Annotated in this window: 110 protein-coding genes, 3 pseudogenes and 1 riboswitch (2 of these 114 running past the window's edge); of the genes and pseudogenes, 98 read left to right on the top strand and 15 right to left on the bottom strand. The window is 40.8% G+C overall.

The features are described from left to right. The 9 genes and pseudogenes from NYE58_RS37515 to NYE58_RS17130 form a co-directional block, all read left to right on the top strand. On the top strand, nt 1-41 hold the final stretch of the coding sequence (locus NYE58_RS37515) for a DUF2569 family protein (RefSeq protein ID WP_081387352.1). It extends 151 nt beyond the left edge of the window; the window shows 41 of its 192 coding nt (coding positions 152-192); the start codon falls outside the window, past its left edge; its stop codon occupies nt 39-41. Between the two features lie 30 nt (nt 42-71). Then, a complete protein-coding gene (locus NYE58_RS17095; protein ID WP_076275707.1) occupies nt 72-599 on the top strand; it encodes a ClbS/DfsB family four-helix bundle protein in 528 nt (175 codons plus the stop codon). A gap of 54 nt (nt 600-653) precedes the next feature. After that, nucleotides 654-1,130, top strand: coding sequence for a TlpA family protein disulfide reductase (locus NYE58_RS17100; RefSeq protein WP_341002445.1), 477 nt, complete (start codon nt 654-656; stop codon nt 1,128-1,130). Nucleotides 1,131-1,140: 10 nt separating this feature from the next. Next, complete coding sequence (locus tag NYE58_RS17105) at nt 1,141-1,272, top strand: hypothetical protein (protein ID WP_256718900.1); 132 nt, start codon at nt 1,141-1,143, stop codon at nt 1,270-1,272. An 11-nt stretch (nt 1,273-1,283) separates the two neighbouring features. After that, nucleotides 1,284-1,532, top strand: coding sequence for a GNAT family N-acetyltransferase (locus NYE58_RS17110; protein ID WP_076275706.1), 249 nt, complete (start codon nt 1,284-1,286; stop codon nt 1,530-1,532). Between the two features lie 386 nt (nt 1,533-1,918). Beyond that, nucleotides 1,919-2,359 (top strand): hypothetical protein, encoded by a 441-nt coding sequence (locus NYE58_RS17115; protein ID WP_179086965.1) that lies wholly within the window; start codon nt 1,919-1,921, stop codon nt 2,357-2,359. After that, entirely contained in the window at nt 2,326-3,135 is an 810-nt protein-coding gene (locus tag NYE58_RS17120; protein ID WP_341002446.1) for a DUF5071 domain-containing protein, read from the top strand. The genes NYE58_RS17115 and NYE58_RS17120 overlap by 34 nt, the downstream gene beginning before the upstream one ends. A 43-nt stretch (nt 3,136-3,178) precedes the next feature. Then, nucleotides 3,179-3,505, top strand: a pseudogene (locus NYE58_RS17125) (PhzF family phenazine biosynthesis protein); the annotation flags it as partial. Nucleotides 3,506-3,519: 14 nt separating this feature from the next. After that, complete coding sequence (locus NYE58_RS17130) at nt 3,520-3,735, top strand: sulfurtransferase TusA family protein (RefSeq protein ID WP_076129310.1); 216 nt, start codon at nt 3,520-3,522, stop codon at nt 3,733-3,735. Nucleotides 3,736-3,737: 2 nt separating this feature from the next. Here NYE58_RS17130 and NYE58_RS17135 read toward each other — a convergent pair whose 3' ends face one another. Beyond that, nucleotides 3,738-4,622 carry a LysR family transcriptional regulator gene (locus tag NYE58_RS17135; protein ID WP_076135116.1) on the bottom strand — a complete coding sequence of 295 codons (885 nt, stop codon included), beginning with the start codon at nt 4,620-4,622 and terminating at the stop codon, nt 3,738-3,740. 173 nt (nt 4,623-4,795) lie between these two features. Here NYE58_RS17135 and NYE58_RS17140 point away from each other — a divergent pair, with 173 nt between their 5' ends. The 9 genes from NYE58_RS17140 (at nt 4,796) to NYE58_RS17180 (ending at nt 15,126) form a co-directional block, all read left to right on the top strand. Then, nucleotides 4,796-5,485 (top strand): YeeE/YedE thiosulfate transporter family protein, encoded by a 690-nt coding sequence (locus NYE58_RS17140; protein WP_076135115.1) that lies wholly within the window; start codon nt 4,796-4,798, stop codon nt 5,483-5,485. Nucleotides 5,486-5,551: 66 nt separating this feature from the next. Next, nucleotides 5,552-5,779 (top strand): sulfurtransferase TusA family protein, encoded by a 228-nt coding sequence (locus tag NYE58_RS17145; RefSeq protein WP_076129313.1) that lies wholly within the window; start codon nt 5,552-5,554, stop codon nt 5,777-5,779. Between the two features lie 49 nt (nt 5,780-5,828). After that, nucleotides 5,829-6,362: a YeeE/YedE thiosulfate transporter family protein gene (locus NYE58_RS17150; RefSeq protein ID WP_036678408.1), complete on the top strand. Its 534-nt coding sequence runs from the start codon at nt 5,829-5,831 to the stop codon at nt 6,360-6,362. A gap of 84 nt (nt 6,363-6,446) precedes the next feature. Then, nucleotides 6,447-7,667 carry an FAD-dependent oxidoreductase gene (locus tag NYE58_RS17155; protein ID WP_076217916.1) on the top strand — a complete coding sequence of 407 codons (1,221 nt, stop codon included), beginning with the start codon at nt 6,447-6,449 and terminating at the stop codon, nt 7,665-7,667. Between the two features lie 244 nt (nt 7,668-7,911). Beyond that, nucleotides 7,912-8,880 (top strand): ABC transporter permease, encoded by a 969-nt coding sequence (locus NYE58_RS17160; protein WP_076129315.1) that lies wholly within the window; start codon nt 7,912-7,914, stop codon nt 8,878-8,880. A 29-nt stretch (nt 8,881-8,909) separates the two neighbouring features. Then, complete coding sequence (locus NYE58_RS17165) at nt 8,910-9,806, top strand: carbohydrate ABC transporter permease (RefSeq protein WP_036678249.1); 897 nt, start codon at nt 8,910-8,912, stop codon at nt 9,804-9,806. 72 nt (nt 9,807-9,878) lie between these two features. Beyond that, nucleotides 9,879-11,564, top strand: coding sequence for an extracellular solute-binding protein (locus tag NYE58_RS17170; RefSeq protein WP_175617374.1), 1,686 nt, complete (start codon nt 9,879-9,881; stop codon nt 11,562-11,564). A gap of 171 nt (nt 11,565-11,735) precedes the next feature. Then, nucleotides 11,736-13,316, top strand: a complete 1,581-nt coding sequence (locus NYE58_RS17175) for a response regulator (protein ID WP_341002447.1) — start codon at nt 11,736-11,738, stop codon at nt 13,314-13,316. Nucleotides 13,317-13,332: 16 nt separating this feature from the next. Then, the gene (locus NYE58_RS17180) at nt 13,333-15,126 is read left to right on the top strand and encodes a sensor histidine kinase (RefSeq protein ID WP_341002448.1); all 1,794 of its coding nucleotides are present in this window, start codon (nt 13,333-13,335) and stop codon (nt 15,124-15,126) included. A gap of 37 nt (nt 15,127-15,163) precedes the next feature. On the opposite strand, the gene NYE58_RS17185 is transcribed toward NYE58_RS17180, so the two are convergent. Continuing rightward, nucleotides 15,164-15,370, bottom strand: coding sequence for a DUF1657 domain-containing protein (locus NYE58_RS17185; protein WP_036678243.1), 207 nt, complete (start codon nt 15,368-15,370; stop codon nt 15,164-15,166). A 212-nt stretch (nt 15,371-15,582) separates the two neighbouring features. Between NYE58_RS17185 and NYE58_RS17190 the strand changes: the two genes are divergently transcribed. The 12 genes and pseudogenes from NYE58_RS17190 (at nt 15,583) to NYE58_RS17245 (ending at nt 31,945) form a co-directional block, all read left to right on the top strand. Beyond that, on the top strand, nt 15,583-16,443 hold the full coding sequence (locus NYE58_RS17190) for a DUF421 domain-containing protein (protein WP_076129318.1): 861 nt from the start codon (nt 15,583-15,585) through the stop codon (nt 16,441-16,443). 911 nt (nt 16,444-17,354) lie between these two features. Further along, nucleotides 17,355-18,533 (top strand): annotated as a pseudogene (locus tag NYE58_RS17195) (right-handed parallel beta-helix repeat-containing protein); the annotation flags it as partial. A gap of 199 nt (nt 18,534-18,732) precedes the next feature. Beyond that, complete coding sequence (locus NYE58_RS17200; protein ID WP_076129319.1) at nt 18,733-20,175, top strand: spore germination protein; 1,443 nt, start codon at nt 18,733-18,735, stop codon at nt 20,173-20,175. Then, entirely contained in the window at nt 20,172-21,323 is a 1,152-nt protein-coding gene (locus NYE58_RS17205; protein WP_076217911.1) for a Ger(x)C family spore germination protein, read from the top strand. Before NYE58_RS17200 ends, NYE58_RS17205 begins: the two co-directional genes overlap by 4 nt. Before the next feature lie 21 nt (nt 21,324-21,344). Next, the gene (locus NYE58_RS17210; protein ID WP_076217910.1) at nt 21,345-22,433 is read left to right on the top strand and encodes a GerAB/ArcD/ProY family transporter; all 1,089 of its coding nucleotides are present in this window, start codon (nt 21,345-21,347) and stop codon (nt 22,431-22,433) included. Nucleotides 22,434-22,564: 131 nt separating this feature from the next. Beyond that, on the top strand, nt 22,565-23,542 hold the full coding sequence (locus tag NYE58_RS17215) for an AAA family ATPase (RefSeq protein WP_076217909.1): 978 nt from the start codon (nt 22,565-22,567) through the stop codon (nt 23,540-23,542). Between the two features lie 3 nt (nt 23,543-23,545). Continuing rightward, nucleotides 23,546-24,634 (top strand): DUF58 domain-containing protein, encoded by a 1,089-nt coding sequence (locus NYE58_RS17220; RefSeq protein WP_341002450.1) that lies wholly within the window; start codon nt 23,546-23,548, stop codon nt 24,632-24,634. Beyond that, complete coding sequence (locus tag NYE58_RS17225; RefSeq protein ID WP_341002451.1) at nt 24,631-25,959, top strand: hypothetical protein; 1,329 nt, start codon at nt 24,631-24,633, stop codon at nt 25,957-25,959. Before NYE58_RS17220 ends, NYE58_RS17225 begins: the two co-directional genes overlap by 4 nt. A 132-nt stretch (nt 25,960-26,091) precedes the next feature. Beyond that, a complete protein-coding gene (locus NYE58_RS17230) occupies nt 26,092-28,689 on the top strand; it encodes a hypothetical protein (protein WP_341002452.1) in 2,598 nt (865 codons plus the stop codon). A 39-nt stretch (nt 28,690-28,728) separates the two neighbouring features. Then, the gene (locus tag NYE58_RS17235; protein WP_076275702.1) at nt 28,729-29,448 is read left to right on the top strand and encodes an ABC transporter ATP-binding protein; all 720 of its coding nucleotides are present in this window, start codon (nt 28,729-28,731) and stop codon (nt 29,446-29,448) included. Beyond that, nucleotides 29,438-30,826 carry an ABC transporter permease gene (locus NYE58_RS17240; RefSeq protein ID WP_179086823.1) on the top strand — a complete coding sequence of 463 codons (1,389 nt, stop codon included), beginning with the start codon at nt 29,438-29,440 and terminating at the stop codon, nt 30,824-30,826. The genes NYE58_RS17235 and NYE58_RS17240 overlap by 11 nt, the downstream gene beginning before the upstream one ends. A 30-nt stretch (nt 30,827-30,856) precedes the next feature. Then, a complete protein-coding gene (locus NYE58_RS17245; RefSeq protein ID WP_076129326.1) occupies nt 30,857-31,945 on the top strand; it encodes an efflux RND transporter periplasmic adaptor subunit in 1,089 nt (362 codons plus the stop codon). A gap of 19 nt (nt 31,946-31,964) precedes the next feature. On the opposite strand, the gene nagZ is transcribed toward NYE58_RS17245, so the two are convergent. Next, complete coding sequence (gene nagZ / locus NYE58_RS17250; protein WP_341002454.1) at nt 31,965-33,263, bottom strand: beta-N-acetylhexosaminidase; 1,299 nt, start codon at nt 33,261-33,263, stop codon at nt 31,965-31,967. A gap of 127 nt (nt 33,264-33,390) precedes the next feature. Between nagZ and NYE58_RS17255 the strand changes: the two genes are divergently transcribed. Beyond that, a complete protein-coding gene (locus tag NYE58_RS17255; protein ID WP_076129328.1) occupies nt 33,391-33,894 on the top strand; it encodes a ferritin in 504 nt (167 codons plus the stop codon). Nucleotides 33,895-33,931: 37 nt separating this feature from the next. On the opposite strand, the gene NYE58_RS17260 is transcribed toward NYE58_RS17255, so the two are convergent. Beyond that, on the bottom strand, nt 33,932-35,317 hold the full coding sequence (locus tag NYE58_RS17260) for an outer membrane protein assembly factor BamB family protein (RefSeq protein ID WP_341002457.1): 1,386 nt from the start codon (nt 35,315-35,317) through the stop codon (nt 33,932-33,934). A 222-nt stretch (nt 35,318-35,539) separates the two neighbouring features. Between NYE58_RS17260 and NYE58_RS17265 the strand changes: the two genes are divergently transcribed. The 9 genes from NYE58_RS17265 to NYE58_RS17305 all read left to right on the top strand — a co-directional run bounded on the left by NYE58_RS17265 (nt 35,540) and on the right by NYE58_RS17305 (nt 43,707). Then, nucleotides 35,540-36,409, top strand: coding sequence for a cation diffusion facilitator family transporter (locus NYE58_RS17265; protein WP_076129330.1), 870 nt, complete (start codon nt 35,540-35,542; stop codon nt 36,407-36,409). Nucleotides 36,410-36,544: 135 nt separating this feature from the next. Further along, nucleotides 36,545-36,955 carry a bacteriohemerythrin gene (locus NYE58_RS17270; protein ID WP_051491008.1) on the top strand — a complete coding sequence of 137 codons (411 nt, stop codon included), beginning with the start codon at nt 36,545-36,547 and terminating at the stop codon, nt 36,953-36,955. A gap of 152 nt (nt 36,956-37,107) precedes the next feature. After that, complete coding sequence (locus NYE58_RS17275; protein WP_341002458.1) at nt 37,108-38,301, top strand: metallophosphoesterase; 1,194 nt, start codon at nt 37,108-37,110, stop codon at nt 38,299-38,301. A gap of 142 nt (nt 38,302-38,443) precedes the next feature. Continuing rightward, complete coding sequence (locus tag NYE58_RS17280) at nt 38,444-38,893, top strand: MarR family winged helix-turn-helix transcriptional regulator (RefSeq protein ID WP_076129332.1); 450 nt, start codon at nt 38,444-38,446, stop codon at nt 38,891-38,893. A gap of 17 nt (nt 38,894-38,910) precedes the next feature. Further along, nucleotides 38,911-39,717, top strand: a complete 807-nt coding sequence (locus NYE58_RS17285; RefSeq protein ID WP_341002459.1) for an NAD(P)H-binding protein — start codon at nt 38,911-38,913, stop codon at nt 39,715-39,717. Between the two features lie 71 nt (nt 39,718-39,788). Further along, nucleotides 39,789-40,466: a response regulator transcription factor gene (locus NYE58_RS17290; protein ID WP_076129334.1), complete on the top strand. Its 678-nt coding sequence runs from the start codon at nt 39,789-39,791 to the stop codon at nt 40,464-40,466. A 71-nt stretch (nt 40,467-40,537) separates the two neighbouring features. After that, entirely contained in the window at nt 40,538-41,839 is a 1,302-nt protein-coding gene (locus NYE58_RS17295; protein ID WP_341002462.1) for a sensor histidine kinase, read from the top strand. Nucleotides 41,840-41,962: 123 nt separating this feature from the next. Further along, complete coding sequence (locus NYE58_RS17300) at nt 41,963-43,027, top strand: ABC transporter permease (protein ID WP_341002463.1); 1,065 nt, start codon at nt 41,963-41,965, stop codon at nt 43,025-43,027. After that, on the top strand, nt 43,024-43,707 hold the full coding sequence (locus NYE58_RS17305; protein ID WP_076129337.1) for an ABC transporter ATP-binding protein: 684 nt from the start codon (nt 43,024-43,026) through the stop codon (nt 43,705-43,707). Before NYE58_RS17300 ends, NYE58_RS17305 begins: the two co-directional genes overlap by 4 nt. Nucleotides 43,708-43,731: 24 nt before the next feature. Here the strand turns inward: NYE58_RS17305 and NYE58_RS17310 are convergent, their stop codons facing one another. Genes NYE58_RS17310 through NYE58_RS17325 form a run of 4 tightly spaced genes read right to left on the bottom strand, consistent with a single transcriptional unit; the run spans nt 43,732 to nt 46,873 of the window. Beyond that, complete coding sequence (locus NYE58_RS17310; RefSeq protein ID WP_036678189.1) at nt 43,732-44,622, bottom strand: LysR family transcriptional regulator; 891 nt, start codon at nt 44,620-44,622, stop codon at nt 43,732-43,734. Between the two features lie 22 nt (nt 44,623-44,644). Further along, complete coding sequence (locus tag NYE58_RS17315) at nt 44,645-45,499, bottom strand: SDR family oxidoreductase (protein ID WP_341002464.1); 855 nt, start codon at nt 45,497-45,499, stop codon at nt 44,645-44,647. Nucleotides 45,500-45,533: 34 nt separating this feature from the next. After that, nucleotides 45,534-46,010 carry a GNAT family N-acetyltransferase gene (locus NYE58_RS17320; RefSeq protein WP_076219696.1) on the bottom strand — a complete coding sequence of 159 codons (477 nt, stop codon included), beginning with the start codon at nt 46,008-46,010 and terminating at the stop codon, nt 45,534-45,536. 29 nt (nt 46,011-46,039) lie between these two features. Then, nucleotides 46,040-46,873: an AraC family transcriptional regulator gene (locus NYE58_RS17325; RefSeq protein WP_341002465.1), complete on the bottom strand. Its 834-nt coding sequence runs from the start codon at nt 46,871-46,873 to the stop codon at nt 46,040-46,042. A gap of 157 nt (nt 46,874-47,030) precedes the next feature. On the opposite strand from NYE58_RS17325, the gene NYE58_RS17330 reads away from it, so the two are divergent. The 21 genes from NYE58_RS17330 (at nt 47,031) to NYE58_RS17430 (ending at nt 65,774) form a co-directional block, all read left to right on the top strand. Continuing rightward, nucleotides 47,031-48,194, top strand: coding sequence for a Gfo/Idh/MocA family protein (locus tag NYE58_RS17330; protein ID WP_341002466.1), 1,164 nt, complete (start codon nt 47,031-47,033; stop codon nt 48,192-48,194). 25 nt (nt 48,195-48,219) lie between these two features. Further along, entirely contained in the window at nt 48,220-48,981 is a 762-nt protein-coding gene (locus NYE58_RS17335; RefSeq protein WP_076219693.1) for a sugar phosphate isomerase/epimerase family protein, read from the top strand. 32 nt (nt 48,982-49,013) lie between these two features. Beyond that, nucleotides 49,014-50,114 (top strand): Gfo/Idh/MocA family protein, encoded by a 1,101-nt coding sequence (locus tag NYE58_RS17340; protein ID WP_341002468.1) that lies wholly within the window; start codon nt 49,014-49,016, stop codon nt 50,112-50,114. Nucleotides 50,115-50,133: 19 nt separating this feature from the next. After that, nucleotides 50,134-51,135: a Gfo/Idh/MocA family protein gene (locus NYE58_RS17345; protein WP_076194274.1), complete on the top strand. Its 1,002-nt coding sequence runs from the start codon at nt 50,134-50,136 to the stop codon at nt 51,133-51,135. A 236-nt stretch (nt 51,136-51,371) separates the two neighbouring features. Continuing rightward, nucleotides 51,372-52,412 (top strand): hypothetical protein, encoded by a 1,041-nt coding sequence (locus NYE58_RS17350; protein ID WP_076129344.1) that lies wholly within the window; start codon nt 51,372-51,374, stop codon nt 52,410-52,412. A gap of 216 nt (nt 52,413-52,628) precedes the next feature. Continuing rightward, a complete protein-coding gene (locus NYE58_RS17355) occupies nt 52,629-54,137 on the top strand; it encodes a malate:quinone oxidoreductase (RefSeq protein ID WP_076129345.1) in 1,509 nt (502 codons plus the stop codon). Between the two features lie 139 nt (nt 54,138-54,276). Further along, on the top strand, nt 54,277-54,693 hold the full coding sequence (locus NYE58_RS17360) for a GntR family transcriptional regulator (RefSeq protein WP_076129346.1): 417 nt from the start codon (nt 54,277-54,279) through the stop codon (nt 54,691-54,693). Next, complete coding sequence (locus tag NYE58_RS17365; protein ID WP_341002470.1) at nt 54,690-55,376, top strand: ABC transporter ATP-binding protein; 687 nt, start codon at nt 54,690-54,692, stop codon at nt 55,374-55,376. Before NYE58_RS17360 ends, NYE58_RS17365 begins: the two co-directional genes overlap by 4 nt. Then, nucleotides 55,373-56,218: a hypothetical protein gene (locus tag NYE58_RS17370; RefSeq protein ID WP_341002472.1), complete on the top strand. Its 846-nt coding sequence runs from the start codon at nt 55,373-55,375 to the stop codon at nt 56,216-56,218. The genes NYE58_RS17365 and NYE58_RS17370 overlap by 4 nt, the downstream gene beginning before the upstream one ends. Nucleotides 56,219-56,242: 24 nt before the next feature. After that, the gene (locus NYE58_RS17375; protein WP_076275689.1) at nt 56,243-57,457 is read left to right on the top strand and encodes a hypothetical protein; all 1,215 of its coding nucleotides are present in this window, start codon (nt 56,243-56,245) and stop codon (nt 57,455-57,457) included. A gap of 208 nt (nt 57,458-57,665) precedes the next feature. Then, complete coding sequence (locus NYE58_RS17380) at nt 57,666-58,148, top strand: DUF2975 domain-containing protein (RefSeq protein ID WP_038570783.1); 483 nt, start codon at nt 57,666-57,668, stop codon at nt 58,146-58,148. A 10-nt stretch (nt 58,149-58,158) separates the two neighbouring features. Then, nucleotides 58,159-58,374, top strand: a complete 216-nt coding sequence (locus NYE58_RS17385; protein ID WP_076129351.1) for a helix-turn-helix domain-containing protein — start codon at nt 58,159-58,161, stop codon at nt 58,372-58,374. A 2-nt stretch (nt 58,375-58,376) separates the two neighbouring features. Further along, a complete protein-coding gene (locus NYE58_RS17390; protein WP_076135041.1) occupies nt 58,377-59,153 on the top strand; it encodes a DUF817 domain-containing protein in 777 nt (258 codons plus the stop codon). Nucleotides 59,154-59,337: 184 nt separating this feature from the next. Further along, nucleotides 59,338-59,994, top strand: coding sequence for a CatB-related O-acetyltransferase (locus NYE58_RS17395; RefSeq protein ID WP_076219090.1), 657 nt, complete (start codon nt 59,338-59,340; stop codon nt 59,992-59,994). Nucleotides 59,995-60,144: 150 nt separating this feature from the next. Beyond that, nucleotides 60,145-60,660, top strand: a complete 516-nt coding sequence (locus NYE58_RS17400) for a GNAT family N-acetyltransferase (protein WP_340394238.1) — start codon at nt 60,145-60,147, stop codon at nt 60,658-60,660. A gap of 30 nt (nt 60,661-60,690) precedes the next feature. Further along, entirely contained in the window at nt 60,691-60,927 is a 237-nt protein-coding gene (locus tag NYE58_RS17405; protein ID WP_076194262.1) for a DUF3977 family protein, read from the top strand. A 116-nt stretch (nt 60,928-61,043) separates the two neighbouring features. Continuing rightward, a complete protein-coding gene (locus NYE58_RS17410) occupies nt 61,044-62,432 on the top strand; it encodes a serine hydrolase domain-containing protein (RefSeq protein ID WP_076275687.1) in 1,389 nt (462 codons plus the stop codon). 1 nt (nt 62,433) lies between these two features. Next, complete coding sequence (locus NYE58_RS17415) at nt 62,434-63,123, top strand: hypothetical protein (RefSeq protein WP_076275686.1); 690 nt, start codon at nt 62,434-62,436, stop codon at nt 63,121-63,123. Nucleotides 63,124-63,199: 76 nt separating this feature from the next. Then, complete coding sequence (locus NYE58_RS17420) at nt 63,200-64,282, top strand: CHAP domain-containing protein (RefSeq protein ID WP_256718898.1); 1,083 nt, start codon at nt 63,200-63,202, stop codon at nt 64,280-64,282. Between the two features lie 292 nt (nt 64,283-64,574). After that, on the top strand, nt 64,575-64,973 hold the full coding sequence (locus NYE58_RS17425) for an RrF2 family transcriptional regulator (RefSeq protein WP_036678138.1): 399 nt from the start codon (nt 64,575-64,577) through the stop codon (nt 64,971-64,973). A gap of 108 nt (nt 64,974-65,081) precedes the next feature. After that, the gene (locus NYE58_RS17430) at nt 65,082-65,774 is read left to right on the top strand and encodes a class I SAM-dependent methyltransferase (RefSeq protein WP_076275684.1); all 693 of its coding nucleotides are present in this window, start codon (nt 65,082-65,084) and stop codon (nt 65,772-65,774) included. Between the two features lie 336 nt (nt 65,775-66,110). Here the strand turns inward: NYE58_RS17430 and NYE58_RS17435 are convergent, their stop codons facing one another. Beyond that, nucleotides 66,111-67,019 (bottom strand): aldo/keto reductase, encoded by a 909-nt coding sequence (locus NYE58_RS17435; RefSeq protein WP_248548207.1) that lies wholly within the window; start codon nt 67,017-67,019, stop codon nt 66,111-66,113. 161 nt (nt 67,020-67,180) lie between these two features. Here NYE58_RS17435 and msrA point away from each other — a divergent pair, with 161 nt between their 5' ends. The 4 genes from msrA (at nt 67,181) to NYE58_RS17455 (ending at nt 71,259) form a co-directional block, all read left to right on the top strand. Continuing rightward, nucleotides 67,181-67,693, top strand: coding sequence for a peptide-methionine (S)-S-oxide reductase MsrA (gene msrA, locus NYE58_RS17440; protein ID WP_076219097.1), 513 nt, complete (start codon nt 67,181-67,183; stop codon nt 67,691-67,693). 169 nt (nt 67,694-67,862) lie between these two features. Then, nucleotides 67,863-69,053 (top strand): cell wall-binding repeat-containing protein, encoded by a 1,191-nt coding sequence (locus tag NYE58_RS17445; RefSeq protein ID WP_341002474.1) that lies wholly within the window; start codon nt 67,863-67,865, stop codon nt 69,051-69,053. 98 nt (nt 69,054-69,151) lie between these two features. Beyond that, on the top strand, nt 69,152-69,859 hold the full coding sequence (locus NYE58_RS17450; RefSeq protein ID WP_341002475.1) for a response regulator transcription factor: 708 nt from the start codon (nt 69,152-69,154) through the stop codon (nt 69,857-69,859). Continuing rightward, nucleotides 69,856-71,259: a sensor histidine kinase gene (locus tag NYE58_RS17455; RefSeq protein WP_341002476.1), complete on the top strand. Its 1,404-nt coding sequence runs from the start codon at nt 69,856-69,858 to the stop codon at nt 71,257-71,259. Before NYE58_RS17450 ends, NYE58_RS17455 begins: the two co-directional genes overlap by 4 nt. 54 nt (nt 71,260-71,313) lie before the next feature. Here the strand turns inward: NYE58_RS17455 and NYE58_RS17460 are convergent, their stop codons facing one another. Then, nucleotides 71,314-71,862 carry a PadR family transcriptional regulator gene (locus tag NYE58_RS17460; RefSeq protein WP_076185873.1) on the bottom strand — a complete coding sequence of 183 codons (549 nt, stop codon included), beginning with the start codon at nt 71,860-71,862 and terminating at the stop codon, nt 71,314-71,316. A gap of 153 nt (nt 71,863-72,015) precedes the next feature. Here NYE58_RS17460 and NYE58_RS17465 point away from each other — a divergent pair, with 153 nt between their 5' ends. Continuing rightward, nucleotides 72,016-73,464, top strand: coding sequence for an MDR family MFS transporter (locus NYE58_RS17465; protein WP_341002477.1), 1,449 nt, complete (start codon nt 72,016-72,018; stop codon nt 73,462-73,464). A 78-nt stretch (nt 73,465-73,542) separates the two neighbouring features. Here the strand turns inward: NYE58_RS17465 and NYE58_RS17470 are convergent, their stop codons facing one another. Continuing rightward, the gene (locus tag NYE58_RS17470; RefSeq protein ID WP_341002478.1) at nt 73,543-74,037 is read right to left on the bottom strand and encodes a DUF6803 family protein; all 495 of its coding nucleotides are present in this window, start codon (nt 74,035-74,037) and stop codon (nt 73,543-73,545) included. Between the two features lie 129 nt (nt 74,038-74,166). On the opposite strand from NYE58_RS17470, the gene NYE58_RS17475 reads away from it, so the two are divergent. After that, nucleotides 74,167-74,847 (top strand): HAD family hydrolase, encoded by a 681-nt coding sequence (locus NYE58_RS17475; protein ID WP_076185867.1) that lies wholly within the window; start codon nt 74,167-74,169, stop codon nt 74,845-74,847. Between the two features lie 5 nt (nt 74,848-74,852). Beyond that, nucleotides 74,853-75,440: a GNAT family N-acetyltransferase gene (locus NYE58_RS17480; RefSeq protein ID WP_256717450.1), complete on the top strand. Its 588-nt coding sequence runs from the start codon at nt 74,853-74,855 to the stop codon at nt 75,438-75,440. A 686-nt stretch (nt 75,441-76,126) separates the two neighbouring features. Here the strand turns inward: NYE58_RS17480 and NYE58_RS17485 are convergent. Continuing rightward, the gene (locus tag NYE58_RS17485) at nt 76,127-77,179 is read right to left on the bottom strand and encodes a 2,3-butanediol dehydrogenase (protein ID WP_076129368.1); all 1,053 of its coding nucleotides are present in this window, start codon (nt 77,177-77,179) and stop codon (nt 76,127-76,129) included. A gap of 315 nt (nt 77,180-77,494) precedes the next feature. Here NYE58_RS17485 and NYE58_RS17490 point away from each other — a divergent pair, with 315 nt between their 5' ends. The 16 genes and pseudogenes from NYE58_RS17490 (at nt 77,495) to NYE58_RS17565 (ending at nt 97,725) form a co-directional block, all read left to right on the top strand. Beyond that, nucleotides 77,495-78,517, top strand: a complete 1,023-nt coding sequence (locus tag NYE58_RS17490) for a LacI family DNA-binding transcriptional regulator (protein WP_076194230.1) — start codon at nt 77,495-77,497, stop codon at nt 78,515-78,517. A 112-nt stretch (nt 78,518-78,629) separates the two neighbouring features. Further along, nucleotides 78,630-79,562 (top strand): cysteine synthase A, encoded by a 933-nt coding sequence (gene cysK / locus NYE58_RS17495; RefSeq protein ID WP_076129370.1) that lies wholly within the window; start codon nt 78,630-78,632, stop codon nt 79,560-79,562. Nucleotides 79,563-80,530: 968 nt separating this feature from the next. Further along, nucleotides 80,531-82,060, top strand: coding sequence for a TPM domain-containing protein (locus tag NYE58_RS17500; protein ID WP_341002479.1), 1,530 nt, complete (start codon nt 80,531-80,533; stop codon nt 82,058-82,060). Nucleotides 82,061-82,234: 174 nt separating this feature from the next. Then, nucleotides 82,235-83,362: a phosphodiester glycosidase family protein gene (locus tag NYE58_RS17505; RefSeq protein WP_341002480.1), complete on the top strand. Its 1,128-nt coding sequence runs from the start codon at nt 82,235-82,237 to the stop codon at nt 83,360-83,362. Between the two features lie 120 nt (nt 83,363-83,482). Then, nucleotides 83,483-84,415 (top strand): LysR family transcriptional regulator, encoded by a 933-nt coding sequence (locus NYE58_RS17510; protein ID WP_076105621.1) that lies wholly within the window; start codon nt 83,483-83,485, stop codon nt 84,413-84,415. 16 nt (nt 84,416-84,431) lie between these two features. After that, nucleotides 84,432-85,547 (top strand): 5-methyltetrahydropteroyltriglutamate--homocysteine S-methyltransferase, encoded by a 1,116-nt coding sequence (locus NYE58_RS17515; protein ID WP_341002481.1) that lies wholly within the window; start codon nt 84,432-84,434, stop codon nt 85,545-85,547. Nucleotides 85,548-85,686: 139 nt separating this feature from the next. After that, entirely contained in the window at nt 85,687-86,814 is a 1,128-nt protein-coding gene (locus NYE58_RS17520; RefSeq protein WP_341002482.1) for a 5-methyltetrahydropteroyltriglutamate--homocysteine S-methyltransferase, read from the top strand. A gap of 164 nt (nt 86,815-86,978) precedes the next feature. Further along, nucleotides 86,979-87,701, top strand: coding sequence for a YebC/PmpR family DNA-binding transcriptional regulator (locus tag NYE58_RS17525; RefSeq protein WP_036678376.1), 723 nt, complete (start codon nt 86,979-86,981; stop codon nt 87,699-87,701). Nucleotides 87,702-87,708: 7 nt separating this feature from the next. Next, a riboswitch (Fluoride riboswitch) is annotated at nt 87,709-87,771 on the top strand. Nucleotides 87,772-87,838: 67 nt separating this feature from the next. Then, complete coding sequence (locus tag NYE58_RS17530; RefSeq protein WP_341002483.1) at nt 87,839-89,149, top strand: voltage-gated chloride channel family protein; 1,311 nt, start codon at nt 87,839-87,841, stop codon at nt 89,147-89,149. A gap of 445 nt (nt 89,150-89,594) precedes the next feature. Beyond that, nucleotides 89,595-91,159, top strand: a pseudogene (locus tag NYE58_RS17535) (ABC-F family ATP-binding cassette domain-containing protein). A gap of 95 nt (nt 91,160-91,254) precedes the next feature. Further along, a complete protein-coding gene (locus NYE58_RS17540; protein ID WP_341002484.1) occupies nt 91,255-92,544 on the top strand; it encodes an amidase in 1,290 nt (429 codons plus the stop codon). A 169-nt stretch (nt 92,545-92,713) separates the two neighbouring features. Then, entirely contained in the window at nt 92,714-93,304 is a 591-nt protein-coding gene (locus tag NYE58_RS17545; RefSeq protein WP_076276453.1) for an RNA polymerase sigma factor, read from the top strand. Continuing rightward, nucleotides 93,282-94,907: a DUF4179 domain-containing protein gene (locus tag NYE58_RS17550; RefSeq protein ID WP_076217515.1), complete on the top strand. Its 1,626-nt coding sequence runs from the start codon at nt 93,282-93,284 to the stop codon at nt 94,905-94,907. The genes NYE58_RS17545 and NYE58_RS17550 overlap by 23 nt, the downstream gene beginning before the upstream one ends. Nucleotides 94,908-94,996: 89 nt before the next feature. After that, a complete protein-coding gene (locus NYE58_RS17555) occupies nt 94,997-95,224 on the top strand; it encodes a hypothetical protein (RefSeq protein ID WP_036678084.1) in 228 nt (75 codons plus the stop codon). A 129-nt stretch (nt 95,225-95,353) separates the two neighbouring features. Next, nucleotides 95,354-96,514 (top strand): alanyl-tRNA editing protein, encoded by a 1,161-nt coding sequence (locus NYE58_RS17560; protein ID WP_076276455.1) that lies wholly within the window; start codon nt 95,354-95,356, stop codon nt 96,512-96,514. 68 nt (nt 96,515-96,582) lie between these two features. Continuing rightward, a complete protein-coding gene (locus NYE58_RS17565; RefSeq protein ID WP_341002486.1) occupies nt 96,583-97,725 on the top strand; it encodes a copper amine oxidase N-terminal domain-containing protein in 1,143 nt (380 codons plus the stop codon). Nucleotides 97,726-97,798: 73 nt separating this feature from the next. Here NYE58_RS17565 and NYE58_RS17570 read toward each other — a convergent pair whose 3' ends face one another. After that, complete coding sequence (locus NYE58_RS17570) at nt 97,799-98,599, bottom strand: polysaccharide deacetylase family protein (RefSeq protein WP_076125834.1); 801 nt, start codon at nt 98,597-98,599, stop codon at nt 97,799-97,801. Nucleotides 98,600-98,929: 330 nt separating this feature from the next. Between NYE58_RS17570 and NYE58_RS17575 the strand changes: the two genes are divergently transcribed. After that, complete coding sequence (locus tag NYE58_RS17575; protein ID WP_341002487.1) at nt 98,930-100,471, top strand: ABC transporter ATP-binding protein; 1,542 nt, start codon at nt 98,930-98,932, stop codon at nt 100,469-100,471. Next, nucleotides 100,464-102,227: an ABC transporter ATP-binding protein gene (locus NYE58_RS17580; protein ID WP_341002488.1), complete on the top strand. Its 1,764-nt coding sequence runs from the start codon at nt 100,464-100,466 to the stop codon at nt 102,225-102,227. Before NYE58_RS17575 ends, NYE58_RS17580 begins: the two co-directional genes overlap by 8 nt. A gap of 26 nt (nt 102,228-102,253) precedes the next feature. On the opposite strand, the gene NYE58_RS17585 is transcribed toward NYE58_RS17580, so the two are convergent. Next, a complete protein-coding gene (locus NYE58_RS17585; protein WP_341002490.1) occupies nt 102,254-103,150 on the bottom strand; it encodes a LysR family transcriptional regulator in 897 nt (298 codons plus the stop codon). 133 nt (nt 103,151-103,283) lie between these two features. On the opposite strand from NYE58_RS17585, the gene NYE58_RS17590 reads away from it, so the two are divergent. The 5 genes from NYE58_RS17590 (at nt 103,284) to NYE58_RS17610 (ending at nt 106,517) form a co-directional block, all read left to right on the top strand. After that, nucleotides 103,284-104,513: an MFS transporter gene (locus NYE58_RS17590; protein WP_341002493.1), complete on the top strand. Its 1,230-nt coding sequence runs from the start codon at nt 103,284-103,286 to the stop codon at nt 104,511-104,513. A gap of 56 nt (nt 104,514-104,569) precedes the next feature. Then, nucleotides 104,570-104,983 (top strand): NUDIX hydrolase, encoded by a 414-nt coding sequence (locus NYE58_RS17595; RefSeq protein ID WP_341002494.1) that lies wholly within the window; start codon nt 104,570-104,572, stop codon nt 104,981-104,983. Nucleotides 104,984-105,163: 180 nt separating this feature from the next. Continuing rightward, nucleotides 105,164-105,589 carry a DMT family transporter gene (locus tag NYE58_RS17600; protein ID WP_341002495.1) on the top strand — a complete coding sequence of 142 codons (426 nt, stop codon included), beginning with the start codon at nt 105,164-105,166 and terminating at the stop codon, nt 105,587-105,589. A gap of 31 nt (nt 105,590-105,620) precedes the next feature. Next, nucleotides 105,621-106,079, top strand: a complete 459-nt coding sequence (locus NYE58_RS17605; RefSeq protein ID WP_076125820.1) for a DMT family transporter — start codon at nt 105,621-105,623, stop codon at nt 106,077-106,079. 120 nt (nt 106,080-106,199) lie between these two features. Then, nucleotides 106,200-106,517 (top strand): iron-sulfur cluster biosynthesis family protein, encoded by a 318-nt coding sequence (locus tag NYE58_RS17610; RefSeq protein ID WP_341002496.1) that lies wholly within the window; start codon nt 106,200-106,202, stop codon nt 106,515-106,517. A 101-nt stretch (nt 106,518-106,618) separates the two neighbouring features. On the opposite strand, the gene NYE58_RS17615 is transcribed toward NYE58_RS17610, so the two are convergent. Further along, the gene (locus NYE58_RS17615; protein ID WP_076190423.1) at nt 106,619-107,227 is read right to left on the bottom strand and encodes a TetR/AcrR family transcriptional regulator; all 609 of its coding nucleotides are present in this window, start codon (nt 107,225-107,227) and stop codon (nt 106,619-106,621) included. A gap of 257 nt (nt 107,228-107,484) precedes the next feature. Here NYE58_RS17615 and NYE58_RS17620 point away from each other — a divergent pair, with 257 nt between their 5' ends. From NYE58_RS17620 to NYE58_RS17650, 7 genes are all read left to right on the top strand, one after another. Continuing rightward, the gene (locus tag NYE58_RS17620; protein ID WP_076217521.1) at nt 107,485-108,252 is read left to right on the top strand and encodes an SDR family NAD(P)-dependent oxidoreductase; all 768 of its coding nucleotides are present in this window, start codon (nt 107,485-107,487) and stop codon (nt 108,250-108,252) included. Between the two features lie 211 nt (nt 108,253-108,463). Beyond that, nucleotides 108,464-109,264 (top strand): GNAT family N-acetyltransferase, encoded by an 801-nt coding sequence (locus NYE58_RS17625; protein ID WP_341002497.1) that lies wholly within the window; start codon nt 108,464-108,466, stop codon nt 109,262-109,264. Nucleotides 109,265-109,299: 35 nt separating this feature from the next. Beyond that, on the top strand, nt 109,300-109,983 hold the full coding sequence (locus NYE58_RS17630; RefSeq protein ID WP_076125811.1) for a response regulator transcription factor: 684 nt from the start codon (nt 109,300-109,302) through the stop codon (nt 109,981-109,983). Beyond that, complete coding sequence (locus NYE58_RS17635) at nt 109,984-110,985, top strand: sensor histidine kinase (protein ID WP_076125808.1); 1,002 nt, start codon at nt 109,984-109,986, stop codon at nt 110,983-110,985. 95 nt (nt 110,986-111,080) lie between these two features. Then, nucleotides 111,081-111,764, top strand: a complete 684-nt coding sequence (locus NYE58_RS17640) for an ABC transporter ATP-binding protein (protein WP_076125806.1) — start codon at nt 111,081-111,083, stop codon at nt 111,762-111,764. Beyond that, a complete protein-coding gene (locus NYE58_RS17645) occupies nt 111,761-114,364 on the top strand; it encodes an ABC transporter permease (RefSeq protein ID WP_341002498.1) in 2,604 nt (867 codons plus the stop codon). Before NYE58_RS17640 ends, NYE58_RS17645 begins: the two co-directional genes overlap by 4 nt. Nucleotides 114,365-114,508: 144 nt before the next feature. After that, a protein-coding gene (locus NYE58_RS17650) for a protoporphyrinogen oxidase (RefSeq protein ID WP_076276460.1) crosses the window boundary here: on the top strand, nt 114,509-115,343 show its 5' portion. The gene runs 560 nt beyond the window's last position; only the first 835 of its 1,395 coding nucleotides appear in the window; it begins with the start codon at nt 114,509-114,511; its stop codon lies off the right edge, out of view.

Here is a 115,343-nt window from a genome sequence, read left to right on the forward strand (position 1 = left end):
TATTGAAATCAGAGCGAGTACATAATACGTTTGTAAAGTAATTTAGTAAAGTGTTTAAAAGGAGGGGTATGATGTCTACACAAGATTATCTATCAAAAGAAGAATTGAAAGATGCGATTCATATTGCCTATCAGTCTCTTGATCATGAATTTGATGGCATTGAGAACTCCCAAAGAGACAATCGTATGGAAGGGGTTGATCGAACCCCAGCAGAAATCATTGCTTATCAATTGGGATGGTTGAATCTTGTTATGAAATGGGATAAGGATGAAAAATCAGGGTTAACCGTTATTACACCTTCACCGGATTATAAATGGAATCAACTTGGCGGATTATATCAATCGTTTTATCATACATATGCTGCCTACTCATTAGACGAGTTAAGATCTTTATTTCAAGAGACAGAACATCAGTGGCAGAACTGGATTGATTCTTTAAGTGATGAAGAACTTTTTACGCAAGGCGTGCGGAAATGGACAGGAAACAATCCAAGATGGCCAATGGTCAAATGGATTCATATTAATTCAGTAGCACCGTTTAAGACTTTTCGTTCTAAGATTCGTAAATGGAAAAAGCTTAATGTAACTAAGGAAGTATAAAAGGACGGATTATTTTTGAAGAAGATATCTATTATTGTAAGTACATTTATATTTTTGATTGCATTAAGCTCGATTATACTTGTCGTAGTAAACAACTCTTCTAAACCCATTAAGAGTCCTGAGAACATTGAACTAAAAGAGTTGGCGAATGGAAACAAAATTCAAGTGGACTTTTCGGAGAAACCGACTGTATTCGTATTTTTCACCTCATGGTGTCCATATTGTAATGACGACGCTCCTAAGATTGTCTCATTGTATGAGAAATATAAAAATAGAGTGAACATATACGGAATCAATTTGCTTTATCAAGATGATCTTTCTGAAGTAAAACAATACGTGGCGGATTACAACATTAAGTATCCCGTTCTCCTAGATGAAACAGGTGATCTCCATAAACAATTTGGTGAACAAGCTTTTCCAGCGTTGTTTTTTATAAACTCTGATGGCAAGGTTATGGATCAAATTATTGGCTCGACTGATTTTGACGCAATTGAGAGCTCGTTTAAGATTTTCATTAAAAACTATGATTAAGGAGGTTGAAATGAATACGATTCATTTAGAGGTTTTTGCAGCAAAAGATCAATCGGATGTAGATATATTTTGGGGACTTTTTAATAGTTACATTGATGAATTATCTCTCCACGTATCTATGGGCGATGAACAAGAGATATAAATCCTTTAAATTTGTTTCTTATACATAAGGACGGTACTGTGCTTGGATTTTTAATGTATGTTACTTATTTTGATGAGGGTGGAAAGTGTTTTTTAATGGAGTATTATATTGAACCTACGTATCGGAATTTAGGGTATGGTGAATTTGCCTATTCAATGGTCGAAAAACATGTTTATGCAGACGGTGCAAAGTATATCGAGTTAACCCCGACTAATGATGCAAATGAAAGGTTTTGGCGCAGTGTGGGGTATATGAAATAATCGGATATGGATGAGGATCATAAATACATTTATCGGAAATCACTTTGTATCTAAACCGTAAGGAGTTAATCCCTATGATCAAAAAAAGAAAGATACTCATAATCATCACCGCATTTCTTTCATTTTTGCTTCTGATGCTGATTGTAGTCTATATAATAAATCCTCAACCTGTTATGTAGAACCAGATTTTACAGAGGTCACAACAACGATACTTTTGAACGATATTGATCCAGACGTATTTAACGCGGATGTGATCGCCCATTCAGAAATTAATAGATGGTTTGGAATCTTTGTCAGGTTTAGTGGAGCTTATTGATGGATTAAATAATGTAAAAGAGTTCAAAACAATCTATAAATCAATCGAATCCCAAAGCTAGGAGGTTGAGATGAAGAAATTCATTATTGTAATTCTAGCCATAATTGCTTTATTGCCATTACATGCGGTCTACGCGGATTGGGCCGGTTCGTTTGTTGTTTATTCAGGTGACATCTACGAAATATCAGACGATGAACTCATCCCCTCCGAAGAAATCGATAAGAAGATAGGGCATGTAACTAAATATTCCGATGAGGAAGGCACGTACAGGGGAAATTTCTCGAATATTTATCCTAAAGGTACGCCCTACTACTCAATTATCAATACGGATCCAAAAGATTACATTGCTATTAAGACCCAAGAGGATATCTTTGTAAAAGCTTATAATAAAGGCCATTATCCCAATGATGAATTGGTTAAAAAAACGATTTGGATGTATTTCTTATTGGGGACATCGGTTATCGTCTTATTAATAATTTGGATAATAAAGCGGAAGAAAGCAGTGTTGTAGCTAGAACGGCGTGGTGGAAAATTCAAGTTCAAAGGGTGAATCTAGTGGAAGAAGCATCTAGTCTAATCAAAAAATTATCATGGCACACACGCGAAGAGGAAAAGGAAGATGCAATTAATAAGCTACAATATATAAAGGATGAAGCTTTGCATTTATTAGTACAACCTATATCAAAAGACTATTGGGATGGAGCGGCTGAAACAGTCATACGTTTAGGATATCCACGTGTGAAAAGCATATTGCCGGGTTTGCTTGAATGGATACAAGATTTAAATTGGCCAGGTGCGGGGGAAATAGCTGGTTTTTTACTTGAAATAGGGGATCCGATGATTCCATATGTTAAAGATGTACTAAATCAACACAGCGATGATCAAGAATGGGTGTATTGGATTTTCGAAAAATTAATTGATCATTGGAACACGAACCAAGTCCAACAGATACAAGCAGAATTAATTAAGATTTCACAGGAAAAAGCCAATGACCTATCGGCATTAAGAATCTTATTAACTCACGGTATATACGCAAAAGATATGGTCTGTGAAATAATCCAGCACAAAAAAGATGTCCTTGTATTTGAACTCAAGGAACTTCATGATACTCATCTTGAAATTGATTGTGAAGCTCTTCATAAAGAATTCTTAAATCAACAGCCTAATGTAATTAAACAGTTTCATGAGCACAATAAAGACCGTTTTTATATATGTAATGCGATATCTAACCGCCAAGAAGTTTTAAGAGAAATAGAAATTTTTACTGCTGAGTTTCTCACTTCGTGAAGTTATCAAGCTTTACTGAAATAAATTGAAAGGAGACTAACCAATGAACAACATAAAAGTACCTCATTATGATGCTTTTTCTCCTTATCCCAACAAAGGAAATCCAGCTGGTGTAGTATTAGATGCGGCTCATTTGAGCGAAAGTGACATGCAAGCGATAGCTCATAAGGTCGGTTTTAACGAAACAGTTTTTGTAGTCTCATCAGATGTAGCTGATTTAAGGCTTAAGTATTTTACGCCAGGCCATGAGATCAATCTCTGTGGACATGCTACAATGGCATCTTTATTTGCTTTAAAAACAAAGGGGATCCTTGGTGAGGCTGGCTCGATAAAGATCGAAACAAACGTGGGGGTGCTACCCATTCAATTCAGTATGGTAACTTCATGATTGAAATTGATTGTCTGGGAGAAATCTGTCCAGTACCAGTAATGATGTTAAAAAAACATCAAAAAGCCATTCAAAATGGCGAACAGGTGATGCTGGTTACTGATCATAGCTGCGCAAAAGTTTCCATCACGGATTACTGTCGTGGTTCAAATTTGAAATGTACCATCCAAGAAGTTATTAATGGGGTATGGGAGATTACGATTGAGATATAAGTTCAACACAATGTATCAATCAATGTCTTTTCTATATAACGAATTAATTGTTTCGTATCATTGTCACAACGCTGATTATGTTTTTTTACCATGTAGACATCGTTATTTACTTGGAACTGATCAATATGAATAATCTTGAGTTGTTTACTATACAACTCTTTTTTTATGGACATATAAGGCAGAAAGGCAACACCATGTCCTCTAATTGCAGCAAGCTTTACCGCCTCAAGGGAGTCCAGATTAAACAGTATGTTTAATTTAAGCTCACCCGCAGATATGTTATTTAAAGCCCTTTGCACACAATGAAGCTGTGAGGACCAGATTAACGGATATTTAGGGAGCTCATTCAGTGTGATTTTATCAGGACAAACGGTCGTACTGCTTGCCACTAGCATAACTTGATCAGAAAACACCATATTGGAGCTTAATTCAGATTTCGGGGAAGGCCCGGAAATAAAGCCAACATCACCTTCTTCAAGAAGCAAACGTTCTTCTACTAGTGACGATGCCCCTTCGTTTAGAGTGATATGGCAATTGGGAAAATGCTTTTTTACCTCATATAAGGTACATGGCAGGGCATAATTACAGACTTCTGGAATCGCATAAATAGACAGCTCATGTTGTGTTGGCTGTAAATGATTGATCTCTGTGACCATATCATCATACAATTTACAGATTTGCTCCGCATACTTCTCTGCTATAATCCCTGCTTCTGTTAGGCTGGCCCCTTTATTACTTCTCACAAAAAGCTCAGAACCTAAGGTATTCTCCCAGGATTTCAACTGCTGACTCAGTGCGGATTGGGTGATATGAGATTTCTGAGCGGCTTTAGATATACTTTTTAACGAAGCAATATCTAAAAATAATTTAAGCGTTTCCATATTCATACTTATTCCTCCTGTTGCCCGCTGTTAGTGCAAACTATAGCATACTTGATTACGCTCCATCTGTGCCATTAGTAACACTTATACAGCATAAAGAAAGCAGATAACCACAGCATAAATAAGTATGTTACTATTTTCACATAGTCAATTACATAAAACGATGGAGGTGTTAGACTATGGGGCAAACCGTAAGTCCCGAAACGAAATCAACCCGAACCAGAGCTCCTAGAAAACCTAAAAAGAGTCAGTTGCCCATCGCGTTGCTGGTCACAGTTCTCATTATTGGGTTTGGTTTTTTCCTAGACCATTCCCACGATAAAATGGTTGTCTACCTGCTTTTCGGTATTTCGTTTGGCGTTATTTTGCAAAGATCACGTTTCTGTTTTACTGCATCACTTAGAGATCCATGTATTACAGGCAGCACATCGGTAACAAGAGCTGTACTGATAGCATTTTCTCTCGCTACGATCGGATTTACAGCCATAAAGTATCCAGCATTCCTGGAAGGTAAACCGATTCCTGGGATGGATAATGTGGGTCAAATCAGTTTTGCTTTGATAATTGGCGCAGTATTATTCGGAATTGGCATGGTTATTGCAGGGGGTTGCGCTTCGGGTACATTGATGCGTGTAGGTGAAGGATTCACGATGCAGATGTTGTCACTTGTGTTTTTTGTCATTGGGTCACTTTGGGGATCACATGATATGGGTTGGTGGAGAGCTAACGTTATAAAGGATGCACCCACTGTGTTTTTACCAGACGTTTTTGGTTGGCTTGGAGCACTAGTTGTTCAGTTCCTGATCATTCTTCTGTTGTACATCGCTGCAGTTAAATGGCAAGAGAAAAAGATGGGAAGCGCAGATTAGTTTAAGTTATTACGTGAATATTTTCACTATTAGGAATTTGAAAAAATATAAAAGGTGGTTTTTAAGATGGCTGAATTTACACTTGATTGCCTGGGAGAAGCTTGTCCGGTACCGTTAATGAGAACAGAAAAGAAAATGACTGAACTAAATGTTGGAGACGTTCTAGTTGTTGCTATTGATCATAGCTGCGCAATGAAAAACGTACCAGAATGGGCGAGAAAACAGGGACATAATGTGGAAATCGAAGAGGTCGATGATGGCGAGTGGGAAGTTGTTATTGAGAAGGTAAAATAGGATCGCTAAGTAGGAAAGGACGGTGAATGAAACGGTGAACGAATTCTGGTTGAAGATATCGTCTAACCGCTTTTACAAGCAATTGCTCAAAGAACCGTTTACTTATGTAACTGGAGCTGTACTTCTCGCTGTGTTCGCTACAGCACATCTGGCTGTTTTCTCAAAAGGATGGGGAGTAACCAGCGCCTTCGCGGACTGGGGAGCTTGGGCGTATCGACTGGTAGGAGGAAATGTAGATAACTGGGCTTACTTTAGTACGGAGAAAGCTCAAAAAACATTATCTTCCGGATTTTTGAATGATGGTGGGTCCATTCGAAATGTAGGGATTATCTTAGGTGCATTAGCAGCGACATTGTTTGCTTCCGAGTTCAAGCTTAAGAAAATTAAGTCCAAAAAGCAGGTAGTGGCGGCTGTACTTGGTGGGCTGCTTATGGGGTACGGAGCTAGACTGGCTAATGGATGTAATATAGGTGCATTATTTACGGCTATAGCTTCTTTATCGCTTTCAGGCTGGATTTTTGGATTGTTCCTGCTGGTTGGTGCATTTATAGGCAGTAAATTATTGGCCAAATTCTTTATGTAAAAGTGAAATAGACTGAGCTTATAGTGCTGACGAGAGTCAGCCTATTTTATTGAAATCATAGTCTACACAGGAGGGTCAATTGAAATGGAAAAGAAGACAGAACAGTATGATGTCGTCATTATCGGTGGCGGGGCTGCTGGATTAACAGCAGGGATCTATTGTGGACGAGCAAAATTGAAGACACTTCTTTTGGAAAAATCGCTGGTAGGCGGTCTTGCGACTTATACTAATGAAATAGAAAATTATCCTGGTTTTCCTGAAGGAACGACCGGAACAGATCTTATGGGATTATTTCATAAACAAGCCAAAAAATTTGGTGTTGATTTCAAAATGACAGATGTCAAATCTGTCTCGGTAGCGGAAGAGATTAAAGTAGTGGAAACCTTTCGGGTTCGATATGAATGTAAAGTCATTATCATAGCCAGTGGAGGAAAACCAAGAATTACAGGTGCAGCTAATGAAGATATGTTCTTATATGATAAAGGGATTTCCTTCTGTGCAACCTGTGACGCTGCTGCAAATACGGGGAAAACAGTTATGGTCGTTGGCAGTGGTGATGCAGCTATTGAGGAAGGGATGTTTCTGACTAAGTTTGCAGATAAAGTGATCGTATCTGTCATGCATGATCATGGGAAAATGGATTGTAATGAAATTGCCAAAACGCAGGCACTAGAAAACCCTAAAATGGAATTCATGTGGAATACGGTGGTAAGTTCTTTCGAAGGTGAGGAACGTTTGAATTCCGTCGTCCTGAAAAATTTAAAATCTAATGTACTGCAAAGCGTTAAGGTCGATTCATGTTTCTTATTTATTGGATACACCCCGAACACAGAAATTTTATCAGGGGTAGTAGATTTGAATCGTAATGGATATGTACTTATTAATGAGAAAATGGAAACGAATATACCTGGGGTCTTTGCAGCAGGAGATGTGTGCGATAAATTTCTAAAACAAGTTGCTACCGCTGTTGGCGATGGTGCCATTGCAGGGTATGGTGCAGAGAAGTATATCTCTGAATGTGAGGTGTATGAGCATCAAATTCTGAATCAAGGCAAAGCATCTGTTGTTTATTTATGGAATGCCACAGATCCTTCCTGTCGGGAGTTATTGCCTTTAATTGAGGGATTTGAGCAATCCCATTCGGAGGTCAGGGTCACAAAGGTAGATGTATATAAGTCACCCGGACTTGCTGCCAAGCTAGGGATAGATTCAGTTCCTTCTATTGTTTATCTGGATAATGGGAAGGTCCAAAAAGTAATTACTGAAAAGATAAATGAAGAAATACTGAGGACTCTTGCTAATTAAGGAGAAAGTCAAAGACACATGCAGATGTTATCTCTGTATGTGTCTTTTTTTATTCAAGCTTAAGGAATATGAGACGAGCTAATGCAAGAGAGTGTCAAAGTATCAATAATAGTTGTTTTGTCATATATTTTTGAAAGCGCTTAAACCTTATGATTATTTTATAAATGTTGCAACTATAGCGGAGGGAGAAAGGACATCAATTATCTGTACATATCTTCAAAATCATCACAAGGAGGATTCACCTATGGCGAACGCAAGCGTCGCACCAGACAAGAGATCCGGACCGAATCTCAACAAGCAACGAACTAGCGGGATCAGACGCTTTTTTAAGCAAATAGATCTACAGCTTATGGTATTGCCAGCACTTGTTCTAGTTTTTATTTTTGCCTATATCCCCATGTACGGGATTCTAATTGCATTCCAGGATTACAAGTTAGGTAATAGCTTTATTAGCAGTGACTGGGTTGGCTTAAAGCACTTTATTTACTTCTTTAATGCTCCTGAATTTGAAGTGGTTATGAAAAATACAATCATTATCAGCTTACTGAAGTTTTGTTTTGGATTTCCTGCACCGATTATTTTGGCGTTAATGCTGAACGAAGTCCGTAAGATGTTCTTTAAACGGGTGATTCAGACCGTTACTTACTTGCCTCACTTCTTATCTTGGGTAGTTATCGGCTCAATGGTTACCTCGATGTTATCCGTAGATAACGGCAGTATAAATATGCTGCTTGAGAAATTGAAATTCATTGATGAACCGATCAACTTCCTTTCCATGACAGAATATTTCTGGGGCATTTTAGTTACAACCAATGTATGGAAAGAAATTGGATTTGCTTCAATCGTGTACTTAGCTGCCATTGCTGGTATTGACCCGCATTTATACGAAGCGGCTTCGATGGATGGTGCAAGTCGGTTTAAACAGATATATTTGATAACGTTGCCTTCAATTATGCCAGTTGTAATCATCTTTATGATTTTGGCAATCGGTAATCTGGTGAATGCAGGATTCGAAGATATTTTGATCCTAGCTTCCAATCCAGCTCTGCGAGAAGTGTCAGATTCAGTTGATGTATATGTTGTACGTGTCGGTATAGACAATTTCAGGTACTCCTATGCGACTGCTATCGGATTGTTCAAGGCCGTGATCAGCGTGACATTACTTACCTTTGCCAACTTCATTGCCAGAAGAGCAGGGAACAGCTTGTGGTAATGAATTACTCAATATAGGGGGACCAAACTATGAAACGTATTAATATAGGAGATCGAATATTTATAGGATTCATATATGTATTTTTGACCTTACTGGCATTTTCCGCTTTTTATCCATTTTGGAACTCACTTGTTATTTCCTTTAATGAGGGGATGGATACTTCGAAAGGTGGAGTTACTTTCTGGGTCCGTGAGTTCACGCTTGAGAATTATAAGATCGTTTTTGAAGATTCTCGTCTAATGGGTGGATTCGTCATTGCTACATTGCGGACAGTAATCGGTACAGTAACAGCGATACTGGCCACTTCGATATTCGCTTATGGAATGTCGAAGCGTGAACTGATGGGTCGCAAATACTACATGATTATGTGTATCATTACTATGTATTTCGGTGGGGGACTCATTCCGTCATACATGCTTATCAGAAGTTTAGGTCTCTTCAACTCATTTTGGGTGTTTATAATTCCTGCACTGGTCAGCGTATGGAATATGATCATATTCCGGACCTTCTTTCAAGGTCTTCCACAAGGTTTAGAGGAGTCAGCAAAGATTGACGGTTGCGGATATTGGGGGACTTTTGTCCGCATCGTACTTCCTTTGTCGGGACCAGTTATAGCAACATTATCTTTGTTCACAGCAGTAAATCACTGGAATGAGTGGTTCGTAGCGAGTATTTACATTACGAAAGAGGAGTTAATGCCGATTCAGACCATCTTAAGACAGATATTGTTCTCTAATATTGCTTCAGAACAGCTGTCTAATGTAGATGCAAGCTCCATTGCTCATATTAACTCGGCAAAGAAAATAACCTCGAAGTCATTAACGATGGCTACGATCATGGTTGCAACCATTCCGATTGTATGTGTGTATCCATTCCTACAAAGATTCTTCGTTAAAGGGGTCTTGGTCGGATCATTGAAAGAGTAGGATGATAGAATGAGAATGGGTTTAGAGCGTATTGCTTTGAACATAGATTACAAATTGAAAGGGGAAAATACATTGAAGACTAAGAGAAAGATGCTTCTCGGTATGATGTCTACCTTGCTATTAACGACTTTGGTTGCGGGTTGTGGTGGCAACAATTCAAGCGCTCCGGCGGCAACTGCTGAACCAGAGAAAGAAGGAGGAACAGCGGTCAACACAGCAACTGAAGCTCCTGCGGCTGATTTGTATGAATTAGGGAAAGAACCGCTTGAAGTCTCATTCTACGGAAATTACGGCTGGTATCAAATGCCGAAATGGGGCAAAGATGCTGCTTCTAAATGGATTTTAGATAATCTGAAGATCAATGTCACAGGAATTAGCTCTGGTGGTAATAACGCTCAAAAGCTGCAAACGATGATCGTTGGTAACGAGCTGCCGGATATTGTGTGGACCGAGAAAGGTGCTGACGTAGAACGTCTTCGCCAAGCGGATATGCTAGTTCCTTTGGATGAATATATTGATAAATATCCAAACTTTAAGAAATACTTAACAGCTGGACATTTGGAATTGCTTCGTTCCCCTGATGGGAAGATCTATCAGCTGCCGAATTATTATACAACTCAGCCAAACGGAAACGCCGGTTATGCTATTAATAAAAAGATTTACAAAGAGCTTGGTTCTCCTAAGCTAGAAACGACAGATGATTTGTATGCTTATTTAAATGCTGTTAAGGCGAAGTTCCCTGACGTTATTCCGTTCGAGACGGGTTTAGCGAGAGATGGTAACGGAATTGACCAGTTATTCTCCTCTTTTAAAGAGAGTAATCTGTCGTATACTAGAATATACGCCGTACCTGATGGCGACAAAATGGGTTCGATATACAAGGATGAAGGATTCCGTGAGTCAGTTGTATTTGCTGCTAAATTAATGCGTGAGAAGCTAATGACGCAGGATGCGAATACTCAAACAGAAGATCAAATTAGAGAGAAAGCGATGAATGGCAAGTTTGCTGTTATTGCGACTTTTGATCCAATGAAATTGCTCGCCACTGCTGATGAAGAGATGAAGAAGACGGATCCGGAAGCTGGATATATGTTTATTAAACCGATTTACAAAGCTGGTTTGGATCAAAGTAAGATTACTCCAGGAACGTATAATCAGTTAGGTTGGAACGTTGCTACAATCACTAAAAACGCTAAAAATCCAGAGGCTGTATTCGCTATGCTTGACTGGATGACAGGACCAGAAGGTTCTATGGTTCTTAACTGGGGTCCTCCAGGACCAGAAGGGTATTGGGATGGATTTGAAGCAGATGGACTTACTCCTAAATTTAATAAAGATAAATATCTGAATGAGCCAGAAGCTCTGTCCGAAATTAACGGAAAAGCCGGTGACTTGGTATGGGTAGGTAATACTGTTTTCTTGGATAATACAAAGAAAATGATGTTGCAAACCCTTCCAGCTGACAAGATTGACTTTAGTAACCGTTGGCAGATGGAAGTAACTTGGGCTTCGCAAGGTGACTTTACGGAGTTCCTGAATTGGGATCCGGCTCCAGACAGTGAAGAAGGGATTATCAGACAAAGTGTCAGAGATATCTGGTTAACAGCAAGAGCAAAATCGATGTATGCGAAGACTGATGCAGAAGCATTAGCAATTCTTGATAAAGCACATGAAGATTCTATCAAGGTTGGCTATGAGAAATTCCTTGATTATGTAACAAAAGTATGGACAGAAAATAAGAAAGCTTTAGGTAAATAATAATTTGTAATACGAAGGTTTGCTATTTAGCAAGCCTTCGTTTTTACGTCCCATTTCTTGTACTCATTGTTTTATCAGCTGTTAGGGAAGAGAATGAATGGTATACTGAAAAAGATTGGTTAGTAGAATTCAGCTGGTTGGATTAAAACATTTCAAAGGGGGATTGTGTTGATGTACAACGTATTATTAGTAGACGATGAGATGCTTGATCTTGAAGGCATGAGACAATTCATTCCTTGGAATGAACTGGGTATGCAGGTCGTGGAGGCAGCGAATAACGCGTTTACGGCATGCGATATTTTAGAACAGCATGTTATTGATATTATAGTTAGTGATGTGAATATGCCGAATATGTCGGGTCTAGAGCTGGCTCGGATTGCCATAGAGAAAAAAAACGATATACGTGTGATTTTTGTAAGCGGTTACCAGGATTTCAGCTATGTGAAACAGGCGCTTTCTCTAAAAGCATATAGCTATGTCCTTAAGCCAATGGATGACAAGGAACTTATTGCTGCACTACAGAAAGTAAAGCAGGATTTAGATGATGAAAGTAAACGGCGTGACGTGGAAGAAGCTTATCAGCATATGATTCCTATGGCCAAAAATGATTTGTTGATTCGCTTATTTGAAGGGGAATGGGAGGGGGACACTTCAGCTGGAATGTTGAAGCTTATGAAGTCTTACGGTCTGGATAAGCTGGAGTGGCCTATACGTGTGGCGGTTTTGGAGCTGGATTATTTCAATTGGTTTCAAGAACAGGATAATCTAACTAAACATCTAATGTCCAAGGACTTTCTGTATGAAGTGAATACAATTGCTCAGAAGCACGGTATGCCACATTGCTATAAGGTATCGTCTTATCGAATCGCGTTGTTGATTAACGAACAGGAGATGGAGAAGTTTATTGAAGAAATTTATGAGTCAATTCGCACAAAATTTCCTGTCACTATGACCGTAGGGGTAGGGAAGCCTACATTTGCTATGGACCAGGTCCACACCTCCTATCGGCAAGCTATGGAAGCCGTTGACGGAAAGATGTTTCTCGGCAAGGGCAAACTAATTATGTATGAAACGGTTAGCAGCGAACCTGGAATGATTGATGCCCGTACGTTGGATGCCCGTATGGATACACTTTTTAAAGCGATGAAAGAATATGAGTTAGTCCTTATTTATGACGAGATCGATAAGCTGTTTAAATCCGTGAGTAGTTTAAGATCTAAATTCACGATTCATAATCTAGCCATGTATATTATATGGAAGCTGGATCAGCAGTTGAAAGAGGTTAGTGAGGATTTATTTGAAATCTTAGGTATGGAGTTACATAGTTTAGATATTTTGCTTCAATTCGATACGATCAGTGATATACGCTCTTGGCTTGTACTCAAAACGTTTGAGATATCCGAGTACCTACGCAGCAAAACAGAGTCAGTGAACAATAAACTGATTAGAGAAATTATGCAAATGATGAAGGATAAGATGAGCGAGAATTTTACGTTAAAGGATATTGCACAGCAGTTCTCTTTCTCACCCAACTATTTGGGATATCTATTTAAAGAGGAAACTGGGAAAACGTTCAGCGAAGTACTCATTCAGCTGCGAATGGAACAAGCCGGCAAGCTTTTGAAAGATCCGAAGTGTAAAATCTATGAAATCGCGAGCCAGGTAGGTTACCGTTATCTTCCTTACTTCAGCAGACAATTCAAAGAAGCCTATGGTATGACACCTATGGAGTATCGTAAGCGGGAGAAGTGATGGGGGATGATTTTGCATGAAACAACCAAGAAGTAAACATAAGTATGTGCCGATAGGGTATAAATTAATGCTGACGTATATTTTTTTCATTATTATCCCAGTATCTGTGATCGGTTTTGTCTCTCACTCTATGTACAATGATTCATTACGCGAGCATACAAGCTCGAATATTAAAGGTACGTTGTTGCAGATTCGCGATAATATTGATTACAAAATGGGGGAAGTTACCCGGATATCAACACAATTATATAGTGATTATGATTTCTATCGGAATCTTCGAAGCTATGAAGAAGGCTGGGAAAATTATGACCGGATGTCTATGAAGGTACTTCCAAAGCTGGACGTAGCTATTCAATCAACGGGTATGAGGATTGGGATGTCGCTATTTTTAAAGAATGAATCCATTCCTGAGATCTATTCGAATTCACTAGAGGGCTATCTGGATAATAGTAGCTTCTATCATCTTTACCATATGAACCGGATTGAAGGGAAATCCTGGTATTATGATTTTCCAACCGAGAAATATGCGGAGACTATGAAATGGTGGCAGATTGAGCGCGATGTAGAAAATAATCGTATCTCGTTGCTACGTAGATTAATAGATACATATGATCCTCTTGTACCTAAGGAGATTGGCTTCCTGCGGATTAATGTTGGCATTCCAGATCTGTTCAATAGTGTGAATTATACGAAGATAGGAAAAGGAAGTATTCTAATTTTAAAAAACGAGTTCGGAAGAACGATGTATCAATCGGGAGAACTACCAGAGCACTATACCAATGAAGCCGAACTTAATAAGGATTACCTGACGATTAGTGAAACAGTTATGGTTTCTAACCAAGCTTGGCAATTAAACGCGCTAGTTCCAATTACGATACTTGAACAGGATGCAGTGAAGGTACGACTGTTTATTATTTTGATGTGTCTTATTTGTTGTGTTGTCTTTAGTTTCGTCGGCATATTTATATCCCGATATTTTTCAATTCGGATTAATAAGTTCGTATACGTGCTGAATGCCTATCGGGAAGGTGATCTTCACAAGCGTATTTCCTATCGAGGCAAAGATGAATTCTCTCAGATTGCAACCGCATTAAATGATATGGGCGAAAATATCGATATGTTGATTAAAGAGGTATATTTGACGCAGCTCCAGAAGAAGGAAGCAGAGCTTGAAATTCTGCAATCACAAATCAATCCTCATTTTCTATATAATACGTTGTCATCTATTATTCAATTAGCCAAGTTTGGTCAAAATGAGAAGCTGCAGCAGATGGTGCTGGAATTAGCGAAGTTTTATCGCCTGACGCTTAATGAAGGACGTACCATGATACCGGTCCCGACTGAAATTGAGCAGGCAAACGCTTATTTAGAAATTCAGAAAATTAAATACGGTGAACGTCTGGAAGTTATGTTTGATTTTGATACAGAAATCTGGCCTTATGAGACCATAAAGCTCATTCTACAACCATTTATCGAGAACGTGCTGAAGCACGCCTGGTGTGGTGATCACATTCATTTACGCATTGTTGGGCGTAAAGAGGGCAATAATATTCTGTTCCGTATCATTGATGATGGAATCGGCATGAGACAGGAACGTATTGATCAAATTTTTGATCCAAAGGGTCACACGAATACAGGTTATGGGGTCCGTAATGTGGATCAGCGAATTAAACTACAATATGGATCTGAGTACGGCGTAACCATTTTTAGCCGTGTTGGAATTGGCACTTCTGTTCAGATACTCATTCCTGCTAATAAGGGCAAGCGTGGCATTCGTTCGAATGTTGTACATGATGAAAAGGGGTCTTAAAGCTAGTTTTTCTAGCCTAAGCCCCCTTTAACTTTAATTAGAATCCTTTATATTGAGGCTCTTCGGACTCCAATTCGGTTACCCGGTTCTCTACTTGAGTTACGATTTGTTGTGTTTGCTCGGCTGCGTTTGTGAACAAGGTTTTTGCACTCTCGTTTTGTGTTTCTAATGCAAATTGTTCAAGACTGGCTTGAGCACCTTTTAAAGAAGATAAACATGTTTTAACTTGTGAGGCTACTGTCATTGAGTTTCTCTCCTCTGTGTTGGATTATTAGCATGACGATTGCTATTGTCCTCAAATGCTTCTAGCGTTATGCAGGAAAAAAATTCATACTTGTAGTAATAGATGATTTTCCATAAATAAGTAGTGAAATTCCGGATTGAATGCGGCTTTATTGACAAATAATGAGTGTTAGTAAATAAACAAGTTTTGATTCAAAAAGGAGGGTATTTGTAATGCCGGAGTGGTTGGAGGTTGTAGTTCGAACGCTCTTTGCTGTGGTTGTACTTTTCTTTTTAACAAAATTACTGGGAAAGAGACAAGTATCACAGCTCTCGTTCTTCGAGTATATTACGGGGATAACCGTCGGCAGCTTAGCCGCTTACATTTCTTTGGATACGGATAAGTTATGGCATTTAGGGCTCATTGCACTGATTGTATGGGTGGCTTGTTCTTTAGGGATCGAATATCTTCAGATGAAGAGTAAAAAAGCAAGAGACTTTATTGATTTCAAGTCCACAGTACTAATTAAGGACGGAAAAATACTCGAAGATCATATGAAAAAAGAACGTTTAACCACAGATGAACTGCTGGAGGAATTACGCAAAAAAGACGTTTTCAATATATCGGAAGTGGAATTTGCGATTATGGAATCTGATGGAGCCATAAATGTTTTACTCAAGAGTGAATATCAGCCGGTAACCCCTAAGCAATTGGGTATAAAGGTTGCCCCGGAGAAAGAGTCGCAAGTTGTCATTATGGATGGTAAAGTGCTCGACAAACCATTAGACACCCTAAACCTGACGCGAAGCTGGCTGGATGGAGCCCTTGAGAAAATGGGTTTTACGGTTGAGAATGTTTTTCTTGGACAAGTTGATTCTTATGGTGAGCTGACTGTCGATTTGTATGCCGATAACTTTAAAGTCCCACAGCCGCAGGATAAGCCTCAATTATATGCTTTGCTGAAAAAATGTGAAGCTGATTTAGAGATGTTCAGTTTATCAACAGATAACGAAAAAGCTAAAAAAATGTATGAACAATGTTCGGAGCAATTGCAGGCTTCCCTGAAGGTTTTGAAACCGTTAATTCAAAGCTAAGGGTAAAGATAAAGGCACTCTCGAGTAAGATCGAGGGTGTTTTTTTATATTAATTTAAATAAATGTAATAATATGGGCATAAAGTAGCTGTACAACTTCAAAATATTAATTATAGTTGAGATTAGGCTGGAGTTATAGATGACATAAGATTGGAGGAATGCCCTCGGTTTTTATTTAAATTAGAAAACAAGGAGGAAGATGTTCACGTGAAACTAAAAAGAAGATTTTCATTCGGAATTATGGTTACGCTTACAACTTCGCTGGTTCTAGGTAATTTGGTATGGAGTAACCCTACCGCACAGGCAGCAAATATCTTCAGTAATGATTTTGAGAATGAAAATGCCGACAATTGGACGAGTACAACAGGAACTTGGTCTGTAGTTGAAGAAGGTGGCAATCATGTGTATTACCAATCCAGTCAAAACGAAGGACGTTCGTTCTCCGGTAGCTACACGTGGACAGATTACAGCGTTCAAGCTGATGTGAAGATTGATGATTTCAATGGGACTAATCGAACTTATGTGTGCGGGCGCTATGTTGACGGAAATAACTATTATGCTGCATCTCTGTCTAACAGTAATGGTGGGACGCTTGAAATACGAAAAAAAGTGAATGGTTCAAGTTCAACACTGGCTAGTAAAACTGATTTTCCTATAACTACAGGAACTGCCTATACAGTTAGGCTAGAGCTTAGTGGAGATTCGCTTAAAATGTATGTTAATGATGTTTTACAGCTAAATGCACACGATAACATTTTGACAGCAGGAGGTATAGGACTTGTAGCTTATAAGACAGCAGCGAAGTTCGACAATATCAATGTCTCCGATATCACCACGGGCACTCCGACACCAACGCCTACTATAGCTCCAACAATTGCACCAACGGTAGCTCCTACGGCTACTCCAACAGCAACACCAGTTGCAGGCTCAATTTATGTAGCCCCTAATGGTCTGGACAGCAACACAGGAACAATTGGTAGTCCAACCACACTGGCCTCAGCGATTACGAAGGTAGCCCCCGGGGAAACCATCTATATGCGTGGAGGGGTTTACACGTATTCTTCAACAATAATTGTTGGACAAGATAATAGCGGAAGCTCTAACTTACGAAAGAACATCGCTGCATATGGGACTGAGAAGCCTATACTGGATTTTTACGCCCAGCCATTTGACCCAGCTCAACGTGGTTTGCAGATATACGGTAACTACTGGAAGGTAAAAGGATTAGAGATAAGAGGCTCAGGAGACAATGGGATCTTTATTGGCGGGAACTATAACATTATTGAGAATGTTGAAACCCACCATAATCGGGATTCGGGACTGCAAATCAGCCGTTATGCTTCATCACTGACCAGCATGAGTCAATGGCCGAGCTATAATCAGATCATTGGAGTGTATTCTCATGATAATTATGATCCGGATAACGGGGAAGACGCTGATGGTTTTGCTGCTAAGCTGACCATAGGTCCTGGTAACGTATTCGATAAATGTATAGCTGCATGGAATACAGATGACGGCTGGGATCTTTACAGTAAATCAGAAACAGGCCCCATCGGAGTGGTGACGATCAAGAATAGTATCTCCTATAAGAACGGACAGACCTCAGATGGAAATTCAACGGAAAACAGTGATGGGAATGGATTCAAACTAGGTGGTGAAAAAATTGCAGTAAACCATATTGTGCTGAATAGCATAGCATTTCAAAATAAAAAACACGGATTCACTTACAATAGTAATCCAGGTTCCATTCAACTAACAAATAATACTTCTTGGAGTAACGGACAGAGTAACTTTGCTTTTGATGCCGGTACTCACCAATTTACGAACAACTTGTCTTTTGCTGGAGGATCGAGTGACAAAACAAGTGGAACCGATATTCTAAGTACTAATGTGTGGTGGAAAAGTAATGCAAGTACCAATGCCAAGGGTTTGGTGGCCAGTGCCGCTGATTTTGTAAGTCTTACACCTTCAGTGGTGCGAAATGCAGATGGTTCTTTTAGTCTGGGCAGTTTCCTCAAATTAACTGGGGGTAGCGATCTAACCGGATCTGGAACACCTAGCGGAACTAATATTGGTGCAACTTTTCCGTGATTTGAAAGCTAGGGGTTTGAGCTCCTTATTTAATTGACTCTGTAGGATTAGATAGGTCATTTTATTCGATATTTTGATGGGCATGAGTCCGGTACTATACCGGATTTGTGCCTATTTGGTTTGTTTTAAGTATAAACCTTCCATCACGTTGGCAAACTAAGCCAGATTAACAAGTCACAATTTTGGAGGTAGTCTGCAGATGTCTGGAATTATTGAAACAATAAAAGAACAACTGGAAGGATCTAGTGATGCAGTTTTTCAAAACATTCGCCTTCATGGGCATTCCTGTGACTTGATCTATATCCCATTCATCGTAAATTCCCTGAGTCTTCATAAAGATATTGCATTGCCGCTAAAAAATGAAGCAAATTCAGAGCACAAATGGCCGGATTTTTTAGAACGACTGGATCGAGGAGCTGTTTTTCCCATCCCGTATCTTAAGGAGTTTGACATAAACAAGGCTGTGGATTTGATTGTCGCTGGAAAAGTAGTGCTTTATTTTGAAGAGCTTCCTTATGTTTATTATTTTGAGATCACGCAATATCAGAAAAGATCGGTTACGGAATCACAAAATGAACTTGTGGTGATTGGACCACAAGAAGCATTTATTGAAGATATTGAAACAAATCTGTCCCTGCTCCGACACAAAATTAAACATCCGGATCTAAAGACTATTCATTATACGATTGGTAAATATACAAAAACTGATGTGTATGTTGTATATATTGAAGGACTTTATAAAAAAGAAGTTCTTGCTGAAATTGAAAAGCAACTAAATGAAATAGATATTGATGGCATATTGGGCATTAGTTATATATCGGAACAATTACGGAAGGGGAACTTGACACCATTTCCGGTATTTCAATATACAGAACGCCCCGACTCGGTGGCAGCTTCTTTAATGGAAGGCCGGATCGGAATATTACAGGATGGCACACCCACTGCAATGATTGCCCCTACCTCTTTTTTTACAATGCTACAATCCTCTGAGGATTATTATCAAAGCTTCTATGCCGCAAGCTGGATTCGAATCGTTCGATTTGTGTTCTCCATCATATCGATGATTCTTCCATCGCTTTATGTTGCGATTACAACCTTTCATCCTCAGATCATTCCCTCAAACCTGTTAATTACAATAGCATCTGCCAGAGAGAACATTCCTTTCTCAGCATTGACTGAGGCTTTGATTATGGAGCTTACCTTTGAAGCCCTTAGAGAAGCTGGAACCCGAATACCAAAGCCTGTGGGCCAGACTGTTTCTATTATTGGGGGTATAGTCATCGGTCAGGCTGCGGTGCAAGCGGGAATTGTATCCGCTCCTATGGTTATTGTTGTTTCCATTACAGGAATTGCCACCTACATTATTCCCCATTATGAGCTCGGTCTGACTTTTCGCTTACTTCGTTTCCCTTTATTGATTATGGGAGGAACAATGGGATTGCTCGGGGTATATATTACAGCTTTTTTGATTTACGGGCATTTAGCTAATCTTAGACCGTTAGGCTCACCGTATTTACAACCCGTTGCCCCTTTGGTGTTAGAAGATTGGAAGGACACGTTATCTCGCTTTCCCTCTAACTATATGAAGAAACGCAGCAAACTTTATAGCAACAGGAATCTAAGGAGACAGAATCAAAAATGAGAACTCTAAAGATAGGAGTTGTTATACTTCTACTCCTAAATTTAACAGGCTGTTGGTCTTCAAAGGTGGAACTGGACGAATTAACCTTTGTGTACGGCTTATTTATAGATGTAGGCAAAGAAGCAGGCACCGTTGAAATTACGATTAACTCTCCTTTGCCCAATCGTCTCAACTCGGGAAGCCAGCCCTCTAGTGGTGGCGGTGATGGGAATAGTTATTCTACAGTTTCTAAGACCGCAGATACGATCGCAGACGCCATGTTACTAGTTCAAAAAGATCTGACACGTCAACTTAGTCTTTCCCAATTGAAAATAATTGTCTTAGGGAAAGCTTATGCAGAACAAGGGATTGGTGAACTCCTATTATGGATCAGAAGAGAGCCAAGTCTACCCCTTGGAACCTATGTTATGGCTAGTCCCGGCAGTGCAAAAGAGATGAATACATTAACACCTATCTATGAACAATTACCTTCTGATGTACTGAGGAGCTTTGGAACAGAAAAATACATGTTTTCGACTACAATTAAGGACTGCATATACGCTGAGGCATCGGGCGTTGGATTTGCTATAAATAATCTTTCATTTGGTAAAAAAGAGGAAACTACAAAAGAAGGTAAACCGCAATATTGGGCAGGCATTCAAGGAGCTATGTTGTTTCAGAATGAGAAAATGAAGGGAATACTAAAGCTTAAAGAGGGGAGGGCATTGGCATGGGCTGCAGGCAAGCTTAAGCTGTCGGTTTATTCTGTTACCTGGGATGGTGGAGAAAGTGCAGCAAGTGTTGTATTTGTTAGCACCAAATCTTCAAAAAAAGTAAAAATAACGGATAAGGGTCCGGTTTTTACAGTGAAATTAAAGGGAAAAGCTAGTGTGATTTATTTAAGGGATCCTAAGAAAAGAAATCTAGAAGAGATCAGTAATATCATTACAGAGAAACTAAGCGATAAAGTAACTGCTAATCTGACCGAAGCTATACGTTTATCCCAAAAAGCAGGTGCGGATGTTCTACAGCTCGGCATGTTGCTGGAATGGAATGATCCGAAACTTTGGAAGCAATTAAGAGAACGTTGGGATAATTACTACGCTCATGAGGCAGATATTAAGGTGAAGACGGACTTTCGGATTGTGGATTTTGGAACAGCAAAATAAAGAACTGAGGAAGGAGAAGTTATGCGTACAACAAAGTGGCAGCTGTTCCGGTTTATCACCATTTTTTTCAGCTCACAAACCACCATTTTTTTGATACCAGCTATTATTGCTACTTCCTCTTATCAAGGCTGGATTGCATTAATCGTTGGCTCCTTATTAGGATTGATATTATTGTGGTTTACAATCTATGTTGGTAAGCTGCGACCTAATCAAGCTTGGGTTCACTTTGGAAAAGAGATCATTGGCAAATGGCCACATAAATTTATGATTCTGCTCCTACTATGCTGGTGTGTTTATTATGTTTCTTTTGATATAGAGAATTTCGTACTATTTTTCGGCTCGAATTATTTAAGAGGAACTCCACCTCTATTTATCCAGTGTGTCGTTGGTCTGGTGATCATGTACACGGCAAGTCTAGGATTTGCAACAATTACATATATGGCCGATGGATTATTTATTATTTTCTTTATTACCGTGATCATTTTATTTAATTTATTCCTTCCAAACGCGGACTTTAATATGGTACCTGCTTTCTTTCATTATCATGATCCTGGAATCGCCCTGAAAGATTCTATTGTGGTCATGTCATGGTTTGGAGAATGGATTGTCCTTTTGTTCATTGCACCTGATTTAAAAATTGAAGCGAAAATGATAAAAAGATTAGTATTTGCGCAGTTCTATGTTTCAATTACGGTCTTAATAGGATGGTTATTGACAATGATGAGTTTTGGTCCACATTTAGGCCAGCAACTCCAATATCCTTTTCTTGAGATGGTGCGTAGTTCGAAAGAAGATAATTTATTAGGTAATACAGACCCGCTTTTGATTGGAATATGGTCGTCTTCGATGTTTATTCACAGCGCTTTCCTTATCTATATAGCTTCAAAATGTGTAGCAGGTTTGTTTAATACTAATAGTAAAAAAATTTACGTTCCCCTTTTAACACTGGCTTCAGTGACAATAGCGTACTTATATTCACGCGACGTCGGCAGATATTACGAACACTACAAAAGCTTTGCCATTGTGATCATTTGGCTAATCGTTGAAAGCATACCCATCTATTACGGGATTGTAGCCTTCTTTCGATATCGGCATAAGACTGCGAAATGAAAATCGAATGGAAGACGGGTGCTGTCTAATTATGGACAGTGCTTTTTTTGTGAATTATAAATCGGGTACGCTTTCTGTTATGATTAAAGCACTTATTACATAATTATCCTCAGATTGGATGGTGTATTCACATGAATCTTCAAGAAGTAACTGAACTTATCAAATCTATTAGGGCTAATCTCGCCAAAGTCATTGTAGGAAAAGAGGAGGGAGTAGACCTGCTGCTGACCGCATTACTTGCGAATGGACATGTCTTGCTGGAAGATGTACCTGGTACGGGTAAAACCTTGCTGGCAAAGGTGCTTGCCAAATCATTGGATTGTTCATTTAAGCGCATACAATTTACGCCGGATTTATTGCCTTCCGATTTAAGCGGGATCAACTATTACAATCAGAAGACGGGAGAGTTTCAGTTCAGACCAGGTCCGGTATTTGCTAATATACTGCTGGCTGACGAAATTAATCGTGCAACCCCTAGAACCCAATCCAGCCTACTGGAGTGTATGGAGGAACGGCAAATTACTATCGATGGGGTAACGCACGGATTAGAGGCACCGTTTCTTGTCATTGCTACTCAGAATCCGATAGACAACCAAGGGACCTTCCCACTGCCTGAGGCTCAATTAGATCGATTTTTGATGCGGATTACTACGGGTTATCCTACCTTTGATGAAGGGATACATATTTTGCAGCGTTTTCGTGAGAATAATCCGCTCGAAGAGTCTTTTCCAGTAGCAACGGCACAAGATATTCAAGCCGCACAGCGTTTAGCCGCATCGGTAAGCATCAGTGATGATTTATTAGGTTATATCGTACGGATAACGGAAGCTACCCGTAAATCTACGGCAGTAAAACTGGGTGCGAGTCCACGTGCTAGTGGCGCGTTGCTTAGATCAGCTCAGGGATATGCACTTATTCAAGGCAGATCCTATGTAACACCGGATGATATCAAAGCCGTGGCTGTTTCCGTGCTTGCACATCGTCTGCTGCTTCATCGGGGATTAGGCTCAAGAGAGGGACAAGCCGCGGATATTGTATTGCAAGTGCTTCGTGAAGTTGAGGTGCCTGCTGAACCCGTGACGTCCTTAAGAGGCGGAAAGGTGGAATGACCTATGGCTTTGCCTTGGTTCATTTTCATTACAGTGGCGTTGGTGTTACTTCTTGCTGACATTTATAAACGGAATGGTCTGAAAGCGCTTAGTTATTCTCGCTATTTTTCACGTAAGACTGCTTATGAAGGAGAACGTATTGAGATGATCGAGGAGATCATTAATGCGAAGCTTCTTCCTTTGCCGTGGCTCCGATTGGAGTCTAGTATTGCGAGAGGTCTGGAATTTGGAAGTCAGGATAATCTTGGGATTAGTACAGGAGAAATCTCTCAGAATCATATTAGTTTATTCTATTTAAAATCTTATCGTCATATTAAAAGACGGCATCATGTTACATGTGAGCGCCGTGGTTTATATCGTTTGGAATCCGTGACTATGACAACGGGAGATCCATTTGGTTTGACTCGAAAAAACAAAACATATCCACTCGAGTTAGAGTTGTTGATCTATCCCGTTCTGCTGAATCTAGACGAGCTTCCATTGCCCATTCATAGCTGGCTGGGTGAGCTTCCTGTGAAAAGATGGATCGTTGAAGACCCTTTTCTGACTGCTGGCATTCGTGAATATAGCTCAGGAGATTCTATGGGATTGGTAAACTGGAAGGCTACAGCACGTACTGGTGTTATGCAGGTTCATAAAAAAGATTACACGGCTGATTCCCGGCTCGTCATCTGTCTGAATATAGAGGACAGTGATTCCATGTGGAGAACGGTGACTGATGTGGAACGAATCGAGCAAGGAATAAGATATGCAGCGACTATAGCTGAATACGCAATGCAGCAGGGAATTGAGACCGGATTAATCTGTAATGGCAGATTGGACGATGCTGGCGAAAGAGATCCAATTGAAGCAGAGCCGATGGCTCAGCTCGAAGATATGTTAGAGCTCCTGGCAAGGCTGAAGCTGGATAGAACACTTCCTATGAGTCGACTATTGGAATTGCAGGTTGAGAGTGGAATTAGTGACACAGACTTTCTAATCATAAGCTGCCATAGGGGAGCAGAATTGCAAAAGGCGACGGATCTTCTAATGCAGCAAGGCAATGGTGTGGAATGGCTGGATATTCCGGAACAAGGGAGAGAGAGCGCATGAAGCTTACGTTGTCTGGCTATGTAAGGGAAACAGTGAAACTCTGGTTGTGGTCTATTATTGAATTGTTGCTATTTCTACCGGTTTGGGTTCTATTTCAGATTTATTTGTTGCCCCAACAAGATGAACAAATATGGTTGATTGCGCTGCCTATACTAGCTTTAGCAGGCATTCTTTTGCGCAATTTTTGCAATGTAAGATGGAAGCAATTACTTGCCGCCTTAATCCTCGGGGCATTATTAGGTGTGGCTTCAGGGAGTTTATCCATCGAAAGCCTTCCCTTAGGTGTGGCTGGAATTATATGTACATTCTTAGGGATGACGGTAGACTCTAGAAATAATAGATTCAGAATGTTTTGGATAGGTATAATAATCTATTTTGTGGCAACTATAGCGTTTCATAGAGTTCCTGAATTGGAGCCAAGTGTGCCGTTATTGACCTGGTGTGGCAGTCTGTATTTAATACTGACTTTACTTATTTCTAATAGCAGCTATATACGATACAGCGCACTTACTGAAGAGAATGAAACGCTGCCCAAAGGGATACAACGGAATAATCGTATATATGTCATTGTGATTGGAGTTATTGCAGCTGTACTAGCGGCAGGTGTCGGTAAAGCTATAGGATCATTGGTATGGAGACTCTTACGCTCATTTTTCAATTTTATTAATCAGTTATTTTCTGGCACAAAAGAACCAGAGCCTCCGCCAGCAGAATTGCCGCCAGCAACGCCGATGTTACCACCTGTTGGCGAGCAAAAGCGTGGCTGGCTAGCTATTATACTAGAATACGGGTTTTATATTTTGGCGGCGGTATTATTGGGGTTTGTAGCCTATTATGCACTTCGCTGGTTGTACAGAAATGCTGGAGAAAAGTGGCGGAAAGTCATAGATGCATTGTTATCGATGTTACGTAGGGAACATACCCCTAAGAATAATACAGCATATCTTGACGAGGAGAAAAGCGTCTTTACTTGGGAACAAACCGTTCGAGGGTTAAAGGATTTCTGGAGCTCTCGTCTTCCTTCAAAACATCGTAAGGATCGCTGGGATCAGATGAATGGCGAGCAGGAACGTGTCCGTTGGCTTTATCGGCGGTGGCTTAATATAAAGCGCGATAACGGTTATGAAATGAAAAGTTATCTTACGCCGCAGGAAACAAAAAGGGATGTTTTGCTATGGGGAGATCGTAGCAAGCATAAACGTAAGGGTGATGATGATTCTTTAGCAGCAGATCAATTGATTGAAATATATGAAAAAGTTAGATACGGAGAAGACGAGCCTGCCGCTTCTGATATTGCAGCTTTGAAAAATCAACTGAAATTATAGAATCATTTTCAGAATATATGCAAATTGGAACAAATAGGTTACAAAAGACCTGTAAGAGTTACAACATGGATACAATTGGATCTGTGCTAACCACTATAATAATTCTAGTAAAATACTCGTGGAGGGAAGTCAATGAGAAAGCATAGCAGTACATATGTTGTTTTACTCTTAAGCACCTTTGTCATAAGCCAGTTGACAGGGCATACCGCTTCGGCTGCCGCAGTTAGTTCTGTTCAGCCAAAATCGGTGGTAGCTGCTGCAACTGTAACAGCTCCTAGTAATCTGGGTTCCGTTTCTTTAGGAGCTAATATCAAAGCTACACTGGAAGATGTGAATATTTGGTCACAGCCTGGAGGCAATATTTTAACTTATACAATTAACTATTCGAATGGCAGCAACAAAAGTGCTAGCCTGCTGTATTATTTTTCGAGAGTTATGACCTCTGGCGGCTCTGTTATTCCAGGGAATCCACTAAGTGCGGACGCTACTAAGAAAAAAGTGGGTTCTAACGAAAGCTTGCGCGTTACATATTATGTTAATGTCGGCCAGGTAAATTCGTTAAAAGGTATCAAGATTCCAATGTACGTTTGGGATTCCAAAACCAAGGGGTATCTCAAGCAAGTAGGAACTTTTAATATACCCGCCAACTATTCGCCAACTGCTGTAAACGGTAAAAATGTAAGTACTACAATGAATGACATTCCGGTTGTTGCTAAAAGTGAATCCTTGGAGCTCTACAAATACAGTGGAAAGGTTTATGCCAAGGTGGGCATAAGCTTGACCAATAAAGGCAGCAAAGTCTTAAGTGATCCTCGTTACGCAGCATATTTGGTCTCGGCAGGGGGAAGCTCGTATGAATTGGCCCTTGACCGATCTCAGCTTAGTTATAAAATTCAGCCGCAAGAGAAAAAGACCATTTATTATCTTACAGAAATTCCTTCGTATATGAAGACAGAGAATATGAAACTGCAATTCACCCAAAAGGATGAGGCGCTGAAGCTGGAGATTGCCAAATCTTCGTACAAGCTGCCTGCGGCTACAACACCAAATTTGGTGGTTGGCAAAGGTGTAATCAAGAAAATTGCCATCAATAACAATACGGTTGAAACCCAATTAAATAACGCAACCGTATACGCAGAGAACAATAAGGGATTCTGGACTTTTCAGCTGCGAGTGAAGAATACAGGAAAGACAGCCGTTACGTTACCTTCTTATGAGCTTGCCGTCAAATCCTCAACTGGGACAACCTTTCCGATCAATTCTAAGGGCTTGAGCGGATTAACCATAAAACCGCTGGAGGAAAAAATCATCCCGCTTACCGCACAGGTACCCCTTGAAGTAGAACAAAATTCACTGCAATTGCAGATGATTGAGGCTGTTTCTGCTCCAGATAATAGTGAGACGGGAACTACAGGGGAAGGTGCAGGTACTGGAAGCACTGGTGGAACCAATGTCGCTACGAGCAACACAGCTAAACTAACTGTTCCGGTTGCTTACTTTACAATCTCCTATACCTTGCGTCCTGATATACAGAAAGGGATGGAATATAGAGCAACAAATGAATATGGGACGTTTACTTATAGTTTAGTTTCCTTGCAGCGTTTTCCATGGAAAGACGATGATATCGTTGTTGCCAGATTAAATATTACGAATACCCAAACGATTGCCATGTCTCTGCCGGAATTAAAGGGAGCTGTTCAGGTAGACAATGAAGACATGTTATCTTCAACGGAATTGTTTATGGATAAGGAAACTTCAACGATTGGACCAGGTAAAAATGCTGAAATCTATGTGTTTGCCAAAATTCCTTATACACAAGAGTTCGATAAATTAAAATTAGATCTTTATTCTGTGGTAAAAGAAGAGAAAAGCTCGTTCCTGTCAGTTACTACGAACAGCATGATGAATGCTGTTGCTTCAATTGAAACTGGAGGAAGTTATGTTATCTCTGGTAAAGGAAAGAACGCTAAAGTGCAAGAGAACAAAACCATTATTTATGAAGGGCTTAACTCCAATCTCGTATACACAGAGCTGCTTCTGAGCAGTGAAGAGAAAAGACAAAGCAAAATGGCACGCCTCCAAGCTTATTACAAAACGGAAGATGGTCAGCTATTCGAAGCTACAGCCAATCAGCCCGATACGTCTGCGACTCCAGGTGGTAAGCAATTAATCACCTTCTGGGCGAAGGTTCCGAAGACCGTTAATACTTCTGATGTAAGCCTGTTCCTAGGGCCAGGGATTACTGGGAATAAGCTGACGGAACCGGGTCAGGAATCCACAGGATTTATTAATATGGCTTCACTGTCATTAAATCCGGTCACCACTCCACCAGAGAAGAATTTGACGAAGGTGGCCATTTATCCGTATACCATGTCCGTTCTAAGTTCAGAAGGACGCTCACTACAAGGCAGTGACTCTATAAATATAGTTATGAATTACAATCTTCTTCGTGACAGTAGCTATGATATGGGAACCTTCACACATAAACTAGTCCTCAAAATGACGGATCCATATGGTCTTTCTCAGGAACGAAGCTTGAACATCGGCACCGATATTCTTGAAGGGACCAACAACTCGTATACAGCAAGCTTTAGCAATAATATGTATAAGAATTTGTCAGGAGGAACCTATCGGATCACGCTGTACGATGAATTCCAAGGCGAACGGATCGAGCTGGCTAGTCAAGCTTATAACATCAAGATTGATAAAGCAGTTGTAACTGAGAAATAGCATTTCATATCTATTATTGTACGAAGAGGAGCAGCTCCAATGTTGCGAGTGGAAAATGTAACGCATTCTTATAAAAACGGTAATGAAACTACAGCAGTGCTTCATCAAATTGACTTTTCTGTGAAAGAGGGGGAGATGGTAGCACTGCTGGGGAGCTCGGGTTCCGGTAAGTCAACGATGCTAAATCTGATGGCAGGTCTAATGAAGCCTACTGAAGGCCATATTTATATTGCCGATCAAGATATCGTGAAGATGAGTGAGAATAAGCTATCGGAATTTCGCAGAAAAAATATCGGGTTTATCTTTCAAGCTTATGAGCTGATTACTAGCATGACAGTCCGTGAAAATGTAGAGCTGCCGCTGGTTTTTCAATCCGTTGCACCCTCTATACGTAAACAAAAAGCTTTAGCATTGTTGGAAGGAGTCGGCATTCCTGATAAAGCCGACTTGTTCCCTTCCCAGCTGTCTGGCGGACAGCAGCAGCGTGTCAGTATTGCACGCTCCTTGATTACGGAACCGTCTGTTATCTTTGCAGATGAACCAACCGGAAACCTAGATTCGAAGACAGAAGAAGAAATTATCAATATCCTGCTTAACCTGAACAAGAAGATGAAGACCACCTTCATAGTTGTAACTCACGAGCTAAAAGTCGCGGAGCAAATGCAGCGGATATTCACGCTTCGGGACGGATATATGATTACTGAAAACCAAACTTCTTCGAATACTGAACTCGAAGGGGGTATACTCATTGAGGATTAGTGATATTTCCCGCTTGGCTTGGGAACAGGTCAAACGGCGGAAAGTTGTCACAGGTCTTTGTATGGCTGGCATATCCATTGGATGTGCTGCAATCATAGTTGCATTAAGTATAGGAGACTCCGCACAGAGCTACACGGAGCGGGAAATCAACCGCAATTTCAAAATGGATGAAATTACGGTGTCTCCCAACGGAGGAATACCCTCCCAAGGAGGAGGCAGCGGTGGCAGCGGATCGTCTGCGGCCAATGAAAAGCTTGATCCCGGCAGGCTGACAGCACAAAAGCTGGAGATTATTAAAGGCTTGCGGCATGTAACTGCAGCAGCTCCCTTTCAAGAGCTAGGGTACATACAGATGTTGACTATCGATAATAAAATAACAGATGTACAGCTTATTGGAACGGATCTACGCTTGTTAACGAAATATGATAAGAAATTCAAACAAGGCGGAGCTTCTGATTTGGTAGGAATGGCTGTACTGAACTATGGTGCAACCGTTGGACTGATTGATAACGAAACTCGGCAGCGTCTTTTTGAACAACTGAGTACAGATCCATATAACAATAAGTTGATGGAACAGTACAACAGCTTAAGCATGCTTCCAACAGATATGTACAAGCAACAGGTTCAATTACAGTCTTTTGATCCCGCCTCTCAAACCGGAGGGATGTTAGTTAGCTCACCGATTCAAGTGGTGGGAATCCTCGACAACCCGAGTGGAACGAACGAGGATATGGCTATGTACGACAAGAAGATCTATGTGTCACTAGAGACTGGCGAGCGGCTTGTAGAACAAATGAAGCTATCGAGTGGAACCGCTGGGCAAAAGGGTGTCTATAACTCAGCGATTGTAAAGGTAGACAGCACTGAGAATATCGTGGAACTAGAGAAGCTTATTCAGAAACTTACCTTAACAACAAGCACAAATTTGTATCAAAAAGAGGCACTCGCTGATACCTTCAGCATGGTCAAGAAAGCAGCTCTCGGTATAGGTGTATTTATTCTGATTATTGCTTCGATCTCCATTATCGTTGCGATGACTATGTCCACTCATCAACGACGACGGCAGATCGGTATTATGAAAGTGTTGGGCGCCAATATGGGCCAGATCCGCAATATGTTCATTACAGAAGCGGCATTGCTCGGGATGTTGGGCGGATTGCTCGGCATAGCCTTTTCATACTTGATTGTATTAGGAATTAATAAGCTCATCGGTAACTCTTCAGGAATGGGTGGAGGCGAGCCTTTGGTGATTTATATTCCTCTGATGACTCTTCCGGTAGGGATCGCATTTGCGGTAATGACAGGGGTATTATCGGGTATTTATCCGGCGATCAGTGCATCCAGAACGAATGCACTCACGGCGATTAAACGGGATTAGCTATTTTTAAGTTGAAAGGAAGCCAAAGTGATGAAGAGGAGAATCAAGTGGATTGTATTGGTACTGATTATAATTGCAGCAGGTTATTTTCTATATAGTAAGATGTATAAGCCTGAAGCGCAGTTAGAGCCTGTTGAACCCCCACAAGCCATAACTTTTGAGGTCACACAGGAGACCATTACCAATTCCATACAAGTTAAAGGTAATTCTAATTATGAGAAAGAAACGCTTGTTTATGCTCCATATGCTTCAAAGGTGACAAAGTGGAAGGTTGAAAATGGTGGACAGGTCAAAAAAGGTGATTTACTGTTTACTCTCGATCAGGAAGCCTTGAAGAATGAGATTGCTACACAAGAGGCGACCATCCGTAAAGCAAAGCTGGAAGCAGAGCTGAATGCATTTGTGAGCCAGCAAGACGAGGAGAATGCAGCCCTTGGTGCAACTGAAGCAGAACGGATTAAAGCACTCACAGCCCAAGAAGCAACACGGCTAGGGGACGAGCTTAATCAGGTCAATGCCGAAATACAGGCACGCGAATTAACAGAGAAAAAAGCCAAACTCAAAACAGCACTTTATTATGCTCCGGCAACCGGCATTTTCTTATTTGACAGTGCAAGCGAAATTCCACAGACAGTGACAGATAATCAATATATCGGAAAAATAGTAGATATGAACAAGCTAGAATTCATTGCTCTTGTAGGTGAACAAGACGTCTTCCGTATAAAGACAGGCATGAAGGTCGACGTAAAAATGACAGCTATAAAAGATTTAAAGTTATCTGGAGAAGTTACGAAGGTAGCGAAATTTGCAAAGACAGCTTCAGGGCAGAATGCTACTGCCAGTTCGGTTCCTCAATTCGAAGTGGTTATCACGCTGCAGCCTGACGAGCATTTGATCGGTGGTTTAAGCTTAAACGGAGAAATTGAAACAGTTCGCAAAGAAAATGCCACCGTTGTATCCAGCATAGCTGTAATGCATGAAGGAGACCTCTCCTACGTTATGCTGGATAAAGGGGACGGGCAATATGAACGAAAAGACATCGAAGTGGGTCTGGAAACTACGGACAAAACAGAGGTTCTCTCTGGGTTGAAGGTTGGAGATGTTGTTGTTCTTCAGTAACAATGACTAACGCTTAGATTTACTTCTCAATCGTTTGACGCCAAACGTTAATCTCTTTATTAAGATCGGTAAGATCAGGAACCGGGATTTGCTCATCGGAAAGGTAATATTTGGCTTTTAAGGCTAAGATCCGATAGACGCTTTCATCAATCCGTGTTTCTTGAATCTTACCGTTTTTTACGTTTTGCAGGAGGGAGTCCATGACCCGTTTTTCATTATCATAGCCGTGAGCGACAAGGAGAATATCACTACCTGCATTCACAGTATCTACTGCTGCTGTAGTCAGATCGTAGTTCTTCATAATGGCTCCCATGGTTAGATCGTCTGTAATTACGATTCCTTGGTAGCCCATTTCATCTCGAAGCTGTTCACCAATAATGGTACGCGATAAGGATGCGGGTTTGTCTGGATCTAATTTTGGAAACAAAATATGAGCGACCATTACGGCGTCCGTCCCCTCTTTAATGGCTGCTTGGAAGGGGAGCCATTCTAAGTCAGCTAGCTGACCGGCTGTTTTGTTCACAATCGGCAGATCCAGATGGGAGTCGACAGAAGTATCTCCGTGTCCTGGGAAATGCTTGACAACAGGAACGACGCCTTCGCTCTCAATTCCCTTCATTTCGGCAATCCCTAGTTGAATGACTTGGTCAGCAGCATTGCCGAACGACCGGTCTCCGATGACTGGATTGTCTGGATTGCTATTGATATCGAGAACGGGAGCAAAGTTCATATTAAATCCGGCTGAACGTACTTCAATTGCGAGCAGTTTTCCCATTTTCTCGGCAGCAGCAGCGTCATTACTTGCACCCACTGTTCCGTTAGAAGGGAATGTAGCATATTCTTTAGGCATCCGGCTGACTTTTCCACCCTCCTGATCAACACTCATGAATAGTGGGGCAGGGTTGCCAGTGTTACTCTTTTTCATAGAATTGATAAGACTGATCATCCCTTTCAGGCTTTTAATATTGTCCTTATAGAGGATGATTCCACCTATTTTGTCTTCGGTAATCATCTTTTTAGCTTGCTCATCAAGGACAGTTCCATCAATTCCAACTAGGAGCATTTGTCCGATTTTTTCTTCCAAAGTCATCTCAGCAACCTGAAGAGCAATTGGATCGCTGACTGCTGAGGGGGTGGGAGCCAAGCTGGTGGTTGGTGCAGGTGTGGATTGGGAGGTCGGTGAATCGGTAGCTTCGGACTGTGAATTACTGCTGCTATTAGAACAGCCAGCAATGAGGAACAGTGACACCATAGCTGCAATAATGAAGAGTGTACCGGAAATCTTAGGCTTTAGGCTGTGACGGGTGAATCTAATCATCTGAATAGTCGTCCTTTCGTTAGCTAAATTAGATATTGGGAGAGGAATCCTTGCTGACTTAGAAGCACGGTGATAAGATAAACTTAAATATTTACATATTAAATTTGAATAATGAGGTGACGGTCCAATGAAAGATGGATTAGTACAAGCACTTAATGAACAGATGAATTTCGAGTTTTATTCCGCTCATGTTTATCTGGCGATGGCTGCTTATTGTTCCGGCGAAAGTCTGGATGGATTTGCAAACTTTTTTCTAATTCAAGCCGAAGAAGAACGGTTCCATGCCATGAAGATTTATAAATTCCTTAACGACCGGGATAACCGTGCTACGCTAGAAGCACTGCCAGAGCCGAAGAACGAATATAACTCGATGTTAGATGCTTTTGAACATGCCTTCGCGCATGAACAGCAGAACACTAAACGGTTCTATCATTTGGCTGACCTTGCTCTGGATGAGCGTGAACATGCGACGATTTATTTCTTGAAATGGTTTATAGACGAGCAAGTAGAAGAAGAAGCACTCTTTAGCAACATCATCAGTAAACTGAAACGAATTGAAAAAGATAGCAACGCCTTCTACATGCTGGATGCCGAGTTTGCTGCACGTACTTTTACAGCTCCGGCTGAATAAGTTATTGAAGCCCAACAGCCTGAGAAATCAGGCTTTTTTATTTTATAGATGTAGGAAGTTTAATCGCGAGCAGCTTATTATCCGTCCGAATCATCAGCATCCCTCCAGTTTTAAGGGAAGGGGCAAAGTTACGAGAGCCTGTGTTCACAGTGAAAATAGGCTTTAGAGTTAACATGTCATAAGCGTGAAATAGGCCATCAGATTGTCCACTATAAACCACGTTTCCGAACAGATCCGTCTGTACCACTGGATTCTCTCCAATATTGAGGTCGACAAGCTGGCCGGTTCCTAGCTTAAGTGCGGATAAAGTACCTTTATCTTGATTTTGAAATAACATTCTTTGTTGATAAACTTGGTTCAATGGAGAGTCTTTTTCTTTAACCATCGAGGCCCAGGTTTGCACCGGTTTACCCTCTGCAGAATAATTCCAGAAATCATATTTCACAAACTTACTGCCCTGAAAGATGTAAAAGTCCTTTCCATCCAAAAACGCGTTTCCATTCATCCCATTATAATTGTACACACCATCTTTATTCTCGGTATCTGTCCATTTATATAATCGTTCTCCTTTTAATTCACCTGTCTTTATGTTGAACACGGATACTTTGACTTTTCGATTTACCGGGTCATCATCCATCATAAATGTATTCGTGATAGAGTAGAGGAGCCCATCCTTCACTGCTAACGGCATCCACTGCCGGGTCTGGTCCCATAGTTTTTTTCCTGTCAGACTGTCATAAGCGGCGAGTCCAGCAGTTGTTAAGGCCCCTTGAGACAGATAGCTGCGAATAACGACCCCGTCTGATTCCATGACCTCTGATAAGCCTGTAAAGTTATTGCTTTTCTCTACAGCCTTCCATTTGATCTTTCCGGTTACGGCGTCAACTGCTGCTAATTGTTCCTCTTGAGTAACATAAATAGTAGATCCTAAACGCTGTATATTTGTAGCTTTGGGGAGTGTTATGGAAGCCGACCATGCTTTTTTACCTGCCTCATTAACGGCATATAGGGAGCCGCTTCGGGTTAGACCGTAGATAAATCCATTGCTGTACGTGAATAGCGGCGCTAATCCACTTCCGAACTCCCATATTTTTTTGCCTGTTGCCGCATTCATTGCGGTTAATTTTTCATTGCGCTGCAACGCAAAGATCTTCCCGTTTTCCGCGAGTGCTGTAATGTCCTGTCCGGTGATTCTGTCTTTTTTTAAAATGGCGAGTTGTGCTGACCAAACAGGTTTTAGGATCGGGGCTGTGACTTCACTGTAATAAGTGTTACTTAGGCTTACAATTGCTTTTTCTGCAGAAATGACTGACATTGATCCACTGTTTGTTATTGGAATTAAAATACTCCCTATAGCTAAACATGTAACAATTTTCTTCGGCAAAGACTGAATCATCACTCCACGCTCCTTTGAATTAGTCATTACTATAATTAGACAATAAAAATAGCAAAAAGTTACTATTCCAGAAGAATGGAAGCAAAGTTGAACGGGGGCAAACTATGTTGCGTCCTGCAAAACAGTTACGACCTTGCAACTCTATTTGACAGAGGGAACTATTGCGCCCCGTAGCAACACTGTTTCTCTAGACCCACCCGATTCTCAAAGTGTAGTATAGAACAATACTATTCTTTGGGGGTTCTTTTTTTGGAAACTTATAACGACATTAAACAAGGCGAAAAAGGAGCTTGGCTAAGCATCGTTGCTTATATCTTTTTATCAGCTATCAAGCTGTTCATAGGTACGGTCTCAGGATCTCAAGCGTTGCTTGCAGATGGATTGAATAACAGTACAGATATTATTGCTTCTATCGCGGTACTAATTGGCCTGAAGATTTCCAGAAGACCGCCGGATTCGAACCACAGCTACGGGCATTTTAGAGCGGAGACCGTGGCTTCATTAATTGCTTCATTCATTATGATTGCGGTAGGGCTTCAAGTTTTGTACCAAGCTGTGAACAAATTTATTCAACCAGCACTGGAAAGTCCTGATCTCATAGCGGCGTGGACGGCAGTGGGCTGTGCTGTAGTTATGATGGCTGTCTATATGTATAATATTAGGCTGGCCCGTGCCATTAACAGTAACGCAATGCGGGCAGTAGCACTGGATAATCGATCAGATGCTATAGTTAGCGTGGGCGCTTTTATCGGAATTGTGGCTTCCTCCTTGGGCGTTCCTTGGCTTGACCCGCTTACAGCCATCATTGTCGGACTAATTATCTGTAAGACGGCATGGGATATCTTTAGCAAAGCTACGCATGATCTGACGGACGGATTTGATGCGGAAGAGCTTGAACATATGAAAGAAACTGTGGCAGAAATTGATGGTGTACAATCCATAAAAGATATCAAAGCCCGTATCCATGGGAATAACGTATTAGTAGACACAACTGTGCTAGTGGATTCTCAGCTAAGTGTAGTGCAGAGTCATGATATTACGGAAGAAATTGAAGAACAGTTAAAAGACCGGCACCAAGTTTCCAATGTACTTGTACATATCGAACCCGTGATGAAGTAGAGATTTATCAGTAGGTGCCATATGTACAGCTAATGGTTGAATATAAGCACCTGTGATGTTGTTAATAGTTCTTTTGTGGAGAAAGGTGGAAAATAAAATTAAAATGTAATTTTCAAGAAACGGAATGGTGATTTCATGATCGCTTGGAAAGATTCATATGATATCGGTGTAGAAAAAATTGACTGCCAGCACAGACAGTTGTTAGCGAAATTGAACGAATTCTTTGAAGCATGCAGTAATCAGCAAGGGAAAGAAAAGATTGAGGAAACACTGAAATTCTTAAAAGAATACACGATTGAACATTTCAGTAATGAAGAGCAACTGATGGAGGAGATCAACTTCCCTGAACTAGCTGAACATCGTCAGACGCATGCTGATTTCGTGAAGGCAGTTCTCGAATTGGAAGAAACGGTCAAAACAAAGGGAGTATCCGTACTCTCAACCATCAAGCTTAATCGAACGTTAACAGACTGGCTGATAAATCACATCAATAAATGCGATAAGCTGATTGGTCAATGTATGGCCACACGTGATAAAGCGATATAAGATAAACCTCCAAAGAAGATGCCGATGGGCATTTTCTTTTTTTAGTTCCGATGTTTTCCGAACACCGCATTGCAGTTTATACTGGGTTAACGGTTTGTGTTATGATTTGAGATAAGAAGTAGAGAAGTAGTTAGGTAAAGGGGAGAGAAACGATGAAAACATTACGAATGTTAGCTTCAGGATTTGCTATGCTGCTCATTCTGGGTCTTGTTAATTTCTACATTGGCTATCACGGCTGGTTACTTATTCATGAATGGTTTTCAGGTGTTTCGTCAGCAGTATTCTGGACATTATTTATGCTGATCGCTTTTGCGTATGTCATTGGAATGATCCCATGGCCAAAATCGGTTAAACCGATCGCCAGATTCTTTAAAGTGATTGGATCGTATTATTTAGCGTGTATGGAATTTGCAATCATTATGTTACCTTTGGCAGACCTATTATATGTGATACTGGGATGGTCAGGAATCAATCGTACCTATTACATTGCAGAAGCGGGCGGGACAATTCTGATATTACTGGCAGTCTTTCTGGTCTGGGGTTCAATCAACGCCTGGAGTACCGTGATCCGCACACATTCCATACCTATTGATAAATCTATTGGCACCAGCACGCCATTAACGATCGCGGTTGCTTCAGACCTGCACTTAGGGAATATCGTGGGCAATCGTCATCTCAAAAAAATGGTGGCACAAATGAACGCGATGCAACCCGATGTGATTTTGCTGGCTGGAGATGTCTTGGATGACAGCATTGAACCTTTTATCCGCAATAGTATGAGTGAACAGATTAAACAGTTAAAAGCTCGTTATGGTGTCTACGCAGTACTGGGCAATCACGAATATTATGGTGGATCAATTAAGGAATATACCGATTTGATGAGTAGTATTGGGATCAAGGTCCTGCAAGATGAGGTTGAAGAAGTCGCAGGAACGTATATTGTAGGCCGAAAAGACAAGACAGCCGAGACGATGGAAGCTGGTGGCAGACAAAGTGTAAGCACCTTGCTCGAAGGACTTGATCTTACACGTCCTGTGATTATGATGGATCATCAGCCTACAGGCTTCGACGTAGCCGCTCAAGCTGGGGTAGACGTTCTACTCTCGGGTCATACGCACCGAGGACAGATTGCTCCTAATCACTGGATCACTAAACGTTTGTTCGAGCTGGACTGGGGATATCTTCGTAAGGACAATTTGCATGTAGTGGTGTCGTCAGGATATGGAACATGGGGACCCCCAATTCGTTTAGCTAGCCGGTCGGAGATCATTAAGCTGGAGGTTATGCTGGAGGGTTCTAAAAAATACAGTGAAGAGCCTCTTTCCACAAAAACGGTGTTAATCTAAGGTGAGTTTATTTAGAGGCTGTTTCATCAGCAGATTTATTCTGCCAGGTGAGGCAGCTTCTTTTTTTTTGACAACTCATGGGGAGTGTAGTATGTTTAAAATTAGTTAAGGGCTTAACTATATTGGAGCTGAATTATAGAATATGGATCATTTACAACAGTTTGTGCTGAATCAGCCATTGCATACCAAAGCATTTTTTACATTAGTTGAAGCTACTGCAAATTTAGTTTCTGTTTCTGAGAAATATTGGCAGTCGAAAGGATTGAATGGAGCAAGAATTCGTATCTTGGTGGAGATCTCTAAACAGGGAGGTGCGATTCTGCCTTCTACATTGGCTCACATTATTGGAGTTACCAAAGCTAATATAAGCATGCTGTTAACACCATTGGAGCGAGATGGATTAATAACCCGTTCGAATGATACCAAGGATGGCAGAAAAAGCGTCATTTCGATTACGACTGAAGGCCAGCAATTACTTCTGGAGCATCTTCCAGAGAATCGTCAGGCTGTCGCAGAGAGAATGAAGAATCTGAATGATCAGGAGCTTCATCAACTTATCTTTTTATTACAAAAACTGAGTACATTCGAATAACAGAAAGGGTGTTATGTATGTCGATTATGGTTACAGGAGCCACAGGTCAATTAGGCAGCTTAATTATGGAGAAGCTTGAGAAGTACGTTCCGGCTAGTCAAGTTATTGCTTGTGTTCGTCAGCCAGAGAAAGCTGTTAATTATTTAGAAAAAGGGTTCGAAGTCCGTTTTGGCGATTATGACCAGTTAGATACGCTAATTGAAGCTTTTACTGGGGTCACAACGTTACTTTTAATCTCCAGCTCTCATACCGATGATAAGATCAGATTACATCAGCATGCTCAGGTCATTCATGCAGCAAAAAAAACCAATGTGAAGCATCTGCTTTATACTGGATTTGCCTTTCCACCCAAAGGTCCGATTCCTTCTTATCATGTCCATTTACTAACTGAGCAGATGATTCTTGAATCAGGGATAGATTATACGTTTCTACGTAACGCTTTGTACATAGATTTTGTGGGTGTGCTTGGGTTGAAGGAAGCGATGGAAAGCGGCGAGCTACCCACCTATCCAGGGAACTGGCAGTTTAATTCAGTCACTCGTGAGGACCTCGCTTTAGCTACGGCAAAGGTTCTTACAACGAATGGACATATAAACCAAGTCTACGAACTAGCTGCACCAAATGTTTGGGACTTCAACGAATTAGTTGATGTATTATCAGAGTTATCAGGGAAAAAAATTACGTTTCGCCAGGATTCAAGTATTCAGCATTGGATTTATTCGTTTTTAGCGAAGATAGATACTGCTTCTACATCAAAAGATCTGGAGAGACTGATGGAGCGGCCGGTTACCACACTTAGAGAGAGTATCAAGCCTTTTGTTTGATCTGACTTTAGTTGTTCTATCGTTATAAAGTTGTTACTATGAGTTCATCCATTATTCAGGGAGTGTAAATGATGAAGAAGATTTTAGTAGCAGATGACGATGTGAATATTCGAACATTATTAAAACATGTACTAACAAGGGAAGGATATCAGGTGATGGAGGCCAGTGATGGCCGAGATGCGATACATAAATTGCAGGACAGTATTGCGGATTTAGCGGTCGTAGATGTAATGATGCCACATGTAGATGGGTTAGAGCTATGTCAGCATATTAGAGAAACGTATGATATTCCGATCATTTTATTGACAGCACGCCAGCAGCTGAGTGATAAAGAGCAAGGTTATTTGCGGGGGACGGATGATTATCTAACGAAACCTTTTGAGCCTGAAGAGTTGCTATTTCGGATCAAAGCGTTATTTCGCCGCTATTCCATTGCTTCAGATGATCGGATTCGATTAAATTCTCTAGTTATTGACCGCAAAAATTATGAAATAACCGATGGTGATGAGGTTCTGCTGCTACCGGTAAAAGAGTTTGAGCTTCTGGCTCAACTCGCACAATATCCAGGCAGGTTATATACACGTAGTGAGTTAATTGAACTGGTATGGGGCATGGATTATGAAGGGGATGAGCGAACAGTCGATGTACATATCAAACGATTGCGTCAGCGCTTCGTAGATTATCAGGAAGATTTTGTGATCCGAACCGTTCGAGGCATTGGCTATAAATTGGAGATGGTTAACGTATGAGATCCTTGTATGTCCGGATGTGTATTGTCTTCTGTTCAGTAATTGTGGTGAGTAGCCTTCTTGGATTTTTGGTGTCTAATATTTACTATCAAGCCCAGATTAAATCTCAGAACGATGCCAAACTTACCGGAATGGCTATCGAGGTTCAACAATTCGCAGAATCACATCCGGAGACAATGGAGGATTATTTGCGGAGTATAGCCAAGCTGGGTTATAAAATCTATTTAACAGATGCTGAAGGGGAATCAAGATTCTACGGGAAGCCCTTTAGAAAAGAAGATTTGGATGAGCAGCAACTAGAGAAGGTTCTGAATGGGCAAATTTATCATGGGGTTGCGGATTTCCCGGACAGTGCATTTATTACCGGATTTTTTGATAATCAACTGCGTAATTCAATTGGTGTTCCTGTAAAAGTAAACAATGAGACGTATGCTTTGTTTATGCGTCCGGATGCTGAAGTACAATTCGGTGAGCTGCGCGTCTTTTTTGCTGTGATCATTGGGTTCACCGTGTTGTTTAGCTTAGGCTTTGTAATGATTAGCGTACTGCATGTAGTTAGACCTATTACACGTTTGACGACGGCCACTAAACGGATCTCAAAAGGCAGATACGATATCAAATTGAATACGTGGCGGCGTGATGAGATTGGTCAGTTAGCTTCCCATTTTATGATTATGAGCCGGGAGCTGGAACGAACAAATCGGGCACGTCAGGAATTTGTCGCTAATGTATCACATGAAATTGAGTCGCCATTAACATCTATTCAGGGATTTGCCCAAGCGTTACAAGATTCAACCTTACCTGAGGATGAACGGTTACAGTATCTCAATATCATTGACCAAGAAAGCCATCGTCTTTCATTGCTAAGCAAACAGCTGCTTACCTTGTCTTCGCTTGATTATGATCCTAATTCCATACAGAAAAAGTCGACAGACTTACGTGCACAACTAAGACAGGTCGTACAAATCATGGAATGGAGATTAACAGAGAAACAACTGGCCGTGCGTTTGAATCTTGCAGATATCAGCGTTCTAGGTGATCCAAATCTATTGTTCCAGGTATGGATGAACCTGCTCTCCAACGCCATAAAATACACACCTGCTGAGGGTTCCATTATGATTTCCGCGAAGCTAATGGAACAGAACTGTATTGTTTCTGTGTCTGATACGGGTGAAGGTATTTCAGCCGAGGAGTTACCGTTAATCTTTGATCGTTTCTATAAAGTAGATCGAGCACGAACACATGAAACCCATAGCAGCGGACTTGGACTTGCGATTTCTCAAAAAATCGTAGAAGCGCATAACGGAACCATTGAAGTAACCAGTACTTTGGGTGAAGGGACTACCTTTACAGTTACACTTCCGCTTTTGTAATTCATTATTCATACTCCGTTCATTTTCATCTTCTAAACTGTGACTATACAGATTAGAAGGAGTGGTAATATGTTTTTAGCCTTAAGGGAAATGCGACATTCTAAAGCCAGATACCTATTAATTATGGTTATCATGTTATTGGTTTCCTTTCTTGTACTTTTCGTCACGGGACTAGCCAGAGGATTAGCTTATGCAAATATCTCTGCAGTAGAGAACATGCCGGCGAATTATTTTGTAGTGCAAGGTGATGCGGATCAGACCTTTAGACGTTCTCAGTTAACAGATACGGAGCTCCAGAATGTACGTGCAGTAGTTGGAGACAATAATGCATCTTCACTTGCAATGCAGATGAGCACTGTCACTGCTAACGAGGCAGACGTAAAAGCAGATATTACTTTTTTTGCAGTAGATATGAATGGGTTATTAGCTCCTAAAGTAGTTGAAGGTGACAAGATTACAAACGAGACAAACGGTAAAGTCCTTGTTGATCGTGACCTGGAACAGTCAGGAATCAAACTTGGCAGTATCATTCGTGATCAGGCAACCGGGATGGAATTTACTGTCGCAGGTTTTGTTGAGGATAGCTCTTACAGTCATACCCCAGTAGTTTATATCAACAATCAGGATTGGCAAGCTATGAAGCAGGGGGTTAACCAAGGAGAAGAAACCTCTTCGTCGGTACCGTTTAATGTGATTGCCCTTAATGCGAATGCTGATCAAGTAAATAAGATTTCAACGAATGTAAAAGATGTAGAGGTCATTACGCAAAAAGTAGCTATATCCAATGTTCCGGGCTACTCGGCAGAGCAGGGTTCACTGCTAATGATGATTGTTTTCCTGTTTGTGATCGCAGCGTTTGTTCTGGCGGTATTCTTCTATGTCATTACGATTCAGAAAACTAGCCAGTTTGGTATTCTGAAGGCGATGGGTACTAAAATGTCTTACTTGGCTTGGAGCGTGGTAGGGCAGGTCATGATTTTAGCTATATCAAGTCTTTGCATTAGCTTACTGCTTACCTTTGGGATGAATAAGGTCCTGCCAGATTCGATGCCATTCCAACTGGAGCCTTCCACCATTCTTTTAACCAGCTGTTTATTCGTTGGGATGTCTCTTTTAGGATCACTAATTTCTGTCGCTAAAGTGGCAAAAGTAGATGCATTAGAAGCTATTGGGAGGGCTGGAGCATGAGTGCGAAACTAATCATGAAGCAAGTAACCAAAAACTACGGTGATGGCGATACAACGGTGTCTGTGCTGAACAATTTGAATCTGATCGTTAATGAAGGGGAATTCGTTGCTGTCCTTGGACCTTCGGGAACAGGGAAAAGTACATTCCTTTCAGCGGCTGGTGCACTTCTAACACCTACTAGTGGTGAAATTTTTATAGATGGGGAATCACTTACAGATAAAAGTAAAAGTGAGCTGACGGAGCTCCGTTTAGAGAAGATAGGTTTTATGTTCCAAAGCGCTCAGTTGTTGCCTTATTTGAAGGTGGAGGAGCAACTCCTTTTTGTAGCCAAGCAGGCGAAAATGAGTGCTAAGGAAGCGAAGGAACGGGCTGCTGATTTGATGAAGCGGCTGGATATCTGGAAACGGCGTAATCATTATCCGGAACAGCTCTCCGGTGGGGAGAAGCAGCGTGTAGCTATCGCTAGAGCGTGGATGAATAAACCAGCGATTCTCTTTGCAGACGAGCCGACAGCCAGTCTGGACTTCAAACGCGGAAGAGAAGTTGTACGAATGATCGCTGATGAGGTGAAGAGTGAAGGTAAAGCAGCGGTAATGGTCACTCATGATGAACGGATGCTCGAATGGTGTGACCGGGTTCTGCATCTGGAAGACGGGCATTTGGTTGAACATCAAGTATAATTTCATAGTGTGGAAGAAAAAAAGCTACTTGTCTTTTCTAAAGACAAGTAGCTTTTTTATAAAGACATCGGTAGCTAAGGAAGAAGAACATTCTTGATGTCGGATGATTGAGAATTGCCTTTCCAGATGATGTTGCCTGATTGGCAGCTCTTTGATCTCACCGCTTTCTAGTTCCTTCCGTACAATCCATCTGGAGAGCATGGCGATTCCGAGGCCAGAGGCCACAGCTTCTTTAACACCTTGAGAGCTGTTGAAGACATAGGATCTTTTAACAGAAATATCTTCCTCCTGTAGGAAATGATCACTGAAAGCTCGTGTACCTGAGCCGTGTTCGCGAAGCACCCAAACCTGATCCTGCAACATACTCTGCTCCACAGAAATCGCTTTTGACAGAGGGTGGGTAGCAGGAGCGACCATAATCATCTCGTCTTTCATATAAGGAGTGACATTCAGATCATTCTCATGGACCTCACCTTCAATAAACCCTATGTCCAGTTCGTTGGATTTAACGCCTCCAATAATCTCCTCAGTATTGCCTATCGTCACTTGCAGCTTGACCTGCGGATATTGATTGGCAAAATCAGCAAGTCTTGCCGGCAAAATATATTCACCTATAGTAAAACTAGCGCCGATATGTATACTCCCAGTGACTTCGTCCTGAAGCATATGGATTTCCTGACTTGCTTCATCGAAATGAGCCAATATTTGTTTGGCGTGTTTATAAAGAATACTGCCCGCTTCTGTTAATCTAACCTGTTTAGAAGAACGATGCAGGAGTTTAGCACCGAGCTCATTCTCAAGATTCCGGATATGCAGACTGACACCGGGTTGAGATAAATTCAGCGCTTCTCCTGCTTTGGAAAAATGACTCAGTTCAGCTACAGTAACGAATACGCGTAATGGATCTACAATCATTGTAATCCCTCATTAGATTAGTCTATACTCCCGAATAAGCCAAGAATCCACCGTCAACGGGGACGGTAACTCCGGTCACAAAGCTGGACATTGCTTCATCTGCTAACCAGAGTAGTGTGCCAAGCAGATCCTCCGGCTTTCCAAAGCGGCGCATTGGAGTATGAGAGATGATTTTTTGGGAACGGTCTGTAAGCTCGCCATCTTCACGAACCAACAGCTTCTCATTTTGTTTAGTAAGGAAAAAGCCAGGGGCAATGGCATTCACACGTATACCAGACTCAGCGAAATGAACGGAGAGCCACTGGGTGAGATTATTAATTCCTGCTTTGGCAGCGCTGTAGGCAGGTACTTTGGTCATTGGAGAAGGTGCACTCATGGATGAAATATTAATAACAGATGTGCCCGTTCTGCCGAGCATCTGCTTGGCAAAAACTTGGGTTGGAATCAATGTTCCAATCAGATTTAGGTCCATCACATTGCGAAATCCATCTACACTAAGGTCAAAAAAAGTGAATATGTCCGGGTTCTCCAGGTCATCATTTTTGAAAATCTCTTGGGTCGTATTTGCTGAGGAATCATTTCCGCCAGCACCGTTAATTAATAGATCGCAAGGACCCCAGTGATTCTTAACAGCTTCTGCGGCTTTCATAACACTCTGTTGATCTGTAACATCACAGGAGAGTGAAATCGCTTGACCGCCTGCGGCTGTAATTTCAGCGGCAACCAAATCTCCCTTAGCTGCGGTGCGATTTAGAATCGCGACTTTAGCTCCTTGCCGACCTAACTCTAGCGCCATAACCCGGCATAATACACCGGCTCCTCCGGTAATCACAGCGATTTTTCCTTCTAATGCTGGATGTAAATTTAATTCTAGCATAACCATTGAACCTCCCTAAAAGTCCTGAGTGTGATTAAAGTTCCTTATCAAGTACATGCTGTGATTTTTTTTGCGAAAATCCTATATGATTATAGAACTGTACAGCATCTTCTCTGGTTTGATTGGTACGTACTCTAATTTTGCTAAACCCTGTTTGGATTGCCCATCGTTCACAGGTTTCTACAAGCTGTCTGCCAATTCCTTCTCCGCGGCAAGTCTGATCAACAACAAGACCTCCGATTTCAATAAATGAAGGAGATTCAAGTAAGATTCGAACGGTCGCATGTATCCATCCTACCAATTGGTGATTTGATTCAGCTACATATACAGTATGATCTTTGTGTGTTCCGATTTCTTGTAGTCTTTCTCCTAATTGTTCGATATTCAAAGGATATCCAAGCTGGCTTGAGAGTCTTGCTATCTCTTGAATGTCGCTTATAGATGCTGTTCTGATAAGAATATCGTTCACCACCTCAAAATTGTAGGTTAGAGCCTTTTTATTATAGTTCATCACATAGATTAGGACATTCCCTAATAAATTTACTTAGTGCTGTTACGATAGGCAGAAGGGGAGATTCCTATTGTCTTTTTGAAATATTTAGAGAAATGGGCTAATTCCATACTTACTTGCTCCGCGATATCTGAAATGCTGAAATTGCTATAAGAAAGCTGTCTTTTAGCATGCTCCATTCTTTTCAATTGTACATAATGCATGGGGGGAACCCCTATAAATTTCTTGAAGTAGGGGATGAAATAGTTCGGATGTAAGTGGACAATTTCTGCTAACTCTTCTATTTCTATGGGTTTATCCAGCCGCTCATCAATATATTGAAGCACATAGGCGAGCTTTCCTTGATCCCCCGTATGTATAAATTCTTGCATAAAGTCTGTTTTGATATTTTCGTTCGATTCAAGACAAGTAGCAATTAGATTGAGGACGTTTGCCTGAGTACGCAGAATGGACAATACATCATCTTTTTGAAACTGTTCGATCATTTCTGTGAAAATAACCCGTACGGAATCTGAGTTGGGCGCATCACAGATAAACAGTTTGTTTGCCGAATGGAATAAGGGCCACTCCCCAATATCAGCATCAAAATGGCAGAAATAGCGTGTATAGGGATCATTCATTGACGTCTCTGTAGTTTGAGTGCTTCCTGCGGGCATGATCATTAGCTGACCTGCTCTCGGATAATAAGTAACACCGTTAATGATAACTTTTCCCTCACCGCGGTCAATATAATACAGCCGATTAAAGGTTGGAGTTTCCAACGTACGATTCCACCCGCTATATCCGCTTCTAAGTTGGGCATGGGTCACTTTTACGGTAAGATTCTGGAGGAATCTGCCGGTAAGGTTACCTGGATTATTCATCATCTAGCTCCTCTATGACTTGATTATCCTTATTATAACGAATTAATTTAACTAAATCATCTTATTATTATGCAAATAATGCTTAGTTTCGCTCATGTTCATGTCTATTAATTAAGTATATTCTCATAACATAACCTCAAATAGGGAAGTGATCTGATTGAATAAAGTACGGTATGGCATTATTGGAATTGGGAATATGGGGAGTGCACATGCACAAAGTCTGTTGAATCATATTAAAGATGCTGAGCTTGCAGCTGTATGTGATGTAAGGGAAGAACGTTTGAAATGGGCAGAAGAGCATTTACCGGAAAGTGTACAGAAATTTGCAACACCCCAAGAGTTATATGAGTCTCATCTCATAGATGCAGTATTAATCTGTACTCCACATTATGATCATCCAACTTTAGCTATCGAGGCTTTTCAATATGGATATCATGTATTGGTTGAGAAACCGGCTGGGGTCTATACCAAAGCTGTTAAGCAGATGAACAAAGCTGCAGCAAAGTCTGATCGTAAATTCGGAATCATGTATAACCAGCGGACGAATCCTTTGTATCAAAAGCTTAGGGATCTCATACAGTCTGGTGAACTAGGCGAAATCCGCCGCACAAATTGGATTATCACCAACTGGTACAGATCACAAAGTTACTATAACTCCGGTGGTTGGCGGGCTACATGGGCAGGCGAAGGTGGTGGGGTGTTGCTGAATCAAGATCCTCATCAACTAGATTTATGGCAGTGGACGACAGGTATGATGCCTAAGCGGATCAGAGCATTTTGTCATTTTGGTAAATACCGCAATATTGAGGTTGAAGACGATGTAACCGCTTATGTGGAATATGAAAATGGTGCGACAGGGCTTTTTATCACCACAACAGGTGAAGCACCGGGAACTAACCGTTTCGAAATTACTGGTGATCATGGAAAAATCGTAGTGGAAGACGGGAAATTAACCTTTTGGCGTCTACGCACGCCGGAGCCGCAATTCAATGCAGAGTTTACGGGAGGATTCGGCAGTCCAGAATGTTGGAAATGTGAGATTCCTGTAGAAGAGGGTGGCGGGGAACAGCATAAAGGAATTTTGCGGAACTTTACGAATGCCATTCTACACGATGAGAAATTGTTAGCTCCGGGTGAGGAAGGCATTCACGGTCTAACGCTATCTAATGGGATGTATTTATCGGCTTGGACCGACGATTGGGTGGAGTTACCGATTGATGAAGATTTATTTTATGAGAAGCTCATGGAAAAGGTGGAGAATTCTAACTTCAACAAAGAAACCACAGCCGCCCAAACCTTTGATGTTAAGGGAACTCATTAAATTTTAATCAGAGAGGAAAGATCCTATGAATCGTTCAACCATTGCTGCTCAAATGTACACATTACGTGATTTTACTAAAACTGCGGAGGATTTAAGATCCACTTTTCAAAAGGTCTCTGCTATGGGTTATGAAGCTATTCAGATTTCAGGCATCGGGCCAATCGATCCGAAGCTCGTTAAAGAGTATGCGGATGAAGCAGGTCTGGCAATATGTGCAACCCATGTGTCTTGGGATCGGCTAGTGAGCGATTTGGATGCTTTAGCCGCTGAACATAAGCTGTGGAACTGCAAAAATATTGGACTAGGAAGTTTACCGGAAAAATTCCGTACGGGGCAAGAAGGTTACCGTGAATTCGCCAAGCTGATGTCAGGCATTGCAGTTACACTAAAAGAACAACATGATCTGCAATTTGTTTATCATAATCACGATTTTGAATTTGAACGGTTTGATGGATTGACTGGCATGGAAATTCTGCTCACTGAGTCTGATCCTGCCGTTGGTTTTGAGCTGGATTTATATTGGGTTCAAGCGGGCGGAGGGAGTCCAGCCGAATGGATACGCAAAGTTGCAGGTCGAATGCAGGTTGTGCATTTAAAAGATATGGCGATTGTTAATAGAAAACAGATTTTTGCTGAAATCGGTGAAGGGAATATGAACTATAAAGAAATTATCAATGTCTGTCGCGAAACGGGTGTTGAATGGTTCGTAGTGGAGCAGGATGTTTGCCGCCGTGATCCTTTTGAAAGCTTGGAGATCAGTCTGCGGTATCTTCTTGATACCTTATAGAATGGAGTAATACTAATAGAAGGAGGGTTTCTATGAATCGAAAAAATGGGATGACCTATGCACCAACGTATGAATCCAAACCCGTAGTGAAGGCGGGGGAATTCATCATTGCCGCTATTGCCCTAGATCACGGTCATATTTACGGGATGTGTAACGGACTGGTTGAGGCAGGGGCAGAGCTGAAATGGGTATATGATCCGGACGAGGAAAAGGTCAGAAGTTTTATTAGTAAATATCCCGGTGTCAAAGCTGCCGGATCAATGGAAGAAGTTCTGGAAGATCCCGAAGTACAATTAATTGCAGCGGCCGCAATTCCATCTGAACGAGGACCTTTAGGCAATAGAGTAATGGCTCACGGTAAGGACTATTTTACGGATAAAGCCCCCTTTACGACCCTGGAACAGCTTGAATCCGCTAGAGCAATGGCAGCTGCAACCAATAAGAAATATATGGTCTACTATAGTGAACGCCTTCACGTTGAAAGCGCTATCTATGCGGGGCAGCTGATTCAACAAGGCGCTATTGGCCGTGTCCTGCAAGTCATTGGATTAGGGCCACATCGTCTAAATGCTCCTAACCGGCCGGAATGGTTTTTCCAAAGGGAGAAATATGGTGGGATTCTATGTGACATAGGCAGTCATCAAATAGAACAATTTTTGTATTATGCAGATTGTCAGGATGCTTCGGTTATTCATAGTAAAGTGGCCAATTACAATCATCCGACTTATCCCGAATTAGAGGATTTTGGTGATGCTACTCTTGTAGGGGACAATGGGGCAACACAATATTTTCGCGTGGATTGGTTTACCCCTGATGGGCTGGGCACTTGGGGAGACGGGCGCACGATGATTATGGGGACTGAAGGATACATTGAACTGCGTAAATATACTGATATAAGTCGTTCAAATACACCGGATCATGTGTACTGGGTCAATGGGGAAGGGGAACATTATGAGCATGTAGCAGGGAAGGTTGGTTTTCCTTTCTTTGGTGAGCTAATCCTTGACTGTCTGAATCGGACAGAGCTGGCGATGACACAGACCCATGTGTTCAAAGCTGCCGAGCTATGTCTGAAGGCTCAAGAGCAAGCGATCAATCTAACCCCCAGCAATACTCAGATAACGATGGAATGATGAACGGAGGGTAATATAGATGAAAGAACTTGGAGCAGCCATTATTGGATGCGGAGCCATTTTCCCTCTTCATGCAAAAACATTAACAGGCATCGATGGTGTGAGACTACTTGCGGTTGCAGATATTGATGCTGATAAAGCATTGCAGACGTCTAATGAATATGACTGCCAAGCCACTAATGATTATAGAGAAATTTTAAAGGATGACCGTATTCATGTTGTACATCTCTGTACGCCTCATTATTTACATGCAGAGATGGCTACGGAGTTGTTACAAGCAGGAAAACATGTCCTTACCGAAAAGCCTATGGCGGCAGATCTTCCTTCAGCCAGACGAATACTTGAAGCCGCACAGCAAAGCACAGGTCAGCTTGGTGTGGTGTTTCAGAACCGTTATAATGATGCCTCGATGTATATTAAGCAGGTGATTGACTCAGGAATATATGGGAAGCTGCTCTGTATGAAAGGAATCGTGACCTGGCACCGTAGCGAAAGTTATTATAGCGATAGTAACTGGAGAGGACGCTGGTCTACGGAAGGTGGAGGTCTGCTAATTAACCAAACCATTCATACACTGGATTTACTTCAGTGGTTTGGTGGAGAGGTGGCATCGGTGAAAGGGAGTATTACCACGGATGTGCTAAATGGGGTCATAGAGGTAGAAGATACCGCCCATGCCTGCATCGATTTCACTAGTAATGTCAGAGGGCTTTTTTATGGTACAAATACCTATCTGGAGAATTCTCCAGTGGAGCTGGAGCTAGTTTTTGAAAAGGGTACTATCAACCTCCGCAGAGATCATTTATATCTTTGGAAGGATGGAAAGGAAACCTTGCTGTGCGAGCCTAGTTTCAGTGCCACGGAAGGTAAATCCTATTGGGGCACCGGGCATAAGAGACTGATTGAGGACTTCTATGAGCATGTCGCCAGGGGTCAAAAGTTTTGGTTGGATGGTGCTGAAGGGATAAAAGCGCTGGAGTTGGTGGCGGGGATTTATAGTTCATCGCAGAAGGCTGAATAAATGATAAATAAGCTGTATCAAAAGTAGAGTAATCTACGAATGATACAGCTTATTGTATTTTAATGTAAAACACTTGTACTCAATCCTCCTAAATCAACGAAACTCTAAATAACCTGTAACCTTCCTTGGTAGCTTGTCCATGGGGGTGATTTATGTAATTATGTTCTTGGGTAAGTAATTCGTAGATTTACAATAAATATACACTGATGATTAACGGCAAGTAGGAGGGATTAGGAATGAGTGTTACATGGAAAAGAAGGATTCTGATCAATGATCCTATTTCACTAGATCCAGTTCAGATTCAGCAAGACTTGTACAGCGGCAACCAAGTTATTGTCCAGTTCTCTGATCCATCGACCTATGGTTCGATTCTGGATGAAGTAAATGAGCTTTGCGCGCGTTTTGATGAAAATTTTGGAGTGCGTTTTTATGGCCACTATTCTGTATCCTTTGATTGTGAGACACTCCTGCAGATTCCAAATGTTAAAATGCTGCTGCTGAATTGTCTTCACCAGGCACATAACACGAACGTATTGGCTAAGCTGAATAACCTGTATAGTCTGAGCGTGGGGATATATGAGCTTGAAAATCCGGAAATTCTGAGTATAGATACGTTACGGTCTCTAAGTATTTTAAATATTAGCTCGGAGAAAAAGATGCTTAATCTGGAATACCTAAAAGAATTCTCCCGTTTAGAACAGTTGCATGTTATAGGTAAGGTTAAAAACCTTGATGCTATTGGAGATCTGGAGGATCTTACCTATCTCGCGCTGCACTCCATCAGCAACAAACCCTTACATTTTATTAATCGGCTAAAGAAATTGAAAGACCTACGTATTTTACTTGGAGGCAGAGAACATATTCAGGACATCGAAGAAAATGAAATCGAGAGCCTGGAAATTTGTAGAGTCCGTGGCTTTCATGACCTGAGTAATATTTCGGTTTTTCGTGCGTTAAAAAAGCTTGTGATTGAAGATCAAATCCAGCTACGTGAGATTAACTTTGATCAGCAGATGAAGGCACTGGAAGAGCTAACGATTATGAATTGCAAAACATTGGCTCATTTGACGGGAATGGAGCAATTACCTTTTCTGCATAAGCTTCGTATTTTCAAAACGGCGATCGATTTTGATTCATTTATAGAACAAGAGCTTCCAATCGGCTTAACCACAATAGAGTTTGCAACTTTTAAAAGAAAAGTAGATCAGGAAATTCAAAAAACAATAGTGGGGTTGGGCTATCAAAACGGAATTGTCTACAATGAGAACAGGGCATGATGCAGCCTTTTTTTGTTCCATAAATCTTGAGGACTTATTTCTATCTTTTTTACAAGCTTTTAAATATTTTATTTTTTTCATATAATAGTAGATATTAAATTTATAAATAATTGTAATACGACATGATAAGGTTATAATTGATACAGAAAAGGTGTGACGCCTAAGAAGGAGCGCCCACATCCTTTCTGCAAAATTCAGGGGATAAGGATGGTAATAATGGGCAAAAGTGCAACTGATACAGACGTCATTTTAATTGGTGCCGGAATCATGAGTGCGACTTTAGGAACACTTTTGAAGGAATTAGTACCGGAATGGAAAATTAAAGTATTTGAAAAGCTTGAAAAAGCAGGGGAAGAAAGCTCTAATGAATGGAATAATGCAGGAACCGGGCATGCGGCGCTCTGTGAGCTTAATTATACTGTTGAAAAGCCAGACGGATCTATAGATATTAGCAAAGCTATTCAGATTAATGAACAGTTTCAGCTTTCGATGCAGTTTTGGTCTTATCTTGTAAATCGCAAGCTGATACATACTCCCCAGGACTTTATTATGCCGTTACCTCATATGAGTTTGGTGCAAGGGGAGAAGGATATAGCTTTTTTAAAGAAAAGATTTGAAGCGCTCTCAAAAAACCCATTATTCCAAGGGATGGAATTTTCTGCTGACTCTAAAAAACTGATGGAATGGATTCCGCTTATTATACAAAATCGTCCTGCGAACGAATCCATTGCGGCTACAAAAATTGACTCTGGAACGGATGTTAACTTTGGTGCTTTAACGCGTATCTTATTTGAGCATTTAAAGAGTAAAAACGTCGATCTTCACTACAAACATAGTGTCAATAGTATGAAGCGCAACAGTGCTGGCTTATGGGATCTAAAAATCAGAAATGCCAGCGGTAACATTGAACAACATACAGCGAAATTTGTGTTCATTGGTGGCGGGGGAGGAAGCCTGCACTTACTGCAGAAATCCGGTATTCCTGAAGGAAAACATATCGGTGGATTCCCAGTAAGCGGTATTTTTATGGTGTGTAATAATCCGGAAGTTATTGCGCAGCATCATGCCAAAGTATACGGCAAAGCTAAAGTTGGAGCCCCTCCAATGTCCGTACCGCACTTAGACACAAGATTTATCGACAATAAAAAATCACTGCTATTTGGACCATTTGCCGGCTTCTCACCTAAATTTTTAAAAACGGGCTCAATGTTTGATTTAATAACTTCTGTGAAACCGGATAACCTCATAACAATGCTGTCGGCAGGTGCTAAAAATATGTCATTAACAAAATACCTGATCGAACAAGTGCTGTTATCGAAAGAAAAACGTCTGGAAGAACTGAAAGAGTTTATCCCCAATGCCAAAATTGAAGATTGGGATCTTGTTGTAGCTGGTCAGCGTGTGCAAGTTATCAAAGATACAGAAGCTGGCAAAGGCACACTTCAATTTGGTACGGAGGTTATTAGTGCCGCTGATGGTTCGGTCGCCGCATTGTTAGGGGCTTCCCCTGGAGCTTCTACGGCTGTTCACGTGATGCTTGAAGTGCTTAACAAATGTTTCCCTCAATATATAAAAGAATGGGAACCCAAAATTAAAGAAATGATTCCTTCTTATGGTTTGTCACTAATGGATAATCCCGTGCTTCTGCAGAAAATTCACACTACAACAGCAGATACACTGGGTTTAGGTGGAAAAGAACATGTTTTTAATCAAAAGGTGTTTTAGTAATAAAAGAGCTGCCGAGAGGCAGTTTTTTTTTTTGCTCAAATCTGAACTATTGACACAAAAGTGTATTACACGTATAGTACATAAATGAGATGTATGAACCACTTAGTACACACACTTAGTATATGGAGTTGGTTGTATGACAGAAGAACAGAAATCAGGCGTCAGCTTTAATATTCGTGAGCCGGTATATATTCAAGTTGTGCGTCATTTCAAGGAACAGATCGCCACAGGGCAAATCGGAGCGGGAGACAAAATTCCTTCACGGCGTGAACTGGCATCAGTAATGAAGATTAATGCGAACACGGCGCAGAAGGCATATAAGGAAATGGAGGAACAGGGTTTGATCGTAACAGAAGGGAATTCCCCGAGCCGAATTACACAGGATCAGCAAATCCTAAACTCGATTCGAGCTGAATTAATCGAAAGTGCAGTGGATATATTCATCAGCTCCATTCAGAATATTCAAATTCCAGTTGAAGAACTGGTAGAGATCATAAAGACAAAATATACATCCGAGCGCAAGTTATCTCCAGAGGGTGGTGACACAAGATGATCCAAGTGAATCAGATGGTGAAGAATTATGGATTCAAGAAGGTACTAAATGGCGTTAGCTTCACTGCTGCCAAGGGAGAGATTACCTGCCTGATCGGAATCAATGGTGCCGGGAAGTCAACAGTGCTGAAGTCCATCATGGGACTGACACCATTCAAAGGGGAAGTCTTAATCGATAATGTATCACTAACACCTGCGATGTATGAGAAAATCACTTTCATTCCAGATTCGTTAACGATGCCCTCTAATATGCGAATTGCTGATTGCTTGAGCTTTATGGCTGACTTTTATCGGAATTGGAACGCTGAACGTGCAAAGGAAATGCTTAAGTTCTTCCGACTGAGCTCTTCAGATCGCGTATCCTCATTGTCGAAAGGGATGGCTGCGAAGGTGAATTTGTTGCTGGGACTTGCCTTGGATTGTGATTACATTCTAATGGACGAGCCGTTCTCGGGAATTGATATGTTCAGCCGCGAGCAAATTACTGATGTGTTCACGAGTGAATTGATCGAGGATCGTGGTGTGATTATTACAACTCATGAAATTAACGATATTGAGCATTTAATTGATAAAGCGGTCTTGCTACAGCACGGGAAGGTAGAAAGTGAATTCTACTGTGAAGAAGTTCGCGAGCAGGAAGGTAAGTCCATTACGGACGTAATGAGAGAGGTGCACATGAAATGAGAGCTTTTGTGAAGCTATTGAATTTTGAAATGAACCGATTTGCCAAAATATATATTGGACTCATGGTGCTGACAGTTGCCTTGCAGCTTGCAGCAGTCACCATCGGTGCTAATCATTGGCTGGATTCTGCGAATGAGGCAATGAGAGTGAATCAGTGGACGCTTGAGCAATATCACAATGTGACTGGATATATTCAGCTAAACAGTATGCTGTATGCTCGCTATAATGGACTTCTATATTTCGGACCCATATTTTTGAGCATAACAGTGTTGCTAATATATAGCTGCTTCATCTGGTACCGTGACTGGAGAGGTAAAAATACGATAGTATATCGCCTGCTCACCTTGCCATCCAATCGGGCGAATTTGTATTTTGCCAAGCTGGTTACGATCTTGCTATTCGCATTTGGACTTGTTGCCCTGCAAATTGTGCTTGTGCCACTGGAGCGTTTGATAGCACAGTCGATTCTTCCTGCTGAACTATATCGGAACATCTCGGTATTTGATTATTTGAAGTATTCTACTGTGCTTAAAGTTCTGGTTCCGCCCTACTTTTCTGAGTTTGTTCTATATTATGGACTGGGCATTACGGGCTTGATCGTCTTGTTCACAGCGATTCTAATGGAGCGGAGCTACAGACTGAAAGGGATCGGCTTTATCTTATTATACTTAGCGGTTCTAGCTGGATTAGCCTCAATACCCTATCTTATGGGTTATAGCAGATATGATAGCTACTTCTATCCCGGAGAAATCATAGGTGCTTGTCTCGGATTAATAGTGATTATTGCTGGAGGTTCGCTTTGGTACAGCTTGTATCTATTGCGTAAGAAAATATCGGTATAATTGAAGGGGTATGGAGGTTAGGGAATGAGAAAATATATGGTTACCGCCGTTCTTGTAGTGTTCTCGGTTGTTACAATCGGGACGTATTATGTACAGGCCTCACAAGAGACACTACCTAATTATAAGCTGACGATGGTTCAAGGGGATGCTTCTCTCGTTGAAGGTATAGCCTTATACGGAAATTATCTGACTAAGGATAGTGTTTTTGGCATCAAACGAGCTAATATCACTACAAATGGTACAGATTATCCAGATGAAAAGTTAACGATCAGCCAAAGCTTAAACCGAAGACCAGTGAATACACAATTGGATAAATGGAGGGATCAGCATCGTCAGTTCATGCGTGGAAAGAAGAACTTAGCTGGGTTCTATGAAAATCAGGATATGCTTGCTTACGTGAATTGGACCGTAGATAAGCAGCAATCAAATGATTCATCAGCGAAGAAAAATGCTAGACTCAGTATTTCTGTGCTTAATAAGCAGAAGGATAATACGCAGGAAATCAGATCCGATATCAATGTGGATCATGATATTTCAGATATCTATGTACAAAATGTACAGCTTGTTGATCAAGAGCTTGTTGCAATGGTGTTTTTGAATCACGGCGCCAAAGGTTATGTAACTGAACCGCAGATTATCCGTGTTAATCTAACAACAAAGGAGATTACGAATGAGCCGCTCGTATTACCAGGAGCTAAATCTGAAGCAGCAAATGGGGATAATCAATTCGTTAGGTTAGCCAATCAAAATCTGGATCACTCGGATCAATGGATTTTAACGGTTAGTAAAGATAATCATAAAAAGGCATATCAAGTAGATGTTGCAACAGGACAAATCTCGCCGCTCGCGTTCCAAGGGCATGAAATGTTATTGAATAATATTATGAATGCGTATGGACAGAAAATTTATTTCCTGCAAAAAGCTGTATCGGGTAAGGAGAATATAGGATTTACTGTGATTTCTTACGATCTCGTGAGTAAAGAATATGAGACTACTCTGAAGAATACAAATATAGATTTAAGTGAAAACATTACCTATGATTTTAAACAAGACTATCTCTATATTGTGGGTTATAAGAATATGGGTAATAAGTACTTCAAAGGTAATCGTCTGTATGTATTCAATTTGACAAGCGGTAACCTTGAATACGAAGGAAAAGCAGTATCAACAGAGGTTACAAATCAGGCTGAAGATGAAGCTAACATGGATTTGAATTTTATCGATCTCGGTCAGTATTAGAATTACTTGTAGAATAGAAAAATAGAGATAAAGAGATATGAAAAGGTACCAAGGCCGAGCTAATGACTTCTAATAGTCAATTAGCTCGGCCTTTTAGTCGAAAATTATAAAACAACCAATAATCACTGTATATCGATTAAAATATATTGTAAAACGATAAATAATGTGATAAATTCAATTCACAATAAATCTGTGAGGTGTGTTTTTTATGGAAAGAGGATCAACACTTTTTTTAAGGGCAGCGGTTATTCTTATTGGTATCCCGGTGCTTGCTTTGTGCATATTTGTGGTGCCGGAAATAGCGAGTTTCGCAGCAGAACTGTATCCGGATTATAGTTTATTGAAATATCTCATTGCCATTGATTTGTATGCCTCGGCGATACCTTTTTACTTTGCACTGTATCAAGCTTTTAAACTGTTAGGCTATATTGACAAAAACAATGCTTTCTCGGAAATGTCTGTGCAGGTTTTAAAGAAAATAAAATATTGTGCAATCATCATCAGTTGCTTGTATGTAGTTGGTATGCCACTCTTTTACCTCATGGCGGAGAAAGATGATGCCCCAGGGATTATAGTCATCGGCTTGATTATCATTTTTGCCTCCATGGTGATTGCCGTTTTTGCTGCAGTTCTACAAAAGCTTTTAAAAGAAGCTATTGATATAAAATCAGAAAATGACTTAACTGTCTGAGGTGAAAACAATGGCGATTATAATTAATATCGACGTGATGCTGGCTAAAAGAAAAATGAGTGTTACTGAGCTTTCGGAGAGAGTTGGAATAACAATGGCTAATCTTTCTATATTGAAAAATGGAAAAGCAAAAGCGGTGCGATTATCAACGTTAGAGGCAATTTGTAAGGCTTTGGAATGTCAGCCTGGAGATCTATTAGAATACAAAAATGATGAGGAAACATAAGAATGAAGTCAATAACACAATTACTGCATTTCGGATATCATCAGGCGATGAGTTGCATATTTCCTGTTGCGATTTTTGGGACTTTAGCTCTTTCTAACATAATAGAAATGCCTTTTCTTTACCGTTATGATGCCATTCTTCTAATACTGCTTACAGTGCAGTACCTCATGTACCGTACTGGATTAGAGACACTGGATGAAATAAAAGTAATCTGTGTGTTCCACGTTATTGGTTTATTGCTGGAAATCTATAAGGTAAAGATGGGTTCATGGGCATACCCTGAGCCAGGGTTTACGAAGGTGTTTGGTGTACCCCTCTATAGTGGATTTATGTATGCAAGTGTCGCAAGCTTTATGTGCCAGATATGGCGAAGATTGAAAATGGATATGACCGGTTGGCCGGGGCTTGCTTCAGCGGGATTGTTGGGAGGAGCCATCTATTTAAATTTTTTCACACATCATTTCATTCCTGATTTTCGTTGGTGGCTGACAGCGCTTGTGGTTGTTGTCTTCTGGAAAACATGGATCATTTATAGGGTACGGACGGTTACCTATCGAATGCCCTTGACACTGGCCTTTTTTATTGTAGGATTTTTTATCTGGTTAGCTGAAAATATCGCTACATTTTTTAATGCATGGAAATATCCTGATCAATATCAAACGTGGCAACTGGTTAGTTTCAGTAAGATCAGTTCGTGGTTCCTTCTAGTGATCATTAGCGTCATTATAGTTGCCCAGCTTAAACATGTTAAGGCTAGCCGTAATCCGATAAATTCATAATTGAGCTGAGTTCGGACAATACGGTTGATTTGACGAATAAATCATTCGTTTGTTACAATGACGGCATCAATTAGGAAAAGGATGAGGACGATGGTTCGTCGTTTGAAAAGGTTTAAGAATGTCGCTACTGCATCAAGCTTCTAAGTATAAATGAATTACATTACTTAGAAGCGAGGGAAAGAAAATGAAACAACATCAGTTTAGCCACTGGTCTGAAACTAAGTATTTAAAGGATATTGTCACCAACCCAATGATAGAGGTAGGAGAGTACTCTTACTACTCTGGTTATTACGATAATCTTGATTTTGAAGATGGGTGTGTCAGATACCTTTGGGGTGATGAACAATCAAGAAAGTTGTTTAATCCCAGTGAAGATTATGGCTGGCATTTAGATAAATTGAGTATAGGAAATTATGTTTGTATTGCTAGTGGTGTAATTATTCTCATGGGTGGGAATCACAATCATCATCCTGAATGGATTACCGTGTATCCTTTTGTAGACCAGATTGCAAACTCTTACGAATCCAAAGGGGATACAATCATTGCTAGTGATGCCTGGATTGGGATGAATGCAATGATTATGCCCGGTGTGAAAATAGGCGAAGGTGCTATTGTTGCGGCAGGATCAGTTGTTGTAAAGGATGTCCCAGCGTATACGATAGTAGGCGGCAATCCTGCTAAAGTGATCAAGCAACGGTTTACAGATCAAGAAATCGAAAAGTTAAAGGAAATGCGCTGGTTCGATTGGAAACGTGAGAAAATTGAACAAGCCACGTCTATCTTTTCCAGTTCATCTATTGATCAATTATATGACTTTTACCTTAAAGAAATAAAAAAATAACAAAATCAGAACAGGCTGCCGGTATATTCGGCAGCCTGTTCTTTTATCTGACAGGTTAGTTTAACAATAATTGTTTTTTACCAGATTAATCCTAATTAGTATGTTAATATAGGAATGGACTCATTTAATAAGTTAGGAGGAAATTATATTATGGCCTTACCTTTACAAATCCGTCGAATGACACAAAACGATATTGATATTATACATATGGGGTTATCTGAGCATGACGTAAGCCAACCTCTTGATTATGTCCAACGTTGTTGGCAAGAAAATCAAAATGAAAAGCGAGTTACACTTTTAGCTTTTTGTGAAAATGAGTTTGTTGGATGGGGACATGTGGTATACAGATCGGAATATCCTTATTTTGCAGAGAATAATATACCTGAAATTCAAAACTTTGACGTCATCCCGCCATTTAGGAAACGTGGGGTAGGAAGTGTATTAATTGAAGCTCTTGAAAAAGATGCTTTTACTATATCTAATACTATTGGTATTGGATTTGGATTATACGCTGACTATGGAACCGCACAACGGATGTATATAAAGCGTGGTTTTATCCCTGATGGGCGGGGAATCATGTACGATAATAAGCCTGTTGAGCCTGGGGCACATGTTTGTGTGGACGATGATCTCTGCCTTTATCTTATAAAAACTATTGAGCAATAAAAGCAGCTCATGTACGGGGGGAGATAGATTCTGAAGTATATCGAATTTGGTCTCGGCAATACATGGCTTATTAGAACTGAAACGGAGTTAGAGGATGGAACGGAATATGAAGAAAAAGGCATAGTGAAACCGGTAAAGTTCCGCTCATTATATTTAAGGATTTGGATTGGCAAAACTGTAATCATTCTAGACTTAAAACAAGGCTTGAAAATATGTAAGAAGAGTCGTAAATCGTTGAAGATTATTTTTGGTATAACAAGTCTTTAGGTTAAGTATGAGAAGGTTGCCGTCTAAATGAACAAATGCAGGAGACCTGACACGAGACTTAGTGCTCTACCTGAGAATTATTAAAAACTCAAAATATAACGACAAGCGAGGTTTAAATGGATAATCCAGAGAATTTGACCCAAGCGCTGTCTAAGTTTTATGAAGAACTTGAACGATCTGATTTACCGGTTAATACTTTTATGCTATTGCGTAAGGGAGAAGTTATTACCGAGTTTTATCGTCAACCGTACCGCAAAAACGTTCCCCAGGTTTTATTTTCTCTAAGTAAGAGCTTTACATCTATTGCAGCAGGCATAGCATGGGATAACGGTTATTTTGAATTAACGGATAAAGTGGTTTCTTTTTTCCCGGATCAGCTTCCTAGCTCAATTTCACCTAATTTAGAGAAGATGACGATACATCATCTTCTTTCCATGAATACAGGACATAACAATAATATATATGGTGCGATAGCCAAGCAAAATGATTGGGTTCGTGCCTTTTTAGCTTTGGACGTAGAAGATGAACCGGGAAGTTATTACAATTACAATACACACGCCACTTATATGGTTTCGGCTATTATCGAAAAGACGACTGGAGAAAATCTTGTTGATTTTCTAATGCCAAGATTATTTGCCCCGTTGGACATAGAAAGACCGGAATGGGAGACTTGCCCGTTAGGAATTGTTGCTGGTGGAATGGGACTAAGCATACCAACAGATGGAATCGCGAAATTTGGCCAGATGCTCCTCAATCAAGGGGTTTACAATAGTCGTAGAATTGTTTCGAAAGATTATTTAAAGCTGGCGCTAAATGAACAAAGCGATAATCGTTGGGGACAAAATAAGGCTGACTGGTCAAACGGATATGGTTATCAGTTCTTTATGTGCAGGAATGGATGTAAGATGGGGAATGGAGCTTTTGGTCAATTGTGTTTCATTGATCCGAGTCAAGAGATTGTGATTGCTGCAACTTCAAGTTTTACCGAGATGAAGAAGTTACAGGATTTTTTAGATATCATATATGCAAATTTACTGAACTTTGATTGGCCAACGGTTGCATCTAACATTATTAAACCTCCTACATTTACCTCCTTAGTAGACAGGATAGTTAAAGTAGATTATAGATCGTATGGTGGAACCTATATCTTTGAAGACAATAAGCATAAAATCAAAGAATTAACATTGAAGTTTGAAGATGAGCACCTTAGTTTTTCTTTACTTTACGACGATCATTTAGATGAATTTCCGTTCGATTTTTCAAGGACTACCCATGCAAAAAGTTTATTTATTAAAGACTTATCCCTTAGTGAGCAGGAAGTTTGTACATCTGCAAGCTGGCAATATGATGATTCCAAATTAATCCTCACGGTATATTACATTGAAACCCCTTACGTAGTTGATTACACCTTGAGCTTTAGCGGTAAAAAAATTGAACTGTATATGCATAGGAATCTTTCCTTGGAGGTTAGAGAAGACATAACTGTTATTGGTTGGGAGGGATGAAATGACCAAGGGTAAAGCTTGGATAACTGTTTTATTTTTGCTGTTTTCATTAGTTTTTGTGGGAATCACACATCAGGGAACTATGTTGGGGGATTACCTCTTCAGAACTATTGGAATTCCACCTTGGAGCGAGCCTGCGACAAACCATGGTTTACATTATTCAGCAATATTCGGGATCATTTTGTTAATTTTCAGTGGGAATTTAACTATAATGCACTTTAAGCAGCGCTATAAAAAATATGTAGGCAGAACGGTTATTCTTTTTTTTATAATTTTTTATTATTTGTATCCATTTCTAACAGAACGATTGTATTATCTTGTGAATATGAACAATGATGGAATTGAAGTTGTGGATTTCCTGGAAAAAGATTCGCACTGTATGTACGGTACTCAAGAGGATATTGTGCAGGTTCAATGTACAATCAGGCTAATCAACTATGGCGGGCAAAATGAAACCATTAAGATTCGTCCAATTTTTCGAGAGTATGTTAATCCTCAAGGGATCTGGTCATTCGCAGAGGTTCAGCCGCAAGAAATCACCTTGTTACCAAGATCTAATATTAGACATCACATTTATTTTGAGAGTAAGCCTGATGCTCGGATCGCTGAATTCGGGGCGGACGGTAATACCGATTATTTTGGTGTGGAGTTCGTCAAGGATGGACAGAAAAAGGTAGTCTTTAGGGAATGAATTGATAAAAATAAATATGTGAGTTATTTGCTTTAATATTATTACAGCTGAGTAGTAACGGAAGGGAAGGTTTCCAGTGACTCAACGCCTGATAACAAAAGTAAACCAGCGCCTTGATAGTGTGCGTGTGCTTGTTCAAGATATGATCATGTCTATAGGTAGCGAACAACGGAAACAGGAAGCGTGTGTTCATCTGTACGGAGTGTCTAGTTTCGCTTCATTGCTTGCCATGAAAAGAGAACAAAATCAGGAATTGGCAGCCATTATAGGACTGCTTCATAATTATTATTTCTTCAAAACCGGAGTCAAGGAATTTCCAGGTCCCAACAGTGCTGATACCGTAAGGCCTTTATTAAAAGACTTGAATATGTTTACCAAAGAAGAGCTGACTCAAATTCTAAAGGCAATCTTCCATCAAGGGGACAGGAATAAAGTTCAGGGTCCCTATGAAGAGATTCTAAAGGATGCTCAAGTTCTACAATTACACTTGCAGAATAGGGGATGTAATGTAACACTACAGGACACGAATAGGCTTCGGAATGTACTTCGTGAAATGACGATTCCAGAGGATTTTTTGGAAGAGATAGATTACAGCAGCGGGGCTGAAGTTCTCCAGCCTACGGATAAACGTGGCAAGTTAGCTAATATTGCTGAAGCATTTGGAAAAGAAAACATTGTTGGAATACCAGGAAACGAACGATATCGAAAAATCTGTAAATATTGGCCTGACCAAGGGATTTATAAAGTATTACAAAACAATTGGTGCGCAGCATTTGTATATTACTGCTGTATGCAAGCTGGATTTCTGCTGCCGATTCGATATCCGAATGCTGATTTTCGATTAGCTGGCGTAGGGGCTTGGTTAGAGTGGGCGCAACTACCTGAGACCGCATTTTTTTATTTTGACGGGCAAGAGGGGTTTACTCCTCAGCGTGGTGATATTGTGATTTATGAAAAATTGCTAACTAATGACCCTCACGATCATACAGGTATTGTTTTAGCATGCGATGACAAGGAGATCTTAGTTGCTGAAGGAAATAGGGATAATCAGAATTATTCCAGTGTTTTCTACAGAGATCGCTGGCATTGCGTATATGGCTATATCCGTATCGCTAATGACTATGAATTTGAGTTTAGTGGTGAGTATACTCCAATTTAGTTGAGGGGAGTTCATTCGGATGATCCCAGTTAAGAATATTATGGCTGAGTATTTATTAATGTCTAACCCTAATTTTGAATTATTTTCAGAACAAGCTCTGGAAAAAAAATACGCTGCAACAGCAAAAACATCTATATAAAACTCCGGTTTTTATCGTTACTTTTGAAAGGAAAAATGAGCCAGCTTGGGACAAAGGTTCTTGAGCTTCTTCTCTTTTAAAAAGCGAACAAACTTGCCTTTTAGCAATGTTAGAGTTATCATAGATTTCTAAAGTCGTTAATGGAGGTGCTGAATGAAATATTCCCAAGCGACAGATTATGCACTTCATGCAATGCTCTATATGGTGACGGTGGCGTCTGATAAGCCGGTGGGTGTTCAATTGCTTGCTGAGAAGTTAGGTGTTTCCCAAACCTATCTGTCCAAAATGATGACTAAGCTAGTGAAGGCTGGATTGATTCAATCTGCACCTGGTGCTAATGGTGGTTATCGTCTCAGACGCAAGTCGGAAGAAATCTCTTTTTTGGATATTATCCATGCAATCGAAGGAACGGCTTCCTTTTTTGAATGCAGTCTAGATCACGGAAGTGAGTGTCTGATTCAACAGGTTGTGATTGACGCTGAGCGACAGATGGAGCAGTACTTAGAGAACACGAAAATTGCAGATTTGGCAAAAACGATGAAGACGGAGTAAAGATCCGTTCTTTTTTCGGGGTTATTAGAGATAATATAAATCCGTAATGACTTTAATGTGGGTTTTGATACTAAAATATGAAGTTTAAAACAATGGAGGATGATTACAATGACTGAAGAGCAAAAATTAAATGCCAAGAGGGCAACCTATGAAAAAACCACTCATATTTCGATTCCCTCTTATGATTCATTATTTTCGATGATCCAATCTTATTTTCGCTTCGAGTTAGGTGACATCCCTGTATCTATGCTCGTGGTCGGTGCGGGCGGAGGAAATGAATTTTCGGCATGGGGGCCATCTAACCCAAACTGGACATTTACTGGAGTGGATCCTTCGGAAGATATGCTTAAGATCGCGAAATTAAAGATAGATGAACTGGGCTTAGAGAGCCGTGTCAGTCTGATTCCTGGGACAATCGATGATCTTCCTCAGCAGGACTCAAAGTTCGATGTGGCAAGTTGTATTTTGGTCCTTCATTTCATCCATGATGTTCAAGAAAAATTGAAATTACTTCGCTCCATAAAGGATAATCTGAAACCGGGTGCTCCATTTGTTCTCGTAAGTGCATATGGAGATTTGGATGATCCTGAACTCCACGACAGAATAAACGTATGGAAAAGCTTTTGGGTTGCAGGATATGAATCTCCCGAAGCGTTTGATAATGTAAGTAGCAATATTACAAAAATTTCTTTCCTTCCTGAAAAACAAATTGAAGAGTTATTGAAAGAATCAGGCTTCACAAGAATCACTCGATTTTATTCTACTGGAATTATGGCAGGCTGGATGTGTCACGCGGAGTGACTTGAATACTTTCGGACCCAGATGACGTTATTTGTATATATTTAGGCGTTGGAGCATGATTTCGGACTCCAGTGCTGCTATTCCTTAAATAGAGGATGATATATGGTGATTATCATGCTCATAGCGGCTATGGAGTCCGCGAGCACCCTTAATATAGGAAAAAGTAGCGTATAAGGTCAACTGTGTCCTATAGTGCGATTCATAAGTGTGATTAGTACTTAATTAAACCAAGTTTAAGGATTAGATCAGCGATCAGGTAGCTTCAAAAAGGAGGGGATGCCCAACAGCCATTGTATGGCTATGGACACCCCATTGTTTTTAACGAAAGTGACTAATCTATACATGAAGCTTGTAACGATTTGCTTTGCTTATCCGCTGAATGTCTGCAAGTTCCTCCGAAGTGAGTGGAGCTACATCAGCAGCCATTACATTGCTTTTTAATTGCTCCAGACTGCTTGCCCCAGGAATAATAACGGCTACAGATGGATTAGCTAGTGGATAATGAAGCGCTGTTTGTGCAAGATTGCGAGAGTCACTAGTTTCCTGCGAAAGCTGATCATGCAAATTCAGAAGTTCCTCACTACTGTAATCTAAGTAATTCTTCTCCGCCTTGCTGCGACCACGCTCTGACAGTATGCCCCCTGCTAAAGGTCCGCGTGCAATCATGCTAATTCCATGCTTAGCTAGCAGAGGAAGGATTTCTTCCTCAGGACGTCGATCTAAAATGCTATATTGGCTCATAACACTTACGATATTTGATTTTTTCACATATTCTCTAATTACATTAGGACGAATAGAAGAGATCCCATAATAGCGGATAAGACCCTCTTGCTTAAGTTCTTCAAAAGCTTCAATCGTTTCGTCAATTGGATCTTCAATAGTGCCGCCATGCAGCTGGTATAGATCGATGTAATCGGTTTGCAGCCGTTTAAGACTATCTTTGACTGCATTTTTAATATAGGCTTTTGAAGGGTCCCAGCTCCAGCCTTCTTGGCCGGGAATTCTGCGGTTGCCAACTTTTGTGGTCAGGATTACATCCTGTCGACGTTGACGAATGGCTTTGCCAATAATTTCTTCATTACGGCCCTCATCATAAAGATCTGCTGTATCAACAAAATTGATTCCTTGATCGAGTGCTTCATGAACAATGGAAATGGCTTTCGCCTCATCCGTACCCAAAGACATACAGCCAAGTCCTATCTCACTAACATACAAATCAGATTGTCCTAAACGATTTTTTCTCATAGCGCATTCCTTTCTACTTCTGTTGTTGTTATATTATAACGTTTTGGAGAATTGAATTCTAATGGTGCTTCGGACTTCCATTGACTTTATGATCTTTTGGCTTTATCGTCATAGCATATATTCTTAATTAGATGAAGATAGATAGGGAGAGATTGGATCATATGGAACAAGCGATGTTTGCAGGCGGATGTTTTTGGTGCATGGTGACACCGTTTGAGGAATTACCAGGCATTCATGGAATTGTATCGGGATATGCGGGAGGGATAACTGAGAATCCAACCTACGAAGAAGTCAAAACCGGAACAACGGGGCATTACGAGGTTGTGCAGATTACGTTTGATCCAGCGCTTTTTTCATACGAGAAGCTGCTTGAATTATATTGGCCTCAGATTGACCCTACCGATGATGGTGGGCAATTTCAGGATCGAGGAACTCAGTACCGGACAGCGATCTTCTATTATAATGAAGAACAGCGTTTAGCAGCTCTTGCCTCGAAGGAACAGGTTGCGGGCAGTGGCAGATTCTCCGGTCCAGTCATTACGGAAATTCTTCCGGCGCCAACTTTTTATCGTGCAGAAGAGTATCATCAGGATTATCATCATAAGAATCCCAAGCACTACAAAGAAGATCGGGAGCAATCCGGTCGGGATACTTTTATCGCTAAACACTGGTAAGTGTTGAAAAAACTTTAAACCAAGAGCATCCTGAGTCATTCATGGCTTACGGGATGCTCTTTTTGCATTATATACAAATTTTATTTATTTTAAATTCTACATACTTTCCACACATTTGTAGACTAAACTACTCTAAATCAAGCGAGAACATCACACAGGAGGGTTTAGGATGAAAAATATCATACCATTTGTTGCCGTTAGTTTGCTTTTGAGTACAGTGTTAACAAGCTGCCAATCAGGCAATAATGTTCCATCAAAGGTTAATTCGCAAGCTAGTTCTGCAACGGTGGAGCAACCATGGATAGCTACGAAGAATACTACTCGTATTAACACTTCAGATCCGATTCAAGCCGCAGTGTTAGTTTCTCAGACTTTATGGACTGCGCAAACAAAGAATAATAGACCTTCAAGTGTAGTTTTGACGGATGTGAGTAATTGGCAGATCGCCGCAGTTAGTGCAGATTTGATTCATCATCCCAGTAATGGGCCTGTACTGTATACCACAAAAGAAGGGGTTCCTGAGGTTACTCTCGCTGAACTTAAGCGACTGAATCCAATAGGCGCTGAAGGCAATAAAGGGGTTCAGGTAGTGCTTGTTGGGCTTATGGCATCCAATGTCGAACAACAATTAAAGGCCATTGATTTAAAAGTAGACCGGATAGAAGGGGATGAGCCAGCGGCAGTAGCTCAGGCTATAGATACTTATTACGCCAAAGCAGCGGGTGAACTTCCAAAGTCGGTCATTATTGGTTCTATGGATAGCCCTGAGTACACGTTGCCAGCAGTGAATTGGATCGCACATATGCCTGAACCTCTTCTCTTTGTAACCAAAGACGAAATTCCTAATTCAACGGTCGAGGCTTTAAAAGAACGTGGAGGTAGCGCAACCATTTACATCCTCGGACCAGAAGACATTGTCTCAGCAGATGTAGAAAAGCAATTAAAAGAATACGGAACAGTTACCCGTATAGCTGGAGAAGATGTTTTTAAGAACGCTATAGCTTTTGCAAGTTTTAAGGATGCCAATAACGGATTCGGCTGGGGAATCACTACACCCGGTCATAACCTGTCTTTGTTAACCACGGATTCTACGATGCTCGCTATCGCCGCTGCGCCTTTTTCCCATTTGGGGAAACATGCGCCGCTTGTTTTTACGGAAAAAGACGGGCTGCCAGATTCAGTAATGGAGTATATGATGGAGCTTCAACCTAAATTTCAAGATTCACCAGCAGAAGGTCCTTACAATCATGCTTGGATAACTGGAGATAACCCTACAATAAATGAGCGAGCACAAAGTGAAATTGATGACATGCTAGAAATCTCACCTGTTGCAGGAGGCAATCCGCATTCCGGCCACTAACCATCATCACAGGCTGGCATCATTTAGGGATGATGTCGGCTTGTTCTGTGTTTTTTTTGTATAATGAGAAGAACTAGGTCATAAAGAGGGTGAACGGCTTGAATAAGCTACAGATACTGATCGTAGATGATGAATGGAACATGCGGAATTTATTGCGGATTTATTTAAGTAAAGAAGGGATGTCTACCAAAGAGGCGTCAACGGGTCATGAGGCACTCCAACTGTTGAAACAACACAGCTTTGACCTAATCTTGCTGGATGTGATGATGCCGGATATGGATGGCTGGCAGGTCTGCAAGCTGGTGAGGGAGTCAAGCTCTATCCCAATTCTAATGCTAACCGCACGTTCTGAAACCAAGGATAAGGTACGTGGTCTCGGTATAGGTGCAGATGATTATCTTACTAAACCGTTTGAGCCGGAAGAATTAGTGGCTAGGATTTATTCTCTGCTGCGGCGTTCAACACTTACTTTTGTTCAACAACCTCAGGAAAAGGTGCTCACATACCCTGATTTTAAAATATACCCAGAAGCTAGGGAGGTACATATTCAGGATACATCCATAGAATTCACGCTCAAGGAGTTTGATCTACTGGCCACTTTGGCGCAAAACACTACCCGGGTTTTTACGAGAGAAGAACTGGTGGAGCGATTATGGGGGAATAATTATGAGGGGGAGAATCGTGTTATTGACACTCATATTAAGAATATCCGCGAGAAACTACATAAAGGAGGCCTAGCCTATAATCCGGTTCAGACGGTGTGGGGATTAGGTTATAAATTTCATGCTCCCGGTAATCAGGTATGAAAAATAACATCATTGGACTTAAGCTTGGTTTTGTTATAATGTCTGTTTTTGTAGTTGTTTTGCTTGTCCTTGGAGTTACTATAGACCGGATGTTTACAAGCTTCTATTACAACGAGATGCAAAAAGAGACGGAGGAACTCACCTCACATTTTATTGGAATGGCGGAATCGCAGGATAGTTCAAATGAGCAGATGATGAGTACTTTTGCAGAATTTTCGGATGTCAGTATCTTTAATATCTCGAAGGATGGCCATGTGATACTCCACTCGGGTGTACATGATCGTTCGGATCGTTCATTCATCCATGCTTCGGATGTTAGTAGGATTTTTGCTGGGAAAAGTGTTGATTTTGAGTATAAAGATCCTGCTGGACATTCTTATTTTATCATTGGAAAACCAATAATGGAGGGGGATACAACTCAGTCTGCACTTTATGTAATGTCCTCTACAGAGAGTATGAAGCAATCTTTGGCTTCCATCCGGAACCTCCTGCTGATTGCAGGAATAGGGGCTTTTATATTGGCTTTAGGGATCACTGGTGTGATCGCCATGATTTTGTCCAGACCTCTGATCAAGATGCAAAAGGCAACCCGGAAAATCGCGGCTGGCGAGCTGGAAACGAGACTGTCTATACGTAGTAACGATGAGATTGGTTTTTTGGCTGCGGCCATAAATGATCTGGCTGTCGATCTGCAACGATACAGGGATACAAGGCAGGAATTTCTGGCAAATATCTCACATGAGCTGAGAACGCCCATTACATATTTGGAGGGGTACACCAAGGTTATAAAAGATGGGCTTTACGAGACCGAGGGGGAAAGGGATCTATACTTGGATATCATTCATCAGGAAGCACATCGGCTCCAGCATCTGGTGGATGATTTATTTGAACTGGCAAAGATGGAGGAAGGAAAGGTTACACTTACCCAAGAGTGGATCGATCTCAGTCAGCTAGCGGAACAAGCCGTGCGCAGAGTTGAACTGAAAGCAAAAGAGAAGGGATTACAGCTGAAGCTTCAGCTTAGCGGAGATGCGTATATGATCCGTGGAGATCAAAAACGTATGGAACAGATTATTATGAACCTTCTGGAAAATGCAATTCGTTATACGGATGAAGGCGAGATTATTGTTCATGTGGAATTTACAGCGGATGCTGCAACTCTAATAGTTGAAGATACAGGAATAGGTATTCCTGAGGAAGAGCTTCCCTATATCTTTGAGCGTTTCTACCGGGTAGAGAAATCACGTTCAAGACAATACGGTGGTTCAGGTCTGGGACTTTCCATTGTTAAAAAGCTGGTGGAATTGCATGGAGGCAAGATTCGAATGATGAGTCAGCCTGGAGCGGGTACTCGTTGCGAGGTGCAACTATTGAATTTATCTAAATCCGAATACATGTAAGTAAAAAGAGACTTCCGATACAAAATGAGGTCTCTTTTTTGCTTGTTTATAATGTTATTGATTCGACTCAAGCTCTTCAAGTGCCCATTCGCAGAATTGTATAGAGCTCTCCATATCAAGCACGCGTTTGCGGATCAGTAAATAACGTCCAAAAGTGGTGGCTTTTAACTCACGAGTCTCACCGCGTTCATCACGCAAGACTTCGTTTGCTTTGAGCAAAACCTTGTATCGCTCCAGCTCACTTTTACAAAACTCTGCACGTTTTAGCAATAGGTCCTTGGCTTCTTTCGGGTTGGATAGCCATAAGCTATACAGCTTAAAATGCAGCTCATCCCGCAGCACCGGAGGCTCTGCAGTAGTTTCCACCCATTGCCGCAATTGTTCCAGTCCTGCTTTCGTAATGGAGTATTCTTTTTTATCCGGTTTGTCGGTCTGTTCAATGAGCTTAAAGGTGATATAACCTTGCTGCTCCATGCTCATTAATAGAGGGTAGATTTGACTATGTCCAGCACGCCAGAGCGGCTTGATATTCTGAGTTAATTCATATCCAGACAATGAGTTAGCGCTAAGTAAAGCTAGAAGTCCATAAGACAGTGTATTCATTACTATAAAGCCCTCCAGTTATTATAAATCCGTTTTCATTGAATTTTTCGGGGATATGTCATCATTGACATATTGATCATACGATTATAACATTATTCAAGTCACCTTATATATGTAAAAGTAGACATATAAAAAATAATGAGGAGGGGAAGCATGGAAGAAAATCAAGCAAGCAAAATACATTTTTGGCCGATCATGATTGCCATATTCTTCGGGAATTTCGTCTCTGTCTTAAGTACAACGACGATCAACATTGCTGTTCCTCTTTTAATGGATCATTTCAATACGAGTCTGAACACCATGCAATGGATGGTCACCGGTTTTATGCTGGCGACAGGAGTAACCGCACCACTCGCGGGATATCTCGGAGGAAGATTCAGCTACAAAAGGCTTTATCTTTTCGCCTTGATGGGATTCACCATGTTCTCTTTGTTTTGTGCTTTGGCATGGGATCCAACATCATTAATTGTATTTCGGATGCTTCAGGGTTCGTGCAGCGGTCTCATCATGGCTTGTACGATGACCATCATATTTCAAGTAATACCGGGAGAACGCAGACCTTTTGCAGTAAGCCTCTGGTCGTTATCCGCGATGGTCGCGCCAGCCATAGGACCAACGTTTAGCGGGTGGCTGCTCCAATATGCCAGCTGGCATTGGTTATTTTTAATTAACATCCCTATTGGAATCATAGCTGTTATTCTAACCCTAACGTTAATTCCATATTATCGAATGAATATTCCGAAGTCATTTGATATTCCTGGTTTCCTTACCGTTGTCCTCGGTAGTTTATCATTATTAACTGCATTTAGCCAAGGCAATAGCTGGGGATGGACTTCGTGGAAAACCTTATCGTTAATTCTTTTGGGAGTTGTGTTGTTAGTTTTGTTTGTTTTGCGCGAGCTGAAGGCGGAGGTACCTCTGCTGAATTTGCGTGTATTCCGTAATCGCCGTTTTACCGCCATGCTTAGTATCTATAGTTTAGTTACGATTGCGATGTATGCCGGAACCTATTTAACCCCTTTGTTCTTACAAAAGGTAGAAGGGGCTACAACGCTTAAAACAGGGCTGATTTTATTGCCGTCCTCAATCCTCCTTGCCTTATTGAGTCCAATCGTAGGTAAGCTGTATCCAAAGTTCGGACCTGTGAAGTTGATTTCTGCGGGTATTTTATTTATATTCATCGGCTTATTCATGCTTAGTCGGCTGCAAACGAACATATCTTATAGCTTTATTATGTGGGCGATGGTCGTTCGTAATCTCGGCATTGGACTAGCCAATGTTCCAAGCAGTACAGCCTCAATGGAGGAAATTCCTGTCGAATGGTCTGGACATGCTACGTCGATCAACAACTGGGTCCGCAATGTGTTAAGCTCACTTGGGATTGCAGTATTCACCTCCCTGCTGTCGAGTAGATCCTTACTCCACTCTAAAGAGTTGATCAGCTCCGGTGCAAGTAATACAGATTCGATACGTTTGCTATCGTTCACGATGGGTGTGAATGATGTTTTTGTGGTAGGTTCCATTATTGTTTTGTTTGGATTTCCACTGATGTTTTTATTACGCAAGAAGCGTACTGTGGTAACTGTACAAAACGCAGGATGACCGGTACGATACAAAAAGCAGATCAAGGTTTTATCCTTGATCTGCTTTTTGTCTTAGATTACGTTTTGTTAATAAACTTTAATGCATCATATCGCCCATTCCACCCATACTCCCTACAATTTCCGGATTAATCATCCCAAATATCATCGCGATATGCGCCACGACCAAGAATCCACTAATAAGCAGAAAATGCAGCTTCATCTTATGCTCTTCCGATCGTTTACGGGCAATCAGACCAAGATCTAACAAAGCCAGTGGCAATAAGAAGAGTACTCCGCTTAAATAGAAGCCCACGGCTACGATATCAACCCATGTGTGCCATTCCCCATTCACAGACAAAGGAATAAACGTAGTTGGGAACAAGTAGAGGAATACACCTGTGAAATATATCCCTGCGAGTATGCTGCAGACTTTGTTGAAGGATCGTAGTGGGCCTGTTAGATTCTTGGTGAACAAAATAATAAACTCTGTAATGGTAATCGTCTCAGCAAAAATCACGGGGATGGCCATGAATATAATCAAATTCCAAGGCTGGTTGTCCGCTAGCAAAGACATGTAATGCGTCATGTTCATAAGATACTCCTCCGATAATATGTAATAGCTTCAGTTACTTATCGTATTCGAGAAGTATGTGGAAAGTATGTGGAAACGAAGGTATGATAAATATATGCAATAATAACAGTCGAGGGGAGCAAGACAACCGTGGGAAGAGGATTACAAAACATTTTATTTGATTTAGATGGTACTTTAACAGACCCCAAAGAAGGCATCACCAAAAGCGTAGAATACGCTTTGAACAAATTTGATATACAGATCGAGCATTTGGATGAGCTTCTTCCTTACATAGGTCCTCCGTTATATGATTCATTTATCGAGCTGCACCATTTCACTGAGGAACAAGCGCTTCAAGCGGTTGCTTTTTACCGGGAGCGTTACAGTGCCACGGGATTATTTGAGAATATGGTGATTGAAGGTATACCCCAATTGCTGGAGGGACTTAAGACGAATGGATACTCATTGTATGTAGCAACCTCCAAACCGACTGTTTTTGCAGCACAGATTCTTGAGCATTATAAGCTCGATCATTATTTCAAACATATCGGAGGAAGTAATCTGGACGGTACCCGTTCTAAGAAGCAAGAGGTTATTCAGTACGTGCTTGATGAGAATGACATACATCCAGAGGAAGCGGTAATGATAGGAGATCGTAAGCATGATATCATCGGTGCTATTGGCTGTGGTGTCGAATCTATTGGAGTGACTTTTGGTTATGGTCCCAAGGAAGAGCTTGAACAAGCCGGAGCAGACCATATCGCCTTTCGTGTGGAAGAAATTGCAGATATCATTCAGCATATTTCATTGAGAGAACGGTGCACCAAATGAGTGTTATGAATACTGAAATACTTGACGGGAAATCGATTAAGCTGGTTCCAATAGATGAAAGTCATGCAGAAGGATTGGCGAGAGTGTTAAGAAATCCAGACATCTGGGAATTTACCTGGCGAAAAATAACGTCGGACGAGCAGGTGCAAGGATTAATCTCAACAGCTTTAGCGAATCAAAAGAACGGTTCACAAATTACCTTTACTATCATTGATAAAGCAACGGAGCGAATTATCGGAACCACTCGTATTATGCATCCGGATTTGGTTCATCGTAACGCTGAAATTGGATGTACCTGGATCTCACCAGACTATTGGAGAACTAGTGTGAACACAGAAGGCAAGTCGCTGCTCCTACACTATTGTTTTGAAGAACTAAAGCTGATCCGCGTAGAATTTACAGTGGTCGCGAACAACTTGAGGTCACAAAAAGCAGTAGAACGAATAGGGGCGGTTAAAGAAGGGGTTCTGCGCAAGCATAGAATCAAGTCTGACGGATCGATTCATGATAATGTGGTCTTTAGCATATTGGATACCGAATGGCCTGCTGTAAAAGAGAATATGCATTATTTGATAAATGATAAATACGCATAAGTATAAATGAAGCAAACAAACGGGCTAGGGGCCGTTCCATAGGGAGCTACACTTCATCTATAATTGAGGAATCAGAGTGGTGACGGAAGCAATTTGTTAAAGCAGAGTGAGCGTTTAATTGTATTTTGTACAACTATAATTCCTTAATTGATCGGGGCATAGATATAACTGTATTTAGTACATCTATATTCCTCATTTAATTTCTTATAGGTGGATTTTCAGGGTTTTAATTGTACAGAATACAATTAAAACAAGAATAGTTACTTTTGCACACGGAATAAGTGTACAGAATACAGTTATTTCACATTTACCCTATATCACTCTCCATTATCTCATTCGAATCCTTTAAATTAGGTGCTAGAAGTATAACAAGAGGGAAGCCACCGGAAGCTACGTTCTGTCTGAAAGGATTTCTTCAAGGCATCAGACTTGCAACTCCTGCTTAGTGAGGATGAATATACTTGGTGGATCAGCGGATGATTAAGCGAGTTAAGCCAGAGCGTATAAGGATTTGCCCATAAATTTGCTTAAACACCCCCCACAGATCAAAAACACCAGGCAGTGATACTCCAATCCCGGAGAATCGCTGCCTGGTTTTTTTTAATAACAGAGACCGCTACAAATTCTAGAAAGAGCTGCTTGGAGCAGCGCCTTCTTTTATGATTCAGCCAATAGGCTGCTTATGGTTATTGTTTAGGACTTACAAGGATTTTCACTTGATTTTTTTCTTTCAAAAGAGCCTCAAACCCGTGATCAATCACTTCATTCAGTTTAATTCTCTTAGTAACAAGTTTTTCAGCAGGGAAGTACCCTTGTTCCATCAAGCTAATTACAGCGGGGAAAACATCACGGTAACCAATGATACCAGTTAAGTTGCGTTCTTTAAGTACGATATTGTTTGGAGTAATCGTAGCATCTTTTTCGAAAATACTAACGATCATGATTTGTCCACTCAATTTAGTGGAATTAATGGCTTGGGTTAGAACGGGAGGTACGCCTGTCACTTCAAACGCAACATCTACGCCACCATCGGTACGTTTTTGAATTTCTTCGACCACATCATATTGTTTAGGATCGATTACAATACCACCAAGCTCTTCAGCTTTACTCTTACGTTCCTCGGAAAGTTCTACTACATAGATTTCAGCAGCGCCGGATGCTTTCAAAGCTTCAATGACCAGCAAACCGATTGGGCCAGCACCGAATACTACAGCTTTATCTCCAACCTTCAGTTGACTGGAACGAACAGCGTGTAGAGCAACGGCAGAAGGTTCCACCAGAGCACCTTGTTCATAGGATAAGCTGTCTGGAATTTTGTGCACCATATGTTGGTCTGCTGCGACGTATTCTGAGAATCCACCGCCACCACCAGCCAAACCTAGGAAGCCCATTTTTTCACAAAGATTATATTTACCTTGTCGACAAGCCACACATTCACCACATGCGAAAACAGGCTCGACGACGACGCGATCACCAACATTAAACTTGCTAACGCCTTGACCTACTTCTACGATTTGTCCAGAGAATTCATGTCCCATTACGACTGGAGCTTTTTCACCAGTAAGGGGATGATCTGTTCCTTGGGGAATGAAAATAGGGCCGGCTACATATTCGTGAAGATCGCTGCCACAAATTCCGCACCATTCGATTTTGATTTTCACTTTTCCTTCAAGGGCTGCTGGTTCTTCAATCGTTTCTAACCGTAGATCTTTGACGTTATGCCATCTTAATGCTTGCATATCATTCATCTCCTAGATTAATAATTGATAATAAATAGTGTTTTATTTCTGAAAAAGAGGAAACGTTTCCGAGAACAAATATGTCACATAATTTTCATATTGTCAAATTTAAATAATGAAAATATTAATATTGAAAATTAGTGAAATATTTCACTAAAACAGAGTTATATCAAGCCTTTAGGCTCACATTAGTCGTTGAGATAAGTATTCTTCTATGTACTATTATGTTATAATCTATACATTGGAATTTTGATTTTAGATGAGTGGAATAGAGATAAATACGAAAACGATTCCGGAAATAAGGGGACTATCAGAGTGGCTAATAAAAACAAAGTAACCATAGAGGATGTAGCGAAACGGGCGGGGGTAGGTATTGCTACTGTCTCAAGAGCCATTAATAATTCAGAGGGAATTAGTTCCAAGACCAAGGCGCTGGTACTGCAAGTGATTGAGGAGATGGGTTTCACTCCAAATACCTCTGCGCAAAGCCTCAAAATCCGCCAAACGAAGCAAATTGCTCTGGCCGTTCCTGACATTCGCAACGCAATTATTCCGGATATCGCCTGGTCCGTCGAGCAAGCCGCCAAACAACATAGCTATCGGGTAATCCAGATTAATACTTCTGGCAACCCGCGGACTGAGCTCGAAACAATCCGTGAGGTCAAAAAATTACATGTAGATGGACTCATTATCATGCCTCTTGCTTATCCAAAGACCATGGTAGAGTTAATTAATAAATCGAGTGTTCCGGTCTCTATCATTAACTACGGGAAAAGAATCACAGAAAATGTGAAAGCTGACATCGTTAGTTTGTCACGTTTTGAAGGACAATTAGTGATGGAGCATTTAATCAATATCGGTCGTACTAGGATTGCATATGCAGGGGCACAAAAAGATCTTATTGAAGATCGTTATCTTGCTTATCAGCAAGCTTTAAATCAAGTGGATATTTCGCTTGTATATTTTGGCGAAGACTTTTCCTTGCAAACTGGACTACAAGCCGCTGACTATTTCTACAGCCTGACGCATATGCCAGACGCTATTTATGCAGTGAATGACATGGTGGCCATAGGTATTGTGAATCGGTTTAAAGAATTAGGCGTACGTGTTCCAGAAGATGTGGCGGTGGTTGGGGTAGATAATAACGCATGGACAACTATCACAACGCCTCAGATTAGTTCAGTTTCCATCATGGGGAATGAAGTGGCACGATTAGCCACACAGCTTCTTTTGCAACGTATTCAGGATAATATTACCGGGGAGTATCAAAGGGTGCAGCTTGATCCGCGATTAATCGTGCGAGAGTCAAGTGTTTCGGTTAGACGTAGTACGAATTAAAGGCCTCAAGTTTGCGACTACTAAGAATGAATAGGTTGTAAATCCTTTAAATCCTGCTAGACTTAATACAGAGTAATTTGATTGGAAATTAAGAAATGAGGTGCGGATCATTATGGCTAATATTTATAAGAGCTTAACCGATCTGATCGGAAATACACCGTTATTAGAGATTTCAAAGTATAGTAAAACCCAAAACGTAGAAGCTAGGGTTCTTGCCAAGCTGGAATCTTTTAATCCAGCAGGTAGTGTTAAGGATCGTATTGGGTATGCAATGATCAAAGATGCGGAAGAGAGAGGTCTCATTAATAAAGATTCTGTCATTATTGAGCCTACTAGTGGAAACACTGGGATAGGACTTGCTTTTGCAGCTGCTAGCTTAGGGTATTCACTGATCATCGTCCTACCAGATACATTTAGTATTGAACGCCGTAAATTAATGCTGGCATTAGGTGCTGAGCTTGTGTTAACACCGGGAACTGAAGGAATGAGCGGAGCTGTAAGAAAGGCAGAACAATTAGCTGCGGAAATTCCAAATTCATTTATTCCCCAACAATTCAGCAATCCTGCGAACCCGGAAATACACAGAACGACTACAGCAGAGGAGATTTGGCGGGATACCGATGGAGATGTTGATATTTTCATAGCGGGTGTTGGTTCTGGAGGCACTATCTCGGGTGTTGGGAAAGCGTTGAAAGAAAAGAACCCCGCAGTCCAAATTGTCGCCATCGAGCCGTTTGACTCTCCTGTTTTATCAGGAGGCCGTCCTAAGGGACATGGGATTCAGGGCATTGGAGCAAACTTTATTCCTGAGAATTACGATAATGAAGTAGTGGATGAGATTTTTCAGGTGAAAAATGATGATGCCTATAGCGTATCACGTGCTCTTGCGCGAACAGAAGGATTGCTGGTGGGTATCTCCTCCGGAGCAGCTGTTTACGCAGCTACACAAATCGCTAAGCGTCCTGAGAATAAGGACAAGACCATCGTGGTGATTCTGCCGGATACCGGTGAACGTTACTTAACCACTACGCTGTTTGATTTTTAACGGAACATGAGCGCTAGATCCAAGGAATTGGCTTTAAAAAGCAAGCAAAAGGTTCAGCTATAGGCTGAGCCTTTTTGTTGTTGGAGTATTGGCTGTATATCTCCAGATAACGGGTACCTCAAGTAACTAAGTAGTTTAAGGGGGATCCCAATCTCCCATTATTACACGTAACTAAGAAGTTCAAGGGGGATTCCAAATCTCCCATTTTGTATAGTAGCCAAGGAAGTTCAGTGTGTTACGGACCGTATTGCAGCTATTTCGCCATTTAATCTCATTTTGCTGCGTTATCGGACTGTATGGCACTTATTGGCCAACTTTTGTGGATAAACAGTGTGGTTTTGAGTAAATAGCTGCAACTGAGTCCGATAGCCTGCCGCAAACGCTCAAATAAACAGAATAACGTCTCCTGAGTCCGATCCATCGGAGAAAAGTATGTTATCCAGTAGCAGGATTCCAAAACTCCAATGTTCCTCAAGTAGCTTAGGAAGTTTAAGGGGGATTCCAAGCCCCCCATTATCTCAAGTAGCCAAGGAATTTTAGTGTGTTACGGACCGTATTGCAGCAATTTCGCCTTTTTAGCTCATTTTGCTGCGTTATCGGACTGTATAGCACTTATTGGCCAACATTTGTGGATAAACAGTGTGGTTTTGAGTAAATACCTGCAACTGAGTCCGATAGCCTGCCGCAAACGCTCAAATAAACAGAATAACGTCTCCTGAGTCCGATGAATCGGCGAAAAGTGTGTTATCAAGCAGGGGATTCCAAAACTCCAATGCTCTTGAGTTTGATCCATCAACACAACACGATGATTGCCCCTAAAGCGACTTGCACGCCTCAAATCACCCGCCTCACAAACTCTAACCGTTTTTTCCTGTTGTGTAATTTCCAGTTTAGAATAAAATGGAACTATTCCGCTAACCGCGCGTAACCGATAAATAAGAGAGATAATGATAGATCAGGAGGTACATATGAACACGAGAACTCTAAAAATACTGCTACATACCACACTTGCTGCCTTATTGTTAAGTGTATTGCTTTTGCCGGCCGTAAGTTTAGCCAAAACTGCTGTACCTAAGCATACAGGGTCATTTTATGTGAATGATTTTGCGAATGTGATTGACGAGAAAGCAGAGAATTACATGGTGAACTACGGTATTCGATTACATCAGGCTACTGGAGCTCAAGTTGTGCTTGTAACTGTCGATTCTACTGAAGGGGTTTCGATGGAAGAGTATGCAAAATCGCTTTTCAATAGCTGGGGTGTGGGGGCTGCGGATAAAAATAACGGTCTGCTGCTGCTCCTTTCTATAAAAGATGATGATTATTGGGCGGTACAAGGTAAAGGTATAGAGGAATCATTGCCTAACAGTAAGATTAAAGAGATTCTTTCACAATATCTTGAGCCGGATTTCGCAGCTAAAACATACAGTAATGGTGCTAGGAAGACGTATGGAGCTTTTATTCAAGCTATGGGCGGCACTTGGGCAGAAAATGTTGGCACCAAAAATTACGTATCCGATAATGCGGGTGTGCTCAAAAAAGTAACTAAAGACTATCTGAACGATTCCAACAACAGATATAAAACAACAACCGGAAGTGGAATTTATGTGGTCACCGTAAAAAATGCTGGAGATAAAACATTGCAGGACTATACCTATATGAAGTTTGCTTCGGTAGGTGCGGGTCCTAAGGATGTTATGCTGGTATTGGACATAGGCGGAGACAACTATCATGTTCTACAAGGCAAGGATATCGACAAGGTTTTAACCAATGAGGTTATTAGTAATATTTTAAATACCGTGCTTGAACCCCAATTTGTGAAAAAAGATTACGGTACGGGAGCTACAACGACAGTTAATTCGTTCTACAGTTTCTTGTTAGCTAGAGCGGATCATCCGCAAGGAGTCACTGGAAACAACGGAAACAATGTTAATCCTGGAACTACAACGAATTCTGGTACTTCCTCTACTACAGCTACAAGTGGAGGTGAGGCGGTTAGTAAAAGCAAGGCTTTTCTAATTTTCTCAGCGATTTTGGGTTCGCTTATCTTATTTGGATTTACTGCTTCACGACGCAATAGATATATAGAAATGTATGGTTTGCCATTTAATCCATATAGCCAAAGGAATATACGCCGTTATGGTCCTTGGCATGGTCAAGCGGATTACGGTTATGGCAGACGCTGGCACAGACGTTATTATCATCACCACCATAGGAATACAAACAATTCGCAATCAAGTTTCTGGGGAAACAGTGGTGGCGGAGGCTCTACTAACGGTGGCGGTGCAGGACGGTATTCCTCAAGCAACGAGAACCATGGTGGTGGAGGTTCCAGCAGTGGTGGAGGAGCAGGAAGACATTCTTCAAGCTCATCTAGCCGCAGCTACTCAGATGATGATGATAGAGGCTCATCAGGTGGTGGCGGTTATTCCGGCGGTGGTGGCTCATCAGGCGGCGGCGGTAGCGCTAGCAGCGGCGGTGGAGTAGGAAGACATTAGATTTTGTTTAGCTTTAGATGAGCAGGTAGCCAAGATATTGGAAACCTGCTCTTTTTTGTTTTTGAAATGATGACTATTACTCAAATAGAAACTTTTAACGAAAATCATCGTCTATGATAAGGACGAGTTGTACATATTATCAAATTAGTAAAATTTAGGGAGGAATACTCAGAAGTGAGCACTTCATCATTACCTCAACGTTCCAATGCACGCAATAAGAAACCTGTAAAGAAACCAATAAAAAAGCGGAAGAAACGAAGTTTTTTTCGCACCTTATCCAAAGTTTTTTTATTCTGCTTATTCTTAATGATCGCTGCTGGTGGATGGCTTTATTTTGCACCCTCGGCTCAGAACTTACGTTATACAATCGCAGATACGCTAATTACAACACAACATCGCTATATGGCTAAATATATTATAGGTGAAGATCAACTGAAGGAACGGGTAACCGAATATACCGCCCGTTTTGAAGAGATGGGGGACGAAATAGATACACATACGATCGCTCCCGAACCTGAGGTGGTAGAGAAGCCGCTTGTCGAGATTGAGAATGTCTCAGGCAGTGGCTATACCGGATATATAATGATTGTTAATGATCCAACCAAAGTCCGACTAGGAATACCTAATAAGATTGGTTCAGGTGAAAAAGTAACCAGTATGGTGAAGCGTACAGGCGCTATCGCTGGAGTTAACGGTGGTGGGTTCGCTGATCCGAACTGGAAAGGGAACGGGTTTAAACCCATAGGAATTGTAGTCTCACAAGGTAAGTTATATTACAACGGTCTTGGCGGTAAAAAATCTACACAGATTGTTGGTCTTGATAAACAAGGAAAAATGGTTGCCGGGAATTATACGCTAGATGAGATTAGTAAAATGGGGGTTCAGGAGGCAGTTACTTTTAGTCCGCGGCTAATCGTCAATGGCAAAGGATTGATTAAGAATGCAGCGGAAGGTTGGGGGATTGCACCTAGAACAGCAATGGGTCAGCGGGCAGATGGCGCTATTATTTTTGTGGTAATTGACGGACGACAGCCTACTTATAGTATTGGAGCAAATCTCTATGATGTGCAGCAAATTTTGCTTAAGCATGGAGCTGTGATAGCGGCTAATCTGGATGGTGGATCTTCTACGGTACTAGTAAAAGATAATGAGATTATGAATAAACCCTCATCCCAATATGGTGAGCGGTATTTGCCTACAGCTTTTTTAGTTTTTGAGCATCCAGAACAGGTTGATATGCCAAATATCTGGAAAGGACTAGATCCTGCCAAGATTGATGCTGGGAAAAAGAGAACACAATAAGTACGCGTTATTGGGCACATAATAAGGATTATCTTGGAATGAGATGTGTATTTATGCTACGATATCAGCTAGTATGAAACAGAATGTAGTACGAATAGGTCTGGAACAGGGGGAATAGGAGTGACGTTGCAGCAGCTCCGCTACGCTATCGAAATTGCAAATAGTGGCTCCATGAATGAGGCGGCAAAGAAACTCTTTGTTTCTCAACCGAGCCTGTCCAACGCTATTAAAGAGCTTGAAAATGAACTTGGGATTACCATCTTTGAAAGGACGAACCGTGGAATCAGCATTTCTGTAGAAGGAATGGAATTTCTCGGATATGCCCGTCAAATCATTGAACAAACAGAGCTTATGGAGAATCGTTATACTGGGAAAAAGCGTAGCCCAATCTATTTTTCCATTTCGACTCAGCATTATGCTTTTGTGGTAGATGCTTTTGTGAGTCTCATGAAGCAAAGTGATGTCTCAGAGTACAACTTCAGCTTGAGAGAGACGCAAACCTACGACATCATCGAAGATGTGCGTACTCTACGTAGCGATTTGGGGATTCTTTATATTAACGAGAGCAACTATAAGCATATGAATAAGCTGTTCAGTGACGGTAATCTGAAATTCACGCCACTCTTTAATACTGACCCACATCTTTATGTTAGAACTGGACATCCGCTTGCCCAGAAGGAAAGGATCTCGCAGGACGATATCTTACCTTTTCCGTATATTACTTTTGAACAGGGTGAGAACAATTCACTTCACTTCTCGGAGGAAATGTTAAGTTTTTCTCAGATTGAGAAGAATATTAAAGTGAATGACCGGGCAACCTTGACCAATTTATTAATGGGCACGGACGGTTATACAGTGGGTACAGGAATCATGGCATCCGATCTGAACGGTAATGGACTGAAGACGATTCCATTTGAGAGTAATGAAGTATTCACGGTTGGTTGGATTGCGCATAAAGATCGTAGACCTAGTGTGATGGCATCCAAGTATATAGAAATCTTAAATGACTTGGTTTCCGGAAGTTATTTTGATCTAAATCATTTTTTACTATAGCTGTAGGAGGATCGGTATGATTAGACCCGTAACTGGCACCCAGAGAAATGCTCCACCCTTTCGCTATGATATCGTCGGCAGCTTCTTGCGTACGGAAGAGATTAAAGCAGCCCGCCTCCAATATGAGAATGGTGAAATTACAGGTAGTGAGCTTTATGAAATAGAGAATATTGAGATTGCTAAACTACTGGAATTAGAAAAGGAAGTAGGATTATTAGCAGTAACAGATGGTGAGTTTCGCCGTTCCTGGTGGCATCTTGATTTCTTTGTCGGAATTAAAGGAACTGAAAAGATTAACTTAAATCAAGGGAATGGAAGAGCGGAAACGGTTCAGCGTGCAGAATCATTCCGAATTGTTGACCGGATTTCCTTTGAAGATCATCCCATGCTACAGCAATTTATAAAGCTCAAGGAAATGGCGGGAGACCGGTTACCCAAAATGACGATCCCTTCACCTGCCCTATTTCACTTTGTGGAGGAGTTTAATGGAAATGAAGTTTACCCTGATAAGGAAACTCTATTTCAAGATATCATCGCGGTTTACCAAACTGCGATTCAAGCCTTTTACGATGCAGGCTGCCGTTATCTTCAGTTAGACGACACAACTTGGGGAACGCTGAGCAGTGGCCGACATCGCGCCCATTTACGCAGTAGAGGTACAGATCCCGATCAGTTAGCAAAGGATTACGTTAGGCTGATCAATGAGAGTATTGCGAATCGTCCGCATGATATGACCATCGCGCTGCACGTTTGCCGAGGTAATTTTCGCTCCACTTGGTTCGCTGCTGGCGGTTATGAGCCTGTTGCCGAGGTGCTTTTTTCCAATACAAAAGTTGATGCCTTTTTCTTGGAATATGATAATGAACGAGCTGGCGATTTCGAACCCTTACGATTTATTAAAGACCAATTTGTAGTGTTGGGATTAGTGACAACCAAACATGGGGGTCTGGAGAGTAAAGAGCAGCTTAAGGCAAGAATCGAAGAAGCCGCACAATATGTAGATATTGAGAAGCTGTGCCTAAGCCCTCAGTGTGGATTTGCTTCTACGGAGGAAGGAAATATTCTAACTGAAGATGAGCAGTGGGATAAAATACGCCTTGTGATCGAAACCGCCCGAGAGGTCTGGTTATAATTAAATAAGCTAATTTGGTGGCCTGCTATAGCGTAAGCTTATGGTAGGCCATAGTTTTTAGGAGTTACCCTGTCCTGATTGTACAGTGCTATAGTGAATTCAACAGAAAAGCACAGACAATAAAGGAGGACGAACCCCTATGAGTACCATCCAAAAAGGAAAACAAAGAACTGAAGTGCCATTCAGAGTAGATATCGTTGGCAGCTTCTTACGTCCGGAAACGATTAAGAGAGCTCGTGTCCAATATCAAAATAATGAAATCTCCGCTGATGAATTGCGCAAGGTTGAAGATACAGAGATTGCCAGAGTTGTGAAAAAACAAAAAGCGGTTGGATTAAAAGGTGTAACGGATGGAGAGTTCCGCCGCTCCTGGTGGCATTTAGATTTTATGTGGGGCCTTGAAGGGGTAACAAAGAAAGTCAGCCCAGTGGGCTACCTGTTTAATGGTGTAGAGACCAGAGCGGAAACTGCAGAATTATCCGGTAAAATCCGTGGGACTAGCCATCCAATGATCGCTGACTACAGACAATTGGTTAGCATAGCGGGAAATGATGTAGTAGCGCGCCAAACGATTCCTTCGCCAGCGCAGTTCCTTGCTGAACTTCAGCGCAATCAAAAGACTACTGTAGCTGTTTACGACAAGCAGGATGAACTTGTGGCTGATATTGCTGCAGCTTATCGTGAAGTTATTCGTGATTTCTATGAGGCAGGTTGCCGTAATCTGCAATTGGACGACTGCACATGGGGTATGCTTTGTGATAAAGGATATTGGGAAGCTCGTCAAAAAGAGGGTGTAGATGTTAACGAAATCGCTAAGTTATACGCATTTGTAAATAACGAAGCGATAAAAGATCACCCAGCAGATATGGTTATCACGATGCATGTATGCCGTGGGAACTACGCGTCCACTTGGGCAGCATCCGGCGGATACGAGCCTATCGCAGAAGTGTTATTTGGAACGGTGGATGTAGATGGTTTCTATCTGGAGTTCGATACGGATCGGGCCGGAGACTTTGCACCCCTTAGATTTATTAAAGATCAACAAGTAGTTTTAGGTTTGTTCAGTTCGAAGTCAGGTGAGCTTGAGAATAAAGAAGAAATCATTGGACGGATTAAAGAAGCTTCGCAATATGTGGATATCAATCAGTTGTGCCTGAGCCCACAATGTGGTTTTGCCTCTACGGAAGAAGGAAACCATCTGACAGATCAACAGCAATGGGATAAACTGCAGTTTATTAAAGAGATTGCAGATGAAATTTGGCAGTAATCTATAAAAAATTAGCAGGCTCCTGATTGAATCAGGGGCTTTTTCTATCTGTATTGTGACAGCTTAGAGGATTAACCTACTACTGCACTTTACTAGAGCTATCGAAGAAGGGTATAATAAGTAACAATTGTTTTTAATTCATGTTGAAAGAGAGCGGGAACAATATGGGTCGTAAGTGGAATAATATTAAAGAAAAGAAAGCTTCCAAAGACGCAAACACAAGTCGTGTTTATGCAAAGTTTGGTGTTGAGATTTATGTAGCAGCAAAGAAGGGCGAACCCGATCCAGAAGCGAACCGGGCCCTGAAAGTTGTATTAGAACGTGCAAAAACTTACAATGTACCAAAAGCGATCATTGACCGTGCGCTTGATAAGGCTAAAGGTAGCGCTGAAGAAAATTATGAAGAGCTTCGTTATGAAGGATTTGGACCTAGCGGTTCAATGATCATCGTTGATGCGCTAACAAATAACGTTAATCGGACAGCTCCATTGATCCGTTCAACCTTCAGTAAGAATGGCGGAAATATGGGTGTCAGCGGATCAGTAGCTTACATGTTTGACTCTACGGCCGTTATAGGTGTGGAAGGTAAAACTGCTGATGAAGTAATTGAAATGATGTTTGATGCAGAACTTGATGTACGCGATGTGCTGGAAGAGGATGATGCAGTTATTGTTTATGCAGAACCTGATCAGTTCAATGCAGTGCAAGAAGTATTCAAGAATGCAGGCATCACTGAATTCACTGTAGCTGAGTTAAATATGCTTCCACAAAACTATGTGGCACTCCCAGAAGATGCTCAAGCTCAATTCGAGAAATTGATTGATGCTTTGGAAGACCTGGAAGATGTTCAACAAGTGTATCATAACGTAGATTCAGAAGAAGAATAATTTAAGTTTTATAAAGGGCGATGGAGTTCGCCGTAACTGTCTCTCTGAGACTAATGACTCCTACCAGTGTGAGCTTCCCTGGTAGGAGTCTGTTTTATTGTTGAGACTAATTTATTTTGTCCTTAGGAGCTGTCGAGATGAATCCATGGTCTACCCGATGGTTTGAAATCACTAAGAAGCGAAGTTATTTTGCTCTTTGGAGTACATTTATCAAATGGATTGTGCTCGGCAGTGTAGTTGGTATTTTATCCGGCACCGCCTCTGCTTTTTTTCTAAAAAGCTTGGATTACGTAACAGATGTACGTTTAGAGCATCCAGGGCTACTTTATTATTTGCCTCTTGGGGGAGTATTTGTTAGTTTCCTATATATGCGTTACGGAAAAAACAGCGCTAAAGGAAATAACCTTATTATAGAACAAATTCAGGACGGCCAAGAGACTATACCTTTGCGAATGGCTCCATTGGTGTTGTTCGGAACATTAGTAACCCACTTATTTGGTGGATCCGCTGGGCGTGAAGGGACAGCTGTTCAAATGGGCGGAAGCCTTGCGGAATGGTTCGGAAAGCTGATTAAAATCAGTCCTCTGGATCGTAAGATACTGTTAATGTGCGGGATCAGTGCAGGCTTTGGTTCTATTTTCGGAACACCGCTGGCTGGAACCTTATTTGGTCTAGAGGTAGTAACCATTGGACTTATTAGCCAACAGGCATTACTTCCATGTTTTGTGGCTAGCTTTGTTGGTGATCTGGTCACCACTCGATTGTGGGGTGTTCATCATACACACTATGTAGTGAATGAATTTCCAGCTTTAAGTTTAATGATTATTCTAAAAGTGGTATTGGCCTCTGTAATTTTTGGTCTCGTGAGTATGCTTTTCAGTGAACTGACTCATTTTCTGAAAAGAATCTTCACCGCCAGGATAAGCAATCCAATGATAAAAGGTGCCGTAGGTGGATTAATTATCATTGCCTTAGTATTCCTTGTAGGGTCTCGTGATTACTTAGGCCTCGGAATTCCGTTAATCAAGGATTCTTTTGAGGGAGATGTCTCGCCGTTCGCTTTTTTATGGAAGCTGATCTTTACCGCCTTTACCTTAGGAACAGGATTTCAGGGTGGTGAGGTTACTCCGTTATTTACGATTGGTGCCACACTAGGAAATGCCTTGGCTGGAATATTACATGTGTATGGACCCTTTTTAGCTGCCCTCGGTTTTATTGCTGTCTTCTGTGGAGCTACTAGCACGCCTATCGCTTGCTTCTTAATGGGGATCGAGCTGTTTGGTTCGGAAGGAGCCATATACATGTTTATCGCTTGTGTGGTGAGTTATTTATTCTCCGGACATAGTAGTATTTATACTTCACAGCTTATTGGTGTATCGAAGAGCCAGTTCATTACTATTCCTCAAGGGACTAGGATCGGTACGGTCAAACGCGCCCGCAAAAAATAACAGCACCTCTCGGATGGTGGTTGACAAGTGCGGATACACGATTTAAAATGTAGCCAAACGAAGGGATGGTTCAACATGATTCATGTGGAAACTGAAAAATTATATACCAGAAGCTGCTCCGAACAATCGGATACAAACGATGAAACGTTGTCCGGAGCTTAATCAAAAAGCGAATCGCTTTTTATATCATCGAAAGCTAGCTAGGTCATTTTAGTGTGATTATTCATGCTTATTTGATTACGCCATCTTCCGATGTTAATGATTAAGAGGCTGTAGACAATTTTCGTCTACAGCCTTTTGTGTTTATAATGTTCAGTTTCCAAACTGACAATTATCTATTTGTGCCGTCTATTCGTGCACTAATAAGCAGAAGGCTTGCGCCCAAGGGCGCGGTGTCTTCTGCTTTTTTTGTGCTTAAAAACAATTATAGAAAAGAGGAAAGCAAATGAGTTTACTTGAGGTTTCTAATGTATCACATGCTTTTGGAGATAAAGTGCTGTATAAACAGGTTTTTTGGAAGTCTACAAAGGGGAGCATGTAGGTGTAGTGGGTCAGAATGGAACAGGGAAAAGCACATTGATTGGTATTCTGACGGGCGAGGTGATTCCTGATGGTGGAACGATTAAATGGCAGCCCAATATCAAAATAGGTCATCTTGATCAATACGCGGTTATTGATGGGTCAAGTACCGTTCAAAGTTATTTAAGGAGAGCGTTCACTGAATTATACGAAATGGAAGAAAAGATGAATGCACTTTATGCGGAATGTGCTGTTTCTGGCAATGAAGTGCTTTTGCAGAAGGCAGCAGACCTTCAGGAACGACTTGAGGCGCTCGACTATTATTCTATCGAGAGCAATATCAGTAAAGTGGTTACGGGGCTAGGACTAAATGCAATGGGGATGGACCGTCCTATTGATCAGCTTAGTGGGGGGCAGCGAACCAAAGTTATATTGGCAAAGCTGTTGCTTGAACAACCTGATGTGTTATTGCTCGACGAGCCCACCAATTATCTCGACACCACGCATATTAACTGGCTTGCTGAATATCTGATAGCGTTCGATCAAGCCTTCATTGTGGTCTCTCATAACTACACTTTTCTCGATAAAATATCAACAAGCATTTGCGATATTGAAGGGGAAACGATTAAAAAATATCATGGCAAATATGCTGATTTTTTGAGACAGAAGGAGCATTTTCGCGAAAGCCATATCCGGCAGTACCATGCACAGCAGAAAAAAATTGAAGCCACTGAGCAATATATCCGGAAAAATGGTGCTGGTGTTAATTCTAAAATTGCCCGTGGCCGTCAGAAGCAGCTGGATCGTATGGAGAGAATCGCTGCACCGACGTTTGTCACTAAAGCATCTATCCGTTTTCAAGAGCTTCCTGTTACTGCACAAGTTGCGCTTAGAGTAGACCATCTTGTGGTTGGTTACGATAAGCCGCTGCTGCCAAAATTAACATTTTCCATTCGAGGAGGACAAAAGATAGTCATAACAGGCTTTAACGGCATCGGAAAATCAACATTGCTGAAAACATTAGTTGGTCAAATCCCCAGTGTTGACGGGGCATTCCGCTTTGCGGAACAAGTCTCTCTTGGTTACTACGAGCAAGATTTAATTTGGGAAAGCGATAACATGACACCTATTGAAATCGTCGCATCGTTTTATCCAAAATTGACTATTAAGGAAATACGTCGTCATTTAGCATTATGTGTTGTAAAAGATAGTCACGTTACACAGCCTATCTGTACACTCAGCGGTGGCGAACAATCCAAAGTTAAGCTGTGTCTTTTATTACTTACAGCATGTAATTTCTTAATCTTAGATGAGCCCACTAATCACTTAGATGCCGAAACAAAAGATGCTTTACAGAATGCTTTAATCCAATTTAAAGGTACAGTGATTCTAGTTTCTCATGAGGAGCAATTTTATCAAGGGTGGGTGGATCGTGTAATCAATATTGTGGATGAAAATAGAAATAGAGAACTAAAGTATAGCCATAGATAAGGTTAACTAGTAACATAAAGTTGTTCCAAATTAATACAATCGTCTTCAAATGGCTTCCTGGTTTAAGTGAATATTAAGGAGGGCTCCAATCAGACATGTACATTAATAAATCTTCGTTAGCTCAGTTTGCTCTGGGCAATAAGACCTCAGATGTGACCATGGATAGATATCTTACACAATATTTAGATCTTTACGATAAGGTAGAACCACACGTGCGTGCTTTTGTGCCAGAGGAGAACCGAGCAGATAGAATAAAAAATGAAGTGGCTAGGGTAAGAGAGAAGTATTCGGAATTTCCTAAACCATCGCTATATGGAATACCTGTTGGAATCAAAGATTTAATTCACTTAGACGGGTTGCCTACCTGTGCAGGGTCGAACCTTCCCCCACAAGCTTTGACGAAGTCTGAGGGCAGTTTTATTCAAAAGCTTCGGCAAAAAGGGGTTTGGTTCACCGGCAAAACAGTGACGGAGGAATTTGCTTATGCCGGACCTATCACAACCCGTAATCCTCATCAGCTGGATCATACGCCTGGCGGCTCTAGTGCAGGCTCTGCTGCTGCGGTTGCCGCGGGCATCTGTCCATTTGCAATAGGTACACAAACCTTGCGTTCTGTTATGGCACCTGCTTCATTTTGCGGAGTGGTCGGCTTTAAACCTAGTTATGCGCGTATCCCTATAGATGGTGTCCGATTGATGTCGCCATCTTTTGATACGTTTGGATTTTTCACTCAGGATATGGAGGGTATGGACTTTCTCGCCGCAGAGCTTGTAACGGAATGGAGACCTTTTAAAGAAGCTCGTAAACCTGTGCTAGGGATACCCGAAGGTGTATACATGACATTATTAGAGAATGACACCAAGATAACCTTTCAGAAGCAGCTTAAGAAGCTTGAGGAAGCAGGGTTCAGCATAAAAACAGTTGCAATGCCGTGGGAAGATAGCTTTATCTACGGAGATGCCATGGTGCGGTTTGTTCACGGAGAAATGGCGCAAGTCCATCATTCACTATTTGATATTTATAAAGATCTTTATGAGGATACCGTACGGCAGGCTATTTTATCTGGACGAACCATCACTGAGGAAGAACTGGAAGGATATCGTAGCGGACAAATCAAGCTCAGAAACGATCTATTAGATGTGCAGAAGTCACAGGGGATTGATCTGTGGGTTTCGCCGGCTCAGGCAGGAACAGCTCCGCTGTGGGGAACACGAACCGGATGGACCGGAATGACGGCCATTTGGTCATATGCTGGAGCGCCTGCGGTGAGTATTCCAGCTGCCTCTATAAATAACATGCCTTTAGGCTTTCAATGTATCGGGGCATATGGCAGGGATGAAGAGTTAATTTATTGGAGTAAAGTGGTTTCTTTAGCGCTTCAGTGATTCTATGGCTTTAGAAATGGATCAATTGTTGTATTTTGTTCTAAAACGTAATCGGTAGATTACACAGTAGGTCTTCGTTTTATTTGAAGATCTACTTTTTTTTGTATAAAGTGAGAGTTTTTTTAATAGGGATCGTCTATATAGTATCGTGCTTCAAGGAGGCTTCAGGGTGAAGGGACATGTACCGAAAGTTGAAAAAGAGGATGAGAGGCTATGGATCCAAAATGTTCTCGATGGACATAAAGAAGACTATTCGTATCTTGTAAATCGATATAAGAATAAAATTTATGGGCTTTTGCGAGGAATGGGAGCCAATCATCAAGATGCACAAGACATAACGCAGGAGACGTTTATTAAAGCTTACCGTAAGCTGGCTTCACATGATTTGGATAAGAATTTTGCGGCGTGGCTATATGCTATCGCGACTAATTTACTGAAGGATTCGTGGAAAAAAGACCGACCGACAGCGAGTTTGCCGGACGACAATGCCGAATATTCTCTTTCGGATAATCCAGAAGAAGAATTAATGCGATCGGAGCATCGCACAGAGCTGCTTCACCTGATGCAGAAGCTCCCGTCTAATTATCGTACGGCTTTACTGCTTCGTTATACCAATGATTTAAGCTATGAAGAAATGTGTATGGTTCTAGATGTTCCATTAAGCAAGATTCAAAATGATTTATACCGGGCTAAACAGCGTTTGAAGCAGCTAATTACACTCCAGGAGGTGAAGACCGATGAGGTGCTTAAATTCCTATGAGATCGAAGAATATATTTTAAGCAAATCTATCTTTCGAGATCAAGCCGTAGCTGAACATATGGCAACTTGTACGCATTGTAATATGATCTACGAAGCAGAGCTTGAGGAACAAGCTGAATGGTCGCAGGCTATGTATGAAGAGCGCTTACCAGATTCATTTACTGCTCAAGTAATGGCTTCTTTGGAACAAGTAGAGCTTGAGGAATTTACTCCAACACAAAGGAATCGCAAGCATCCGAAGCGCAATAAGTTGCTGAGATTATTTATGGGTGCGGCGTTGTTACTGGTTGTGCTAAGTGCCGTGATCTTATATTCCGTTCCTACACTGGCAGAGACTTTACGTTCTCTTTTTGTAAAAAACAACATGGACATTGGCCTTCTACGAGCACAAGAATTTGGGTTGGTAGAGCATCCTAATATTAAGGTGAAGGATAAGGGCTACACAATCAAAATAGATGAAGCAGTGGCAGATCCTACACGGGTAATTGTTGCGTTACAGTTGTTTGGACCAGATGGAAAGCATGATAAAAAGCGGTTGGCCCTTAATGATGGGAACAGTATTGCGATTAAGGATGATCAAGGGAAGGTTGTTGGGGAGTTATACGATATAGGATTTACCAGTGACTTTTACTATTTGATCGCTAATTTCACTGAACCTCTGCAAACTGATCGAATTACGGTCGAAGGTCATATTACTGAATTGGGAAGTGAACGCAAGAACATCCCTACTCTTAAAGGCGATTGGAATTTCAATTTTTCTATGGATATGACAGAAGCGAATAAACAAACAACCACCATGCCACTAACGGGTAGCTACACCTCCCCGGACGGTTTAACTGTGACCTTGAAAAAATTAACTCATATGGTGCAAGGTGTTCGTTTTGAGTTTGATACGCAATTGAGTGAAGAGGCATTGACCCGTTCTCCTGGCGAACTATGGAAGCAACAGGGCTTGAAATTCCATTTTGAGGATACAGCAGGCGAAGAGATTCACAGTGTTAATGCTAGAAAGTTTCCTAATAAGAATAGCGTGATGTCCTACTCTAACCTTCCCGGGGCAACAAAGGGACTTATGCACTGGAGCTATACGTTTAAATATTTACCTCAGGATACGCCTTATACTTTCGTATTGGATGGATATTTCATCCCAGAGAAGGATGGTTCTAGTGTGCAATTTGAGCCTGCCAAGTTGAAAGAACAGCCGATTCCCTTTGTATTTGACGGGGATGAACTGATGTTAAATGATTTTACAGTGGAGTCATCTCCCGATAACAATGTATCAGCGAAGGAAGGTGTATTACATTTTAGAGGAAGATTGAGAAATGAGTTTTTAAATAGTGAATGGATATTTAAGACACTAGATGGCAAGGAGTACAAACTCACTGAACAAGGAGCTTTTACTACCAAAGGGGGAGGATGGAAAGATGGTTATATTGAATTTATCGAGTCTCAGTCAAATAATCAAAAGAAATATTTCCAATTCCGTGCCGAAGGCCTTACACAAATTCCCGAGCAGCTTCAATTAGTACGCACGATAAACAATCGAATGTATACTAATGTAGACTGGTCCGTTCCTATCATGGAAGCTAGCAAAAAAGAGTAAATATAGTTATTTGGTTTCCGGATTGTACAAGCAAATAAGGGGGAATAAGCATCTCATATACTATCACAATCGAAAAGAGGTGGTAGTTTATGACTGCTGCAGAGAAGAGAAAAATTCAAAGAGCTTTGAACGCATTGCGTAAGCAAAGAGTGATTCTGAAAGAAAGTCTTAAAAGAATTGAAGCCATTCTTTGCAGGTTGCCTATTGGCAGTCGTGAAAGATTTGAATTGTTAGCAGTAAGAGACTCAATAGTAGAAGCGCTTCGACTAAATGCAATTGCCATTAGAAATTTAAAAGATGCTACTTGTTCTTGTTAATTACCCTAATACCAGTTCTACGCAGTTTTTGCGTGGAGCTGGTTTTTTTGAAATAATAAGATTCAAACTATCCGTTATGATACTATAAACTTAATATGTCGATAACGTAAAAAAGAGAGGAAACCATTTATGACCAACAAACTATACTACAATTCTACATACCAGACTGATTGGCAAACCCGTGTGACTGAAACCATAGAACGAGAAGATGGTCTTTATGTTCTTTTAGAGGAGACGGCTTTTTATCCGCATGGTGGTGGACAACCCTGTGATCTTGGAGCTATTCAGGGAATCCCTGTGCTTGATGTAATCAGTGAGGAAGAGCTTGTACTGCATAAGCTGGAACGTTTACCTAATGAGGAATCGGTAACTTGTCAGATCGATTGGAATAGAAGATTTGACCATATGCAGCAGCATAGTGGCCAGCATTTGCTCTCAGCGGTTTGTCTAGAAAAATATAACTTTATGACCTTAAGCTTTCATTTAGGTGAGGACTATTGCACTATTGATATAGAAGTGCCAGAACTGTCTGCTGATCAACTGTACTCCATAGAGAGAGAAGTTAATCGGCAGATTTACTTAAATCACAATATTCTCAGCTATTTCGTAACAGGGGAAGAGGCTTCACAGCTTAAATTGGTTAAACAGCCAAAAGTGACAGAGAACATCCGGATTGTTGAGATCAAAGATGTTGAATACAACGCTTGTGGGGGGACACATGTGTCCTCAACGGGTGAAATTGGGATAATTAAGCTTTTAAAAGCTGAGAAAATAAAAGCGAACACGCGGATTTATTTTAAATGTGGATATCGTGCTTTAGAGGAATTTAATACTAGTCAGCAAATCCTTGGAACACTGTCTTCCAAATTCAACACAGGCAAAGATGAGATTATTGATCGAATTGAAAAATGGGAAAATGAACAAAAGCTGCTGCAAGCTGAAATTTACCTGCTTAAAGAAAAAAATGATGACTATGTTGTGCAAGAGCTTTTAAATGAGCAAGCGGGAAAGATGATCGCACAAGTATTTGAAGATAAATCGCTAAAAGATCTACAGAGCTTAGCAAATAAGCTGACTTCGAAATGTGATCTTCCTGTATTATTAGCTACTTCTGCGGAGAATAAGGTTGTTTTTGCGCAGAATGGGAGCACGGAGATTTCCTGTGGAGCTTTTTTCAAAGCTCATCTAGGCAGCTATAATGGTAAAGGCGGGGGCAGCGATAAACTGGCGCAAGCAGGATTCCCAACTTGGGTGGATGCTTTGGCATTTTATGAGTTTGCTAGAGGGTGAGAAGAAACTTTTTCCATTATCTTCCGTCTAATTACATATGATTATAATGTCGAAGGAGACGGATAGATATGAATAAATGGAAGGTAACGCTAGGGATCTTTGCTGTTTTGATTTTAAGTACTGGATATGGATCGGTATCTGCGCAAGGAGACAAGCAAATTCAATTTAACTATAAAGAAATTGGAATCAGCAGTAAACAAGTGATCGCGGAGAATACAACTTTTGTACCCTTGAAATCACTCGCAGATGCTATGGGTTATACGTTATCGTGGGATCAAAAATCCAAAATGGCCAAGCTGGTACGTCCAGAGCGTGAAGTCATCTTCACCGCGGGTGCTGCAACGTCAAAAGTGAACGGGGCAGCGATGGCATTAACAAAATCTCCTCGTATCATAAAAGGTTCGTTGTACTTGCCATTGGTCTCTGCAGTCAGTGTACTCGGGGGTAAAACCGCGCTTAATAAAACGGATGGGGTTATCCAAATCGTAGATGAACCTAGATTTGTTGCTGCTTCTGTAGAAGGTAGATCCTATTGGATATCTCAAAAAAACGCTAATTTATATTACCGGGCTACGGCAGCCGGGAAACCAGTAATTATTGGCCAACTACCCCTTAAGGAGTCAGCTTACAATCATGGATTTGAGATTAAAAAACTTGGAAATGGCACGGACTTACTCCAGTTAACGGACAATCACTATGCAATGTTTAATGATTTCAGCAACAGCTATCAGGTATTAGTTCAAGCAGGTACAATAATTAAGCAAATGGATTATCATTATATGATCTCTGCTTATCCACATGCGCCTCAAGTACCTTCCACTCAGGTGTATATGACCGATGGGAAGAATGTTCAGTATATTACTAAGGATGGCGGTTTGGGCAAGTTGTTTGAGATGGAGAAATTAACCGGGGCAACCGGTGATTTCATAGTGGAGTACGCCGCGGAGGATGTGGCACTTGTTCGCTTATTAGATACAACACAATTATATATTGTCTACAGCAGTACAGGAGAAATCGTCAATCTCAGTGAACAACTGATTACTAGTGAGGATCGTAAAGAATGGGATAAAGTAAATGATGGCAGAGATCAATACATTCTGAGCAGAATGTTAGGGATGAAAAGCCGTAAGGGGAATGCGCTTACATTCACCTATACGCCAATCCTTGAGGAAAAAGCAAAAACAGTGACATATACACTTCTAGCGAAATAATTCGGAATCACATCAATATAATTAGCACAAAAAAAGAGCGATGTTGGCCAACGCTCTTTTTTTGTGTTTTAGATTATTTCGTAGTCATCATACTTCCACCCTTAATCTGAACGGGTTGATCATTAATAGATACCCAAACATCTATGGCAGAATTGTTGCGGATAATCGTTTTGTCGGCACTTAATTTCAGTGAATACAGGGCAGTGACATAATCATAAATCTCAATATTAGTAGCGTACCAAATATCTGAATGTCCACCTGCTTGTTGGCAAAAAGTTTCGATTAACTCCCAATTGTTCTGCTGTGCGAACTCATAGCTATGGCCCCAAACATAACAGAGTCTTAGTTTCTGGGAGGGTCCTTCCATTGTGAATCGCTCCCAAACCTGATGCAGATCTTCAATATGGTGGCAGGTTGGATGCCATTCCATGAAATTAAGAGGCATATCAAACTGTTTGGTAGAGTGAACAGTGCGGCTGTATTCAATTCCAACGGACTGAAGTGGTGCAATTATCTCCTGAGAGTATGTACCGTAGGGGTAGGACATGCCTCGCACTGGATAATCCACCAGCTTTTCCAATCGTTTACGGTCTTCGAACAACTCTTCAATTACCATCGGTAAAGGAAGACGCTCTAGATGTGGGTGAGTAACGGAATGGGCGGACACTTCATGATTCCTGAGCGAATGCTTAACATCAGCGGGCGATAAGAACCCAGGTGCATTGATCATTGCACTATTTAAATGGAAGGTCCCTTTAATTCCATATTGATCAAAAATACCAGCCAAGCGGATATCGTGTTTCTGGCCGTCATCATAGCTCATAGTGAGCGCCTTTGATAATCCGCCTGGGAATAAGTTGAATTGAAGTTTCATGAATTCACACTCCTATAATTTGGTGAGCTTGAAAGTACTTCTTCCAATTATAAACAATTAACGTTATAATCAGATTCCACGTTTGAAAAGGAAAGAGTTTTCAGTGAAAAATATACACTTAAGGAGAGATGCTATCTGCCTGACTTTCTCTACGTTGTAAAGCTACTCTATGTAAAAGACAAAAGAAACTCACTTTTATATTTTATCACTAACCTGCTGAGCCCACCAATTCTATTTGCAGAGCTGTTCATAACGAAATATGTAGTTGACCTCATTCAGAACTTCACGACTAACGCCTACCTACATATCTTACTATTGGTAAGTTCACTGATGTTAATTTTATATCTGGCTGGCATCAATGGTTCTCTTCGAGCCATTTCTGTAACCAATTTAACGGCAACCAGTATTTATGAACTGGAACATAGTATTTTGGCTAAGACCTCTAAATTATCGACGGCTTTATTGGAAGATCCCGCAACAAAAACGATTAGAGAAAAAGCAAAACGGCTTTCCCTGATCGATTTGTTAGATCAATGGACCGCGGTGACAATCCACTTTATAACATTGATCGCACTAATCGTAGTCCTATCCTGTTATGGCTTTTATATCCTGGCAATGTTCATTTTAGTAGTACAAATTCTGCAGCTTTACCTCATCAGATGGATGTCTCGGAAAGTAGAGGCCATTTCAGCAAATCAAACCTCCTCTGTACGAATGATTAATTATATCGTTGATTTGCTGGTTAGTAGAAATACCCTCCCGGAAGTAAGAATGTACGGAATGTCCTCCTACTTGGTTACCACAATGAAAGAGATCTTTAATGGGAATTTCAAACAAATGCACCGAAAAGTTATTTTATCTGAGACCTTAAGCTTCTCCCAAAGTATAACTATGACTTTATTAAACGGGCTTACGATTGCTATTTTAGCAATTACGCTTGGAGGTAGCGGGCAGAGCGCCGGACTTTTCGTATTATTACTTCAGATATCTAGTCAATTATTTATTGTCATTCCTGCACTAACAAGGATGTATTCTGATCTGACCAAAAGTCGCGTGCGCTTCAATGAGTATAGTGCGTATTTGGAACTTGAAGAGCAAGTTCAAAGAGATCCGGAAGATTCGATAAGGAATACCGATGCGATGCAGATCACAATTCAGCAGTTGAATTATCGTTATGCAACCAATGCACAGGACACGCTTAAAAATATAAACATGACCCTCAAACCTGGTGAACGAGTTGCTTTTGTAGGTGAGAATGGTTCAGGAAAATCTACGCTCATCAAGCTGATAGCAGGGTTATATCATCCAACAGCGGGAAACATCCAGTGGTTTAATGGAGAGCAGGAAGTTCTGGCTCATAACGTCACAAAGGGTGTGAGAGTTGTTTTTCAGGATTTCACTAAATTACATAGACCAATTCGAGAAAACATAGCCATGGGGAATATTGCTGCCATGTATGACGATTCAAGATTATTAGCTGCGATGAGAAAAGCAGAAGCCGATTCTTATGGTGTTGCGTTGGACACTTTAGTAGGTCCACAGTTTGGGGGGATTGATCTGTCTGGTGGACAATGGCAAAGACTTGCGATTGCACGTGCATATCTCAACAACAGCTCGCTTACGATTTTTGATGAACCTACTGCAGCCCTCGATCCTTACGCGGAACAGCAGGCGTTTGAAACCTTTATGAAATTAGGAGAGCAGCAGACCTCCATTATTGTGACACATCGGCTATATATGTCCAAATTCGTTGATAGAATTTTTCTGTTTGAGCATGGAGAAATCGTTGAAAGTGGAACACATGAAGAATTAATGAAGTTGGATGGTAAGTACAGGGGAATGTTTAACCGCCAGTCCTCTTTATATGGCTGAGAAAGGAGAGATTCTGCTGAGAAGAGACCTTAAGAATATTTTAACGATACTGGCACGGATGATTGGAAAAAGTCCAGTAATCTCAACAATAACGATCATAGTTCCTGTAATCAGTGGATTATTAACTTTTTACTCGTATTCTGTTCAAGTTTATATCATTAATGCAGTAGCTGCTGGTGCGATAACCTTTATTCCGATTCTATGGTTTGTTTTAATTCATGGAGTACAAGCCTGTTCATTGAGTATAACCAACATAATGAAAAGTCGAATGAATGCGGAACTAACTCTCGCTTTCCAATCCGAGCTGATAGATATTGCAAATCAAGTTGACTTTGAGGATTTTGATGATGAAGAGTTTGGGAACAAGCTGCAAAGAGCTAAAACAATAGTTGGAGAAGATTTAGAGGGGATTACTGGTTTTTTGGTGTCCAGTGTAGGGAATGTCTCAGGACTTATAAGTATCATCTGGTTATCGGCTACAAGTGGATATTTTTTAGTCACACTGGTGGTGGGTTTAATGATCGTATCTACTTTATCTTTTCGAATGTTTACAGAGATTAAAGTTAGAAGAACAGGGCGAGAGCTTACTTTTGACGGAAGAATGGGAGATTATCTAGCTGTAACTTTGGAAGATCCTAATGCGATTAGGGAAATGCGAATCTATAACTCTATCTCCTATTTTACGGATCTCTGGGCAAAGCTTATGAAAAAGCAGCATGATAAAAGGTATAGTGCCAGGAAATTCGAGATCAAAACAGGGATGATTGTGGCTATGGTTCAGACGAGTGCTATTTTTATCGTATTGGTCTATCTGTTAAGTAAAATGGGGGAGTCAAATACAGTTACTGTGGGGACAATCTCAGTGTTATTTCTGGCTTTGTTAACCTGTGGTGGTAAAATCATGAGTTTGACCTGGCCGCTAAGCAAGCTTTACATCAGCAGCAGTAAATTATATGACTTAAATGAAGTGCTTACCTATAAAAATAGAGATTTCCGAAAAAATAATATCAATAACAGCTCTGAAGCTATGCTTCCTATTACCGTTTCAAATGTCTATTTTAAATACGCCAAATCCAGTAAGTATGTTTTATCTAACATCAATATGGTCATAAAGCCCGGTGAGAAAATAGCCATCGTTGGAGAAAATGGAGCAGGAAAGTCTACCTTGATCAAATTGTTATTAGGGCAGTACACTGCTAGTTCTGGATCTATTTACTGGAAAGACAGTCCAGAACCTCAAGGTAAAGTATCCGTCGTGTACCAGCATTCTATTAAATTCGAAATGACACTAAGAGAAAACATCCTGTTGGGTGATGCCGAATCTTCGGCGGACGATGTGAAAATACTAAGTATTCTGGAAAAATGTGAGCTGATGGATTTGTTTTACGAATTAGGGGGACTAGATGTTAGGTTAGGTCAAATGCTTGAAGGAAGCAGGCAGCTATCAGGCGGACAGTGGCAAAAGCTGTCGATAGCGCGTGCGTTATATAATGATGCGGATCTTCTAGTGTTTGACGAACCTACTTCTGCGATTGATCCGAATGCTGAGATGCAGATCTATACACAATTATCAGATATCTGCCAAGATAAAGCTGCGATCTTCATTTCACATAGACTGGGCTGGGCGAAAAATGTTGATACGATCTATGTTATTGATAATGGAAGTATAGCTGAAGTGGGGCAGCATCAAGACTTAATAAATAATAAAGGGATTTATGCAGATATGTACGCTTTACAATCATCTTGGTATAACTAAAAATGCTTAGCATAGTAGTTTTTACCTTAATTATATTCATGAGGTCTACTAAAAAAATCCACAGCAAATTTCCGGAAATGTATAGCTGCTTGCGATAAAAAGTGCTTTCTGCTCCATGCGATGCCAAAAGAGCGTTGACATAGTGGTTCTGTTATTTTTAATTGAACAATTTCTGTATTTTGACTTCTTCTGCCTAAGGAGAGAGGGAGGGTGAATGTGATTCCTAGTCCCATTTCTACTAGGGTTTGAATGGCGCTTACTTCTTCAAGCTCGAACGTAATTTGAGGTTCAAATCCAGCTTGTCGGCAAAATTCATCTGAAATTTCACGGAAATTATATCTAGAAGATAAAGAAATGAAATTCTCACCTGCAGCTTCTATCAAAGAAATACTCTTTCGATTAGCAAAGCGATGATTCTTGGGCACAGTTAAACATAATTCTTCTTCTGCTAAGGTAAGCCACTCGATATCTGGTCCGGTAACAGGTGTAGATGATATGCAAAAATCAATCGCTGCACTCTCTAAATCATTTCTCATTTCTAACGCAGAGCCAAGCTGGCGTTGGATGATCCGTACATGCGGATGAAGGGTAAGAAATTCTTTTAGTAAAGTGGGCAATACATACGGGAGTGTGGCCGCAATGGAAATTACTCCATGTTCAAGTCCGGCCATATCTGTGAGCTCACGCTGTCCTTCTTCAAGTTCCATAAAAGCTTGCTCGACACGTTGCAGATAGGTTTTGCCGAATTCGTTCAATGTTATATTTCTGCCTTGTCGCTCGAATAAGGGAACACCTAAGTTTTTCTCTAAACGCTGTATGGAATTACTAAGGGAGGGCTGAGATACATTTAATTCTTTTGCGGCCTTAGTCATGTGTTCATGGCGTGCAACTGCCTGAAAATATTGAAGCTGAAGGAATTCCATAACAAAAACCTCACTTTACTTATAACTCTAATGTGATCTATCGATCATATAATATGTATTTTACTTAATTAATTTTCAGTCCTATACTATTGTAACATATAAAAAGTTATAGGTAGGATGGAGAGAGTCTGTTGTGATTAGAGAGAAAATATGGACCCGGAATTTTATTGTTGTTTGCTTAAGTAGTTTTTTTATGTTCCTGACCTTTTATATTCTGGCAACTGCATTTCCGTTATACGTAAAGGAAAGCTTACACGGGAATCAGCAGCAAATGGGGTTAGCGATTACTATCTATGTAATAGGGGGAGTTTTGATCCGTCCTTTTTCGGGACAATGGGTCGATAAATTCGGCAAAAAGAAAATGGCGGTTATTGGGCTAACCATATTTCTAATCGCCTGTATTGGTTACTTCGGATCTAATGGAATTGTATTATTCCTGGTAATTCGTTTCCTACACGGAATGAGTTATGCTGTTGCCTCGACAGCTACAAGTACAATAGCCTCGACGCTAATTCCGTATTCACGTCAAGGAGAAGGCATCGGTTATTTTAGCATGTTTATGAGCATTGCTATGGTCATTGGACCCGCATTGGGTCTTTTTCTCTGGAAAGATGAGAATATTAATGTACTACTGTTAGGCGTGTGTGTGATTGCCGCTCTCTCGCTGTTATTCACGTTAGGTGTTCGGATGCCAAAAGAAGATAAGGCTAGCGTTATTGAAGCTGTTAAGAAACCTGCTAAGACGCGAAAAGGGCTTCGCTGGAGAGACGTAATCGAGCCGAAAGCCTTGCCGATATCACTTGTCGGATTTACGCTTGCTTTTTCCTACAGCTCCTTGTCTGGATTTATAGCTTCTTTTACGAAAGAAATTCATCAATCACAGCTTACTGGTTATTTTTTTGTGGCTTTTGCAATTATGATTGTATTGTTTCGCCCGGTTATAGGTAAAGTATTCGATAAATATAATGAGCATATTCTCATCTATCCCGGAATTCTAATCTTCGCCGTTGGATTGCTTAGTTTAAGTCAAGCTCGGTCTGGTTTGATGTTAATGATGTCTGGTGTCATTATGGGAATTGGATATGGTGCACTTATGCCATGTTTCCAGACTCTTGCGCTTAAATTAGCGGCTAAAGATCGTAGAGGTAGTGCGAATGGGACCTTTTTCTTGTTATTTGATTTGGGTTATGGAGCGGGCTCGTATTTCATGGGTTTAATTGCTTCTTATACGGATTACCGAATGATGTATGAGGTTGCGGGGGGAGTAACACTTCTTTCTCTTGCTGCGTACTATTTGCTTCATCATGTACCTCAGGCCAAAGCTAAGCTGCACATACAAAAATCAAATATAGACGTTGTATAAATAGATGGTCTTGGCTGTATGATATAATTATTAGAAAAAAATATGGGGAGAACTGTATGACTACAATCATTGATAAAATTGCATGGATTCATATTCAGAATGGACAAGTTTTGTGTGCGCGTTCTAAAGGGAAAGATACCCATTATTTGCCTGGAGGAAAAAGAGAAGCTGGAGAAACAGACGAGGAGACGCTCGTGCGCGAAATCGAGGAAGAGATCTCTGTTCGTATTAAACCAGAAACCATCTCCTATTTTGGAACCTTTGAAGCGGAAGCTCACGGTAAAGCTGAAGGCGTCATAGTTAAAATGACATGTTATATCGCGGATTTTGAAGGTACACTTAGTCCTGCGTCGGAAATTGAAGAGTTATCCTGGTTATCTTATAAGGATCGAAATCGTGTTTCAGTTGTTACACAGATCATTTTCGATCAATTGCATGAGCATAAATTACTTTCCTATTCCACAATTTAAAGTTCTGAAAGCCCGTTTTAAGCCTAAGAGATGGCTTGAGGCGGTCTTTTTTTTGAAAATATACGAAAGGCTTATAGGGGCAACAACATCGTTTATTTTGGTTTAGGACAGATGTCCTTTTTTAAAGGCCTGAATTGCTTTTTAATATGTAAGAGATCGAAGTTGAGGAGAGAGAGAGAAATGAAAGGAATTATATTTGCGTTTTTAGCGGGGGCTTGTATCACTCTGCAAGGAGTATCTAATGCTCGAATTAGTCAAGATATTGGGACTTGGCAAGCTGCGACAATTACACAGTTAACAGGATTTATCATGTCGTTACTAATCCTTTTATTTGTTAGAGATGGGAAATGGCAAGGATTAAAAGAAGTAAAAACATTATATCTAATTGGCGGATCTTTTGCCGCAGTCGTTATTTTCGGTGAAGTCACTGCCATTCAACAGATTGGCGTTACTTTTACTATATCGACATTGCTCATTGCACAGCTATGCTTGACCTTCTTAATTGATATTAAAGGCTGGTTTGGGATGGAAAAACGACAAATGAGACTCCCACAGTTTATTGGAATAGGGTTGATGATTGCTGGAGTAGTGATTTTGAAATTCTGAGAATACAATCAACAACTGGAGGAGTTACGTTATGATTTTAGGGTTAATATTAGCGCTTGTCGCGGGTTCATTCGTTAGTTTACAAAATATTTTTAATACGAAGGTTAATCAAAAGGTTGGATCTTGGGCCACAACGACGTTAGTATTAGGGTTGGGTTTTCTGGCGTCCTTTATTATGAGTCTTATCTTTGAAGGCGGCCGAATATTTACTTTGCGAAATATGGAGCCTTGGTACTGGATCAGCGGATTGATCGGGGTGGGTGTAGTAATCTGTCTCGTGCAAGGCACCAAACGTCTTGGGCCAACCTATGCGATCTCGATCGTATTAATCTCTCAGCTTGGGTTTGCTTTATTGTGGGATTCCCTCGGCTGGTTAGGGCTTGAAAAGGTTCCTTTCACCTGGAAGCAGTTGGTCGGAGTACTCGTGATTGTTGGCGGTATTCTAGTATTTAAGCTAGGGGGTGCCCGGGAGACTCAAAAGTCGGCTTAATTATCCTCAGACTCATGTTTGTCAAAAAAGAAGTGATGGCAGTCACACGAGGGTGAAAGCAAATCAATCTATACTTTGGGAAAGTAGTAACTCAATTATAAATAAGGAGCAGATCATCCAATGTTCATACAATTGAACTCTCTAACTACAGAAAAGTTAAATGAAAACCTTGGTGAACGACCAGGTTATTTTAAATTGTTCTTCGATACAGAGGGCTGTGGTTGTAATGGCGTGATCGTAATTCAGATTATTAGTGAACCCCATGCTACAGATATTGAAGTTCAGAAAGAGCCCTTTACTTTTTTTGTGGACCGTCAACAGGAATCTTTATTTGATGAACAGATGCGACTTGAAGCAGATGAGAGTTACCCGTCATTCAGATTAAGTAGTGATTCGGGCCTGTTAGGAAGCAATATTCGAGTAAAAGATATTCGCTGAGTAGAGCACTGCTACACTAAAAACCAGAGCATTTGAGATCATCTCTCAATGCGCTGGTTTTTTAAATTTCGTTCCTATATATGGCACTTGCAATTCATTTCTTACCCATTAGATTTTTTCATAAAAGCTATATGGTCTATTTTGCTGTTCACCAGTGTAATTAACTGTTCTGCCATATAGCTCGCCGAATATTTGAAATTGACTTCAGCCCAGTGCATAATGACACCTACTGTAGCAGACATTTGGTAACTCAACATAATTTCATAATCCACAGGAGCAGCATCAGCTTCTATCTCAATTCGCATATCCTCACGCATGGATTCCCGTAAACGGTCGAACAGTTCAACAGTCATTTTCCCTCGTTCCACTGCGGATAAGGCTAAAAACTCCGCTTTATGCCCCTCAATATATTCGAACAGCTGCAGAATGGAAGGGAAGACCTCCGTTGCCTCAATACGTTCCAATCCCTCATAAGGGTCTAATAGCGCCTCACCTATACCCTGTAGAAATTCATCATGTATTTCCTTAAGCAAAGCCTCTTTACTCTCAAAATGTTTATAAAAAGTCCCTCGATTGTAATCCGCTCGATTAGTCACGTCCAATATTGTAACTGAATCATAACTATTTTCCAATATTAGCTCAACGAATGCAGATTTCAGAGCTTGGCGTGTTCTTCTGGTTCTTCTGTCTTCATGTTCTTCCTGTATCAAAAAAACTACCTCCAGCTATGATCTTTTTATCGTTCATTTATAGTTCTTATTTTAAAAGTAACAAAAGATCAGCTAATGTTCAAGATTTAGACATAAGTAAACACGTAGAGCAAGTATGTTGGTTAGGCGACATTACTTAAAATTCTGATTATTGAACAGGTTAACTAATGGGGTGTACTCTAGTAATAGAGATAGGTTATCCCATCTCCTAAGACTATAATATATAGCCAATTCATAACAAAGGATGCGAACATACAATGAGTGAATCATATGTAAAAACTGCTGTAATTACTGGAGCTGCAGGTGGAATCGGTAAAGAGCTTGCCCGTCGATTGTCTGATCGTAAACTGAATCTTGTACTTGTCGATCTGAATGAAGAAGCGATAAAAAATGTCATCCAAGATTTAGGCTTAAATGAATCTAACTCTTTAGCTGTAGCTGCGGATGTCTCTAATGAAGAAGACGTTCAGAATTATGTTAATAGAGCGGTAGAAAAATTTGGAACCATTGATTATTTTGCAAACAATGCCGGAATTGAAGGTCCGGCAGGTCAAATCGAAGAGCTTAACGTTAAAGCACTTGATCTTGTATATAACGTCAATGTACGTGGTGTATTTCTTGGACTACATTATGTAATTCCTGTGATGAAAAAACAAAAATCAGGTGCTATTCTGAACACTTCTTCTCTGGCAGGACTCATGGGTGCACCCGGCATGGCCCCTTACATTATGTCTAAGCATGCTGTAATTGGTTTGACTCGCGTAGCTGCAAATGAGCTTGCACCCCTTGGTATTCGTGTAAATGCGGTACTCCCAGGAACGATCAATACACAAATGATGCGTAAAATTGAAAATAATTTTGGAAGCGCAGAAGAATACAAGGCAGCTAACGAAGCTGCAACACCTATGGGACGCTACGGAGAACCGCAAGAGGTTGCCGCTGTGATGAACTTCCTTCTGTCGGATGAGGCTTCATTCGTAACGGGTTCTCTATATACAGTCGACGGTGGTATGATAGGTCAATAATGCAAGCTGATTTCGATCATTAAGGATACTCCAAATAAAGGATTGGGCCTGTGCGTCAAGCATTGGGTCCAATTCTTTTTTATTTAGGATACCCGGATCGGATTTTATAATAAGCAATTTGCTGAATTATCTTATAGAATATACAAAGGGGATTTAATCTTTTTAAGTATTGATCAGTGATTTAGATAAATTGTTGGCGAGGAGTGTTCATATGCATGAATTATCTCAACAGGATTTTAATGAAGTGAAACCGTTACTTACAGGTGCTCCTATTCATTCTGAAATTCTCTCCATTATCGAGGGAAATAATCCGGGCTGGATTTTTGTAGATCAACTTGTAACACCAAAAAGCGCGTTGGTATGGAGTAAGGGGATGCAAGGATTTTATATTATAGGCGATCACACCAATGAGATATTTATTAAAAGCTTAGATAGTTATGTATCCAGTCAGATTGTACCGAGGATGAAAAAGCTTGGGCTGGAGTATTTTGAAGTCTCAGGTCAACACAATGAATGGAATCTGGCATTGATGTTTCCTTCTAGGAAGCTATATCCTTTTGAACAAATGGTGTTCAAGTTATTTCACAAGCCCGTTGAGTCCCTTAATAATGCGATTAGAATTATAAATCTTAAAATGCTGGAATGGGAGGACTTAGATCTAAAGAATATAGAATTTGTACATGACAATATTGATTTATTCTGGTCATCGAAAGAAGACTTTAGGGCAAAAGGCTATGGATATGCTGCTGTTGAGGGAACTGAGATTATGGGTGTGTGTTATTCTAGTTTCGTTACGGAGGATACTCATGCTATCGGAATTGAAACTCTCTCCAAGTATCAGAATAGAGGAGTGGGGACTCATTTAGCGGCCTTAGTAGCGGAGGATATACTTACAAATGGTTTTACACCTTACTGGGACTGTTCATTAGATAATGAAGCTTCCCGAAAGCTAGCGCTCCGTTTAGGATTTCAGCAAATTCATCAATATAAGTGTAGTGCATTTTCAATATGACGGTTTCGCAAATTATTAGGTTAGGATGAACATTGATGAGAATATTGCTCGTAGAGGACGATAGAACGATTGCTTCAGGACTTGAATATTCCTTGCAGCAGGATCATTTTGAAACTATTTTATGTTATGATGCAACCTCTGCTAGGAGGGTGTTGGCGGAGCGGTTATCTGAAGTAACACTTTGCATTTTTGATCTCTCTCTACCGGATGGCAGCGGATATGATCTGTGTAAGATCGTGAAGGAGCGGAGCGATATTCCGGTCATCTTTTTAACTGCGATTGATGACGAAGTTAATGTAGTGATGGGACTTGATATGGGAGCAGACGATTACATAACTAAGCCATTTCGGATTCGCGAGCTGTTATCACGCATTAAATCGGTGTTAAGGAGATATAACAAGCAGGCTCAAACTCCATCTAATTTTGAACTAGAGAATATACGGATTAATACGCTTGAAGGAAAAGTTTATAAGAACGGCGATGAAGTTCTGCTAACAGCATTAGAATATCGTCTGCTTCTGATATTTGCTAATCATGTGGGACAAGTCCTTTCCAGAAATCAGCTGTTAGAGCGGATTTGGGATGTCGCCGGAGAATTTGTAAATGATAATACATTGTCTGTGTATATTAAACGCTTAAGGGAAAAGTTAGAGGATAACCCGCAAGAACCCACACTGATCAAAACAGTACGCGGTTTAGGGTATAAGGTTGGTGATTAGATGTTACGAAACAGAGAATTTAGATGGTTATTACTAACGATGACTACGATCAGCCTTCTGGCGATTATAGGAACGGCATTTATTTCATCAGCAGCGATGGGGATCACGGCGGTAACTTCAGTTCTGCTTATAGGTTGTTGTTTATTATTTACCCGCTGGAGATACCGCGAAATTGAGAAGCTTTCAGGGTATCTACGTCAAATTAGCAGCGGTAATTATTCGCTCGATGTTCGTGATAATCAGGAAGGCGAGCTTAGTATCCTGAAAAATGATATTTATAAGGTGACGTTGATGTTATCGGAGCAGCGTTTGCTTTTGCAAGAGGATAAAATAAAGCTTACCAATGCGATCTCCGACATCTCCCATCAGCTCAAAACACCACTTACCTCCATGACCGTGATGGCAGATTTATTAAGCGATCCTGATCTGGACGTTGAGAAAAGAATAGAATTTACGCGGAAAATCAGCCTTCAGCTCGATCGGATTGGCTGGCTGGTTTCTTCATTATTAAAGTTCTCAAAGATCGATGCCGGAACCATTCAATTTAAAAAAGATTCAATAAAAGTAAAGAAGCTTGTTCAGAAATCTATGGAGCCCATACTGATTCCAATGGATATAAAGGAGCAACGGATCCTAATCGAAGGTGAAGACGCTACCTCATTCATAGGCGATTACAATTGGACAACTGAGGCGATGATTAATATTCTGAAAAACTGTGTAGAGCATACACCTGCTGGGGGAGAGATTACGATTTCTTTTGCAGAAAACACGCTGTTCACGGAAATTGTCATTACTGATAATGGCAAAGGAATTCCTAAGGCAGAGATCCCCTATATTTTCAAACGATTCTACAAGGGTACAAATGCAAACGAAGACAGCGTTGGAATCGGACTTGCCTTGGCGCAAAGTATTATCACTGAACAAAACGGCACGATTGATGTGGTGAGTGAAGTAGGAAAGGGGACACAATTTCGGATCAAATTTTACAAGCAAGTGATTTAACACTTATGGCTTAGTGACTAGAATGTCACTTAAGAGTCACTGAAGAGTCATTGTAGACAGATATACTGATCTCATCAACAAATGGGGGTCTAACAATGGATATTTTAAAGATTGAACATCTGTCTAAAACATATGGTAAAGGCGAGACCGCAGTAAAGGCTCTGGATGACGTATCTTTTTCAATTAAAAAAGGTGAATTCGTAGCGATTATTGGACCATCCGGCTCAGGAAAATCAACTATTCTGCATTTATTAGGTGGGGTGGATAGACCGACAAGCGGTAAAGTATTTGTAGATAACACGGATATTTATGATTTGAATGAAACACAGCTGGCGATCTTTAGACGCAGACAAATTGGTCTTATTTATCAGTTCTATAATCTCATACCGGTGCTGACGGTTGAAGAGAATATCACACTTCCGTTGCTGCTCGATCAGCATAAAGTGGATAAGAAGCAATTTGCAGATACCGTGAAGGCGTTAAATTTGGAAAATCGTTTAAACCATCTGCCGAATCAGCTATCAGGCGGACAGCAGCAGCGGGTATCCATAGGCAGAGCATTAATTAGTAACCCTGCAATTATGCTGGCAGATGAGCCAACTGGTAATCTAGACAGCAAGAATAGCAGTGAAATTATTGAATTATTAAAAATGTTTAATAAAACGTATAATCAAACACTGATTGTGATTACTCACGATGAACGTATTGCCTTGCAAGCAGATCGGGTTATTACTATTGAAGATGGAAGGATCGCTAAAGATGAGGTGATTCGTCCGTGAATATTGTAAACAAATTAACTATAAGACATTTGAAACAGAATAAGCGAAGAACATTGGTAACTATCATTGGAGTTATCATTTCAGTAGCTATGGTAACGGCTGTGGCGACGTTAGGTTTTTCTTTTATGGAATTAATGAAGAAGCAAAGTATCTCTACAAATGGAGAATGGCATGTCCAATATAGAAATGTTACTAAAGCTCAACTCAAAGCGATAGAAACAGATGATGCGACAAAAGCCCTAGTGATCTCCAACGATCGTGGCTACGCCCCTTTAGAGGGTGGGAAGAATGAGAATAAACCCTATTGGTATATCAAGGAATATAATGCAGCTGGTTTTAAACAATTTCCGATTGAACTGCTGGAAGGTAGACTCCCGAAGACAAACCACGAAGTAGTCATTTCTGAGGAGATTGCAAAGAATGCAAAAGTCTCTTACAAGATTGGTGAAACTTTAACGCTTGATGTGGGTGAACGTGTCACTAGCGATGATGAAAATAGTGGGCAACCCCTGTCTCAGAATGAACGATTACGGACTGAAGAGGATACCCTGCTTGAAAAGATTATTCATAAAAAATCAATGAACTATACGATTGTGGGAGTGATAAAACGTCCTACTTGGGAACCAACATGGTCTCCGGGTTATACTGCCATAAGTTATGTGGATGAAAGCATGATTGGAGCAGCTGAAAAAACCACAGCGACGGTTGTATTAAAAAAGGTGGACAGCTCCATATACAAGCATGCAGAGGAATTGGCAAAAGAAAATAAGATCGAGTCGATCTCTTATAATAATAGTCTGCTCCGCTATTATGGTGTGACGAATAACGATGGCTTACGTAACACACTTCTTTTATTGTCAGTAATTATTATGGTTGTGATTATCATTGGTTCCGTTTCTTTAATCTATAATGCTTTTGCAATCTCTGTCTCGGAGCGTGCACGTCATTTAGGGATGCTCTCCAGTGTAGGGGCTACAAAGTGGCAAAAGCAGAATTCAGTGTTTTTTGAAGGAATGATTATCGGTTTAATTAGTATTCCAATTGGGATCATTTGCGGTATAGCAGGCATCGGGATCACTTTTATGTTTATCAATTCGATGATTAAAGATGTATTAGGGATAACTGAGAGATTAACGTTGATTGTTACACCTCTGTCTCTACTAACCGCTTGTTTAGTTTCAATACTGACAATTTTTATATCCACCTATCTTCCAGCCAGAAAGGCTTCAAAGATCTCGGCAATTGATGCGATCAGACAAACAACCGATGTTAAGCTCTCAGATAAAGCGGTGAAAACATCCAAGTTCGTGCGCAGATTGTTTGGTATTGAAGCAGAAATTGGTTTGAAGAATTTAAAGAGAAATAAACGCAGGTACCAAGCAACCGTGTTCTCACTTGTCATTAGTATTGTTTTATTTTTATCTGTATCAGCGTTCACTTCTAATATGAGAAGATCGGTAGAACTCTCACAGGATGGTTTGAACTATGATATCCAAGTATATATGGGGACTGAGGACGCTCAAAAAGTGGACCGGTTGACGAACTCGATATCCAAATTACCTAATATAACGGAATATAATGTGACTAGGGAACTCAGTGTGAGTTCATGGATTGATGAGAAAAATATGGCAAAAGAATTGCAAGAGATTGTGCAGGCGGATAAGAGTGTTCTAAAGAACGGGAAATATCCTTACTATATTCAGATCTATGCACTAAATGAACAGAGTTTGAAAACCTATGCAGAAACGGTCGGTATAAATTATGAACAACTAACGAAGCTTGATCAGATGACTGCTATTGTGAATGATACGGTTACCTTTGAGGATGAGAAAGCTAAAAAAATTGTTGAGACCAAAGCTTTTCACTCTGAAGTCGGCCAAAAGCTTGAGCTTATTTATACGGATTGGGATACCAAAAAAGAGACGAATTTATCACCAGTAAAAATTGTCGCTCTAACTGATAAACGTCCAATGGGAGTACATTCAGCAATGGTTGGTGGAATAAACATCATCGTCTCTGAACAAGTCTTCGATAGACTAACAAATGATGCAATGAGCAAAGATATTCAAAGCCGGCTTAACTTGAACAGCACAAACCCATTAGCGACACAACAAGCCATAGAGGAAATGAAAGAGCGGAATATCTATGTTCAAAATGTGTATCAAAATAGACAAAATAGTGAGCAGATGATCATGTTAATGTCTATTTTCACCTATGGTTTTATTGCTTTGATTACTTTAATATCAATTGCGAATATTTTTAATACGATATCAACTAGCATATCTCTTCGTAAAAGAGAGTTTGCGATGCTGAAGTCTGTGGGCATGACGCCAAATGGTTTTAATAAAATGATTAATTACGAAAGTGTTTTTTATGGAATAAAGTCACTACTATATGGGCTTCCGATTAGTATAGTTATTATGTACTTGATCTATAGATCAATGATGAGCAGCTTCTCTTATGGATTCACACTTCCGTGGATGAGTATCTTGTGTGTCATATTGGCAGTGTTTATCATCGTTAGCGCAGCCATGTTATATTCAAGCTCAAAAGTGAAAAAAGAGAACATTATCGATGCATTGAAACAGGAAAATATATAACTATTACCCCATCATTGCCGCGTTTAACGCGGCTTTTTTGTGTCATATCTGACACGTTGATATGTAAATTCTTATAAATTCCTATGATATAATGTACACAATTGAATTGATACAGATTATAACCACGAGGTAGGTGTCAACGAATTGAGAACAGTTGTCGTGATTGGCGGGGGAATTACTGGATTGTCTACCGCTTACTATTTACAGAAATCTATAGAGCATAACAAGCTAGATGTAAAAATCGTTTTGGTTGAAGCCAGCGATAGACTGGGCGGCAAAATCAGAACACTAAAACAAGAAGACTTCATTATGGAGTCTGGGGCAGATTCTATTGTCACCCGTAAAACGAATGTTGCACCTCTGATTGAAGAGTTGGGTATACAAAATGAGGTTGTATATAACGCGACAGGAATATCCTTTATTTATACAGAAGGTAAACTGAAGCAAATTCCTAAAGATGCAGTCTTTGGCATTCCGCTCAGTATGGAGTCGCTTGCTACAACAGAACTGATCTCAGCTGAAGGAAAGGTTGAAGCACTCAAAGATTTCTACACTCCCAATAATAAGTTTACGAAAAACGATTCCGTGGGTGATTTTCTAGAAGCTTTCTTTGGTAAAGAACTTGTCGAGAAGCAAATTTCACCGGTTCTTTCAGGTGTATATTCCGGGAAGCTAAGCGAACTTACAATTGCCTCGACGCTGCCTTATTTGATTGATTATAAGAATGAATACGGCAGTATTATTCAAGGCTTATCCGCAAATAAAGCCAAATTTCAAGGGAATGGTGATAAGAAGTTCATGTCATTCAAGGGAGGTGTATCTGCCTTGATCGACTCTATGGAAGAACATCTTTCTAATTTGGAGATCATCAAAGGGATTCGTGCCGAAAGAATTGAGAAGCGTGGAGAGCAGTACCAGGTAACTTTGGCAGATGGACGAATCATAGACTCCGATGTTGTCGTACTTGGAACGATGCATT

Source organism: Paenibacillus sp. FSL L8-0708 (genome assembly GCF_038009325.1).
In the GTDB taxonomy this organism is placed as follows: Bacteria; Bacillota; Bacilli; order Paenibacillales; family Paenibacillaceae; genus Paenibacillus_AQ; species Paenibacillus_AQ odorifer.

Bases quoted from the DNA above. Each gene is read 5' to 3' on its own strand.
- NYE58_RS17445 (WP_341002474.1), top strand. From the start codon at position 67,863: ATGAAAAATATCATACCATTTGTTGCCGTTAGTTTGCTTTTGAGTACA.
- NYE58_RS17480 (WP_256717450.1), top strand. From the start codon at position 74,853: ATGAATACTGAAATACTTGACGGGAAATCGATTAAGCTGGTTCCAATA.
- NYE58_RS17260 (WP_341002457.1), bottom strand. From the start codon at position 35,317: ATGACTAATTCAAAGGAGCGTGGAGTGATGATTCAGTCTTTGCCGAAG.
- NYE58_RS17610 (WP_341002496.1), top strand. From the start codon at position 106,200: ATGTTCATACAATTGAACTCTCTAACTACAGAAAAGTTAAATGAAAAC.
- cysK (WP_076129370.1), top strand. From the start codon at position 78,630: ATGGCTAATATTTATAAGAGCTTAACCGATCTGATCGGAAATACACCG.
- NYE58_RS17555 (WP_036678084.1), top strand. From the start codon at position 94,997: ATGACTGCTGCAGAGAAGAGAAAAATTCAAAGAGCTTTGAACGCATTG.
- NYE58_RS17105 (WP_256718900.1), top strand. From the start codon at position 1,141: ATGAATACGATTCATTTAGAGGTTTTTGCAGCAAAAGATCAATCGGAT.
- NYE58_RS17245 (WP_076129326.1), top strand. From the start codon at position 30,857: ATGAAGAGGAGAATCAAGTGGATTGTATTGGTACTGATTATAATTGCA.
- NYE58_RS17300 (WP_341002463.1), top strand. From the start codon at position 41,963: ATGGTTATCATGTTATTGGTTTCCTTTCTTGTACTTTTCGTCACGGGA.
- NYE58_RS17630 (WP_076125811.1), top strand. From the start codon at position 109,300: ATGAGAATATTGCTCGTAGAGGACGATAGAACGATTGCTTCAGGACTT.
- NYE58_RS17345 (WP_076194274.1), top strand. From the start codon at position 50,134: ATGAAAGAACTTGGAGCAGCCATTATTGGATGCGGAGCCATTTTCCCT.
- NYE58_RS17200 (WP_076129319.1), top strand. From the start codon at position 18,733: ATGTCTGGAATTATTGAAACAATAAAAGAACAACTGGAAGGATCTAGT.
- NYE58_RS17385 (WP_076129351.1), top strand. From the start codon at position 58,159: ATGGCGATTATAATTAATATCGACGTGATGCTGGCTAAAAGAAAAATG.
- NYE58_RS17275 (WP_341002458.1), top strand. From the start codon at position 37,108: ATGAAAACATTACGAATGTTAGCTTCAGGATTTGCTATGCTGCTCATT.
- NYE58_RS17375 (WP_076275689.1), top strand. From the start codon at position 56,243: ATGAGAAAATATATGGTTACCGCCGTTCTTGTAGTGTTCTCGGTTGTT.
- NYE58_RS17325 (WP_341002465.1), bottom strand. From the start codon at position 46,873: ATGAATAATCCAGGTAACCTTACCGGCAGATTCCTCCAGAATCTTACC.
- NYE58_RS17575 (WP_341002487.1), top strand. From the start codon at position 98,930: ATGTTAATTTTATATCTGGCTGGCATCAATGGTTCTCTTCGAGCCATT.
- NYE58_RS17175 (WP_341002447.1), top strand. From the start codon at position 11,736: ATGTACAACGTATTATTAGTAGACGATGAGATGCTTGATCTTGAAGGC.
- NYE58_RS17465 (WP_341002477.1), top strand. From the start codon at position 72,016: ATGGAAGAAAATCAAGCAAGCAAAATACATTTTTGGCCGATCATGATT.
- NYE58_RS17410 (WP_076275687.1), top strand. From the start codon at position 61,044: ATGGATAATCCAGAGAATTTGACCCAAGCGCTGTCTAAGTTTTATGAA.
- NYE58_RS17130 (WP_076129310.1), top strand. From the start codon at position 3,520: ATGATTGAAATTGATTGTCTGGGAGAAATCTGTCCAGTACCAGTAATG.
- NYE58_RS17255 (WP_076129328.1), top strand. From the start codon at position 33,391: ATGAAAGATGGATTAGTACAAGCACTTAATGAACAGATGAATTTCGAG.
- NYE58_RS17560 (WP_076276455.1), top strand. From the start codon at position 95,354: ATGACCAACAAACTATACTACAATTCTACATACCAGACTGATTGGCAA.
- NYE58_RS17415 (WP_076275686.1), top strand. From the start codon at position 62,434: ATGACCAAGGGTAAAGCTTGGATAACTGTTTTATTTTTGCTGTTTTCA.
- NYE58_RS17640 (WP_076125806.1), top strand. From the start codon at position 111,081: ATGGATATTTTAAAGATTGAACATCTGTCTAAAACATATGGTAAAGGC.
- NYE58_RS17455 (WP_341002476.1), top strand. From the start codon at position 69,856: ATGAAAAATAACATCATTGGACTTAAGCTTGGTTTTGTTATAATGTCT.
- NYE58_RS17305 (WP_076129337.1), top strand. From the start codon at position 43,024: ATGAGTGCGAAACTAATCATGAAGCAAGTAACCAAAAACTACGGTGAT.
- NYE58_RS17620 (WP_076217521.1), top strand. From the start codon at position 107,485: ATGAGTGAATCATATGTAAAAACTGCTGTAATTACTGGAGCTGCAGGT.
- NYE58_RS17235 (WP_076275702.1), top strand. From the start codon at position 28,729: ATGTTGCGAGTGGAAAATGTAACGCATTCTTATAAAAACGGTAATGAA.
- NYE58_RS17315 (WP_341002464.1), bottom strand. From the start codon at position 45,499: ATGCTAGAATTAAATTTACATCCAGCATTAGAAGGAAAAATCGCTGTG.
- NYE58_RS17435 (WP_248548207.1), bottom strand. From the start codon at position 67,019: ATGAGAAAAAATCGTTTAGGACAATCTGATTTGTATGTTAGTGAGATA.
- NYE58_RS17135 (WP_076135116.1), bottom strand. From the start codon at position 4,622: ATGAATATGGAAACGCTTAAATTATTTTTAGATATTGCTTCGTTAAAA.
- NYE58_RS17285 (WP_341002459.1), top strand. From the start codon at position 38,911: ATGTCGATTATGGTTACAGGAGCCACAGGTCAATTAGGCAGCTTAATT.
- NYE58_RS17190 (WP_076129318.1), top strand. From the start codon at position 15,583: ATGCCGGAGTGGTTGGAGGTTGTAGTTCGAACGCTCTTTGCTGTGGTT.
- NYE58_RS17540 (WP_341002484.1), top strand. From the start codon at position 91,255: ATGTACATTAATAAATCTTCGTTAGCTCAGTTTGCTCTGGGCAATAAG.
- NYE58_RS17095 (WP_076275707.1), top strand. From the start codon at position 72: ATGTCTACACAAGATTATCTATCAAAAGAAGAATTGAAAGATGCGATT.
- msrA (WP_076219097.1), top strand. From the start codon at position 67,181: ATGGAACAAGCGATGTTTGCAGGCGGATGTTTTTGGTGCATGGTGACA.
- NYE58_RS17145 (WP_076129313.1), top strand. From the start codon at position 5,552: ATGGCTGAATTTACACTTGATTGCCTGGGAGAAGCTTGTCCGGTACCG.
- NYE58_RS17530 (WP_341002483.1), top strand. From the start codon at position 87,839: ATGAATCCATGGTCTACCCGATGGTTTGAAATCACTAAGAAGCGAAGT.
- NYE58_RS17160 (WP_076129315.1), top strand. From the start codon at position 7,912: ATGGCGAACGCAAGCGTCGCACCAGACAAGAGATCCGGACCGAATCTC.
- NYE58_RS17290 (WP_076129334.1), top strand. From the start codon at position 39,789: ATGAAGAAGATTTTAGTAGCAGATGACGATGTGAATATTCGAACATTA.
- NYE58_RS17600 (WP_341002495.1), top strand. From the start codon at position 105,164: ATGAAAGGAATTATATTTGCGTTTTTAGCGGGGGCTTGTATCACTCTG.
- NYE58_RS17205 (WP_076217911.1), top strand. From the start codon at position 20,172: ATGAGAACTCTAAAGATAGGAGTTGTTATACTTCTACTCCTAAATTTA.
- NYE58_RS17380 (WP_038570783.1), top strand. From the start codon at position 57,666: ATGGAAAGAGGATCAACACTTTTTTTAAGGGCAGCGGTTATTCTTATT.
- NYE58_RS17210 (WP_076217910.1), top strand. From the start codon at position 21,345: ATGCGTACAACAAAGTGGCAGCTGTTCCGGTTTATCACCATTTTTTTC.
- NYE58_RS17550 (WP_076217515.1), top strand. From the start codon at position 93,282: ATGAGGTGCTTAAATTCCTATGAGATCGAAGAATATATTTTAAGCAAA.
- NYE58_RS17460 (WP_076185873.1), bottom strand. From the start codon at position 71,862: ATGAATACACTGTCTTATGGACTTCTAGCTTTACTTAGCGCTAACTCA.
- NYE58_RS17310 (WP_036678189.1), bottom strand. From the start codon at position 44,622: ATGATTGTAGATCCATTACGCGTATTCGTTACTGTAGCTGAACTGAGT.
- NYE58_RS17115 (WP_179086965.1), top strand. From the start codon at position 1,919: ATGAAGAAATTCATTATTGTAATTCTAGCCATAATTGCTTTATTGCCA.
- NYE58_RS17485 (WP_076129368.1), bottom strand. From the start codon at position 77,179: ATGCAAGCATTAAGATGGCATAACGTCAAAGATCTACGGTTAGAAACG.
- NYE58_RS17355 (WP_076129345.1), top strand. From the start codon at position 52,629: ATGGGCAAAAGTGCAACTGATACAGACGTCATTTTAATTGGTGCCGGA.
- NYE58_RS17165 (WP_036678249.1), top strand. From the start codon at position 8,910: ATGAAACGTATTAATATAGGAGATCGAATATTTATAGGATTCATATAT.
- NYE58_RS17570 (WP_076125834.1), bottom strand. From the start codon at position 98,599: ATGAAACTTCAATTCAACTTATTCCCAGGCGGATTATCAAAGGCGCTC.
- NYE58_RS17350 (WP_076129344.1), top strand. From the start codon at position 51,372: ATGAGTGTTACATGGAAAAGAAGGATTCTGATCAATGATCCTATTTCA.
- NYE58_RS17500 (WP_341002479.1), top strand. From the start codon at position 80,531: ATGAACACGAGAACTCTAAAAATACTGCTACATACCACACTTGCTGCC.
- NYE58_RS17365 (WP_341002470.1), top strand. From the start codon at position 54,690: ATGATCCAAGTGAATCAGATGGTGAAGAATTATGGATTCAAGAAGGTA.
- NYE58_RS17585 (WP_341002490.1), bottom strand. From the start codon at position 103,150: ATGGAATTCCTTCAGCTTCAATATTTTCAGGCAGTTGCACGCCATGAA.
- NYE58_RS17605 (WP_076125820.1), top strand. From the start codon at position 105,621: ATGATTTTAGGGTTAATATTAGCGCTTGTCGCGGGTTCATTCGTTAGT.
- NYE58_RS17520 (WP_341002482.1), top strand. From the start codon at position 85,687: ATGAGTACCATCCAAAAAGGAAAACAAAGAACTGAAGTGCCATTCAGA.
- NYE58_RS17525 (WP_036678376.1), top strand. From the start codon at position 86,979: ATGGGTCGTAAGTGGAATAATATTAAAGAAAAGAAAGCTTCCAAAGAC.
- nagZ (WP_341002454.1), bottom strand. From the start codon at position 33,263: ATGATTAGATTCACCCGTCACAGCCTAAAGCCTAAGATTTCCGGTACA.
- NYE58_RS17390 (WP_076135041.1), top strand. From the start codon at position 58,377: ATGAAGTCAATAACACAATTACTGCATTTCGGATATCATCAGGCGATG.
- NYE58_RS17230 (WP_341002452.1), top strand. From the start codon at position 26,092: ATGAGAAAGCATAGCAGTACATATGTTGTTTTACTCTTAAGCACCTTT.
- NYE58_RS17580 (WP_341002488.1), top strand. From the start codon at position 100,464: ATGGCTGAGAAAGGAGAGATTCTGCTGAGAAGAGACCTTAAGAATATT.
- NYE58_RS17140 (WP_076135115.1), top strand. From the start codon at position 4,796: ATGGGGCAAACCGTAAGTCCCGAAACGAAATCAACCCGAACCAGAGCT.
- NYE58_RS17595 (WP_341002494.1), top strand. From the start codon at position 104,570: ATGACTACAATCATTGATAAAATTGCATGGATTCATATTCAGAATGGA.
- NYE58_RS17370 (WP_341002472.1), top strand. From the start codon at position 55,373: ATGAGAGCTTTTGTGAAGCTATTGAATTTTGAAATGAACCGATTTGCC.
- NYE58_RS17395 (WP_076219090.1), top strand. From the start codon at position 59,338: ATGAAACAACATCAGTTTAGCCACTGGTCTGAAACTAAGTATTTAAAG.
- NYE58_RS17625 (WP_341002497.1), top strand. From the start codon at position 108,464: ATGCATGAATTATCTCAACAGGATTTTAATGAAGTGAAACCGTTACTT.
- NYE58_RS17515 (WP_341002481.1), top strand. From the start codon at position 84,432: ATGATTAGACCCGTAACTGGCACCCAGAGAAATGCTCCACCCTTTCGC.
- NYE58_RS17335 (WP_076219693.1), top strand. From the start codon at position 48,220: ATGAATCGTTCAACCATTGCTGCTCAAATGTACACATTACGTGATTTT.
- NYE58_RS17635 (WP_076125808.1), top strand. From the start codon at position 109,984: ATGTTACGAAACAGAGAATTTAGATGGTTATTACTAACGATGACTACG.
- NYE58_RS17220 (WP_341002450.1), top strand. From the start codon at position 23,546: ATGGCTTTGCCTTGGTTCATTTTCATTACAGTGGCGTTGGTGTTACTT.
- NYE58_RS17565 (WP_341002486.1), top strand. From the start codon at position 96,583: ATGAATAAATGGAAGGTAACGCTAGGGATCTTTGCTGTTTTGATTTTA.
- NYE58_RS17155 (WP_076217916.1), top strand. From the start codon at position 6,447: ATGGAAAAGAAGACAGAACAGTATGATGTCGTCATTATCGGTGGCGGG.
- NYE58_RS17225 (WP_341002451.1), top strand. From the start codon at position 24,631: ATGAAGCTTACGTTGTCTGGCTATGTAAGGGAAACAGTGAAACTCTGG.
- NYE58_RS17425 (WP_036678138.1), top strand. From the start codon at position 64,575: ATGAAATATTCCCAAGCGACAGATTATGCACTTCATGCAATGCTCTAT.
- NYE58_RS17360 (WP_076129346.1), top strand. From the start codon at position 54,277: ATGACAGAAGAACAGAAATCAGGCGTCAGCTTTAATATTCGTGAGCCG.
- NYE58_RS17280 (WP_076129332.1), top strand. From the start codon at position 38,444: ATGGATCATTTACAACAGTTTGTGCTGAATCAGCCATTGCATACCAAA.
- NYE58_RS17185 (WP_036678243.1), bottom strand. From the start codon at position 15,370: ATGACAGTAGCCTCACAAGTTAAAACATGTTTATCTTCTTTAAAAGGT.
- NYE58_RS17340 (WP_341002468.1), top strand. From the start codon at position 49,014: ATGAATCGAAAAAATGGGATGACCTATGCACCAACGTATGAATCCAAA.
- NYE58_RS17320 (WP_076219696.1), bottom strand. From the start codon at position 46,010: ATGAACTATAATAAAAAGGCTCTAACCTACAATTTTGAGGTGGTGAAC.
- NYE58_RS17270 (WP_051491008.1), top strand. From the start codon at position 36,545: ATGATCGCTTGGAAAGATTCATATGATATCGGTGTAGAAAAAATTGAC.
- NYE58_RS17400 (WP_340394238.1), top strand. From the start codon at position 60,145: ATGGCCTTACCTTTACAAATCCGTCGAATGACACAAAACGATATTGAT.
- NYE58_RS17215 (WP_076217909.1), top strand. From the start codon at position 22,565: ATGAATCTTCAAGAAGTAACTGAACTTATCAAATCTATTAGGGCTAAT.
- NYE58_RS17430 (WP_076275684.1), top strand. From the start codon at position 65,082: ATGACTGAAGAGCAAAAATTAAATGCCAAGAGGGCAACCTATGAAAAA.
- NYE58_RS17180 (WP_341002448.1), top strand. From the start codon at position 13,333: ATGAAACAACCAAGAAGTAAACATAAGTATGTGCCGATAGGGTATAAA.
- NYE58_RS17470 (WP_341002478.1), bottom strand. From the start codon at position 74,037: ATGAACATGACGCATTACATGTCTTTGCTAGCGGACAACCAGCCTTGG.